109 protein-coding genes and 5 pseudogenes (1 of these 114 running past the window's edge) are annotated in these 115,343 nt (G+C 70.8%); 54 read left to right on the top strand and 60 right to left on the bottom strand.

Annotated features, from left to right (window positions below):
- On the top strand, positions 1 to 860 hold the 3' portion of the coding sequence (locus FB558_RS42405) for a hypothetical protein (RefSeq protein WP_142065337.1). Its footprint begins 127 nt before the window's first position; the window shows 860 of its 987 coding nt (coding positions 128-987); the start codon falls outside the window, past its left edge; its stop codon occupies positions 858 to 860.
- A gap of 295 nt (positions 861 to 1,155) precedes the next feature.
- Here the strand turns inward: FB558_RS42405 and FB558_RS42400 are convergent, their stop codons facing one another.
- Positions 1,156 to 1,824 carry a hypothetical protein gene (locus FB558_RS42400; RefSeq protein WP_142065335.1) on the bottom strand — a complete coding sequence of 223 codons (669 nt, stop codon included), beginning with the start codon at positions 1,822 to 1,824 and terminating at the stop codon, positions 1,156 to 1,158.
- 32 nt (positions 1,825 to 1,856) lie between these two features.
- Positions 1,857 to 2,366, bottom strand: coding sequence for a hypothetical protein (locus FB558_RS42395; protein WP_142065333.1), 510 nt, complete (start codon positions 2,364 to 2,366; stop codon positions 1,857 to 1,859).
- Between the two features lie 171 nt (positions 2,367 to 2,537).
- Here FB558_RS42395 and FB558_RS42390 point away from each other — a divergent pair, with 171 nt between their 5' ends.
- The 4 genes from FB558_RS42390 (at position 2,538) to FB558_RS42375 (ending at position 9,856) form a co-directional block, all read left to right on the top strand.
- Positions 2,538 to 2,843, top strand: a complete 306-nt coding sequence (locus tag FB558_RS42390; protein WP_142065331.1) for a hypothetical protein — start codon at positions 2,538 to 2,540, stop codon at positions 2,841 to 2,843.
- Between the two features lie 375 nt (positions 2,844 to 3,218).
- On the top strand, positions 3,219 to 3,671 hold the full coding sequence (locus tag FB558_RS42385; protein ID WP_142065329.1) for an Rv3235 family protein: 453 nt from the start codon (positions 3,219 to 3,221) through the stop codon (positions 3,669 to 3,671).
- Positions 3,672 to 3,761: 90 nt separating this feature from the next.
- Positions 3,762 to 9,326, top strand: a complete 5,565-nt coding sequence (gene mobF / locus FB558_RS42380) for a MobF family relaxase (RefSeq protein WP_170231830.1) — start codon at positions 3,762 to 3,764, stop codon at positions 9,324 to 9,326.
- A gap of 122 nt (positions 9,327 to 9,448) precedes the next feature.
- Positions 9,449 to 9,856: a hypothetical protein gene (locus FB558_RS42375; RefSeq protein WP_142065325.1), complete on the top strand. Its 408-nt coding sequence runs from the start codon at positions 9,449 to 9,451 to the stop codon at positions 9,854 to 9,856.
- Between the two features lie 101 nt (positions 9,857 to 9,957).
- Here the strand turns inward: FB558_RS42375 and FB558_RS42370 are convergent, their stop codons facing one another.
- Positions 9,958 to 10,371, bottom strand: coding sequence for a hypothetical protein (locus tag FB558_RS42370; RefSeq protein ID WP_211367250.1), 414 nt, complete (start codon positions 10,369 to 10,371; stop codon positions 9,958 to 9,960).
- A gap of 66 nt (positions 10,372 to 10,437) precedes the next feature.
- On the opposite strand from FB558_RS42370, the gene FB558_RS42365 reads away from it, so the two are divergent.
- Together FB558_RS42365 and FB558_RS42360 are read left to right on the top strand one after the other, a co-directional pair.
- Entirely contained in the window at positions 10,438 to 10,908 is a 471-nt protein-coding gene (locus FB558_RS42365) for a MarR family winged helix-turn-helix transcriptional regulator (protein WP_170231829.1), read from the top strand.
- A gap of 8 nt (positions 10,909 to 10,916) precedes the next feature.
- Positions 10,917 to 12,035 (top strand): glycosyltransferase, encoded by a 1,119-nt coding sequence (locus FB558_RS42360; RefSeq protein WP_142065322.1) that lies wholly within the window; start codon positions 10,917 to 10,919, stop codon positions 12,033 to 12,035.
- Positions 12,036 to 12,319: 284 nt separating this feature from the next.
- On the opposite strand, the gene FB558_RS42355 is transcribed toward FB558_RS42360, so the two are convergent.
- A complete protein-coding gene (locus tag FB558_RS42355; protein WP_142065320.1) occupies positions 12,320 to 12,673 on the bottom strand; it encodes a hypothetical protein in 354 nt (117 codons plus the stop codon).
- Between the two features lie 390 nt (positions 12,674 to 13,063).
- Between FB558_RS42355 and FB558_RS42350 the strand changes: the two genes are divergently transcribed.
- The 14 genes from FB558_RS42350 (at position 13,064) to FB558_RS42285 (ending at position 29,054) form a co-directional block, all read left to right on the top strand.
- On the top strand, positions 13,064 to 14,263 hold the full coding sequence (locus FB558_RS42350; protein ID WP_170231828.1) for a conjugal transfer protein: 1,200 nt from the start codon (positions 13,064 to 13,066) through the stop codon (positions 14,261 to 14,263).
- A complete protein-coding gene (locus FB558_RS42345) occupies positions 14,263 to 14,532 on the top strand; it encodes a hypothetical protein (protein WP_142065316.1) in 270 nt (89 codons plus the stop codon). Before FB558_RS42350 ends, FB558_RS42345 begins: the two co-directional genes overlap by 1 nt.
- A 141-nt stretch (positions 14,533 to 14,673) precedes the next feature.
- Entirely contained in the window at positions 14,674 to 15,003 is a 330-nt protein-coding gene (locus FB558_RS42340) for a hypothetical protein (RefSeq protein WP_142065314.1), read from the top strand.
- Positions 15,000 to 17,879: an ATP-binding protein gene (locus FB558_RS42335; protein ID WP_142065312.1), complete on the top strand. Its 2,880-nt coding sequence runs from the start codon at positions 15,000 to 15,002 to the stop codon at positions 17,877 to 17,879. The genes FB558_RS42340 and FB558_RS42335 overlap by 4 nt, the downstream gene beginning before the upstream one ends.
- On the top strand, positions 17,876 to 18,373 hold the full coding sequence (locus FB558_RS42330; protein ID WP_211367249.1) for a hypothetical protein: 498 nt from the start codon (positions 17,876 to 17,878) through the stop codon (positions 18,371 to 18,373). The genes FB558_RS42335 and FB558_RS42330 overlap by 4 nt, the downstream gene beginning before the upstream one ends.
- Before the next feature lie 10 nt (positions 18,374 to 18,383).
- Positions 18,384 to 20,594, top strand: coding sequence for a hypothetical protein (locus FB558_RS45420; protein ID WP_142065308.1), 2,211 nt, complete (start codon positions 18,384 to 18,386; stop codon positions 20,592 to 20,594).
- An 812-nt stretch (positions 20,595 to 21,406) separates the two neighbouring features.
- Positions 21,407 to 21,841, top strand: a complete 435-nt coding sequence (locus tag FB558_RS42320; RefSeq protein WP_142065306.1) for a hypothetical protein — start codon at positions 21,407 to 21,409, stop codon at positions 21,839 to 21,841.
- A gap of 6 nt (positions 21,842 to 21,847) precedes the next feature.
- On the top strand, positions 21,848 to 23,044 hold the full coding sequence (locus tag FB558_RS45415) for a C40 family peptidase (protein WP_142065304.1): 1,197 nt from the start codon (positions 21,848 to 21,850) through the stop codon (positions 23,042 to 23,044).
- Positions 23,041 to 25,056, top strand: a complete 2,016-nt coding sequence (locus FB558_RS42310) for a type IV secretory system conjugative DNA transfer family protein (RefSeq protein ID WP_142065302.1) — start codon at positions 23,041 to 23,043, stop codon at positions 25,054 to 25,056. The genes FB558_RS45415 and FB558_RS42310 overlap by 4 nt, the downstream gene beginning before the upstream one ends.
- 2 nt (positions 25,057 to 25,058) lie before the next feature.
- A complete protein-coding gene (locus FB558_RS42305; RefSeq protein WP_142065300.1) occupies positions 25,059 to 25,595 on the top strand; it encodes a hypothetical protein in 537 nt (178 codons plus the stop codon).
- 75 nt (positions 25,596 to 25,670) lie between these two features.
- A complete protein-coding gene (locus tag FB558_RS42300; protein ID WP_142065298.1) occupies positions 25,671 to 25,880 on the top strand; it encodes a hypothetical protein in 210 nt (69 codons plus the stop codon).
- Positions 25,881 to 25,987: 107 nt separating this feature from the next.
- Positions 25,988 to 27,208, top strand: coding sequence for a helix-turn-helix domain-containing protein (locus FB558_RS42295; protein WP_142065296.1), 1,221 nt, complete (start codon positions 25,988 to 25,990; stop codon positions 27,206 to 27,208).
- 58 nt (positions 27,209 to 27,266) lie between these two features.
- Positions 27,267 to 27,482 carry a hypothetical protein gene (locus tag FB558_RS42290; protein WP_142065294.1) on the top strand — a complete coding sequence of 72 codons (216 nt, stop codon included), beginning with the start codon at positions 27,267 to 27,269 and terminating at the stop codon, positions 27,480 to 27,482.
- 945 nt (positions 27,483 to 28,427) lie between these two features.
- Positions 28,428 to 29,054 (top strand): PIN domain-containing protein, encoded by a 627-nt coding sequence (locus tag FB558_RS42285; RefSeq protein WP_170231827.1) that lies wholly within the window; start codon positions 28,428 to 28,430, stop codon positions 29,052 to 29,054.
- Between the two features lie 222 nt (positions 29,055 to 29,276).
- Here the strand turns inward: FB558_RS42285 and FB558_RS42280 are convergent, their stop codons facing one another.
- From FB558_RS42280 to FB558_RS42225, 12 genes are all read right to left on the bottom strand, one after another.
- Complete coding sequence (locus FB558_RS42280; protein ID WP_281288731.1) at positions 29,277 to 29,960, bottom strand: ATP-dependent DNA ligase; 684 nt, start codon at positions 29,958 to 29,960, stop codon at positions 29,277 to 29,279.
- 283 nt (positions 29,961 to 30,243) lie between these two features.
- On the bottom strand, positions 30,244 to 30,927 hold the full coding sequence (locus tag FB558_RS42275; protein ID WP_211367248.1) for a phosphotransferase: 684 nt from the start codon (positions 30,925 to 30,927) through the stop codon (positions 30,244 to 30,246).
- 124 nt (positions 30,928 to 31,051) lie between these two features.
- On the bottom strand, positions 31,052 to 33,409 hold the full coding sequence (locus FB558_RS42270) for a site-specific integrase (RefSeq protein ID WP_142065288.1): 2,358 nt from the start codon (positions 33,407 to 33,409) through the stop codon (positions 31,052 to 31,054).
- Between the two features lie 17 nt (positions 33,410 to 33,426).
- Entirely contained in the window at positions 33,427 to 33,792 is a 366-nt protein-coding gene (locus tag FB558_RS42265) for a helix-turn-helix domain-containing protein (RefSeq protein WP_246107156.1), read from the bottom strand.
- Positions 33,773 to 34,945 (bottom strand): site-specific integrase, encoded by a 1,173-nt coding sequence (locus tag FB558_RS42260; RefSeq protein WP_211367247.1) that lies wholly within the window; start codon positions 34,943 to 34,945, stop codon positions 33,773 to 33,775. Before FB558_RS42260 ends, FB558_RS42265 begins: the two co-directional genes overlap by 20 nt.
- A 59-nt stretch (positions 34,946 to 35,004) precedes the next feature.
- Positions 35,005 to 35,421 (bottom strand): ATP-dependent DNA ligase, encoded by a 417-nt coding sequence (locus FB558_RS42255; RefSeq protein ID WP_142065286.1) that lies wholly within the window; start codon positions 35,419 to 35,421, stop codon positions 35,005 to 35,007.
- Between the two features lie 761 nt (positions 35,422 to 36,182).
- Positions 36,183 to 36,404, bottom strand: coding sequence for a hypothetical protein (locus FB558_RS42250; RefSeq protein ID WP_142065284.1), 222 nt, complete (start codon positions 36,402 to 36,404; stop codon positions 36,183 to 36,185).
- A gap of 86 nt (positions 36,405 to 36,490) precedes the next feature.
- Positions 36,491 to 37,321, bottom strand: coding sequence for an IS21-like element helper ATPase IstB (gene istB, locus FB558_RS42245; protein ID WP_142065282.1), 831 nt, complete (start codon positions 37,319 to 37,321; stop codon positions 36,491 to 36,493).
- The gene (gene istA, locus FB558_RS42240) at positions 37,322 to 38,620 is read right to left on the bottom strand and encodes an IS21 family transposase (protein ID WP_142065280.1); all 1,299 of its coding nucleotides are present in this window, start codon (positions 38,618 to 38,620) and stop codon (positions 37,322 to 37,324) included.
- Positions 38,621 to 38,658: 38 nt separating this feature from the next.
- Positions 38,659 to 39,111, bottom strand: a complete 453-nt coding sequence (locus FB558_RS42235) for a DUF998 domain-containing protein (protein ID WP_142065278.1) — start codon at positions 39,109 to 39,111, stop codon at positions 38,659 to 38,661.
- 64 nt (positions 39,112 to 39,175) lie between these two features.
- Positions 39,176 to 40,438 (bottom strand): RNA polymerase sigma factor, encoded by a 1,263-nt coding sequence (locus FB558_RS42230; protein ID WP_246107155.1) that lies wholly within the window; start codon positions 40,436 to 40,438, stop codon positions 39,176 to 39,178.
- Between the two features lie 7 nt (positions 40,439 to 40,445).
- On the bottom strand, positions 40,446 to 40,838 hold the full coding sequence (locus FB558_RS42225; protein ID WP_246107158.1) for a YciI family protein: 393 nt from the start codon (positions 40,836 to 40,838) through the stop codon (positions 40,446 to 40,448).
- Between the two features lie 217 nt (positions 40,839 to 41,055).
- Between FB558_RS42225 and FB558_RS43720 the strand changes: the two genes are divergently transcribed.
- Positions 41,056 to 41,220, top strand: coding sequence for a hypothetical protein (locus tag FB558_RS43720; RefSeq protein WP_170231825.1), 165 nt, complete (start codon positions 41,056 to 41,058; stop codon positions 41,218 to 41,220).
- Positions 41,221 to 41,410: 190 nt separating this feature from the next.
- Here the strand turns inward: FB558_RS43720 and FB558_RS44240 are convergent, their stop codons facing one another.
- The gene (locus FB558_RS44240) at positions 41,411 to 43,039 is read right to left on the bottom strand and encodes an OmpA family protein (RefSeq protein ID WP_211367246.1); all 1,629 of its coding nucleotides are present in this window, start codon (positions 43,037 to 43,039) and stop codon (positions 41,411 to 41,413) included.
- Between the two features lie 228 nt (positions 43,040 to 43,267).
- Between FB558_RS44240 and FB558_RS43715 the strand changes: the two genes are divergently transcribed.
- Positions 43,268 to 43,414 carry a hypothetical protein gene (locus FB558_RS43715; protein WP_170231824.1) on the top strand — a complete coding sequence of 49 codons (147 nt, stop codon included), beginning with the start codon at positions 43,268 to 43,270 and terminating at the stop codon, positions 43,412 to 43,414.
- A 647-nt stretch (positions 43,415 to 44,061) separates the two neighbouring features.
- Here the strand turns inward: FB558_RS43715 and FB558_RS42215 are convergent.
- Complete coding sequence (locus FB558_RS42215; RefSeq protein WP_142065272.1) at positions 44,062 to 44,370, bottom strand: amidohydrolase family protein; 309 nt, start codon at positions 44,368 to 44,370, stop codon at positions 44,062 to 44,064.
- 44 nt (positions 44,371 to 44,414) lie between these two features.
- On the opposite strand from FB558_RS42215, the gene FB558_RS42210 reads away from it, so the two are divergent.
- The 6 genes from FB558_RS42210 to FB558_RS42185 are packed head-to-tail and all read left to right on the top strand — an operon-like array spanning position 44,415 to position 49,505.
- Entirely contained in the window at positions 44,415 to 44,891 is a 477-nt protein-coding gene (locus FB558_RS42210; RefSeq protein ID WP_142065270.1) for a periplasmic substrate-binding domain-containing protein, read from the top strand.
- Between the two features lie 13 nt (positions 44,892 to 44,904).
- Positions 44,905 to 45,855, top strand: a complete 951-nt coding sequence (locus tag FB558_RS42205; protein WP_142065269.1) for an ABC transporter permease — start codon at positions 44,905 to 44,907, stop codon at positions 45,853 to 45,855.
- Positions 45,852 to 46,721 (top strand): ABC transporter permease, encoded by an 870-nt coding sequence (locus FB558_RS42200; protein WP_142065267.1) that lies wholly within the window; start codon positions 45,852 to 45,854, stop codon positions 46,719 to 46,721. The genes FB558_RS42205 and FB558_RS42200 overlap by 4 nt, the downstream gene beginning before the upstream one ends.
- Positions 46,718 to 47,728, top strand: coding sequence for an ABC transporter ATP-binding protein (locus tag FB558_RS42195; RefSeq protein WP_142065265.1), 1,011 nt, complete (start codon positions 46,718 to 46,720; stop codon positions 47,726 to 47,728). Before FB558_RS42200 ends, FB558_RS42195 begins: the two co-directional genes overlap by 4 nt.
- Entirely contained in the window at positions 47,725 to 48,741 is a 1,017-nt protein-coding gene (locus tag FB558_RS42190; RefSeq protein ID WP_142065263.1) for an ABC transporter ATP-binding protein, read from the top strand. Before FB558_RS42195 ends, FB558_RS42190 begins: the two co-directional genes overlap by 4 nt.
- Positions 48,738 to 49,505 (top strand): HpcH/HpaI aldolase family protein, encoded by a 768-nt coding sequence (locus tag FB558_RS42185; protein ID WP_170231822.1) that lies wholly within the window; start codon positions 48,738 to 48,740, stop codon positions 49,503 to 49,505. The genes FB558_RS42190 and FB558_RS42185 overlap by 4 nt, the downstream gene beginning before the upstream one ends.
- Before the next feature lie 454 nt (positions 49,506 to 49,959).
- Here FB558_RS42185 and FB558_RS42180 read toward each other — a convergent pair.
- From FB558_RS42180 to FB558_RS42170, 3 genes and pseudogenes are all read right to left on the bottom strand, one after another.
- A pseudogene (locus FB558_RS42180) lies at positions 49,960 to 50,852 on the bottom strand (IS5 family transposase).
- A gap of 399 nt (positions 50,853 to 51,251) precedes the next feature.
- On the bottom strand, positions 51,252 to 52,361 hold the full coding sequence (locus tag FB558_RS42175; RefSeq protein WP_142065259.1) for an IS110 family RNA-guided transposase: 1,110 nt from the start codon (positions 52,359 to 52,361) through the stop codon (positions 51,252 to 51,254).
- A gap of 89 nt (positions 52,362 to 52,450) precedes the next feature.
- Positions 52,451 to 52,663, bottom strand: a pseudogene (locus FB558_RS42170) (IS1634 family transposase); the annotation flags it as partial.
- Positions 52,664 to 52,667: 4 nt separating this feature from the next.
- Here FB558_RS42170 and FB558_RS42165 point away from each other — a divergent pair.
- Positions 52,668 to 53,083, top strand: a pseudogene (locus FB558_RS42165) (transposase); the annotation flags it as partial.
- Positions 53,084 to 53,263: 180 nt separating this feature from the next.
- On the opposite strand, the gene FB558_RS42160 reads toward FB558_RS42165, so the two are convergent.
- The 6 genes from FB558_RS42160 to FB558_RS42135 are packed head-to-tail and all read right to left on the bottom strand — an operon-like array spanning position 53,264 to position 58,907.
- Positions 53,264 to 54,193 (bottom strand): fumarylacetoacetate hydrolase family protein, encoded by a 930-nt coding sequence (locus tag FB558_RS42160; protein ID WP_142065257.1) that lies wholly within the window; start codon positions 54,191 to 54,193, stop codon positions 53,264 to 53,266.
- Between the two features lie 42 nt (positions 54,194 to 54,235).
- A complete protein-coding gene (locus tag FB558_RS42155; protein ID WP_142065255.1) occupies positions 54,236 to 55,330 on the bottom strand; it encodes a cupin domain-containing protein in 1,095 nt (364 codons plus the stop codon).
- Positions 55,331 to 55,346: 16 nt separating this feature from the next.
- Positions 55,347 to 56,384 carry a zinc-dependent alcohol dehydrogenase gene (locus FB558_RS42150; RefSeq protein ID WP_142065253.1) on the bottom strand — a complete coding sequence of 346 codons (1,038 nt, stop codon included), beginning with the start codon at positions 56,382 to 56,384 and terminating at the stop codon, positions 55,347 to 55,349.
- 5 nt (positions 56,385 to 56,389) lie between these two features.
- Complete coding sequence (locus FB558_RS42145) at positions 56,390 to 56,593, bottom strand: ferredoxin (protein ID WP_142065251.1); 204 nt, start codon at positions 56,591 to 56,593, stop codon at positions 56,390 to 56,392.
- Positions 56,590 to 57,633: an aromatic ring-hydroxylating oxygenase subunit alpha gene (locus tag FB558_RS42140; protein WP_142065249.1), complete on the bottom strand. Its 1,044-nt coding sequence runs from the start codon at positions 57,631 to 57,633 to the stop codon at positions 56,590 to 56,592. Before FB558_RS42140 ends, FB558_RS42145 begins: the two co-directional genes overlap by 4 nt.
- A 41-nt stretch (positions 57,634 to 57,674) precedes the next feature.
- Positions 57,675 to 58,907, bottom strand: coding sequence for an ABC transporter substrate-binding protein (locus FB558_RS42135; protein WP_170231821.1), 1,233 nt, complete (start codon positions 58,905 to 58,907; stop codon positions 57,675 to 57,677).
- 358 nt (positions 58,908 to 59,265) lie between these two features.
- Between FB558_RS42135 and FB558_RS42130 the strand changes: the two genes are divergently transcribed.
- Genes FB558_RS42130 through FB558_RS42100 form a run of 7 tightly spaced genes read left to right on the top strand, consistent with a single transcriptional unit; the run spans position 59,266 to position 65,612 of the window.
- The gene (locus tag FB558_RS42130; RefSeq protein ID WP_142065245.1) at positions 59,266 to 60,510 is read left to right on the top strand and encodes a cytochrome P450; all 1,245 of its coding nucleotides are present in this window, start codon (positions 59,266 to 59,268) and stop codon (positions 60,508 to 60,510) included.
- Between the two features lie 34 nt (positions 60,511 to 60,544).
- Positions 60,545 to 61,786, top strand: a complete 1,242-nt coding sequence (locus FB558_RS42125) for an NAD(P)/FAD-dependent oxidoreductase (RefSeq protein ID WP_170231820.1) — start codon at positions 60,545 to 60,547, stop codon at positions 61,784 to 61,786.
- Between the two features lies 1 nt (position 61,787).
- Entirely contained in the window at positions 61,788 to 62,108 is a 321-nt protein-coding gene (locus tag FB558_RS42120) for a 2Fe-2S iron-sulfur cluster-binding protein (RefSeq protein ID WP_142065241.1), read from the top strand.
- 33 nt (positions 62,109 to 62,141) lie between these two features.
- Positions 62,142 to 63,032 (top strand): branched-chain amino acid ABC transporter permease, encoded by an 891-nt coding sequence (locus FB558_RS42115; RefSeq protein WP_211367245.1) that lies wholly within the window; start codon positions 62,142 to 62,144, stop codon positions 63,030 to 63,032.
- On the top strand, positions 63,029 to 64,099 hold the full coding sequence (locus FB558_RS42110) for a branched-chain amino acid ABC transporter permease (protein WP_142065239.1): 1,071 nt from the start codon (positions 63,029 to 63,031) through the stop codon (positions 64,097 to 64,099). The genes FB558_RS42115 and FB558_RS42110 overlap by 4 nt, the downstream gene beginning before the upstream one ends.
- On the top strand, positions 64,096 to 64,914 hold the full coding sequence (locus FB558_RS42105) for an ABC transporter ATP-binding protein (protein WP_142065237.1): 819 nt from the start codon (positions 64,096 to 64,098) through the stop codon (positions 64,912 to 64,914). The genes FB558_RS42110 and FB558_RS42105 overlap by 4 nt, the downstream gene beginning before the upstream one ends.
- Positions 64,911 to 65,612, top strand: a complete 702-nt coding sequence (locus FB558_RS42100; protein ID WP_211367244.1) for an ABC transporter ATP-binding protein — start codon at positions 64,911 to 64,913, stop codon at positions 65,610 to 65,612. The genes FB558_RS42105 and FB558_RS42100 overlap by 4 nt, the downstream gene beginning before the upstream one ends.
- 37 nt (positions 65,613 to 65,649) lie before the next feature.
- Here FB558_RS42100 and FB558_RS42095 read toward each other — a convergent pair whose 3' ends face one another.
- The gene (locus FB558_RS42095; RefSeq protein WP_211367243.1) at positions 65,650 to 66,393 is read right to left on the bottom strand and encodes an IclR family transcriptional regulator; all 744 of its coding nucleotides are present in this window, start codon (positions 66,391 to 66,393) and stop codon (positions 65,650 to 65,652) included.
- A 124-nt stretch (positions 66,394 to 66,517) separates the two neighbouring features.
- Between FB558_RS42095 and FB558_RS42090 the strand changes: the two genes are divergently transcribed.
- Positions 66,518 to 67,783, top strand: a complete 1,266-nt coding sequence (locus tag FB558_RS42090; RefSeq protein ID WP_142065234.1) for an FAD-dependent oxidoreductase — start codon at positions 66,518 to 66,520, stop codon at positions 67,781 to 67,783.
- Between the two features lie 328 nt (positions 67,784 to 68,111).
- Here FB558_RS42090 and FB558_RS42085 read toward each other — a convergent pair.
- Positions 68,112 to 68,414, bottom strand: a pseudogene (locus FB558_RS42085) (transposase); the annotation flags it as partial.
- Positions 68,415 to 68,633: 219 nt separating this feature from the next.
- Here FB558_RS42085 and FB558_RS42080 point away from each other — a divergent pair.
- From FB558_RS42080 to FB558_RS42070, 3 genes are all read left to right on the top strand, one after another.
- On the top strand, positions 68,634 to 69,776 hold the full coding sequence (locus FB558_RS42080) for a hypothetical protein (RefSeq protein ID WP_211367242.1): 1,143 nt from the start codon (positions 68,634 to 68,636) through the stop codon (positions 69,774 to 69,776).
- Positions 69,777 to 70,431: 655 nt separating this feature from the next.
- Positions 70,432 to 70,746 (top strand): transcriptional regulator, encoded by a 315-nt coding sequence (locus FB558_RS42075; RefSeq protein WP_142065230.1) that lies wholly within the window; start codon positions 70,432 to 70,434, stop codon positions 70,744 to 70,746.
- A 220-nt stretch (positions 70,747 to 70,966) separates the two neighbouring features.
- The gene (locus tag FB558_RS42070; RefSeq protein WP_142065228.1) at positions 70,967 to 71,761 is read left to right on the top strand and encodes a DUF1173 family protein; all 795 of its coding nucleotides are present in this window, start codon (positions 70,967 to 70,969) and stop codon (positions 71,759 to 71,761) included.
- Positions 71,762 to 71,915: 154 nt separating this feature from the next.
- Here FB558_RS42070 and FB558_RS42060 read toward each other — a convergent pair whose 3' ends face one another.
- From FB558_RS42060 to FB558_RS42050, 3 genes are all read right to left on the bottom strand, one after another.
- Complete coding sequence (locus tag FB558_RS42060) at positions 71,916 to 72,941, bottom strand: SDR family oxidoreductase (RefSeq protein WP_211367241.1); 1,026 nt, start codon at positions 72,939 to 72,941, stop codon at positions 71,916 to 71,918.
- 43 nt (positions 72,942 to 72,984) lie between these two features.
- Positions 72,985 to 73,476 carry an XRE family transcriptional regulator gene (locus FB558_RS42055; protein ID WP_142065224.1) on the bottom strand — a complete coding sequence of 164 codons (492 nt, stop codon included), beginning with the start codon at positions 73,474 to 73,476 and terminating at the stop codon, positions 72,985 to 72,987.
- Positions 73,477 to 73,584: 108 nt separating this feature from the next.
- The gene (locus tag FB558_RS42050; protein ID WP_142065222.1) at positions 73,585 to 74,520 is read right to left on the bottom strand and encodes a recombinase family protein; all 936 of its coding nucleotides are present in this window, start codon (positions 74,518 to 74,520) and stop codon (positions 73,585 to 73,587) included.
- Between the two features lie 396 nt (positions 74,521 to 74,916).
- On the opposite strand from FB558_RS42050, the gene FB558_RS42045 reads away from it, so the two are divergent.
- The 5 genes from FB558_RS42045 (at position 74,917) to FB558_RS42030 (ending at position 79,390) form a co-directional block, all read left to right on the top strand.
- Entirely contained in the window at positions 74,917 to 75,372 is a 456-nt protein-coding gene (locus tag FB558_RS42045; protein WP_142065220.1) for a hypothetical protein, read from the top strand.
- Positions 75,373 to 75,674: 302 nt separating this feature from the next.
- Positions 75,675 to 76,451, top strand: a complete 777-nt coding sequence (locus FB558_RS42040) for an abortive infection family protein (RefSeq protein ID WP_142065218.1) — start codon at positions 75,675 to 75,677, stop codon at positions 76,449 to 76,451.
- Between the two features lie 39 nt (positions 76,452 to 76,490).
- On the top strand, positions 76,491 to 78,869 hold the full coding sequence (locus tag FB558_RS45085) for a DEAD/DEAH box helicase (protein ID WP_246107153.1): 2,379 nt from the start codon (positions 76,491 to 76,493) through the stop codon (positions 78,867 to 78,869).
- Positions 78,800 to 79,021: a hypothetical protein gene (locus FB558_RS45080; RefSeq protein ID WP_246107152.1), complete on the top strand. Its 222-nt coding sequence runs from the start codon at positions 78,800 to 78,802 to the stop codon at positions 79,019 to 79,021. Before FB558_RS45085 ends, FB558_RS45080 begins: the two co-directional genes overlap by 70 nt.
- Positions 79,022 to 79,144: 123 nt before the next feature.
- Complete coding sequence (locus FB558_RS42030; protein WP_142065216.1) at positions 79,145 to 79,390, top strand: hypothetical protein; 246 nt, start codon at positions 79,145 to 79,147, stop codon at positions 79,388 to 79,390.
- Between the two features lie 130 nt (positions 79,391 to 79,520).
- Here FB558_RS42030 and FB558_RS42025 read toward each other — a convergent pair whose 3' ends face one another.
- Both FB558_RS42025 and FB558_RS44225 read right to left on the bottom strand, forming a co-directional pair.
- Entirely contained in the window at positions 79,521 to 79,802 is a 282-nt protein-coding gene (locus FB558_RS42025; protein WP_246107157.1) for a hypothetical protein, read from the bottom strand.
- A complete protein-coding gene (locus FB558_RS44225) occupies positions 79,793 to 80,143 on the bottom strand; it encodes a hypothetical protein (RefSeq protein ID WP_211367239.1) in 351 nt (116 codons plus the stop codon). Before FB558_RS44225 ends, FB558_RS42025 begins: the two co-directional genes overlap by 10 nt.
- A 156-nt stretch (positions 80,144 to 80,299) precedes the next feature.
- Between FB558_RS44225 and FB558_RS43710 the strand changes: the two genes are divergently transcribed.
- Positions 80,300 to 80,476, top strand: a complete 177-nt coding sequence (locus FB558_RS43710) for a hypothetical protein (protein WP_170231818.1) — start codon at positions 80,300 to 80,302, stop codon at positions 80,474 to 80,476.
- Positions 80,477 to 80,777: 301 nt separating this feature from the next.
- On the opposite strand, the gene FB558_RS44220 is transcribed toward FB558_RS43710, so the two are convergent.
- The 5 genes from FB558_RS44220 to FB558_RS41995 all read right to left on the bottom strand — a co-directional run bounded on the left by FB558_RS44220 (position 80,778) and on the right by FB558_RS41995 (position 88,972).
- Positions 80,778 to 81,017 carry a hypothetical protein gene (locus tag FB558_RS44220; protein ID WP_211367238.1) on the bottom strand — a complete coding sequence of 80 codons (240 nt, stop codon included), beginning with the start codon at positions 81,015 to 81,017 and terminating at the stop codon, positions 80,778 to 80,780.
- A gap of 73 nt (positions 81,018 to 81,090) precedes the next feature.
- A complete protein-coding gene (locus FB558_RS42015) occupies positions 81,091 to 82,209 on the bottom strand; it encodes a hypothetical protein (RefSeq protein ID WP_142065214.1) in 1,119 nt (372 codons plus the stop codon).
- 1 nt (position 82,210) lies between these two features.
- Positions 82,211 to 85,588 carry a methyltransferase, FxLD system gene (gene fxlM / locus FB558_RS44215; protein ID WP_211367237.1) on the bottom strand — a complete coding sequence of 1,126 codons (3,378 nt, stop codon included), beginning with the start codon at positions 85,586 to 85,588 and terminating at the stop codon, positions 82,211 to 82,213.
- On the bottom strand, positions 85,585 to 88,821 hold the full coding sequence (locus FB558_RS42000; protein WP_246107151.1) for a lantibiotic dehydratase: 3,237 nt from the start codon (positions 88,819 to 88,821) through the stop codon (positions 85,585 to 85,587). The genes fxlM and FB558_RS42000 overlap by 4 nt, the downstream gene beginning before the upstream one ends.
- Positions 88,802 to 88,972 carry an FxLD family lanthipeptide gene (locus FB558_RS41995; protein ID WP_170231817.1) on the bottom strand — a complete coding sequence of 57 codons (171 nt, stop codon included), beginning with the start codon at positions 88,970 to 88,972 and terminating at the stop codon, positions 88,802 to 88,804. Before FB558_RS41995 ends, FB558_RS42000 begins: the two co-directional genes overlap by 20 nt.
- A 1,258-nt stretch (positions 88,973 to 90,230) precedes the next feature.
- Here FB558_RS41995 and FB558_RS41990 point away from each other — a divergent pair.
- Together FB558_RS41990 and FB558_RS41985 are read left to right on the top strand one after the other, a co-directional pair.
- Entirely contained in the window at positions 90,231 to 91,124 is an 894-nt protein-coding gene (locus tag FB558_RS41990; protein WP_142065405.1) for a helix-turn-helix domain-containing protein, read from the top strand.
- The gene (locus FB558_RS41985; RefSeq protein WP_142065210.1) at positions 91,117 to 91,326 is read left to right on the top strand and encodes a DUF397 domain-containing protein; all 210 of its coding nucleotides are present in this window, start codon (positions 91,117 to 91,119) and stop codon (positions 91,324 to 91,326) included. The genes FB558_RS41990 and FB558_RS41985 overlap by 8 nt, the downstream gene beginning before the upstream one ends.
- Before the next feature lie 228 nt (positions 91,327 to 91,554).
- Here the strand turns inward: FB558_RS41985 and FB558_RS41980 are convergent, their stop codons facing one another.
- From FB558_RS41980 to FB558_RS41945, 9 genes are all read right to left on the bottom strand, one after another.
- A complete protein-coding gene (locus FB558_RS41980) occupies positions 91,555 to 92,127 on the bottom strand; it encodes a copper resistance CopC family protein (RefSeq protein ID WP_142065208.1) in 573 nt (190 codons plus the stop codon).
- A gap of 2 nt (positions 92,128 to 92,129) precedes the next feature.
- Complete coding sequence (locus FB558_RS41975) at positions 92,130 to 93,290, bottom strand: trypsin-like peptidase domain-containing protein (protein ID WP_142065206.1); 1,161 nt, start codon at positions 93,288 to 93,290, stop codon at positions 92,130 to 92,132.
- Positions 93,291 to 93,972: 682 nt separating this feature from the next.
- Positions 93,973 to 94,386 (bottom strand): hypothetical protein, encoded by a 414-nt coding sequence (locus FB558_RS41970; protein ID WP_142065204.1) that lies wholly within the window; start codon positions 94,384 to 94,386, stop codon positions 93,973 to 93,975.
- A gap of 216 nt (positions 94,387 to 94,602) precedes the next feature.
- Positions 94,603 to 94,773, bottom strand: coding sequence for a hypothetical protein (locus FB558_RS43705; RefSeq protein WP_170231816.1), 171 nt, complete (start codon positions 94,771 to 94,773; stop codon positions 94,603 to 94,605).
- Between the two features lie 213 nt (positions 94,774 to 94,986).
- On the bottom strand, positions 94,987 to 95,343 hold the full coding sequence (locus FB558_RS41965) for a WhiB family transcriptional regulator (RefSeq protein ID WP_142065202.1): 357 nt from the start codon (positions 95,341 to 95,343) through the stop codon (positions 94,987 to 94,989).
- Positions 95,344 to 97,089: 1,746 nt separating this feature from the next.
- On the bottom strand, positions 97,090 to 97,365 hold the full coding sequence (locus FB558_RS41960; RefSeq protein ID WP_142065200.1) for a hypothetical protein: 276 nt from the start codon (positions 97,363 to 97,365) through the stop codon (positions 97,090 to 97,092).
- Positions 97,366 to 97,669: 304 nt separating this feature from the next.
- Complete coding sequence (locus FB558_RS41955) at positions 97,670 to 98,590, bottom strand: ParB/RepB/Spo0J family partition protein (RefSeq protein ID WP_142065198.1); 921 nt, start codon at positions 98,588 to 98,590, stop codon at positions 97,670 to 97,672.
- A 1-nt stretch (position 98,591) separates the two neighbouring features.
- The gene (locus FB558_RS45075; RefSeq protein WP_246107150.1) at positions 98,592 to 99,302 is read right to left on the bottom strand and encodes a ParA family protein; all 711 of its coding nucleotides are present in this window, start codon (positions 99,300 to 99,302) and stop codon (positions 98,592 to 98,594) included.
- Positions 99,303 to 99,716: 414 nt separating this feature from the next.
- Positions 99,717 to 100,418 (bottom strand): hypothetical protein, encoded by a 702-nt coding sequence (locus FB558_RS41945; protein WP_142065196.1) that lies wholly within the window; start codon positions 100,416 to 100,418, stop codon positions 99,717 to 99,719.
- 161 nt (positions 100,419 to 100,579) lie between these two features.
- Between FB558_RS41945 and FB558_RS41940 the strand changes: the two genes are divergently transcribed.
- Positions 100,580 to 101,884 (top strand): coiled-coil domain-containing protein, encoded by a 1,305-nt coding sequence (locus tag FB558_RS41940; RefSeq protein ID WP_142065194.1) that lies wholly within the window; start codon positions 100,580 to 100,582, stop codon positions 101,882 to 101,884.
- 130 nt (positions 101,885 to 102,014) lie between these two features.
- Here FB558_RS41940 and FB558_RS43700 read toward each other — a convergent pair whose 3' ends face one another.
- From FB558_RS43700 to FB558_RS41890, 11 genes and pseudogenes are all read right to left on the bottom strand, one after another.
- Complete coding sequence (locus tag FB558_RS43700; protein ID WP_170231815.1) at positions 102,015 to 102,161, bottom strand: hypothetical protein; 147 nt, start codon at positions 102,159 to 102,161, stop codon at positions 102,015 to 102,017.
- 141 nt (positions 102,162 to 102,302) lie between these two features.
- A complete protein-coding gene (locus FB558_RS41935) occupies positions 102,303 to 102,875 on the bottom strand; it encodes a recombinase family protein (RefSeq protein ID WP_211367256.1) in 573 nt (190 codons plus the stop codon).
- Between the two features lie 127 nt (positions 102,876 to 103,002).
- Positions 103,003 to 103,329 (bottom strand): annotated as a pseudogene (locus FB558_RS41930) (MFS transporter); the annotation flags it as partial.
- Between the two features lie 25 nt (positions 103,330 to 103,354).
- A complete protein-coding gene (locus tag FB558_RS41925) occupies positions 103,355 to 103,639 on the bottom strand; it encodes a zinc-binding alcohol dehydrogenase family protein (RefSeq protein WP_142065189.1) in 285 nt (94 codons plus the stop codon).
- A gap of 40 nt (positions 103,640 to 103,679) precedes the next feature.
- Positions 103,680 to 104,165, bottom strand: a complete 486-nt coding sequence (locus FB558_RS41920) for a hypothetical protein (protein ID WP_142065186.1) — start codon at positions 104,163 to 104,165, stop codon at positions 103,680 to 103,682.
- A 639-nt stretch (positions 104,166 to 104,804) separates the two neighbouring features.
- Entirely contained in the window at positions 104,805 to 105,053 is a 249-nt protein-coding gene (locus FB558_RS41915; protein WP_142065182.1) for a DUF2630 family protein, read from the bottom strand.
- Between the two features lie 69 nt (positions 105,054 to 105,122).
- Positions 105,123 to 105,431, bottom strand: coding sequence for a putative quinol monooxygenase (locus tag FB558_RS41910; RefSeq protein WP_142065179.1), 309 nt, complete (start codon positions 105,429 to 105,431; stop codon positions 105,123 to 105,125).
- Between the two features lie 36 nt (positions 105,432 to 105,467).
- Positions 105,468 to 106,388, bottom strand: a complete 921-nt coding sequence (locus FB558_RS41905) for an amidohydrolase family protein (RefSeq protein ID WP_142065176.1) — start codon at positions 106,386 to 106,388, stop codon at positions 105,468 to 105,470.
- A 44-nt stretch (positions 106,389 to 106,432) separates the two neighbouring features.
- Positions 106,433 to 106,846, bottom strand: a complete 414-nt coding sequence (locus FB558_RS41900; RefSeq protein ID WP_142065173.1) for a GlcG/HbpS family heme-binding protein — start codon at positions 106,844 to 106,846, stop codon at positions 106,433 to 106,435.
- Positions 106,847 to 106,886: 40 nt separating this feature from the next.
- Entirely contained in the window at positions 106,887 to 108,026 is a 1,140-nt protein-coding gene (locus FB558_RS41895) for a glutathione-independent formaldehyde dehydrogenase (RefSeq protein WP_142065170.1), read from the bottom strand.
- A gap of 30 nt (positions 108,027 to 108,056) precedes the next feature.
- The gene (locus FB558_RS41890; protein WP_142065167.1) at positions 108,057 to 108,626 is read right to left on the bottom strand and encodes a type 1 glutamine amidotransferase domain-containing protein; all 570 of its coding nucleotides are present in this window, start codon (positions 108,624 to 108,626) and stop codon (positions 108,057 to 108,059) included.
- Between the two features lie 344 nt (positions 108,627 to 108,970).
- On the opposite strand from FB558_RS41890, the gene FB558_RS41885 reads away from it, so the two are divergent.
- Entirely contained in the window at positions 108,971 to 110,218 is a 1,248-nt protein-coding gene (locus FB558_RS41885; protein WP_246107149.1) for an L-dopachrome tautomerase-related protein, read from the top strand.
- Positions 110,219 to 110,834: 616 nt separating this feature from the next.
- Here FB558_RS41885 and FB558_RS41880 read toward each other — a convergent pair.
- A complete protein-coding gene (locus tag FB558_RS41880; RefSeq protein ID WP_142065164.1) occupies positions 110,835 to 113,849 on the bottom strand; it encodes a Tn3 family transposase in 3,015 nt (1,004 codons plus the stop codon).
- A gap of 158 nt (positions 113,850 to 114,007) precedes the next feature.
- Between FB558_RS41880 and FB558_RS41875 the strand changes: the two genes are divergently transcribed.
- The 3 genes from FB558_RS41875 to FB558_RS41865 form a co-directional block, all read left to right on the top strand.
- Entirely contained in the window at positions 114,008 to 114,301 is a 294-nt protein-coding gene (locus FB558_RS41875) for a hypothetical protein (RefSeq protein WP_142065162.1), read from the top strand.
- A gap of 67 nt (positions 114,302 to 114,368) precedes the next feature.
- Positions 114,369 to 114,887 carry an STAS domain-containing protein gene (locus FB558_RS45600; protein WP_342787769.1) on the top strand — a complete coding sequence of 173 codons (519 nt, stop codon included), beginning with the start codon at positions 114,369 to 114,371 and terminating at the stop codon, positions 114,885 to 114,887.
- Between the two features lie 72 nt (positions 114,888 to 114,959).
- On the top strand, positions 114,960 to 115,343 hold a 384-nt coding region (locus FB558_RS41865), incomplete at its 3' end, for an ATP-binding protein (protein WP_142065160.1).

Raw genomic sequence — 115,343 nt, 5'->3', positions numbered from 1 at the left:
GCATCCTCCGCTGGTGTGCCGCCACGCTGGAGCACTACCCGTTCCCCATCGCCGTCGACAAGATGCGCAACGCCTGGAAGCGCGCCCCCGCCCCGCAGTACCGCGACCTCATCGCCGCATGCGTACCCGAGCAGGACAACGGCCAGTACATCCCGACCAACGAGGCACCCGCCGAGCCCCCCTACGGCCGCAACAGCGAACGCGCGCCCCGCAACAGCCACCGCCGAGTGGACCGCAGCCGCCGCAAGGCACGCCACACCCCGCACCAGGCCCGCCAGAACGCCCACGCCGCACGCTACTTCCGCGAGCGCGCCGGAGTGGCCGAAGGCCCGCAGCTCAAGGACCGCGACGACCGCGCACAGGATGCGCAGGTCTACGCGTCCGGACTCGACTACGACAAGGCAGCAGTTCCCGACGTGCGCCGCCTGCCCTGCGTCTCCTGCTGGCTCGAACGCGCATCCGCCGACGCCACCACCAACCGGGTACGCGCCGGACACGGTGACGACGGCCTGTGTGGCGAGTGCCGAGAGTCCAAGCGCCCCGGCATCCCCGAGCTGCCCCGCCATCACACCCTGACCGACGCGGTCGCCGCCCGATGCGCGTTCATCGTCGCGCGCACCGGCCCCAGCGCACGCGCCATCCTGCGCAACGAGTGGCGCCGCGCCAGCAGCGACACCCGCCGCCAAACCCTCATCGCCGAGTGGGTCAAGACCCACCCGCTGCCCGAGACCACCACAACACCCCAGCCGTCGCCCACCCCCACCGCTGTCGACGGCGCTTGCGAGTGCGGCAGCATCCGCCAGGTCCGACACGGACTGTGCCTGGACTGCCGCAAGCTGGACAGCGCCACTGCCGCATAGCCGCCCCATCCCAAAGGGCCCCGGTTTCGACCGGGGCCCTCTGGTCTGCCGCATCCCGCAACGCCCCGAAGGCGCGACGTAGCAGCGCCTCCCGCGCCATCCGCGCGCGGGAGGTCCCTGCCGGGGCATCGAGCCCCGGCAGGAACCATCACCGGTGGTCCCGTCTCCGGCGCCCCCTCCGAAGCGCGCCGCCACGCCACCAGCTCGCCGCCGAGACCGCCGCCGGCCGCACCCGGGAACACCTGGCCGACATACAGCAGGCCGCCCGCCCTGAAGTGCGCCGAGCTGGACCCCGCTAGTCGAGGGTGACCGGATCGAACAGCGACAGGCGCGAGCCGCCGGGCGGATCGTCGGCGGGGACGTGGCCGGGGTCGTTCTCGGTGTTAGCAGCAGCACCGGATTCCACCCACATCCCCCGCGGGCCGTACTCGGCATCGTTCGCGCGGGATGGCTCGTCGAACATCGCCAGCTGATCCCGATGGACCGCCGAAGCGCCCGCGAGCACTGCGGCCGCGACGTCGTCACCAGCGCGCACGGCATCGCGCACCGCGCGGGCACGGCCACGGGCCCCGCGGGTGTCGGCAAGCGCGCCCAGCACCGTGCCGCGCCGCGCGAGGTACTCGCGCCGATTCCGCACCGGGTCACTCTCCCGCCAACAACGCGGGTTCTGACACAACGGGTTGTCGCATCCATGCGCCACGACCGGCACCCGCAACAACGCGTCCACCCCATAGCGGACCGCGTAGCCGAACCGGTGCGCGATCACCACGTGAGTCCGGCGCAGCCGCTGACCCTCCGCGTCGACCACGTAGGTCCCGGCAAGATGGAACCGCCCGTGACCCCGCCCCGAGATGGCACCCACCCACGGCCAACACTGCTCGGGGCGCCCCCGCTGGACCAGGCGAAAATAGCGGCCCACCACGACAGGATCCGCCACCGCAGCCCGCAGCACGGCAACCGTCACTGCCCGCATCCGCGCCACGACCTACCCCCCCATCACGACGCCGAGGCCGGCGCCAACCCCGCAGCGATAGTCGGCACCGGCACCGCAGTATCCCCACTGGCACCGCCCTCATCGGGCACCGCCGCGCCGCCCTCACCGGGCGGGGGGACCGCGGTCGACCCGGACGGCGCGGTCGACCCGGACGGCGCGGTCGACCCGGACGGCGCGGACGAAGCGGCGACGCCCGAGCGGCCCCCGCGCGGAGTGCGCCGCCGGCCCGCGGTGTTGCCGCGCCGAGCGCCCCGCCCGTCCCCGCCGAGCCATTCGCGGACCTCCCGCACCGGGCGGTCGGTGAACTCGGCGAGTTCTTCCGGCGCCATCAGTTTCAGCGCCTGCAGGGCCGCAGCCCCGAGCTCCTGATCGAGCTGCGCCAACCGCACGCGCGTAGCGTCACGCTCCGCCGCGATCCGGTCCGCATCGGCGGCCGCCGCGGCGCGCGCGGCGATCCTCGCCTCATCCGCGCGCCGGACCCGCTCCCTGATCTGCTCCGCCGAGCTCGCCACCGCTCGCCCTCCCCCCAGATCGCTAACACCCTCCGAGCCCGGAGCGTACGCAGCCGACACCCGTCCGGTGGCCGGTTCGCGAACCTCAACCCGCCGATGATCCGACGCCCGCCGAGCGGCCTGTGGATAGACGCGCCGGCCCCGGACCAGAGTCAGGCACGATGAACGACCATGCGACGCGAGCCCGCCGAACCGACATCCCTCGAGACCCCATCCCTCGACACCGCGGACATGGTGTACGCGCTGTTCGAAGCGGTCGCCCAGGAACGCGGCATGGATGTCGAATCGGCGCCGACCGTGATCCTGACCGAGGCACTGCCCACACTGACCCGCGCGGTCCACGACCTGACCCGACGCTGCGCCGACGAGACCGAGCTGTGTTGGCTCGCGGCCGCGCTGGCCGCCCTGTCCCACCACGCCCAAGCACTGAGCCTGCCACCGGTGCCGGCAGGCACTGACCGCATCGCGCCGCGCTGATCGGACCAGGCGCGGTCGACCAGCGAAGGCGCGCGCCGTAACCCACGTAGACACCGACGACTCATGCGGGTGATCGAGGTTCCCGACGGTCTACCGGTGTCGCCGGTGGTGCCGTTCGCGCTCAAGGCCGCGCGGCCGAGAACCTCGATGGACCGCCTCCGGCGGGGGCCTGTCGGCCCTTGGCTTAGCACGGCCTCACTCACCGTCAAGGGCGCTGCGCTGCGCTCCGCGTCGCTGCGCGACGGCCCTTCGGGCCGCCCTTGACCGCGAGCCTCCGAGGCCGTGCAAGGGCGCCTTGCGGCGGCGGGGGACAGCACCCCGCCACCCCAAGGGGACGGGCCAACAGGCCCACCACCGGTCAGGGAGAGGGTTGGCATGGGCGAGCGCGAGACGACCACGTTCCGGATCCGTCGCTACAACTACGAGCCCCCGCCGGGGCCGCACCCCACACCCCCGCAGCAGCGCAGCGCGGCACCCGCCGCGCCGCAACCGGACCCCTCCACCGCATGGGCACGCGACCCGCAGCTCCGCAAGACGGTGGCGATGGTGCTGGCCGCAGCCCTGGAAGTCATCGACACCCGCCGCCCCTCCGCCCACCTGCGCGAACACGTCACCCCGCCCGTGCTGCGCTACATCCGCGCCGCCCGCCTGCTAACACCGCCAGCACGCCCGTCACGGATGCGGCCCAGCGTGCACATGTTCTGCCCAACCGACGAAGCCGCCGAAGTCGCCACCACCGTGATGATCGGACCCCGCATCCGCGCCGTCGCCGCCCGATTCGAACGCGCAATCGACGGATGGTCCTGCGTCCAGCTGCGCATCCTGTAGCCAGAGCCCCCGGACAGGCCCCACCGCCTGTCCGGGGCCCCCTCCCGGTGGCGCGCCACGCGCATGCGGAGCTCCGCTGCGCTCCGCACTGTGACCTCAGGGTGTGGCAAGGAGCTCCGCTGCGCTCCGCACTGTCATCGTCGCGCAGAGCGCGACAGGCCCAATACCAACGTCAGTGCACTAAGGTATCCCCCATGGGGATACGGCCGTTCGGCCTGTGAGGGGGCGCGGGCCGTGGCGTACGTGACCAAGATCGGCAGCAATCCCGAGCAGATCGAGTACCGGCTGGGGAAGAAGCACGGCTGCAGCGGACCGGGTGATCGGCAGTTCTCGTATCACGCGGACGGCCGGGAGCGGCCGCTGCGGTGGATCGGTCGGGCGCTGGCTGATCTGGGGATCGAGGCCGGGAGCGAGCTGACCGAGGACCAGTTCGATCAGGCGCGCGCGTTGATGCGGGGCGAGCACCCGATGACCGGTGAGGTGCTGGTCGAGGCGAAGCGTGGGGTGCCATCGGATGCGAAGGTCGCGGTGGCGCCGCTGGTGCGTGCGGTGCACGGGGTCGCCGCCGAGGCGGCGGTCTCGGTGGCGGAGGTCCTCGGGAACCGGGCGAAGCTCGTCACGGCGTTCGCGGCGGCCGAGCGGGCGGTGACCAGCAAAGGAGAGGCGGCGCGACTGCGCGCGGACGAGGCCGGCGTGCTGGCCGATGCCGCCGGCGTAGATGTCGAGCAGGTGTGGGGTGAGCAGGTCTACGCGCGGGCGGCCGCGAACCTGTGGCAGCTGCGGAAGCTGCGCCGTGACGACGGCACGGTCGGCGAGGAGCGGGTGCCACGGCGGGTCGTGGTCGGGAACCTGGGCTACGACATCACGATGACGCTGCCGAAGTCGTTCAGCTTGCTGCTCGCGTTGGGCGACGAAGAGCTGGCGGCCGACATCGAGCGCGTCTACACCGAGCAGGTGCAGGCGCTGTTCGGGTGGTTGGAGAACACCACCGCCTATGGGATGCGGGGTAAGCACGGCGGCGGCCGGCAGGCGCGGGTCGTGCACGGGAACGGGTTCGCCGGGTGGCTGATGGTGCACCGGGCCGCGCGCCCGGTCGACGGTGCGGAGATCGGCGACCCGCACTGGCACGTGCACGCCACGATCGCGAACATGACCCGCGGCGAGGACGGGCAGTGGTCGACAGTCGCGGCCGGTGGCCGGGACCTGATGCGGCACGCCGCGGCCCTGGACCACATGTTCAAGGCGACGGTGCGGCACGAGCTCGGGCGCCGCTACGGGATCCGGTTCGAGCGCAACCCGCGAACCCGGGCGTGGGAGATCGTGGGGATCCCGGACGAGACGCTGCAGCTGTTCAGCAAGCGGCACGCCGACATCAAGGACATGCTGGAGCGGCTGGGCTATGACGCGAACACCGCGACACGCGCACAGTACCGCATCGCCGAGCAGCGCAGCCGCGGCGCGAAGGGCGAGGCGGTCGCCGCGCCAGACGCGACGCTTCAGCAGCTGTGGCACGGTGAGGAGCTGGCCGCGGGCCGCGACCCGGCCGAGCACATCCGACGGGTCCTCAACGGCGGCGCCGACCCCGATCCGGTCGCCGGCCCCGCGACGTCGCCGACTGGGCCGAGTTCCCCCAGCACCGGCGCGCGCGGCGCCCGCCCACGAGACGACGGGGACCTGGACGACGAGCAGCTCGACGCCCTCGCCGACGCGCTCGGCGGCGCGGACCCGGGGGCCGACGTTGCTGCGGATGCGGTGCGCACCTATCCGGCGGCCTCACACGTTGCCGCCGCGGCGGCAGGCGCGGCCACGGTGGACGCGGCCGAGATCGCGGAGATGCTGCTGGACCCGGAAACCGGCCTGACCTCGGACGGGCGGCGGTTCACCCGGGCCGAGGCGCTCGCCCGCGTGGCCGACGCGATGCCAGGCGGGTTCGCCACGACCGCCGAGATCGAGGAGATGACCGACCGGGTGCTGTCGATTCCCGGGTTCCGGCAGCTGCGCCGCGGGCCCGGACAGCAACACATGAGCAACGCGGTCTTCCACACCACCGACGACGTCGTGTCGGCGGAGCAGCAGATTCTGCGGGCCGCGCGCGCCAGCTACCCTGGGCAGTCCGACGTGCGGGTCATCGACGAGGAGCTCATCCAACTCGCGGTCAACACCGTGGAGGCCCAGCAGGGATTCGCGCTGTCGGAAGAGCAGACGCGCGCGTTGCGCCGGGTGGTCGGCCAGGGCCGGCTGGTCGACACGGTCAACGGGGCACCCGGCACCGGGAAGACCACCCTGATGCGTGCGGTGCGGGTGGTGTTCGAGGCCGCCGGCTACGTCGTCGGTGGCGCCGCCACCGCGGCGGTCGCGGCGCAGAACCTGCAGGCCGAGGCCGGCATCCCGGCGCGCACCGTCGCGTCCTACCTCGCCCGCATCCGCAACAACAACGCCGCCAGCAGCGGCGCGAACGACGGAGACGGGATCGAGGTGTTCGCTGGGGTCGACGTGCTAATCGTCGACGAAGCGAACCTCACCGAGGACCGCAGCCGCGCTGCCCTGTACCGGGCGGCGGCCCGATCGGGCACACGGATCGTGGAGATCGGCGACCGCAAGCAGCTGCGCGGCGTCGGGGTCGGCTCGTTGTTCGCGCGGGTGCACGAGATCGTCGAAGGCGCCGAGCTGCGCGACAACCGTCGCCAGCGCGAGGAGGACGAGCGCGAGGCCATCGCGGCGTGGCGCGACGCCCGCTACGTCGAAGCGCTGTCGATCTGGCAGGACAAGGCGCGGCTGGTGGTGCGTGAGACCGGGCGTGAGGCGAACGCGGAGATGCTCGCGCGGTGGTGGGACCAGCACCAGGGCGCCCCGAACCCGCACACCGAGATGCGCGGGCTGGTCATGCTGGCCGCCACCAACGCGCAGGTGCGTCGGCTCAACCAGGCCGCGCAGGCACTGCGGGAAGCCGAAGGTGAGCTCGGCGCCAGCTGGACCTACAACGTCGCCGGCGATGACCGGATCACCCTGCACGTGGGCGATCACATCCTGCTGCGCGTCAACGACGCCCGCCAGCAGCGCGTCGAGGGGGACGCGGTCTACAACGGCTTCCGCGCCGTCGTGACCGACATCGACGCCCGCGGCACGCTGTCGGTGGCGTGGGAGCAGGACACCGCCGACGGGGTGGCCACCCGCACCGCGCGGCTGTCCACCGACTACGTCGCAATCGGCGGTGTGCACCTCGGCTACGCGCTGACCGTGCACAAGGCCGAAGGCCTCACCATCAAGGTCAACGGCCCCGAGCAGTGGAACACCCCGGACGGCGAGGACGTCGACGGGACGGTGCTGGTGCACGCCCCGGGCGCGGACAACCCGGCGCTGCACGTGGCCACCAGCCGCCACCGGGGCGCCGTGTGGTTGTTCGCCGGCCGCGACGAGCTCGACACCCCCCAGGACAGCTACCTGCACGGCGTGCCCAAGACGCGCGCCGAACGCGACTGGCGGGCCATGGAACAGCTCGCCGAGCACGCCCGCCGCACCGAGACTCACCGCAACGACCGACCGGTCGTCGCCGACCTCGGCCTGGCCGAGTTCGTCTCCGAGGACGGGCGCGCACAGTTCCTGCACGCGCAACGCGCCGCCGAGGCCGAAGCCGCCGAACGCGTACGCGACGAGCAGCGCGCGGAGCGCGCGGAACGCGCTGCACGGCGCGCGGCTCGCCGCGCCGAGCGTGAGCAGCAGCGGCAGGCCCGTGAAGCTGCCGAGCAGGCCCGCCGCGAATGGGCGGCCGCACTGCTGCAGCAGGTGTGGCGGCACGAGCCCTCGCTCGTGGAACGCATCATCGCCGGCGCCGCATTCGCCGCTGTCGCCCGCAACCTCGACGACGCCGCGCAAGCCGGGTTCGACGTGCACGAGGTACTCGCCGACATCCCGCTCGACGCAGTCGGCTCCCCCCGGGTCACCGACGCTTCTGCCTACACCGCCCGCATGGTCGACATCGCGGTCGAGCACGTCCGCAACGGCGATACCGCCCAGCAGCGGCGCGACGAGGCCGAGCAGCGCTCCGCGAAGGACCAGCAGGCCCGTGAGCAGGCGGCCGAGCTGCTGCGTGAGCTGTGGTCGGCCCGCCCACAGCTGGCCGAGAAGGTCGTCGCCGCGCCCGGTTTCGAGGCGGTCGTGCGCGCGCTCGACCGCTACGTCGACACCGACCTGGACGTGCGCGACCTGCTCGCCGCGATGCCGCTGGCGAAGCTGGACGCACCGCAGATCCGGGAACCGGCCGCGTTCAGCGCCTACATGCTGCGCCGCGTCGGCGACGCACAGCTCGAGGCGATCGAGCGGGCCCGGGTCGAGGCTGAGGAGCGCACCGAGCGCCTCGCCCGCACCGAGCACATCGCCGACCTGCTGCGCGCCGCGTGGCCCTCCCACACACAGGTCGCCGAGCGCACCATCGCGAACCCGACGTTCACCTTCCTGGTAGAGCGTGCCGCCGCTGCCGAGGAGGCCGGCCACGACGTCCAAGCGGTGCTCGCCGGGATCGACCCGCGCGCGGTCAACGGGCCGCGCGTGCAGAACCCGGCCGGGGCACTGACGATGCTGTTCACCCGCGCTGTCGATCGAATCGACCGCGACATCGAGCCGCGCGAGGTCGAGGCGCATCAGCCGGTGCCGTCCCAGCCCGAGCAGCGCGGGGCCTCGCCGGCGCTCGAACCTGCGGCGCTGCCGGCGCTGTCGCGGGACCTCGAGGTCGACGGGCCGCAGCCAGACCATGTGGTCGAGAGCGGCGCCGAGACGCGCTCGCCTCCGGTGGAGCACTGGACACAGCGCCCGCACGGCGCACTGTCCGCTCGCGAGCTCCGCGCGCACCTGGCGCACGAACAGCAGCGTGCCGACGCGCTCGCCGCCGACCGCGCGGGCGCTGAGCAGCGCGCCGAGCAGCTCCGTCGTGCCGTTGAAGCCGGGCACGGCACCGAGGTTGCGGCGGTCGAACAGCGCCTCGCCCAGGCACGTGAACAGGCTCTGGCCGTGCGCGGCGCCGGGCAACTGGAAGCAGCCTGGCACGCTGCGACCGAGCGGGCTGGGCGCGCCGCCGAGGACCGCGCGCTCGCCGAGCACGAATTCGCCAGCCACAGCCGGCTCGCGCGCAGCCGCCGCGCCGAGATCGCTGAGCGGATCGACCAGCTACGCGCCGCGGAACTGCAGGCCCACACCGACGCCGAACAGCTGGCGCAGCAGGTCGCCCAAGCCCAGGCGCAGGCCGGGCCACGGGACCAGCACCGGCACATCCTGACCCGCGCCGAAGCGGCCGAGAAGGACCACGCGCACGCACGAGAGGCCGCACAACGGCGCGACCAAGAGGTCGCCGAAGCGGCGTACCGGCGCGCCGCTCGCCTCACCGAGCAGCAGCTCACTCACACCCAGCGCATCGCTGAGCTGCAGGCCGAGCACGACCTACGCGAGCGCCAACCGCCGGAGCTACACGCGCTCGAGGAACAGCAGCGGACGACAGCGCTGCAGCCCGCCGCCCTCGCACCGCACATCGGCGAGATCGAGACCGGCGGCCGCGAGATCACCAGCCCGGACGTACAGGTGCTCGATGCCGGCCACCTGGAGGCAACACAACCGCATCCGCACGAGATCGACCGCCATCTGGACCCCGGGCTCGACGACCGCTGAGCTGATCCCACCGCTTGGAGGTGAAGGCCCGCCCCTGCCCTCAAAAGCCGAAGGATCCGGGAGGAGGCGCGCCAGGCCGAACCTGGCCGGGCTGTCGGCAGGCGCTCGTATGCTGCGCCGTCATGGCGACCGACCACGCCCACGCCGGCTTTGACGTGCCCGCGGGATCAGACCCGTTGGGCCGGCCCGTCGACGGGTCGCTACTCGGGAAGTTCATCGGCGCGGCGTTCGATGGCTGCACCAGCTGCCAGGACGCACACCTCACGATCCTGGTGCAGGACGCGCCCACCACGGCCCGCCTGGTCGAGCTCGCGTGCGTGGGCGTCCAGCAGGCGATGGGCGGGCTCCCAGCGAACCTGACCGACCTGGCTAGCTCGGACCCGTCGTCGCGCGAGTTCCGCCTGTTGGTCGCGGCGGGCCTCCACGAGGGCAACGACGTCATGTGGGCCCGGTGCGCAGAGATGGCCCCGGTCGAGCGGCGCGCCGCGGCGAACACCGCGGCGGATCTGTTGGTCGGCTTGATGTCCTGAGCGGTCCTCGGCGAAGCGGGTCAGGTGAGCGGACCTGCCTTCCGGCCCGATCCAGAAGCGCGCTCTGGGTCCCGACGATCCGCACGCCGGTCTCGCGAGGTCTAGGCCGACGAGCGGCGTGCGGCTGGTGATCGTGCGGATCGGCGTAGCGCAACCGTCGAAACGGCGGCCGCCAGGCACCAGATCAACGGACCGGACAGGCCGCCGACCAGATCGACGTGTCCGGGAAGAACCATCACGACGAGGAACGCGATGTCGACGACGCCCAGCACGATGAGGTTCAGCCAGTAGCCCAAGCGATCGTTGTGCCTGTTCATGGTGACAGCGACGGCGACCGCCTGACCGCCGAACACCATCGCGCAGACGAAGAACATGACGCTCTCGGCGCCGGGCTCGGACGCCGGCAGCCCGGTCGCGAGAGCGTTCCACGACAGGGCTGCGCCCAGGCCGAGGTGCAGTAGCCCCCACAGGCCGTAGAGCCCTGCGGCGATCGCCGCCAGGTTTCTAGTGGTCATGGTGCGGCCTCACGGCGGCTAGACTGGTTCACGGCGTGAAAGATACACGCCGCGAAGGAGGTGTCCGTGCGATCCGAGACAACCGACGTCGTGCATGCGGCACGCGCCCTGCACGCCGCCACCGAGGCCCTGCTCGACGCGGTCGCGTCACGTTATGGCGTCAACCGCAATGACCTGCGCTGCCTGGAGATCCTCGAACGCGAGGGGCCGATGACCGCGGGCGGCCTCGCGGCGGCGAGCCACCTCAGCCCAGCCGCGATCACCAAGGTCGTCGATCGCCTCGACCGGGCCGGCTACGTCACCCGCCATCCCGACGCCGAGGATCGACGGGCGCACATCGTCGGGACCTCCGACGGGCACGCCGATCTGCGAACCGCGATCTGGCAGCCGGTGCTCGCCGACGCCGAGGCGGCGTTCGGGGCACGGCCTGCGGCGGAGCTGTGTGGTCTCGCCGAGGACTTGCGCCGGCTCGGGGAGCTGAACCGCACCCACGCCCGGCGCCTGTCGGAGGGCCGGACGGATCCGTCGGACCAGTAGGAGGATCTATGCGCACAGTGGTTGTTTCCGCTCCGTTGGCCGGACACCTGCTACCCCTGGTTCCACTCGCCGCCGCACTGCGCGAGGCCGGCCACGACGTGCGTGTCGCCGCCGGCGGCATACCCGCCGGCGGCACCGGCATCGCGGTGCACGACCTCGTTCCGGGCTTCGAGATGAGTCGGATCGCCGCGCGCATCCTGCCTGTTCACCCGATCACCGCGTGGCGCGAGATGCGGGGGCGCGCGGGCACGCGTGGGGTCGGTCTGCTGTTCGGCGCGGTCAACGCTGCCCTGCTCGACCCGCTCAGCGAGCTCGTCGCGTCGTGGCGGCCAGACCTCATCGTGCACGAACCACTCGCCGTCGCCGGCGCGGTCGCCGCGGCCCGACACGGCGTGCCGGCGGTGCTGCAGGACAACACGCTGTTCGACGGGCAGGAGCTGGTCGCGGCCACCGCCGCGAGCCCGCACCTGCGCCGCGCCGCGCGCCGCCACGGGGTTCGTCGTCTTCCTCCACCCGCATTACGGCTGAACAACTTGCCCCCGAGCCTGGTCACCGGCAGGCCCGGCCAGTCGCTGCGCCCGGTGCCGTGGTCGGGCACCGGTGAGGTGCCCGACTGGCTGCGCCGGCCTCCCGGGCGGCCTCGGCTCGTCGTCACCCACAGCACCATCGCCGGGGCGGGCGGCGCCGCGCACCTGCAACCCGTTCTCGCCGCCGCGGCCGGACTCGACGCCGAAGTGGTGCTCGTGCGCCCCCCGTCGAATCTGACGGTCCCGCCGGCGGTGCGCACGACCGGCTGGGTGCCGCTCGCGGCGGTACTCCCGCACGCCACCGCAGTGGTGCACCACGGCGGCGCCGGCACCACCCTCGGCGCGCTCGCCGCCGGAATACCCCAGCTCGCTGTGCCTGGCAGCGGGGACCGGCGCCACAACTCCGCAGTGGTCTCCGGCTCCGGCGCCGGCTTGGCGGTGCCCGCCCGTGGCATCACCCGTGACGTGCTGCACCGGCTCCTGCACGATGGGCACCTGCGCGCTAACGCGTGCGGGCTCCGCGACGAGATCGCCGCGATGCCCGGGCCCGCCGAAGTCTCCCGGACGATCACCGCTCTGCTCAGCCGCGGGGCTGCGTGACCCGGGCGCGGTTGCGGGCAACCCCCACGCCCTCGGCGCGGCTCACCATCGGCTCTTCGACCTCGCCCGCGGACTGACGGAGCGGATCCTCGCGACCCACGTCGATGACGCCACCGGTCACCGCGCGGGCTGCACCTGGCTGCAGCGCGCCCAACCGATGCACCCGTGCCCGCTACGGTGCTGCGCAGGTCCCCGTCAGCAGGAGCGGTAGCAGACCACGACCCCACCACTCGGCCCCGTTTCCGGCTGCTCGCGCCGGGGGCCCCGCCGGGCCGACAGGTCGATCAGAAGTCGCCGGCGTAGCACCCGACGGGCTTGTTCACGTCGGCAACGTATGAGATGAGGATCCAGCCCTCACCGCGGTCGGCGTGGATCTTGTAGTACTCGCCCAGGTAGCACTCGACCTGCACAGGGTCCCCGCGCTGGGCAGTCCAAATCGGCGGTGGGTCATCGGGGGTGCGCTCGGCCGAGCGGCATCCCAGGCCGATGTGGCACGCCCAGCCGTCCACGGACTCGGCGTACACGGGCGCTTCATCCTCCGAGACGACCCCGTCTCGCCACATGTACCAGGGCACGGCGTGCGCTGCACCCGCGCTGACCAGCATCGCGGTGACCAGCAGCGCGAGGACCACCGGCACCCGCCACGTTCGGCCACGCCCTGGCATCGCTTCTCCTTCATCGGGTGTGGGTGGAGTCGAGGCCCGACGAGCCTGGCAGAGGCAGGTGGATGTTCGTGGCGGTTCGCCGAAAGTCGCGGCAACGGCATAGCGGCATCGACTGCGAACGAACGGCCTTTCTGACCAAACGCCCCCACAGCGATGGGGGGCTGTGTCAGTCTCCGAGCCATGATCCTGCGGGCTCTGGGGCTGGAGGACCTCGGTCCACGCCTGGAAGCGCGCGCGGCGCGTCATGCTGCCCGGAAGGCCGCGCGGCACGCCCCAACCCCACCGCCTTCGGGACATCAGCCTGGTGGGCAGTACGTCGGGCTCCCGCCGGGAACGCCGCCAGCAGGCTCAGGGCAGCCGCCGATGGCGGCAGGCTTCGGTCGGCATGCGACTCCGGGCTGGGCGAACCCTCCCGATACCGGCAACGGCCGCAACCAGGCCGTGCCCATCACGCGGGGGCAGTGGAGCCGCGACCCGTCAACCCAGGCGCCGCACAACCAGACGTCAAACCCCACCCCGGCGCGAGCGGCACCAACCACGGCTGCGCCGACGACGGTACCGCCGGGCGAGGCAGCAGTCTGGGACGTGCTGAGCGCACCGCCTCGGGACAGGTGGTGGGTGCGCGCACGCCGCTTCGTCGCGCTGGCCGTCGTCCTCGTGCTCGTCGTGGTCGGCGCGGTCTCGATCGCCGACACCGTCCTGAGCTGGGTGACGCCGGCGTCCCCGGCCGGCCCACCAGCGCAGGCCGAGAAGGCCCCGGCGGTGCCGGAGAGCGCGCTGCTGGCGACCGCGCTGCCGTTCGCGGTGGACTACCTGTCCTGGGACACCCATGACCGCGCAGCTCGACAGGTCGCGCTGGAGCGCGCCGTCGCCCCCGATGTAGCGGGCGACGGCTGGGACGGCACGGGGATCCAGACGGCCGACAGCCCGGTCGCGATCGGACTGGCCCGATCGGCCCGCGACGGCGCGGTGGTGACCGTGCGAGTCCGAGTGACCCCATACGCCCCCGCGACCGCGGCGGCCGCACCTCGAGCCGAAGAGCAGCCGGAGGACGCGGGAACGAACGTCGCTTCCGGGCCAGCGTCCGGAGCGGGGCCAGCGCTGCAGCCCCGCTGGCTGAACCTCGCGGTGCCGCTGCTCAGCCGGGACGGACGCGTGCTGGTCAGCGCGCGCCCTGCACTGGTCGGCACCCCCCAGCCCGCCGCGGACGAACCTGCACTGTCCGACGGTGCGGCCGGCGACGCGACGTACGCCCAGGAAACCCGGGACACGATCACCAAGCTGCTTGACGCCTACGGCAGCGGCGAGCTCGAGTTCATCCGTGCCGGCGGCACCACCTTCGAGGGCCTGGGCGGGGCAGCTGCGCTGGGCACCGTCACCAACTGGCGGGTCGCAGACTTCGACGATGGCGACGACGCATCCATCCGCGTCGGGGACGTCACCGTCACCTGGGAGCTGCCCGGCAACTCCAGCCTGGCCTGCTCCTACCGCGTGGAGCTGAAGAACGCCGACGGACGCTGGTACCTGCTGTCGATCGGCGCCGAAACAGAGGAAGTCAGCTGATGGGAACGACCAGCGCCGTCGTGAGCGTGTACCTCGCGCAGCTCAGCCCGGAAAGCGGCGTGCCCCTCCAACAGATCGCGCTGGGCATCATCGGATCGCTGCTGCTGGTGGTCATGGCTGCCCGAGGCGTGGGCGCCTACGCCGACGAGCGATACGGCAAGTTGTTCACGATCATCATCGCCGCGATCCCGATCGCCGGGTTCTGCTACATGCCCGCGGAGACCACCGAGCTCCTCCGGGGCCTGTTCGCGACCTTCACAGGAGGGTGAGGTTCAGCCGCCATGCCGATGCAGCTACCGACCGACACCTCCCACCTTCAACTCGAAACGCGACAGTACGAACTGTTCAACCGGCCACTAGGGCAAGGCGTCCCGCGCCGCACGATCGGCATCGGTGTCGCGGTCTGCGCGGTGTGGTTCGCGCTCATGCTGCTGGTCGGGGTGAGCCTCGCATCCCGGTTCGGGCCCACGCTCTATGTCGTCCCCCCGTTCGTGATCATCTTCCTCGGCACCCGCACCGGTGAGGACGGCCGGATGAACCTGCTGCTGTGGTACGACGCGCTGCTCGCGCGGCTACCCAGCCGGCGCAGGGTGATCCGCAACCCGCTGCTGGTGCTCGGCAACTACCGGCCCACCCCGATCCGCATCACCGTGACCACCGAGCTGCACCCGCGCCGGCCCAGCGAGGCGTTGGTGCCGCTGCTGGGCCGTCGCTGGCGCCCCAGGAAGGCGAAGCGATGAAGCGTTCCGGGCAGCTACGCCAGACCTTCGAGCGCATCAGCGCCCCACCCGCCGTACCACGACTGATCACCGACGGCGCCGAGGTCACCGACGATGCGGTGTGGGTGTGGGCGCAGATCCCGCCCGGCTCGACCTACCTGCTCGAGGACGAGGACCTCACCCAAGCGACCTGGGAGACGGCCTCGGCGATGGGCGCGCTGCTCCCACCCGGCGCCGAGTACCACATCAAGATCATGTGGGCGCCGTACTCGACCGAGGAGTACTACGACAGCTGGGAGGCCATCCAGAGCGTGCGGGCGCCGGGTGCTGGGGACTACATCGAGCTCGGGGCCCGGCGGATCACGCGCAACGCGGAGGAGGGCTACTTCCGGCGGCGCATCGTGCTGTTCGGGATCCGCTGGCCGGACACCGGCCCGGCCACTCCCGTCGATCGGGCCAGCCGGGCGGCGCGTCAGCGCCTGCGCTCGCAGTACACGGCGCACAAGGACGCGCACGAGCGGCTGGTGAAGATCCAGGCCGATGTCGACCGCTGGTTCGCGCAGCTGGCCCGCAGCCCGTTGCGCGGCACGGCCGCCCCCGCCGGGCTGATCGCCTGGGCCTACGCGCGCGAGATCCGCAGGGCAGCGGTGGAGGTGCCCGACGAACTATCGCTGGCCGGGCCGGTACTGGTCGATCTCATGCAGGGCGAGGTCGATCCCACCAACCCCAACCACGTCGTGGTGACCGACCTGAAGAGCGGCACCCGCCGGTACGTGTCGATCCTGTCCCCCGCAGTGAACGGGTTCCCGGTCGAAGAGCTGCAGATCCCAGGCGGCGAATGGCTGGAGATCCTCACCGAGCTGCCGGGGGTGGAGGCCTCGGTTCGGGGTGTGAGCCACGGGCAGACCGGCTCCATCGCGCTGATCGACCAAGGCCGCAAAATGACCCGCTCGCAGGCGCGGGAGGCCGGGACGCACGGCGCCCAGGTGCCGCTGGAGGTCTCCCACGCCGACGACGCGCTGCAGATGCGCCGCCAGGAGATCCAGCGGCGCCTGGACGTGATGACCACCAACCACGCCCGGTGGGTCGTCGACGCCTCCTCCCCCGACGAGCTCGCCGACCGCATCGCGAAGCTGCGGGACCGCTACACCGGCCTGGTCAAGCTCGAGGTCGTCCCCTACGTGCAGGGCCTGCTGTGGCAAGAGCTGCTGCCCGGCGACCGGATCCGGGTGCCCGAGTTCGCCCAACACCAACCCGCCCGCACCCTCGCCGGCAGCTGGTTCCACGGCGGCTCGGCCATCGGCGATTCCGCCGGCCCCTACATCGGCGCGAACCTGGGCTCCACCCCCGGGCCAGTGCAGTTGCACCTGGTCTCCCGTGCCGCATCCGACCGGTCCCGACCGACCACCATCGCGTTCACCGGACAGTCCGGATCAGGGAAATCGACCGGTCTGAACATGGTGACCCTCGGCGCCCTCGCCGAGGGTGCGTGGGAACTGCTGGTCGACCCGAAGGGCGACCTCGGCGGCGTCGTCGACGTCGCCCAGCAACTGCTCGGCGTCCCGGTGCAGGTGATCGACGTCCTGGACCCGGCCGCGTCCGGGACGATGGACCCGATGCGGTTCAGCCCCTCGGTGGACCTGGCCCGCTCCCTCACCCTCGACGCGATGCTGGGCGCGCTGTCGGCCGAGGACCGTCGCCGCGGCGAGGTCGTCCTGGAAACCGCGATCGACAACGTGCTGCGCGCGCCCAGAGACCAGTGGTCAGCCCAGGCGGTCATCGCCGAGCTCACCGCGACCCCAGCGTCGCGGCCGCACGCGGCCACCGCCCGCGAGCTGGGCGGCATCCTGGCGCTGCGGGCCAAACAAGCGCACATCCGCGCAGTGCTCGGTCCACTGTCACGGCACGCCCAGCCGCTGATGACCGGGCGCGGACTGGTCTATCTGGGCCTGGCCGGGCTGGACCTGCCCCGGCACAACCCGGATCCGGAACGGTGGACGGTCAGCGAACGGTGCTCGATCACCACCTTCCGGATCAGCCTCAACTACGCTCTGCAACAGAGCCGCAACGTGCGCGAGCTCAAGAAGCTCGTCGCACTGACCGAGCTGCACCTGATCACCGGCTACCCGGAGGGCAAGGCTTTCGTGGAATGGCTCGCCCGCACCGGGCGAGCCCTGCAGACCTGGCTGCTGCTCGACACCCAAGCCGCGGCCGACCTCGCCGGACTCACCGGCCTGGTGGAGCAGATCGTGGCCTCGTTCGCGTTCCGCGCCGACGGCCGCGCCGAGCAGGACGGACAAGCCGCGCTGCTCAAACGGCCCGAGCCCGGCCCCCGCCTGCGGCAGATGCAGGCCTCGCTGGGCACCGGTGAGGCGATCATGCTCGACCGGCACGGCCGGCTCGCCCCGATCCGGTTCGACCTCATGAGCGAGTGGATCAGCCAGGCCCTGTCCACCGACGCCGGTGAGGACACCGAGGACGCGGTTCCCACGACCCACCTCACGTACCAGCCGGGCGAGAGCACCAACGCCCACGATGACCGCGCCACCGTCGCGGATACCGGCGCCAACGCCAACCCCGCCGAGCCCGGTGGGAGGACGACAGTCGGCCACACCTCCGCCGAGAACCGGGCCCACGGCGACCCGGCAGTCGATGACACAGCGCTGGACAACGCCCCTGCCCTCGAGGATCGAGCCCCTGTCGAGGCGTCCCAACCGCCGGCGCCCACGGCGCCGCCTCCCGCACCCGCCGAGGAGGGGACCCCGCCAGCTCGACCGCAGTCGACGCACAGCGCCCCCACTACCCGCTCGGCTGCCTGGCGTCCGCCTGACGACGGAGTACTCGACGACGAGGAGCTCGAGGCCGTGACCAGCGCACAACGATCCAAGGAGCGATGACCATGCACGACCGGCCGACCCGCCAGCCTCGACGAGGCCGAGCCGCGACGACCGCCGCGCCCGCCCTGATCCTGCTGGCCGTCCTCGGCTTCCTGGCCGGTTGCGCCGTCGGCCCATCGGATGCCGAGCCGGACCGCACCGACCCGGAGGCCACCGCGACGTCGTTCGTGCGGCTCTACGCCGCGCACGATCCCGCGGCCTGCCAGCTGCTGTCGCCCCAGCTGGTGCCGCAGCTACAGAAGGATGGCCGCTGCAGCGGCGAGCGCACCGGCGAGCTGCCGGAGGTCGAGGTCATCCAGTCCCGTACTTGCGGGGTCCGGCACGGCTTCGACGCAGCGGTGAACCCACCTGGCGAGATCGGCGAACCCTACGTCGCAGTCACCCTGGAGCTCGTCGCCGACACGTGGTCAGTGCGAGCCGTGCGGCCGATCACCGACCGCAGCGTCATCCGGCCCACCCAGTGCGAAGCGCCCGCCACCGAGTACGGCGGGTGAGCACCACCCGATGCCCACGACGACGGCGCGGGTGGGCAGCACGTCCTGGCCCGGGCCGAGGATGGCTGCGCGCGCCGCCGGCGCGATGATGGCCCGGCACGTCAGTCGGCTGCTGCGCGGGGTGTGGCGCCTGGCTGCGCCGCTGCGGGACCCGCAGGGCCTGCTTGTGCTGGGCTGGATGGTCGGGCTGTTTCTGGTCGGCGCCGCCCGCATGGCGTATGCCGCCGACGGCGGCATCATCGACGGCCCGGATCTCGCCCAGGGCGCCCCGCCAACCCTGTACGAGGCGTATGACTTCGCCGCCTACCAGCTGACGGTCAAACCCGACAGCGCCAACCAGGGCTTTCTCGGCGCCAAAGCAGGGCTGTTGGAAATCGTCGGGTTCGTCAACAACCTGATCATGTGGCTGTGCCTGGGCATCCTCTACGGGGCGCTCACCCTGCTGGAATGGTTCCTGAACCTGAGCGTCTACCAGGAGTCCGCCCCGCAGATCGACACCGCCACCCAGATGGTCGCCGACAACGTCTTCTGGCCGCTGATCGGGGCGACCGTCGCGATCGGGGCGTTCATCGCCTACACGCGCTGGCGCGGCGAAGGCCGCGGATTCCTCTCCGACATGGGCTGGGTCGTCGCGGCCGGGGTGATCGCCGTCGGGTTCGCCGCCGGCCCCTCCCAGCTGATGAACGACGTCGACGGCCTGCGCCAGGACGTCGCGGCCGGTGTCATCTCCGGCGCAGCGCAGTACACCCACGCCGAGGCGAACCCGACCGGATTCGTCACCCCCGAGATCGGCGGCGACCCGCAGGTCGTCGCCACCCGGACGCTGGTCGACAGCGTGTGGAACACCTTCGGCGCCACCGCGTGGTGCTACGCCCAGTTCCACGAGCTCGACATCTGCGAGGTCACAGGCGCCCACGCGCTGGCCAACGACGAGCAATGGCAGCGCTGGATGACAGAGCTCGACAACGACAATGTGGTGCCGGAGTTCGGGGCCTGGCAGGACTGGATCCGCGGCCAGGACATGACCCGCACCGCCTACCTGCTCATGCTCGCGCTGATCACCATCCCGATGGCGCTGATGCTGCTGAGGCTGGTCGTCGCCGGCCTGATCGCCGCCGTCGGATTCCTGCTCATGTTGATCGTCGGCCTGGTGTTCCTCACCTTCTGGCCGATCCCGGGTTGGTTCCGCGACACCGGCACCAAGTACTGGCTGTTCACCCTCGGGATGCAGCTACAGGCGCTGTTCGTCACCGTGGTCATCGCCGCCGTCATGGTGGTGTCCACCGTGTTGGGCGCCCAGACCGCCAGCTACGGATTCTTCATCGTCGCGGTGCTCAACCTCGGGCTGTTCGCCGCCGCGGTGAAGGCCCGCGCCTGGCTCGAGATGCTCACCACGGTCGGCGGCGGCGGATCACTCGGGTTCGCCGGCGCGCTCATGGCCCGCTCCGCGGTTCGCACCGCGATCGGCACCGCTGGCGGCGTGCTCGGGCTCGGCGCCGCCGGCGCCCGCGCGCTCGCGTCCGGGTTCGTCGTGCGCAACAGGTGGGGCTCGACGCCTGGGTTCTCCTCCCCCGGCCCCTCGTGGAACCCCGGCCACGGGGGAATGCAGCAGGATCACCTCGCCCCGTTCGAGGACACCGGCGGTCGGCGCTGGGCCGACCTCACCCGCGTCGCCCCCACCGCGCCCGCTTCCTCCACGCCCGCCCTGTCCGGCTCGACGTCGGCGCCGCCTCGGGCGCTGACCACCGGTCCCCGGGCGCTGCCACCCGGTCCGGGTGGCAGCACCAACGACTCCTCCGGGCCTGACCCTGGCTCGAGTGGCGGCCCGAGCGGAGGTCCGAGTGGCGGCCGTTCGGGCCCCCCGCCCCAGCCGGGCGGATCTGCAGCGACACCGTCGGGCCGACCGAACGGGGGCAACAGCCGGAGCCCCGGCGGTGGTACCGGTGCGCCGGGCCAGAGCGCTGCGGGGGCGAGCAACACCCGTTCGTACTTCCAGCGGCCGAATCGCGGGATCCCGCCGAGCGAGGTCGAGCTCGACCCGACCGTGCGCGCGAACGTCGCGCGCACGCAGGAACGCACCGGATCCGGCGGGGGGCGCGTGTGGGTCGACCGGCGCGGCGACGGGATCTCCTCGCTCGACCCCGCCCCGCCACCCCGGCCTGCGCGCCACCGCGACGGCGCCTACCGCATCACCCGGGTACGTCGCGGCCGCCGCCAGTAGCACCACGGGAGCCGATGATGGAGCAGGACAACGACGAGCTGCCCTTGCCGCCGCGCTGGTACGGCACCGACCCGAAGCCCACCCCTGTCGCACACCAGTCCACCGCGCCAACCACACCCCCGTCGGCGGGTACCGCGCCCACGTCCGCGGTGCCGCCTGCTGCGCCGCCGGACCGTCCGCACCGAACACCCCGCGACGAGCCCTACGACGACGAGCCCATCGCCGTCCCCACGGCCGCCCCGGGCAACGATCCGTCACCCGGGAAGCCAGCCACGGACCCTCCCACCGGGTCGGAGCTATCACTGCGGGACGCGGCCCGGATCGCCGTCGACGCCCTGGTCGGGCGTGACCTGCTGCGCGCCGGCCCCGGATGGCCATTCGGTGCGCGCGCTCGCGCCCGCCGCGCGCACAACCACGCAGTGGCCACCGAAGCGCGACGCCGGAGGGCGCAGCTACGCCAAGCCCTGCACAACCCTCCAGTCAGGCCGCCGAAAGCAGAGGTGGCTCGACAACCCGTATCGCCCGGCCGGCACGCCGCCGTCATCGCCTCACTGCTGGCCACCGTCGCGGTGACACTGGCACTAGTCGGCTGGTTCGGCGGGACCGAAGACCTCAACCGGGCGCCGGCGACGGCCGTGGCAGCACCCACCGGCACGACGCCCCCGCCCACCTCGCCACCCACATCCGGACAGAGCCAGGCATCCCGCACACCGGCGAGCAGCGCCCCGTTCCCCGCCCCGGCTCCGATCCCGCCCAGCGGGGTCGCTCCGCTCCGACCGGCCGCGCCCTCCGGCACGACACCGGACAGCATCGTGGTGGTCGACCCGCCGGCCGGCGACCCCGCGCCGGCGGAGCTGGCCTCACCGGAGGGCGCGATGCGCGCCTGGCTGGCCAGGCTGTGCCCCTACGCCTACACCGAGCCGTTCGGCGCGCCCGAGCAGCGGGCCCGGCCGGCGATGACCACCGCCGGGTGGGCCGAACTCGACCCCGCCGCCGACGAACGGGCCCGCGCCAGCTGGGACAAGGTCGTCGCAGGCGCCGAGACCGCCCGCTGCGCGGCCCCCACCGCGGTGGTCTCCCCCGAGGCGCCGCGCTCGGACACCAGCGCCATCGTGATCGGCGAGATCCAGCAGGTGATCACCGCCGGCAGCGGCACCCGCTGGGTGGAAACGCTGCGCCACACCCGCGTGGTGCTGCGCGACAGCGACGGCCTGTGGCGGGTCGGCACCGCCACCGCTGGCGGCTGAGCCGGCATGCGTGGGCCAGCCGCCGGCGCCGTGGTCGGCGCGATCGCGCTGGTGCTGCTGCTGTTCCTGGTCATCCTCACCGGCGGCTCGCTCGGCACGCTCCAGCCCCCGGCCGGCGGGTGCGCCATCACCGCCCAACCCGGCACCCGACCCGCCGACGCCGCGCCCGGTGCGCCGGCGTCGCAGCAGGGCGCGACCCTCAACGCCGACCAGATGACCATCGCCGGCACCGTCGTCGCCGTCGGCAAGAGCATGGGCATCACCGAGCGCGGCACCGCGATTGCGGTGGCCACCGCCATGCAGGAATCCAGCCTCAACCCCGCCGCCGTCAGCGGCCGGTCGGTCGGCATCTTCCAGCAACAGGGCGACTACTACGCCCACGTCGACAAGACCGATCCCGCGGCCGCGGCCGCGGCGTTCTACCAGATGCTGCTGCAGCGGGTCCCGAACTACGACAACCCCGACCCCACCACGGGCGGGATCGGGCTGGCTGATGCCGCCCAACGCGTTCAGGCCTCCGGCGCCGGCGCGTCCTGGTACGCCCGGTGGGAGCAGTGGGCGATGACGCTGGCCGGCCAGCTCTACCGGGGAACCCCCGGCGTCGCCCCGGGCGACCCGGCCGGCGCCGGGGTCGTGTGCGCGGCGGGCGGCGGACCCGGGCCGGTGACGGTGGCGCTGAACGGACTGACGGTGCAGCTGCCACCCGAGGCCGGGCTCGCCGCCACCTTCACCTTCCCCGACCCGGCGGCTGCGACGGCGGCCGCCGCCGCGCTGACCTACCTGGGCACCCCGTACGTGTGGGGCGGAGGCGGCGTCAACGGCCCCAGCCAAGGAACCCACACTGGCGCCACCGACCGCGCCGCCGCGGTCGTGGCCGCAGGCACCAGCGGGTTCGACTGCTCCGGGCTGACTCAGTACGCCTACGCCCAAGCCGGCATCACGCTGCCCCGGGTCTCCCAGCAGCAGGCCGCGCACGGCCACACCGCCCCGTGGGCCCAGGCGCAGCCCGGTGACCTGCTGTTCTGGGGTAACCCCGTCCACCACGTCGCGATCTACCTCGGCGTCGTCGACGGCGCCCACTACATGGTCGAAGCGCCCAGCACCGGATCCACCGTGCGGGTCTCACCGGTGCGGGCCGGCGGCGACTTCACCCACACCGTGGTCCGTCCCAGCGCCGGCCTCGCACCGAAAGGACCCCGATGATCGCTGGTAGCGCAGGACTGGGCCGAACCCGGCTCTACACCCGATGGGAACGCCGACGTCGCCTCACCGCGGCCGCCACCGCGATGCTCGGCGCCGCCGCCGCGGTCTGGGTCGCCGCCGGCATCCTGACGTGGCTGTCCGGGCGCGGGTTCACCCTCCCCCACATCCACCTGCGACCGGTGGCCAGCGGCGGCGACGGCGGCCTCCTCGGCCTGCCCCGATCCGGCCAGCAGGCTGCCCCGAGCCGGCCCCAGCTGCCAGTGGCGATCACCTGGCCGGTGCCGCCGCTCGCCGCGGCGGGCGCAGCGGTGCCGCTGTGGCTGGCCTGGCTGTGGCTGGCGGTACGCCCCATGCTGCGCGGGCTGCACCAACAGGCACGCCACCGCGGGCTCGCCCAGCCCGCGGCGATCCGCAAGGCCCTGGGCTCCCGCACGGTCCGACGCGCCGGCCGCTACACCCGCCCTGACCTGCCCTGGTATCAGCGGACCCTGGCGGCAACCCGCGAGTTCGGCTACTTCATCGGCCACCCCCTGACCGGTGGGCGGCGCCTGCGCGTGGCGATGTGGGCGGACTTCGAGCAGCGGATCCGCATCCTTGCCCGCGTCGGGTGGGGCAAGACCGACCGCCTGCTCGTGCCGATCATCCGCGGACTCCCCGGCCCGGCGATGATCAGCTCAACCGAGCCGAAGATCTTCGAACGGACCGTCCTCGCGCGCACCTGCCGGCCGAGGACGCTGCGCTGGCCGTGGCTGACCCGGCTCGCCCGCCCCTGGCTACCGGTGCGCGAGTACCCGGTCGCCGTCGTGGACATGTCCGCGCCCGAGTACCGCTACGCCGCCGGCTACCGGCGGATCCGGTGGAACCCGATCGAGGGATGCGAGGACTTCAACGTCGCCTACCGGCGCGCCGTCGCGCTCGTCGCCGGTGTCGAGAGCGAATCCCAGGGCGACCGAGGCAACGACCGCGACCAGTTCTTCCGCGACTCCGCCGCGGAAGTCCTGTCCGCCTGGTTGCACGCTGCGGCCCTCGGCGACAAGGAGATCGAAGACCTGCTGGGCTGGAAGCAGAAGCCCACCGACCCCGTGCCCACACGGATCCTCAAAGACCACCCTCGAGCGGACCCGTCCGCGCAGGACGGGCTGCGCACCCACCTCGATCCCCGCGCCGCCGCCACCACCAGCGGTGTCGAGCGCTACCTCGCGCTGGCCATGCGCAGCATCGGCACAGCCGATGGCCGACAGCTGTGCGGGCGCCGCTTCGACCCCGACACCGGCTGCCGGCTCCCCGGCTTCGACATGGTCGGGTTCCTGATGGCGGGCGGCACCGTCTACCTGCTCGCCGACCCCAACCGCATCGATCGTGCCCGCCCGCTGCTGTCGCTGTTCGCCGCGGAAATGTTCGTCGCCGCGGAAACCCTCGCCCTGCGCAGCCCTCGCCGCCGCCTCGAGGTCCCGTTCGTGGGCGTGCTCGACGAGCTGCGCTTCGCGATCGTCGTGCCCAACCTGCCCTACGTCGCCTCAGCCCTACGCAAAGCCGGCATCGGCTACGTCTACACCGTGGTCGGCTCCAGCCAGGAACAGGCGCTCTACGGCGCCGACGCGGCGACCCTGCGCGACGCCGCCGGTGTGTCCATCGTCGGTGGAATCGACATCGACAGCGCCCGCGAGCTGTCCGAACGCGCCGGCGTCACCCCCGTGGTCACCGCATCCCGCGGCGGCCACGAACCGCACGGCGAGCACATCCAGCTCCAGGACACCCTCACCGTCGGCGACCAGCAACAACTCGCCGACGGCGAGGCCACCGTCCTCGTGCGTGGCCTGGCCCCGTTCCTCGCCTGGGTGCCCTCCATTCACGACCGCCGCCGGATACGGCGGACCGTGCTGCGCGAAGCCGCCACCGTCGCCGCCCGCGTCGCCGCCGCCCGCGAAGGGGAAGCGGTCATCCACCGCAGCCACGCCACCGCGGCAGCCGCCGGCGCGGACTTCACCCTCGACCGGAAGCCGATCCAATGACCATGCCTCCCGCGACTCCCCCGCCCCCCGCGTTCGACGACCCAGACCTGGAACTCCTCCTTGCCCTCTACAGCGACAACCGCAACCCCCAGCGGCGGCTGCCATGGACCTGGTCGGTGCTCACCAGCACCGAACGCGCCGCCCTCGCACGCCTCATCGACGCCTACTCGGCGACGTTCAACCACCTCTACGCGATCACCGAGGACGAGCTCATCCCGCCCTGCTGGCGCCGCCACCCCGGCCTGGCCACCGAGCTCGCCGTCCAGCTCTGGCTCTGGTACGCCGCACACCGCGACCCTCAAGCCACCCCGCTCGTCGCCGCGGACTACTACCTGCGCCACCTGCCCGGATTCCGCGCCCGCGTCACCACCCTCGGCGCCGAGTGCCGGCAAGGCGAACACGTCGAGGCATGGCACCGCGACGTCGACGACGGCATCCGCCGACTCGACGCCCCAACCGACCCGACCCGCGACCAACACGACCTCGAGCTGCTCGGCGCACTCCACTTCGGCTTCCCCACGCCCACCAGCGACGGATAGCCGGCACGAACCCCTGAGCCAAGGCAGGTGTGCCTGGCGGGTCCGGGAGGCATCCCACACCGCTACGCTCGCCCGGTGCCGCAGCCTCAATCCGCCGACCTCCCGCGCCGCGTGAGCCAGCACGGCAACGACATCGAGTCGCTGTACGAGCTCGTACAAGGAGTCGACGAGAAGGTTGAGGCGGTCGACCAGAAGGTCGAGGCGCTGACAATTGAGTTCCGGTCGTTCCGCGAGTCGACGGACGCAACGCTCCAGGAGATCCTGCGGGCCGTGCGCGGCCGGTAGGCGCCGGTCGGAGGCGACGTCGCCGGGTACGGTGGCGACGTCAACTTGATGCGCCCCCGGAGCAGGCGGGCCCCGGGGAGCGCGAGCGACCGAGAGTGGGTCTCGGCATGGACGACGATAGCGCGAGCTTCGACCCCACCATCGGCCGCCGGATCCGGGCAGCCCGGGTGTGGCGCAAGATGGACCAGCAGGTCCTGGCAGGTCTGGCCGGGTACTCCCAGGGCTACCTGTCGAAGATCGAGCGCGGGTTGGTCCCGGTAGACAAACGTGCCACCGTTGAGGCGTTCGCCCGCGCCCTCGAAGTGTCGCCCGGCGACCTCACCGGGGCGGGCACGTTCTTGGTGGCAGGCGCGAGCGACGAGAACGCCGCCCTCGCCCCGTTGCGTCTCGCGCTGGCCGACGTCGAGTTCGGGGAGGAGCTCGACGGCCCGGTCGCGCCGTGGCCCGAGATCCAGCAGGACCTGGCGGCCTTGGACGCGATGCGCCTCATCGCGGACTACCGTCAGCTGACCGCGCTGCTCCCGAGTCTCGTGCGGAACCTGCATGCCTCCGCCGCCGGCCCGCACCGGCAAGAGGCGCTGATCGGTCTCACCGAGTGCTACACGGCCGCACGAGCAGCGGCGAAGAACCTCGGCGCCCCTGACCTCGCCCAAGTCGCCGCTCGGCACCTGCGCGACGTCACCGCCAATCTCGACGGCCTCGAATGGGAAGGGCTCGCTGCGTGGGGGCGGGCCAATGCGATCAGCTCGTCCGCCCGCAGCCGCTCCTACGTGATCGCCACCAAAGCCGCTGACCAGCTGACTCCCGGGTTGGACCAGCCAGCCGTCGCCGAGATGTACGGGATGCTGCACCTGGCGGCGGCGCTGGCCTCCACGGTGGCGGCCTCGGACTACGCACAGGCCGACGCACATCTCCGCGAGGCCGAGGAGACGGCCAAGCGCCCAGGCGTCGGATCGGTCAACTTCGGGCGGCAGGCGTTCGGCGCCGGCAACGTCGCGATGTGGCGGACCACGCTCGCGGTCGAAGCTGGGGACGGCGGCCGAGCCGCCGAGATCGCCGCCCGCATCGACCCCGCCACCCTGGCCCCTTCGCGGTCCCGGCGTGCGGACTGGCACATCGACGTCGGTCGAGGGCTGGCGATGGAGCGCCGCGACGAGGAGGCCCTCGTCGAGTTCCGTGCTGCCCGGCGGGTCGCCCCTCAGCTAGCTCACGCGAACCCGTGGCTTCGGGAGACCGTGACCAACATGTACGAGCGGGCCCGCGGGGAGGAGATCCGGAGAGATCTGCGCGGGTTCGCGTACTGGCTGGGCATCGGTCGCTCGGGTTGAGCGGCCGTATTCCTGGCAGGAATACCGATGCGGTTAAGTGGTCTTAGCGTCACGTTCTGTGAGCGCAGAGGAGCCTCCCGGAGATCTGGTTCGTGAGTTCATAGCTGCGGGACGCCGCGTGATCTCGGCGCTGCTCGCCCAGCACATCGACGATGGCTCGGGACACTGCAGGGTGTGCCCGAGCGGCCCGCAGGCCGGCCGCGTGGCATTTCCGTGTCGGCTGCGCGAGCTCGCCGAGGAGGCGAGCCTGCTGATGTCGGGGAGCCAGCGGTGAGTCTCGGCTGGATCCCCGACCGGGCGAATCGGCCGCGGGGCAGCCTCAGCGCAGAGGAGCGCAAGCACGCCGTGAACGACGTGCTCGGGGGCATGTCCATCATCGGTGCCGCCGTGGTGTGGGGCGTGCTGGCCGGCGACCTCACGCGCTGGGTTGACGAAGCTCAGGCCGATGCCGCGGCGGAGAGCTGAGCGTCAGCTGCCGTGGCGCGATCGGTCCGATCTCGCGGTAGCGACTGCGCTGATGGCTTGCCCGATGGCGCGCCACGCTCGCCCGGTGCCGCCGCGGCGACATGGGGAGTGCGGCTCACCGACGTTGAGCGCTGGATCGAGGCCGCTCGACGGCACGACTCCGAGCGGCGCGTGACGCCCCTCCCACTCGACCGGCCGGGCTCAGTCCCGGTGCGAGCCGGGGCTACGTGTCGCAGTCCTCCGCCGCGGCGACGGCCTTCGTCAACGCCCGTAACACTCTCGTCGGCGCCGACGACCGACACGGCGAGACGCATCCCGCCCGCGCAGCAGGCTCGCCCAGCACGTTCCGGTCGACGTGCCGACGAGCGCCCACCATTCCAGCTGCCGCGGGGCAGGCTGCGCGCCCCGCCACACCAGGCACCGGTCGGGGTGCTTCCCGGTCCCGTGCCACAGCAGCGTCGATCGCCACAGCGTGTCCATAAGCCCCACTTCCCGGACCCCCGGGGCGGCCGTGCCGCTGCCCAGCTTGCTTCTGCTCGGCCGGCACGCCGCCAGCCCGTTCGCGCACGCTCCAGATCACCGACCCGACGACGCGACACCCCGCGGCACCCGGGGAAGTCGCGCAGGCTCCAGCTTGGCTGTATAGTTCGAGACCTAGTTCCCCACCGTCCTCCGGGACTGGTGGGGCTTTTTCGTGGAAGGGCTCAGGGACATCGCCGATCTGCGCACGGTCGTCGTCATCGACTACCAGAACGTGCACCTCACCGGCCATGACCTGTTCGAATCGAACGGCCCGCTCGCACGACACGAGACCCTGGTCGACCCGCTTCACCTCGCCAACCAGCTGCTCCGGGTCCGCAACGAGCGCCAGCAGCAGGGCATGGCTCACGCTGTCCTGAGCCGCGTCCTCGTGTACCGCGGCGAGCCATCCCCGAACCACGACGCCCGCGCGTACGCCCGCAACCAGGCCCAGAAGGCGCAGTGGGAACGCGACCCACGCGTCGAAGTCAACATGCGGCCCCTGAAGTACGAGTACGAGCGCGACGCCAACGGGCGAAAGGCGAGCGGCCCGGACGGGAAGTGGATCGTCACAGGGCGAAGCGAAAAGGGCGTCGACGTTCTCTGCGCCCTGGCGCTCGTGCGAGAAGCCCGCCAGCCCGACGTCGACCTCGTCATCCTCGCCTCCCACGACAGCGACCTCGACCCGGCGCTCGACGAGGCGGCCGCCCTCGGATCCGCCAAGGTCGAGACGTTCTGCTGGTTCGACCCCGCCCAGCCACACCGGGCGCGCCGGAAGCGCCAGACCCGCCGGAACCTCTGGTACACGCCGCTCGGCCACACCGAGTTCGTCAACAGCCGCGACCGCACGATCTACAAGTAGGTCGGATCGGCACAGCACCAGCTCGATGCGCCGCGTCCAACCTGGTGTGGGCGCCGGGGAAATCGACGTCGCGATGAAGCACAGCGCTTCACCGGCCGCGACGCCCGCACCCGTGACATCGCGCAGTGCATAGAACCGCGTGGACCCGTTCACTGGCGTCGGCGTGGACGGCGCTGCCCGGCCACGAATGATCGATCTGGCTGATCGAAGCGCTGCAGCCTGTCACAGGTCAGCTGCGCGCAGATCTGCGCGCAGCCGCAGCAGCCGCGCCGGGTGTCTCCACACCGTCCGTCCACGCACCTCGTCCAACGCGGCGTCGACCATGAGCTCAACCACGACAACCGGCTCGACGCGCGAGTACTCGACCGGGGCGGCGGGCCCGAACCGAGCCGGCGCCAGCACCGGCGGCCACGGGTGCCGGGCTCCGACTGGACGCAGCATCGCGCCGAGCTCGGCACGCACCGCCCGCGACAACGTGCCTGTGCGCCCGACCACACGCAGCCGGCCACGCTCGTCGTGGCGGCCGAGCACGAGCGCCACGGGCGCGGAGACCGGGCCGAGCACCCCGCCCACGATCGCCTCCGCGCTCGCGCGTGTCTTGACCTTTCGCCACGCGTGCGTGGGCAGGTATGCCTGGTTGACACGCTTCGCCACGACGCCCTCGATCCCCGCCTCAAGGTGCCCGGTCAACCAGGCCCGCGCCGCAACACCGTCGGTGGTCATCGGCATCACGGCCAACGGCGGCCCTACCCCGTCGAGCAGCTTCTCGAGCACGGCCCGCCGCACCCGCAGCGGGTAGCCGCGCAGGTCGGTGCCGCCGGCAGCGAGCGCGTCGAACACCAAAGTGAACGGGTTCGCAGAATCTGCCACTCCCTGGAGGTGGGAACTTGTCCCCGGAGCAGCCATAGTGGCGGGTAAGCGTGAAGATCGGGGCGCTGCGCATCCGCCGGGCCAGGATGCCGCCGTGGAACCGCTCGCGCGGTTCGGCGCGCTGTTTTCTGCAGATGAGGTCATAAGCGGCCGCCGAATGGTGGGGGATGGCTCCGGCTGCGCTGTCCCGGGCTCCAGAAGCACCGTGCCATAGCCGCGCGCAGCGGCCAGCTCCTTCCAGCGCGAGAGCCCGGGGCCGGCAGGTTTGTGGGGCGAGTGCCGCAACTCGGCCTCTTTGGCCCTCACCACCGACGTAAGTTCACTCGACGAGCGCTCGGTTGGCCTCTGACCAGCGAACGCGGGCACGGAGCTCGTCGAGGTGGCCGCTTGCTACCCAGTCGCGCTGTGGCTGCACTCCCCGTTCGGCCAGGCTCCGCGTCTGCTCGATCGTTTGCAGCTGTCGAGCGATGACGGCGTCGACCAGTCCTGTGACGCAGTCCAGTCCGTAGGCCTCGACAAAGGCGGCGATCCGGCGACGACGATCGGGCGGGTTGCGGAAGCCGAGCCAGCGGATCGCCTCGGTGTCGCTGCGGAAAGGCGCGAAGTACTCGAGCGCGTATGCCACCTCGTCAATCGCGGGGGCGGGGTGCGCGAAGTCCCAGTCGAACAGCCCCGTCGCCGTGTTCCCGTGCCATGTCATGTTCCATGGGCCCGGGTCGCCGTGGCAGATCGTGCCCTTTGAGACTGAGCCCTCGGAGCCCGCCACCTCCGCCACGCTCCAGACTGCCCCGTCCGGCGGGACGAAGGTCTGCGAGGCGTCGTGCACGGCGCGCAGGAGGCGGGCTGCCGAGCGCAGGCCGTGCTCGGTGGCCTGCCGCGGCCAGCATTGCGAACCGGCGGCCCCTGGCACCAGCCGCAATCGCTCCACGTCGTTGTCGATTCCGAGCGGCTCGGGCACGCCGGATAGGCCGGCCGCCATCAGGTGGCGCAGCAGCGCGTGCACGGTCGGCGTCCACGGGCCTGCGGGTCGTGTGACGACACTGCCTTCGATGACGACTCGGGACTCCGCGGCTCCATTCACCTGGGCAGTTTGACCAGAGCCGCCTGGTCGCGCCACGAGTTTGGCTTCACCGTATCTGCGACAGTGCCTTGTCCGGATGGGCCGCGTTCACGTACTTCACTGCGGTGGAGGGGTGTATGCCGAAGAGGCGGATGAGGTGAACTGGATCGGCGGTGTGCTGCGCCTCGTGCAGGACGCGGTCGCGCCACAGCTCCTTGGGGACCAGGCCGACCTGGTCGAAGGCGGCTCGAAGGCCGCAGTAGCTCAAGGGCGGCCGGGCCGGGTGGTGGGCGGACTGGCTGGTGACGAACAGGTGCGGGTTGGTGGTGTCAGGCCAACGACGGCGGCGTTCGCTCAACCAGGCGTTGATCAAGTCAACGGTCAGTTCGTCGAGGTAGACGGTATGCGTGTGCCCGCGACGAGGGACGCGGATGATCAGCCTGGTGAGGTCGAGGTCGTCGAGGCGCAGCCGGGTGACCTCGAGCGGGCGCAGGCCGTGGACGGCCACGAGCGCGACCAGCAGTCGAGCGCGTGGACCGTCAAGCTCGTCGAGCAGGCCGCGTAGCCGATCGCTGGACAGTGGGATGGGGATCCGCACGGGGGTGCTGAGCGAGATCCTGGCTATAGGGTTGTGGAAGACGAGCCGCTCCTGTTTGAGGGCGACGAAGAGCGTGCGCAGGACGTGGTGCAGGTCGCGCGCTTGGCTGCCGCGCCGGCCGGCGAGTTCCTCGCGAATGTGGGTGGCGGTGATCTGGCGCAGGTCCAGGCCGGTCTCGGCCCAGCAGCGCAGGACGGGTAGGGCAAGGGAGAGGTAGCGGCGGATCCGTTCGAAGCTGGCGGGTTGGTGGCGGCGGCGCCCTCGGCCGCGCAGGACCCGCACCCAGGCGTGGAGCTGGCCGGCCATCGGTTCCGGGAGCGTGTCGATCCTGGCCGCGATGACGCATTGGTGGTGCCGGTTGCGGCGATTGGTGTCCAGGTCAGCGACTGCGGTGCCGGACGACCGCTGGCGGTCGGCCCGCGGCCGTTGATCGGGCTCATCCGGTTGTAGGAGGCCGTGTTGGTGGAGGAAGTCGAGCACCCGTCGAGTCGAGGGCGAGGTGGCGCTCGCGGCCAGGGCGCGCACGTCGCGTTCTCGGAACGGGGCTCGGGCGCCCAGCCAGGCCAGTAACCTGCGCAACAGTGCGGTGCCTCCCGGCGCTCCGCCCCCGCTGCGGGCCGGTGTGTTGGCGGTGAACTCGGCGAGCAGCGACGCCGCTAGCTCGGTGAGCGCGGGCAGCTCATCCGCGGTGAGGGCTCGGATCGCGCACCAGTCACGATCGACCGTGAGCAGGGTGTGCTGGTCGGGATCAACCAGATGCGGCGACGGCGAACGGACCGTGGCCGTGGTGGCGCGGCGTCGTGCCCGTTCCCGCAATGTCGGTCCGGACTCCTTGTGCGGGGTGAACCCCAGCACCCCGGCCTGGGTTGACAGGCGAAAGGTAAGATCGCCGGCGAAGGTCAGCTGCGTATCCCGCCCGGCCCGCGTGCCGAACTCGCGCACGACCAGCAGACACCCCCGGCAAAGGCCCTCCTCAGCGTGGAGGGGCAGGAGATCGCGGCGGCAACGCCCGCATCGACCCGGCGGATAGCGGACGCGGTCGTCGCGCCAGCACGCGCAGCCGCGGCAGCGGCGCGTGGTGATCCCCCAGCTGTGGCAGTCCTCGCAACCGCGTACTGGGTGACGAGGTGGAGCAAGCGACCGACGTGGCCGCAGTATCCCCGCCTGATCGAGTACCTGGGCGGCCGCCGCCTTGAGCGGCAGCGCGATCTGGTCGAGCACCTCCTCGCTGACCAGGATGTCGCCGTCGGCGTCGCGAACAGCGAGGGCGAGCCGGAGCAGGCTCATCACCATCCGCGGCCACGTCGGGCTCAAACCCCCTACCGTGGCCATCGCCTCGGCCTGGGCGACCAACACCACCTCCTCCGGCCACCGGCGCCCCACGATCCGGTGGCGGTCAGCCCGCACGAGACGTCGACGCGGGGCAGGCAGCAGACCCAGCTGCCCGGGAACGACGGCCGGGAGAAAGCCGGGATCCCCGTGGGCCTCCGTGGCAACGCGCGGGGTCAGGGCCGGAGCCGGGTCCCGCCGTGAGCTGCGGGGCAGGCTGTAGACCGGTCCGAGGCCGAGCCCGACGATGTGCAGGTGCAGCTGGCTGGCGAACGGCAGGGCCACCGCGCGCCCCGCGCTGAGCTCGGCGCGGGCGGCGATCACACACCCCCGGCACAGATCGTCGCCGTCGACCGGCAGAACCCGCAGGCAGCCCCGGCACTCCCGCCGGCCGGCGCTGTGCGCCTGCCATGACCGGCAGCTCGCGCACTGGCCGTCGCGGCCGAGCTTGATCTGGCCCCAGGCCAGGCACATCTCGCACTGGCGGGCCCACCGCACTCGATGGCCTCCTCGGGTCAGTTCGGGGGCCGACGTCGCCGCGGCCCGTCCTTGCGTGGCACCGGGCGCACCGGTCCGGGCTCGGCACCGGCTGCCGCAGCCTGCGGTGCCTGCTCGCCGCCTTGTTGATCGGTCAGCGGCTCGGCCTCGAGCAGGTCCGCGACCGTGCAGTGCAGGGCCTGACAGATCCGGTCGAGATCATCGAGGCGGACCGTCACCGGGGTGCCACCCCAGAGCGCGGCGACCTTGCTCAGCGATGGGTTGAACCCAACCTCGCGGAACGCGGCCAGCAGATCGGTCGGTCGCCAGATGTCGCGCTTGGCCGCGACCCAGCGCAGATTCCACTTCATCCCAGATTCCCGTTCATCGCAGGCTCCCCGCATCGCGCACCAGCCGCTGCGTCGCCCGGCTCGCCGCCGCCCGGCCGACCTGTTCCGGATCGGCCTGCGCGCTGGCCAAATACCGGACGGTCGTGGTGGTCCACTCATGCCCCAACAGCTTCTGCACCTCCCATAGCGTCATCCCCCGTTCGTAGTTGTGTGTTGCGCACGCATGCCGCAGCAGGTGGGGATGCAGCTCGGCGACCGGGCCAGGCAGATGGCGGCGGGAGGCGGTCTTCAACGCCCGTCGGAACGTCGCCGGCACCACCGCGGGCGCGATCGGCATGTTCAGCGCCGCCACCGCAGGCGGAGTCCGTTCCGACGGGAACAGCGGCGCCAGCGGGTGTTCCGGGTCGTCGCGGAACAGGCCGCGCACGTCCTCGACATACCACCACAACAGCTCACGGCCCTGCTCGAACAGGAACGCTTCGCGCTGACGCGGGCCGGAGCCGCGCGCGCCCTTGCCCTCCACCAGGAATCGGCCCCACTGCCCGGACTCCCAGTGCACATCGGAAACCCGTACTCGGCACAGCTCGCTCGCCCGGACCCCGGACAGGTAGGCGATCTTGGCCATCACGTAATCGCGGCAGGCGACGGCCTCCTTGCGAGCATCGGCCAGCGCGTCGCGCCACCCGGCGAAGAACCTGATCATCGCGGTCTGCGACGGTGGCACTCGCAGCCCGAAGTCTCCACGGTGGCGGGGCCGGTTGAACGGGTCGACCGGGGACTCGACCCCCGCGCCGAACAAGCGACTGATCTCACTCGCGTAGCGCTGCTCCAGGAACGCGAAGTACCCGTCGATCTTGGTGATCTTCGAGCGCACGGTCGCCCGCGCCCGCTTCCCCGGACCAGCGAAGTAGTGGTCCAACTGCTTGGGCTGCAGCCGCCACGGCACCGTGTCGTAGTACTCGCACAGCTCGATGACGGGCTTGACCAGCTGATCGATCGTCCCGGGCATCAGCCCCGCGGCATCACGCGCCCACTGATACTCCGCCAGCGTGTCCAGGTAGAACGAGCGCTCATCCTCGGGAGCGATCCCGGCGGACCGCCGCCGCTGCAAGGTGAACACATCAGCCAGACCCGACCCCGCGGCCTCGTCCCGGCCCGCCGGCACCTCCTCGCCAACGACGCGCAGTCGAGCGTCAGAATCCCCCACGAACACGCAGATTAGACGATCAACTCGCAGATTATGCGAGTGGCTGTCGGAATCTCACGTCACAGAGCTGACAGGGCTGGGCGGAGCCTGACCTGCCCAGACCGGTACCTGACACGCCGAAGGCGCCCTGCGAACCCGTGCGTGCTCCGGTTATAGGACGCCGGCGCGTCCGCGGCCGCGCCCGGTGTCGTGAGGCGACGCTGCAACGCAGTGAAGTCCAGCCGGCCGCCGCCGGAGACCACCACCAGCTCCCCGTCCAGCACGACGTCGGTGAACTGGGCGGCGAGGGCCTGCGCGACCTCCGGGAAGAAGCGGGTGAGCGAACGCTGCTGGCGCGACAGCAGGCGCGCGCGTCCCCCCGCGACAGCGGCTATCACCCTGAACCCGTCGGCCTTGGGCTCATAGCTCCAGCCGGAGCCCATAGGCAGCTCGGGCGCCGGTCGGGCGACCATCGGCTGCACGGGCAGGCGGAGCACCGGCCGACGATAGGCAGATCACAGCGCGCTGACCTGCGGCGGACTCTCCGCAACTGTCGTTGCCGCGGCGCCGGCCACGCCCGCAGACGCCGCCGAGACCCGATCGCGCACCCCCGGCACCGGGGGTGGCGAGCCATAGACCCGTCTCCTGCCGCGCCCCCGCGGATCGACCTCGACGTCCCGCACGACTCGTCCGTGCCGCCGAGGCCAGCGGCACGTCGGCGAGGACATCACCGAGCACGCGCTGAATCGGGTCAGTGACGAGGGCATCAGCGGCTGGCAGCTCGAGGCCATCGGCAGCCTCGTCGACACCGGAACCGCGATCATCCTCGGCGATGAGCCAGACGAGCAGTGGTACGTCGAAGGCCGCCACCGCGTCACCGCGATGCTCGATCCCGGAGTACGCGACACCCTGGCCGCCCGACTCGAAATTGCTCGACTCCTTCACCGGTCAACCACGACCCGCCGACTCGGCCTGATCGCTGCTCGGATCTGACAGCCATCACCTGATGCATCCCCGCCCGGGCGCAGCAGGGTGGGGAGTGAAGTGCTGTCATCAGGGGTATCGGTCCGCCCCGCCTACCACCACAAGCCAAGGAAGCCGCGCATGGCGACTCAGCACCGGCGCCACCGTGATCGCCAAGGCTGGCCCATCCTGATCATCGTCGCGATCGTCCTCGCCGGACTCATCGCCCTCCTGATCGTGTGCTGATCACCGGTCTGTCGACGTAGGCCCCAACCCTTTGCGCACGCGGGCCGTCTCATCGGGCCCCGCGGCTCTCGCGGATCAGGCGGGCTGCCACGAACGCCACGAACGCGAACTCGATCGCCGAGCCGAGGACCAGCCGAACGGCCGTGCTGTCCAGGTCCGGCCACGCGATGACCGCGACGACCGCGATTCCGGCGCCCACACCGCCCGCGGCCATCGCAGGCTGGCGGGCTGCGGCGAACCGGCGCGCGAACACCAGGCAGCCGACCACCATGCTGAACGCCAGCAGAGTGTCAACGGCGCGTTAGAACTGACCCTCTGGCGACGGATTGGAACTGACCCCCCGTGTCCGGTTTCGTTCTAGTTGTCGCGGTCCTTGGCGAGGAGTTCGCGGCGGGCGCGCGTGCGGTAGGAGTCGCCGGAGAGGGTGAGGACCTCGGCGTGGTGGACGAGTCGGTCGATCATGGCGGCGGCGACGATCTCGTCGCCGAAGACTTCGCCCCAGCGGCCGAAGGGCAGGTTCGAGGTGACCATGACCGAGCCCTGTTCATAGCGGGAGGCGATGAGCTGGAAGAACAGGTTCGCCGCGTCGTGGTCGAAGGGGATGTAGCCGACTTCGTCGATGATGATCAGCTTGTAGCGGCGGATCTTGCGCAGCTCGGTTTCCAGCTGTCCGGCCTGGTGCGCGGCGGCGAGGCGGGTGATCCAGTTGCTGGCGGTGTCGAACAGCACCGAGTAGCCGGCCTGGGTGGCTTTGACCCCGAGCCCGATCGCGAGGTGGGTCTTCCCGATCCCGGGTGGTCCGAGCAGGATCACGTTCTCGGCCTTGGCCACGAAGGTGCCGGTCGCCAGGTGGGCGAGCAGGTCGCGGCGCAGCGAGGGCAGGTGGTCGAGGTTGAACTCCTCCAGGGTCTTGACCTGCGGGAAGTGTGCGGTGCGGATGCGCATGGTGGTGCCGGCGGACTCGCGGTCGGCGACCTGGCGTTCCAGGACCGCGGTCAGGTACTCCTCGTGCGACCAGTTCAGGTCGCGGGCCTGGGCGGCGAGGTCGTCCCAGACGCGGGCGATCGTGGGCGTCTTCAACGCCCGGGTCAGGTAGGCCAGCTTCGAACCGAGCTCGGTGCTCGCGCCCGTCTTCGCGCCGGGCTTCGGGGTCGTCGGGGTCGTCGGGGTCGTTCTTGGGGTGGTCATCTACTGCCCTTCAGCGGTGGCGGTCGGTTCGGTGACGGTCGGGTCGGGTGCGGGGTCGAAGTTCACGCCGCAGAGCGCGTCGTAGTCCGGCAGCGCGCGCAGGGCCACGACGTGCCCATCGGTGTGGGAGCGGGTGGAGCGGCGGGCGCGGTCACGGGTGGCGGTGAGCTCGGTGCGCATCGCCCGGGCGATGGCTCGGTGCTCGGGATCGGTGATCGTGGCGCCGCTGGCCCAGGCCCGCTCGTGGGTGGCCACGATCTGCCCGGCGCAGGTGACCGCGACCAGGGCGGGGGTGGCGATCCAGTCGACGAACCGGCCGATCGCGGCCGGGTTGACCGAGTAGTCGTTGCCGTCGATGCGCACGTAGTAGTCGCGGGAGAGCCGGATCCGCCCGGTCAGCCCGACCTGCGGCGCCACCGGCGGCAGCGCGACCATCCCGGCCCGGTCGGCGGTCCACCGCGCGGCGGGGGTGGCCCCGATCGAGCGCAGGTGCCGGGCGTTGGCCACCCCGGTCAGCCACGTCTCGATCTGGGTGTTGAAGTCGAACGGCGAGACGAAGCTGCGCCCGGGCAGGAACGAGGTCTCGAAGTAGCCGTTGCGCCGCTCGATCAGGCCCTTCGACTCCGGGTCCCGCGGCGGGGTGAGCTTGATCCGCACCCCGAGCGTCCCGGCGAACGCGGCCGCCTCGACGCTGGGCTTGCCGGTGCCGCCGATCGCGGCTTCGCGGTCCCAGACCAGCGTGCGGGGGCAGCGGCCCCACCCGCCGATGATCTCCCACATCCCAGCCAGGATGTCCCCGGCCTTGCGGGAAGGGATCATCACCGCGTCCGTCACCCGGGAGAAGCCGCAGGTCATCGCCAACACCGGCAGGACCCGCGCCGCGCCGTGCTGTCCAGCAGGACCGACCGGGATCGGGACCGGCGGAAACCACAGGTCGCACTGCGCGAGCTCGCCGGGGCTGTACTCGAGCCGGTCGGCCGGGTCGGGCGGCAGGAACAACGGCCGCAGCTCACGGACTCGGTCCTTCAGGATGGTCAACGACCGCGTCCAGCCGATCCGCTCGGCGATCACCGTCGCCGGCATCTTCGGATGCTCGGCCAGCAAGGCCCGGACCTGCGGCTCCACCTTGTCCACCAGCGACCCGCGCGGTCCACGCTCACGCGAGGGCGGCGCGTCGGCCCGCAGCGCCGCCCGCACCGTGTTACGCGCCAACCCCAACCGGCGGGCAATCTCCTTGATCGACACACCCTCGGCGCGGTGCAGACGACGGACCTCAGCCCACTCTTCCAACGTGATCACCCCTCCAGCGTCGCGAGGGGGTCAATCCCAACCCGTCGCTAGGGGGTCAGTCTCAGCGCGTCGTCGACAAGCAGGGCGCCGACACTGTGTGCCATCCCGTGCCAGCTGATCTGCGCGGGCGCCCCGGCCGGTGTGCCGGGAGGAAAACCGGCGCCCGGGTCGGTCACGAACACCCCGCCGGTGATCAGCCCCGCCCCCAGCGCGCCGACCAGGATCGGCCCCCACATCCGGCCCGGGCCCTTCCGCAGTACCCGACGCATCCCGGCTGCGCACGCCACGTAGAGCGCCCCGGTCACGACGAAGTTGGCGATCTGTATCCAGCCCAGCTCGCCGAGGCTCAGCAGGCTGAGCGGGTGCCAGGTCGGGTCGAACCCGGGGCGGGTGAGGGCCTGGGCGAGCCACACCACCAGGAACAGCGGCCCGGCGAGGATGCCGCACCCGAGCAACCACACGGTCGGCCGGGACACCGGGGTATCGGACTGCACAGCCATGACGCCTCCCGTTCCGGGCGGCACCACCGCAGCGCCGCTCATCGGGGACGTCGGAGCCGTTGGCTCACCCCGGACACGATCCTCGCCCGTCTCCGGCGAGGCGGTCGGCGCGCCCGTGCAGGTAGCGCTGCTGCGGCAGGTTCATCGTCAGGTCCGCAGCCCTGCGGTAGGACTCGCGGGCGGCGGCGCGATTGCCCGCCCGCTCGAGCAGGTGCGCGCGCACCGCGTGCAGCCGGTGATCCCCGCTGAGCCGCTCGTCGGCGGCGAGCCGCTCCACGCGCCGCAGACCCGCCCGGGGCCCGTCCACCATCGCGACCGCGACGGCGTGGTTCAGGGCCACCACCGGGTTGTCCGAGATCCGCATCAGCAGCTCGTAGAGCAGCCCGATCTGCACCCAGTCGGTGGCGTCGGCGCTCGGTGCCTCGTCGTGCACCGCGGCGATCGCAGCCTGCAGCTGGTACGGGCCGGTCCCGCCGCGCGGCAGGGCCGCGGACACCAGGGCCACCCCCTCCGCGATCGCGCCCGCATCCCACCTCGACCGATCCTGCTCGCCCATCGGGATCAACTCGCCGCCCGGGCCGGTGCGGGCCAGCCGGCGCGCGTCGGTGAGCAGCATCAACGCCAGCAGACCCGCCACCTCGCCGTCGTCGGGCAGCAGCCGGTGCATCATCCGCGCCAGCCGGATCGCCTCCGCCGACAGCTCCACCCGCTGCAGGCGCGGGCCGGAGGTGCTGGCATAGCCCTCGTTGAAGATCAGGTAGAGCACGTGGAGCACCGCGGCGACCCGGTCGTCCCGCTCTGCCGCCGGTGGCAGGGCGAAAGGCGCCCGGCTGTCCCTGATCCGCTGCTTCGCCCGGGTGATGCGTCGCGTCATCGCCCCCTCCGACACCAGGAACGCCCTGGCGATCTCCGCGGTCGTCAGCCCGCCCACCGCGCGCAGGGTCAGCGCGATCTGCGACGCCGGTGCCAGGGCCGGATGGCAGCACAGGAACAGCAGCACGAGCGTGTCGTCCCCGTCGGCGGTCTGCCGGTCCGCGGCAGGTGCGAGCGACTGCTCGGGCAGCCGCCACCGCTGGACCCGGTCCTCCCTGCGCAGGCGGGCCTGCTCGCTGCGCAGCAGATCGGTCAGCCGTCGGGCGGCCACGGTGATCAACCAGGCCCGCGGGTCGTCCGGCACCCCATCCCGCGGCCACTGGGCGGCGGCCGCGATCAGGGCCTCCTGCACCGCGTCCTCCGCCGCGTCGAAATGCCCGTACCTGCGCACGACCGCGCCGAGGACCTGCGGCGCCGACCGGCGCAGCAGACCCTCGACGTCGCCACTGCTCACCGGACGCTCACAGCTCCAGCTCGTCCCACCCGCCCTCGATCGGCCGCACGTCCACATACGCGCCCTCGTCGTCCGGGTTCACCAGCCCGGCCGCGATCTCGGTGGCCCGGTCGAAGCTCGCGCACTCGACGATCGTGTACCCGGCGAGCACCTCCTGCGTCTCGGGGTAGGGCCCGTCGGTGACGACCAGCGCCCCGCCCTGCAACTGCACCCGCCGGGCGTGAACCGGAGCGGTCAGGCCCTGGCCCCCGACGAGCTCGCCGGACTCCGCCAGCTTCTGGTGGAACGACTCCATGTAGGCGTGCATCGCCGCGACCGCCTCCGGCGTCATCGCGGGCTTGCCGGTGGGCTTGCCGGCCAGGACGTCGTAGTCCTGCTGGGACCCGTACAACATGATCATGTACTTCACGGTGTGTTCCTTCCGTGGGCACCACCCTGGCGCCTCGCCCGGGACGTCGGTACCGCATCGACGTACCGGACACCGGATTCCACACCGCTCGCCCTCTCGCCGACCAGACCGCCGATCACGTTGGACCCCAGCCGAGGGCCCGCTCGATCTCGGGCTGCTGCGCGATCTCGGTCGGCCGCCCGAAGGTGGCGAGCCAGCCGGGCGGGGCGTGCTCGAGGCCATCTCGGCGGACGCGTCGACCGCGTCGGACAGCCCGCCGCTGGCCCGCTCCTCGCCACCTCGACTGGAGGGGCTCGACCGGGCCGTGCTCTGGAAGCTCGTCTGCCGCCTCGCCCGCGGCGCCGCCATCCACTCCTGGGCGCCGCCGGCATGAGCGCAGGCCGGTGAGCTGCTCACCCACCGCGAAGACCAGTAGGCCACGACCTGCTCTCCCCGCCATCCGGGCTGGAGACGGTAGCGAAGGCAGCGCAAGGCGCTGACGAAGTTCGGCGGCCCGGGGATGGCGCCCACCCGGACCGGCGTCCCCGACGGTGGGCGCCTCCGGAATGGGCGGTCGCCGAGCCTCAGCCGGTGATCCGGGCGCCCTGGAACACCAGATCCGAACCGATGTTCACGTCGAGCACCGACACCGAGTCGGGCACGGGCAGCAGCGCGAACAGGGTCCCTGTCTCCTGATACGGGACGAACATGGCGCCGGCCGAGGTGATGGTGCACGCGCAGTGCAGGTGGTAGCTGCCCTCGCGGACGACCGCGGCCCGGTCGACGTTCATCGTCTGGTAGATGCGCCCGGTGGCCGGGTCGGTGGCGGTGGTGCCGCCGAGGCTGGACAGCGCGGTGGTGCTGGGGGCGGTCCAGAACGGGCTGAGGTCCTCGGTGCTGTCGCGCAGGTTCGTCATCGTGTAGCTGAGCAGGACGACGTCCTCGGCGATGCGTTCCAGGCCCAGCCCGTTGAGCTCGGCCTTGGCGTCAGGGTAGTCCGGGGCACCGGTCACCGTCGCGTGGAACTCGGTCATCGGGCGGCCCGCCCCGGCGGCCCCCGGCGCCGCCGGGGCGGAGGTCGGCGGCGATTGTTCGGTGTCGGTGGGTCGGGGGAACGACACCGTGACGCGGCGGTTCTGCCGGGCCCCTTCGGGGGTGGAGTTGTCGGCGATCGGGCGCGTCGAGCCGTACCCGGCCGTGGTGAACGTGACGCCAGTGCCGACGCGCTGGGCCAGTGCGGCGCGGACGGTCTCGGCGCGGCGTTCCGACAGCGGCTGGTTGATCGCGTCGTTGCCGCTGGAGTCGGTGTGGCCGGCGATCTCGACGTGCGTGCCGCCGTCGGCGTCGAGGCGCCGCGCGGTGCGGGCGAGTACCTCGTCCGCCGCGGGCGTCAGCGTTGACTCGTTGAGCGCGAAGAGCACGTCGGCCGACAGCTCCACGTCCGTGGTGTCCGCGTTCTCCCTTACGGTCTCCGAGCCGTCCGCAAGCGTGGACGAGCCGAGGAGCGGGAACACCTCAGGTGTCGCGGCTGGTGCCTGGTCGGGGTGGGTGATGCCGTAGGCGGCCAGGTCGGGCGCCTGGTCACCGATCGGGACGTCGACGAAGGGCAGCGAGAACGGCGAGAACACCGTCAGCTCGGTGACACCCTCCGGTGGTGCGGGCAGCACAGCGGCCGCCGTGACCGGCTGCTCCCGGGTGATACCCCAGCCGTGCGAATCCTCGAACGTCGTGCACAGGCAGGAGCGGTCCTCGGTGAAGTAGGTCAGGTGGGCCGAGCGGCCCTCCGGGCCGATCCAGAACAGGCCATTGAGCGCCTCTTGCGGGTACTCCGAGCCGGGCGTGGCGAAGGAGGTGAAGCCGAACAGATTGCTGTCCCACGGCCCGGTCGCCTCCTCGCTGGTGAACCTCACCGCGGCGACCAGGTGATGGTCGCCGAGCCGGTTCAGCGTGAGAGAGGCCGTCGCGGGCAGGGCGTCCCGGTCGGCCACGACCTCCCGCTCGACGGCCCCGGCCGGAGCGTTACCCCCCGACGCTCCGGCCGGCGGGCCGTCCTGCGCGTTCGCCCCGGCCGGAGGTGTAGCCGGCGCCGCTGTACCGGTGACGTCGCCGCCGGTGGAGCAGCCTACGAGCAGCAGCACGGCCAGCGCGGCCCCGACCGCGACGCGCGACGACAGCGAACTCCTTCGAAGCGAGGGATGCAGGTGGTCCGACATCGCGTCGACGGTAGTGCAGGCCCGGTTGAAAGATCGAATAGAGGTGTTAGCTCCACGTCGCGCGGTCGTGCTTGGCTGCATGGCCTGCTGGCCCGGCTCGCAGAGCTCAACAGCTCACGCACGATGCCGCCCCGACGGGGGGCACACGGGGAGGCGTCCGTCCAGCCACTACAGAGATGCGACGAACTGGTGATGACGTGCCGAAGGTGCCGCCAGGATCGTGCAGGGATGAGTGCGCCGATCAGCGGAGTTGCCGTCGCACGGGTCCTGTGGGGCGTTGTCACCCCCGCCTACATCGCGGTGCAGATCATCGTGGTGAGCGCCTGGCCGGTGCCCTACGACCTGCTCCACCACACGGTCAGTGACCTCGGCTGAATCGCATGCACCGTCGAGCGCCGTCCGGTCGGAGTCCTCGCGTCGTGCTCACCGCGACACGCGCTGTTCAACATCGCAACCGGGGCACTGTCGGCGCTGCTCGCCACCGGCGGTGTCGCCCTGCGCCCCTTGTACGTCCGGCGACGCCGTACTCGCTGGATCCTCGCCACGTGGGTGGTGATCGGGGTCAGCGGGGTGGCCACCGCGCTCGTGCCCGGCGACGTGAACATCACGCGGCACTCGTTGCTCGCCGTCCCGCTGTTCGCAGGCCAGATCCTCGTGCTCATCCTGATCGCCAGCAGCACCCGACGAACCGCGCCGGCCCTCGCCGCGGCCGCCGCTGTCGCGGCCGCCGCCTCCATCCCTTGGGACGGTCGCGCTCGGCTTCGCACTGGCCGGCCATGGCCCGGTCGGCATCGCCGAACGGCTGGCAGCCGAGACCATCTACGTGTGTGTCTGGCTCTGCCTCCGATGCAAGACAGCTAGAAGAGTTCGTCGCGCAACAATAAGTGCTACTGAAGCGATGGCGAAGTATACAGCGGGAAGCCAGAACAACCCCGGAAGACCAACCCGGCCTACCAGTAATAGTGCAGAGACGGAAGCGATGACCGTCGCCGCCGACTGCCCCGCGAAGAATAAAGAACTTGCTAGACCTCCGGCAGCGTTCGTATGGAGCTGAAGAAACGGTGCGCGTCGTCGATCGCGGCCCGCAGCTCCTCGGTGCTGTACTGGGCGTGGCGGCGGTTGGTGTGCGGGTCGGTCGCACCGCCGGTCACCATGATCTTGATGAGATCGGCCGAGCGGGCGACGAGCCGGCGGACGGCGGTGCGGATCTGAATGGCGTCGTCGGCGGGGGTGCCGATGTCCTCGCCGTGCCCAGCGGTCGTGGTGATCGCTTCCGCGGCGGCGAGGACCCGCGGGCCGGCGGCGACGCCGGACCGCACTAGGTCGCGCACGGTCAGCGCCAGTCCGGAACGCGACCCGCAGTCGACCGCTGAAGATGAACTTCCCGTTCCCGACGTCCTACCCGAACTTCGGAACCTACGGGCAGATCTGGCAGTCCGACCTCGCGAAGATCGGCGTCACGCTCAACATCGAGCCGATCAGCCAGGGCCGCTGGACCGACATCGGATCCGGGCAGGACCCGACCGTCGACGTCGTGCCGTGGCAGGTCGGCCGCTGCCTGCAGGACGGGGCGGTGTTCTTCGCCGCCAACTCCGGATACCGCGGCGCCGACCAGCGCTTCGGCTACCAGAACCCGCAGCTCGAACAGCTCGTCGCCGACGGCCAGATCGAGACCGACCCGGCCCGGCGCACCGAGATCTACCGGCAGCTCAACCAGATCGTCGTCGACGAGTGCACCAACATCTCCTTCACCACCTACTCCGAGACGTTCACCTGGTCGCAGACGGTCACCGGCCCCGGCTACGACCTCGCCGGCAACCTGCGGGTGGCCGGGGTCGAGCTCACGACATGAGGGCCGCATCCCGATGCTGAGGTACACCTTCACCCGCCTCGCCCAGCTGGCGCTGATGCTGTTCATCGGCTCCGTCGTGATCTTCCTCGTCATCCAGAACTCACCGGGGGACCCCGCCTACATCCGCCTCGGGCTCGACGCCACCCCGGAACAGGTGGCGATCGAGCGCGAGCGACTCGGACTGGACCGCCCGCTGCCCGAGCAGTACCTGGTCTGGCTGTCCGAGGCCCTCCGGCTCAACTTGGGCACCTCGTTCGCCACCAGCCAGCCGGTCACCGAGGTCATCGCCGGTGCGCTGGGCTACACCGCGCGGCTGGCCGCGGTGGCCGCGCTGCTCGCCCTCGTCGTCGGCGCCGCGCTGGGCATCGTCGCGGCGCTGCGCAACGGTGGACGGGTCGACGTGGCGATCTCCGCGTTCGCCGCGATGTCGCTGTCCGTCCCGAGCTTCGCCCTGGGCGCCATCCTCATCCTGGTGGTGTCCGTCGAGCTGGGACTGCTCCCCCCGGCCGGTGCCGGGCTCGCCGGGCAGTCCGCCTGGGAGGCGCTGCAGTTCATCCTGCTGCCCGCCCTGGCGCTGGCCATCCCCGTATCGGCGGTGCTCACCCGCTTCATCCGCGTCGCGCTGGGCGAGACGATGTCCCAGGACTACATCGTCACCGCCCGGTCGAAGGGACTGCGGCGCTCGACGATCGTGGTCCAGCACGGCCTTCGCAACGCGCTGATCCCGACCGTCACCATCGCCGGTATCCAGCTCGGCGGCCTGCTGGCCGGGGCCGTCGTGGTGGAGACCGTGTTCTCCTACCCCGGCCTGGGCCGGCTGACGATCCAGGCGATCCGGGGTGTCGACTACCCCGTCGTGCAGGGAGCGCTGCTGCTCGCGGCCGCCATCTTCCTGATACTGACGTTCCTCGTGGACATCGCCTACGGGCTGATCGATCCGCGGGTCCGGGTCGGGGGTCGATGATGGCCGCCATCGAGGCACTCGACGCGTCGATCCCGCTCGCGAAGCGCACCCGCGCCCCGCTCGACCGGCGGCTGATCGTCGGCGGGACAGGTCTCGCCGTCATCGTCCTCGCCGCGCTGTTCGCCCCCCTGCTCGCGCCGTTCGACCCCATCGTGCAGCACCTCGACAGCCGGCTGCAGGGCCCGTCGGGCACCTTCCTGCTCGGCACCGACAACCTCGGTCGCGACACCCTGAGCCGGCTGTTGTACGGGCTTCGACCCTCGCTGGTCTCCGGGCTGGCCGCGGTGGCCATCGCCGCGGTCGTCGGCACGTCGCTGGGCCTGCTCGCCGGCTACTTCGGCCGATGGCTCGACGCCGTGCTGTCCCGGATGCTCGACCTGCTGATCGCCTGGCCCATGATCTTCCTCGCGCTCGCACTGGTCCTGCTGCTCGGACCGGGACCGTTCGGGGTCGTGCTCGCCATCGCCCTCGCCGAGGTGCCGATCTTCGCGCGGGTGATGCGGGCGATCACCCTGTCCAGCGTCCGCGGGGAACACGTCGAGGCGGCACGGTCGATGGGGGCGTCCGGGGTGCGCATCATGCGGCGTCACATCTTCCCGTTCGCCGTGTCCCCGCTGCTGGTCCAGTTCGCCATCGCCGCGCCGCTCGCGGTCGTCGCCGAGGCGTCGCTGAGCTATCTCGGCCTCGGAACCCAGCCCCCGACGCCGTCGCTCGGCTCGATCCTGTCCGACGCCGAGCTCTACCTGTCCCAGTCCTACTCGGCGGCGGTCTTCCCGGTGCTGACGATCGCGCTGCTCGTGCTGTGCCTGACCCTGATCGCCGACGGCCTGCAGAAGATGCTCGACCCCCGTGGAGGAAACCTGTGAGCACCGCCCTGCTGGAGGTCGAGGGCCTTCGGGTGTCCTTCGGCTCCGCCGACTCCGAACGCGTCGCCGTCGACGGCGTGTCGCTCACCGTCCGCACCGGACAGACGGTGGCACTGGTCGGGGAGTCGGGCTCGGGCAAGAGCCTGACCTCACTGGCCGTCCTCAAGCTCACCCCGCCCGGCTCCCACGCATCGGCGACCGTTCTCCGGCTGGCCGGCGACGACCTCACCGGGCTCACCGAGGACCAGATGAGCAGCATCCGCGGCCGCCGGATCGCGATGGTGTTCCAGAACCCCATGTCGGCTCTGAACCCGGTGCTGACCATCGGGCACCAGATCACCGAGGTGCTCCGTCGCCACCACGGTATGCGGGGCTGCGCGGCCCGCGACCGCGCCGTCGAGATGCTCGAGCTCGTCGAGATGCCCGACCCGCACCGCCGCGTCCACCAGTACCCGCACGAGCTCTCCGGCGGGATGCGGCAACGCGCCATGATCGCGGTCGCGCTGACGGCTGGCCCCGACCTGCTGATCGCCGACGAACCCACCACCGCCCTCGACGTCACGCTGCAGGCCCAGGTCATGGACCTGCTGCAGCGACTGCAGGCCGAACTGGGGATGGCCGTGCTGCTCATCTCCCACGACCTCGGGGTCGTCGCCGAGGCGGCCGACGAGGTCAACGTCATGTACGCCGGGCGGGTCGTCGAGCGCGCCGATGCGCGAAACCTGTTCCGCAACCCCGCGCACCCCTACACACAGGCCCTGCTGCAGACCGTGCGGGACCTGGAGTCGCCCGACACCGTCGACCTCGCCCCGATCCCGGGCGCACCCCCGCAGCTCGGCCAACTCCCTCCGGGCTGCTCGTTCGCACCGCGCTGCCCGCTGGTGCACGACCGGTGCCACGACGACAAGCCGGTACTGCGCACCGTCGGACCGGAACACGAGGCCGCCTGCCACCTCGCCGACCCCTCCACCCGCGGCACCGTCGATGACGGGAAAGTGCTCCGATGACCTGCACGACCGACCGGCCACTGCTCGACGTCGTCGACCTCGCAGTGAGCTTCAAGGTCGCCCGGGCCCCCGGAGCGTGGAAGCGCTCCGTGGTGCGTGCGGTCGACGGCGTGTCGCTGCGGATCGACCCCGGCGAAACGCTAGGCCTGGTCGGCGAGTCCGGCTCGGGCAAGAGCACCACCGGCCGCGCCGTCCTGCAGCTCGTACCCCTCGACGCCGGCTCCATCCACCTCGAAGGGACCGACCTGACCGGCGCTGCAGGCCGCGAGCTGCTCCGCAAACGCGCGCAGATGGTGTTCCAGGACCCGTTCGGCAGCCTCAACGCCCGAATGAAGGTCGGCGAGATCATCCGGGAACCCCTGGAGATCCACCGCATCGGCGACCGCGCGAGCCGCCGACGGCGGGTCACCGAGCTCCTGGACCTCGTTGGGCTGCCCGCCGACTCCCTCACCCGCTACCCGCACGAGTTCTCAGGCGGCCAGCGCCAACGGATCGGGATCGCCAGGGCCCTGGCGGTCGAGCCCGCCCTCGTGGTCTGCGACGAACCGGTCGCCGCGCTGGACGTCAGCGTCCAGGCCCAGATCCTGCGGCTGCTCAAGGACCTCCAACGCGAGATGGGCGTGGCCTACCTGTTCATCGCCCACGACCTCAACGTCGTGCGGCACGTGTCCCGGCGCACCGCGGTCATGTACCTCGGCAAGATCGTCGAGGAGGGTCCGAGCGGCACCGTCTTCACCACCCCCCGCCACCCCTACACACAAGCCCTGACCTCGGCGATCCCGGTGCCCGACCCGGACGCACCCCGCCGCCGCCGGATCCTGACCGGCGAGATCCCCAGCCCGACCGACCCACCGTCCGGTTGCCGGTTCCGGACCCGCTGCCCATTCGCGCAGGACCGCTGCGCGACCGAGGAACCCCGCCTGGAGCCGGCCGGTGACGGGGTCTCCGTCGCCTGCCACTTCTGGCGCGAGATCGACCCATCAATGATCGAAGAAGTGAGGACCACCCCGTGAAGAGCCGCTTGCTGACATCCGTCCAGCAGGGTCGCCCGGTCGTCGGGATCAGCCACGTGATCCAGGACGAATCCGTCACCGAGACGCTGCGTGACGTCGCGCTCGACTTCCTGTTCATCGACTTCCAGCACATCGCCATCACCATCGAGACACTGCAGCGCACCCTGATCGCGCTCCAGCCCACCGAGCTGTCCGTACTGGTCCGCCCGCCGTCCAACGACACGGTCGCGATCGGCCAGATCCTCGACGCCGGCGCCGACGGCGTGATCGTGCCCATGGTCAACACCGCCGACGACGCCATCCGGGCCGTCGCCGCGGTGCGCTACCCCCCGGAAGGCAACCGGAGCTGGGGACCGCGCCGGGCCCAACGCATCCACGGCGGGCCCGAGCAGTACGCCCGGCACGCCAACGACAACGTCGTTGTGATCATCCAGGTAGAGACGGAGGAGGCGGTCAAGAACCTCGACGACATCCTGGCCGTGCCCGGACTCAGCGGCGTCATGGTCGGCCCGGCCGACCTCGCCATCTCGATGGGCCACCTGCACGACCGGACCAACCCCCGGGTGCGCGACACCATGCAGAGCGTGATGGACCGCTGCCGGCAGCGCGGCGTGCCCTTCGGGTACTTCGCCGCCAGCGCCGAGGACGGCGCGTACTGGATCGAACGCGGCGGGCTGATCGTCACCTGCTCCTCCGACACTGCATTCGTCGCCCAGGGAGTCACACAGATCTCCGACCAGCTCGCAGCGGCGCGGGCGCGATAGCCAGTCGCCCGGTCAGCCCCGGACAGCACGACTCCATGGAGGTCTCGTGCTGACCGCGGCCCCACACGCGACGAAGGCCGAGATCGCCGCGACGGCCGGGGTGGAGATCGCCTCGCTGTACCGACGGTCCCCCGCAAGGACGCGCGATCCCCGACGCCTCGCTCCCGTCCGGAGTACGGCAGGAGCCGTTCCACCTCTACTCGATGCGCCAGGCCATCGAGGAGCGCTTCATCCTCGACGTGCTGGCGAACTACGTCACCTACTCCACGTTGTGCCGACGTCGGCACAACGTCGGTTATGCCGTATGCCGACCTCGGTGAGAACGTCCTGCTCCACGGGAGCGAACGGGCGCGAGACGTCGGCATAATCAGAGGGCTTCGAGGAAGGCCATGATCGCGCCCGGGGCCCAGTAGCGGCCCGGTGTCGTGCTCGGCGGGGGTGCTCCCGCGACTCGCTAGGCCGTGTCCTGTAAGTCCGTGCGCAGCCACAACACGGTGGCCGCGATGATGATCTCTGATCGGTAGTAGGCCACGCGCTTCGCGTAGCGGGTGGCGAGGGCGCGGAACTGTTTGAGCCGGTTGAAGCAGCGCTCGACCACGTTGCGACTGGCGTAAAGGGCCTGGTCGAACGTGGGTGGGCGACCGCCCCGCGAGCCCTTCGCGCGTCGGCGCTGGATCTGATCGCTGCGCTCGGGGCTGGTGAACGCGATCCCGCGCCGGCGCAGCGCCGCTCGGGTCGAGGGGTGGGAGTAGGCCTTGTCGGCCAGCACCCGGTCGGGCCGTTTGCGGGGTCGGCCGGGCCCGTCCCGGCCGACCGAGACCTGGTCGAGCAGCGGGAGCAGTTGCGGGTTGTCCCCGGCCTGACCCGGAGTCAGGATCACCGACATCGGCAGGCCGCGTCCGTCGACGGCGAGGTGGACCTTGCTGGTCAGCCCGCCGCGGGATCGTCCGAGGGCTTCTCCGTCGACGGCGAGGGCTTCGACCCACTCGGTGCTGCAGCCCCCTTTTTCCGGGCCCCGGCGGAGTGCTGGTGGGCCCGGACGTTGCTGGAGTCGATGCTGACGGTCCACTCCACGTTCCCGACGGAGTCGTCTTTGACGATCACGTCGTCGAGGATGCGTTCCCACGTGCCATCCGCGGTCCAGACCCGCAGGCGCTCGTGCGCGGTCTTCCAGGGCCCGTAGCGGTCGGGCAGGTCCCGCCAGGGGGCCCCGGTGCGCAGTTTCCACAGGATCGCGTTGATCACCTGGCGGTGATCGCGCCACCGGCGACCCCGCCCTGCGACCGGTGGCAGCAACGGCTCGATCCGCGCCCAGGCCTTGTCCGTCAGCTCACCACGTCCTACCACCAGCTCACCACGCCCTACCACCCAAGCATGATCACCGATCGCAGGTCAGGACCCTTACAGGACACGCCCTGATATGTAGGCCGTTCTGTCAAGGGGGCAGGGTGAAGCGGTGCCCAGGACCGTCGTCGTGGGCACCGCTTCAGTTGTCCGGAACAGCGTGGTGGCGGCGAGCGTGTCGGCGTTCGACGCGTTGTCAGTCTGATATGCGCGGGTTGGATACCGCAGGACGGACTGTTCGGCGCGAGCAGGTTTCCGCGGTCTAGCAGCGAGCGTCACCGGTCTTCTGCTCCCCGGCGACGGGTTGGCAGGAGAGGGTTGCTCATAGGGCGTTCGCGGGTCCCGCTCACAGGCGCAGCCGTCGCCATCGGTGCTGCTCCGGACGATCGTGGGGACCGCTGGTCAGTCGTCGATGACGGCGAGCGACCAGCACCAGCCGGCGAGCTCGCGGGCGATCGCGGTGTTCGCCACGACCGGGAGCTTGTGGCGGGCGTCGAACCGGGCCCAGCGGGCGTGCAGGCGCCGGTTGGCCCGCTCACCCCGGTCCCGTGCCGCGGCCCCGGCCTTGTCCTGGCGGCGCCGCAGGACCACGCTGGGCCGGCTCGGACGCCGGTGATGCCAAGCGGCCTCGATCAACAACCGTCGGGCGTGAGCGTTGCCGGTCTTGGTGATCGATCCCTGCGAGCGTGACGCCCCCGAGGAGGACTCGGTCGGGACCAGCCCGAGGTAGGCGCCGATCGACCGGCCGGTCAACCGCTGCCAGTCCCCGATCTCGACCGCGAGCCCGAACGCGGTCAGCGTCGACACCCCGCGCAGGCAGCCCAACCGAGTCACGACCGGGGTGAACTCACTCTCGGTGGCCATCTCAGCGATCGCGGTGTCGAGCCGGTCCCGACGGGCCACCGTGGCCGGCATCGTGTCGTAGGCGATGTCGAATGCCAGCCCCAGGCCGGGCTGGTCGAACACCGGCTGCCGGCGACGGGCCCGCAGCCATAGGTCATGGTTCACCGTCCAGGGCTTCCCGCCGTAGTAGACGATCCCCTGGCGCAGCAGCAGCTTCGACAGCCGATGCCGGGCCGACATCAGATCACACCGGACATCTTCGCGAGCCCGCACCAGATCCCGGGCGGCCTCCTGTTCCACGCTCGGCACCGCGATCGAGACGATCTCCTCGAGATGTAGAAGCCGGGCCAGATGCCGGGCATCGCGCTTGTCGGTCTTGACCCGGTCTCCGGACGGGCGTTGCAGCCGCGAGGGCGCCGCCACCCGGCACCGGACTCCCCGCCCTGTCAAGAACCGGGCCAACCCGAACCCGGTCGGACCCGCCTCGTAGACCACCTCGACCGGACCGGGCAGCGCCTGCAGCCAGCCCAGGAGTTCGGCGTGGTCCGGGGTCAACCGGCGCTCGGACAGCTCCCCCGTCACCCCGTCCAGGCCACACGCCACCACCGATCGTGCGTGCACATCCAGCCCGACACTCGTACGCTTCCGGTCCACTGGGGCCTCCCACATCTTGTGGCTCTACCGGCCAGGACCCGCTCCTGCCCGGCAACCCACGTTCACATGTGGCGAGGCCCCAGCCCGGACCTCCATACCGTCTAGTAGCCCAGGGCGATGTCGGCGGCCGAGAGGTGCGGGTCCGAGCAGCGCAGCAGGTACTTCCCGTCCAGGTTCCCCTCGGCCGTGATCTTGGTCTTGTCGACGCGCAGCAGCCCGCCGGGGGTCACCCGCAGGTAGCGGTTGAGGCCGGGCTTGGTCGAGATCCGCCCGCGCAGCTCCCCGCGTCTCATCGCCGGGAGCCTGTCGGTGCCAGCCGGCCAGTCGGCGCTGTTCGCCACCCACCGGTTCCACGCGGTGTTCACCGACAACCCCGAGCCGATGCTCACCGCGGAGGCACCCACCGCGACCACGCCATCGTCGAGCAGGTCATCGCGGACCTGAAGAACTCCGCCCTCGCCCACCTGCCCTCCGGGCGGTTCACCGCGAACGCGGCCTGGCCGGCCTACGCGACCATCGCCTTCAACCTCACCCGCGCCGCTGGCGCGCTCGCCGGCACCCTGCACGCCCGCGCCCGCACCGGGACCCTGCGCGACCGGCTCATCGGCGTCCCGGCCCGGCTCGCCCGCTCCGCCGGACGGCTCGTGCTGCACCTACCTCGGCGATGGCCCTGGGGAGCCGGGCTCGATGCGCTGCTGCGCATCGCCTTGCACGACCCCCTCCCGGCCGCACCCTGACCACCGGCCCGAGGGCCACGACCGGAGAACCTGCAGTGGAACAGCCGGACAGACCGGCGAACCGACCACGCCCACCGCGCCACACACCCCGACCAAGATCAGCCAGCCCATGAGCCCGGCCTATCCGGTGGATCCAGGCTGAACGATCCGGGGCGGGCATATGGGCCGTCCGTGCGGTGCTTACGAAGGTGTCGGTTCGCCGGCCGGTTCGGCCGAGGCAGAACCAGCGGCGCCCCAGGTGAGGGCGGGCGGGGGCACCGGACCGGTGTCCCTACCCAAGGTGTGGCTCGTACCTGCGCCACCCGCGGAGACCGTCACCCGCAGCACGCCGCCGATCCGGGCGAGGTCGAGCTCGATGGTGTCGCCGTCCTGCAACGGGCCGACGCCGGCGGGGGTGCCCGTGGTGAGGATGTCGCCCGGCTCGAGGGTGGTGACCCAGGAGGCGTAGGAGACAAGCCGGGCCACGTCCCAGATGAGATCTGCGGTGTTTGCTCGCTGCCGCAGGTTACCTGTGACCCAGCACCGCAGGTCCACGTCGACCGGTGGGCCGAACTCGTCCGCCGTGACGAGCCACGGTCCCATGGGGGTGAAGGTCTCGAACGACTTGCGGGTCGACCGGTCCTCCCCGCCGCGCATCGTGATGTCGAGCAGCCCGGTATAGCCGAAGACGTAGGAGAGCGCGTCCTCGGGTGACACGGCACGTGCTTGCCGTCCGATGACGCAGGCCAGCTCGCCCTCCTGGTCGAATCGCCGGTCGGTGTAGGGCAACTGCACCGTGCCCTGCGGGCGGAGCAGCGACGAGGGCGCCTTGAGGAAGAAGCCCAACGAGCTGACGTGGGACGCCTGGCTCATCTCCGACTGGTGGTCGCGGTAGTTGACCGGCGCTGCGATGACCTTGGTCGGGTCGGGCACCGGGGCCTCCAGTCTGACCTCGGCCAGCGGCCGCCGCGGCCCCGTCGCCGAGGAGAGGTCCAGCTCGCCCCAGTTCGTGATCAGGCGGCGCATCGCGCTCGTGCCGGTCCCGAGGGGCTCGACCAGTGAGGTGACGTCGAGGACATGATCGTCCTGGACGACCCCGATGCGATCTTCGTCGAACGTGGCCAGGCGCACGGTGGGGCCTCTCGTTAGTGGTTCGGGTCGGGGGTGCCGCCGTCAGCCTGCGACGGTCCCCGTCACGTGCTGGTGCTCCGGCAGCGTCTCGGTGCGTCCGAGCCCCGCCGCTTCGACCATCGGCCCGTCGGACAGCAGGAAGAGGTCGGCGTTCTCGGTCGCCTCGTGGTCGACCGCCGCCCACGAGGGGACGACGAAGACGTCCCCGGCCGCCCATGGGAACCGCACCCCGCCGATGACCGACGCACCGGATCCGCTGTGGACCACCCACAGACCGCCGCCGACGGTTCGGGTGGTGGGCGTGCGGTGCCCGGCCAGCACCCGGTGCATCTCGCTGCGCAGCGTCGGCATGATGTCGCCGCCGGTGGCGGGGTCGACGTACCTGGCGGCGGCCCAGCCCGCCGCGCCCGCGTCCAGCATCGAGGTGAGCGCCGCGTCGGTGGCCGCCCAGCGGTAGGTCAACAGCGGCGAGTGCCGGCCGGAGGCCGGGTGCTGCACCGCGCGGACGTGGCCCACCGGCTGCATACCGGCCATGCCGAACCGGTGCTCGGACCGCGATGTCCGGACCTGCGCGTAGTCGGTCGGCTCGTCGGGGCCCTCCTCGAAGAAGACGGCGTCGAGGTTGCGCACGAGCGGCAGGTCGAGGCCGTCGAACCAGATCATGGGGGTGTTACCGGGGTTGTGGTGCTCGTGCCAGTTGTAGCTGGGCGTGAGCACCAGGTCGCCTGGCTCCATGAGGACCGGGTCACCGTCGACGAGGGTCCACACCCCGGTGCCTTCGAGGACGAAGCGCAGCGCCGCCGGGCTGTGCCGGTGCGCGGGGGCCAGTTCACCGGCGTTGAGGTACTGGATCGCGCCCCACAGAGTGTGGGTCGCGAACGGCTCCCCTCGCAGGTCCGGGTGCGCGAGCGCGAGGACCCGCCGGTCGCCACCGCGGTCGATCCCGACCAGGTCGCCCGACCGTTCGGCGAGCGCCCGCAACGTCTTCCACCGCCAGATGTGTGGCGACAGCCCGTTCGGCATTCGGGGGAGCAGACCCTTCTGCAGCCACAGCGGTTGCAGGTCGGCATCCGCCATGTCCCCGTACAGCTCGTCCAGGCCGGGGTCCTCCGTGTTCCGGAACCGCTGGGTGACCATCAACTCCGCCTTCTCGTCAACGTTGGAGCACCGCCCGGAACGGCGGCGCAGGCTGGTCGTGGGCCACGAAGGCCGCGGTGACCTCGTCGGGTTCGAACTCATGGCTGACGACGGCCGACGGCCGGACCGTCCCGTCGGTCACGAGCCGGACGGCGTCGGCGTAGCGGCCCGGCGCCCCGCGGAGCCCGACGACGGTCAGCTCCCGCAGCAGCACCTGGGACGACGGCAGCATCCCCGGCGACCTGCCGAGGACCACGATCGCCGCGCCCGCCGCGGCGACCTCCATCGCGAGTGTGCCGCCGGCCTCGGTGGCCGAGGTCTCGACGACCATCTCCGCGGGCCCGGCGGCGCGGGCGTCCGCCACGGCGACCGGGGTCAACCCGAGCCGTTCGGCCACCGCCCGCCGCGACCGCTGCGGCTCCACCACCCGCACGTCCCATCCCCGCTCACGCAGTACGACGCCGGCGAGCACCCCCAGCGGCCCGCCGCCGATCATCACCGCGGTCTGCGGGATCAGCCCCCAGTGCGGCGCCTCATCGGCGATCCGCAGGCCAATCGCCACCGGCTCGAGCACCGTCGCGTCCACATCGTCGACCGACGCCGGCAGCGGGACCACCCGGGACGCGGGCATCGCCACATGTTCGGCCAGGAGACCGTCGACCGTCAGCCCGAGGTAGCCGCCGCGCGGGCAGATCCCGTTGCGGTACCGGTCGCATGCCGCGCACGAGCCGCAGGAGTCGACGGGGTCGACGACGACCCGCCGGCCGAGCAGCGCCCGGTCCACCCGGTCTCCCACGGCGGTCACCCAGGCGACCCCGTCGTGGGTCAGGACCACCGGGAGCGTGTCGGTCCGGCCCCGCCAGACGTGCACGTCGGTACCGCAGATGCCGACCGCGGCCGGTGCGAGGAGCACCTCGTCCGGGCCGACCTGCGGCACCGGGCGCTGCTGGACCTGCAAGGTCCGTGCAGCCACCAGCGCCACGACCTCGCCGCCGGTGCGGACCCGGGCACCCCGGTCGGGCACGGGAGTCGCCTGGTGGGTCACCTCGCTCATCCCGGTCACGGCGCGAGCGAGATGGCGTCGGTGGGGCACCCGTCCATCGCCCGGTCCACGGCCCCGCGGGCCCCGGGGCCGATCTCCGGTTCCAGTGCGTAGGCGAGGTGTCGGTCGTCGTCGAGGTCGAAGAGCCCGGGAGCGACCAGGACGCAGTTTCCGAAACCGCAGCATTTGTCCTGGTCGACCATCAGCTGGAGCCTGCTCACGAACCCTGCTCGCGCGGCGCTGCTGCTTCGTCGGCGACCATTCGTTCGACGATCCGACGCGCGCGCAAGGGGCCTGCGTCGACCTTCATGTTGAGCTCGACCGGGTAGCTGGGCTCGTAGGACCCGATGATCTCCTCGATCGCCTCACACGCGTCGACGTCCTGCGAGAACACGGTCTTGCCGCCGTGGGTCCACAGGTCGGAGACCTCCTGGTCGTCGACCTCGTAGTCGCGGGCGACGAACCAGAAGTAGTGCGTGCTCGTCCGGCGCTCGGGGGTGACCGCGTGGATCGCCTTGTGCTGACGGAGCCCGTCGTCACCATCGGCGTCGACCGGCTGCGCCGACACATGGGTGACGTGGAAGGCGGGTGCGGTGAACTCCGCGACCTGCGTGCGGTCGATGAGGCCCGACAGTTTCATCACCTTGGTGAAGAACGGCGGCGAGTCGATCCCGTTCATCACCCGGCTGACGCGCACCGAGTTCTCGTCGAACTCCGACGTGACCGGCACTTCGGCGAGCTTGTCGGTCCCAATCGACTCGGGATGTAGGAAGGTCAGGTGCGAGAGGTCCAGCAGATTCTCGTTGAGCAGCTGCGCGCGAGCCTTCATGGGGAGGATTCCGCCGACGGTCACCCATTCCGGATCGCTCATCCATCGGTGGTCGGGGATCAGCGACTCGTCGGCATCCTCAGGGTCGCCCATCCAGATCCAGATCGCGCCGCCGCTCTCCACCAGCGGGTAGCGGTGCACCCGGCAGGCCGGGGGCACGTGGTCCTGCGACGGGATGCGCAGGGCGCGACCGTCGTCGCCGTAGAGGATGCCGTGGTAGCCGCACTCCAGCGCGTCCTCCCTCAACCGGCCCTTCGACAGCGGCATCTGTCGGTGGATGCAGCGGTCCACCATCGCGACGGGTGCGCCGTCGAGCTTCCGATAGAAGCAGATCGGGTCGTCGAGGATCCATCGGGAGAACAGCTCGCGCGTGATCTCCTCGCTGCGTGCGGCGACGTACCACTGGCTACGGGGAAACTCGGTGGGGTACACGGGGCTCCTTCGCGGTGGGTGATGGCATGGCGATGAGGGGGCTACGGGACCGTGCTCGACGCGATCCCGAGTTCGTCGACCACGATGTTCTGCAGGGTCCCGTCCACGTCCTGGGTCTCCAGCATGTAAAACGGCTGAGCGGGGCTCTGGCCGTCCAGCGTGAAGGCGCCGCGCGGGCTGTCGATCTCGCCGACCTCACCGAACGCCTCGGCCAGCACCGGTCCCGAGGCGTCGCCACCGCTGCTCGCGAGCGCGAGGTCGATTAGCTGTGCGGCATCCCAGGACTGCACCGAGTAGACACTCGGCAGCCGCGAGGTCTTGGCCTCGTACGCCGCGACGAAAGCCCCGTTGGCCTCGTTGTCCAGCTGCGGTGTGTAGTGCAGGACCGTGGTGACGCCCACGGCCGGGGGGCCGATGGCCGAGAGCACGTCGGAGCTCGTCAGTGAGCCGAAGCCGTACAGCGGGATGGTCTCGTCCAGACCGAACTCCTTGTACTGCTGCACGAACCGGACCGACTCCGCACCGGCGAAGAACGCGTACGTCGCCTTCGCCCCGGAGTTCGCGATCGCCGTGAGGTACGGCTGGTAGTCCTGCGTCGTGCCGAAGGGCGTGTACACCTCGCCGGCCAGGCTGCCGCCGGCCTCGGTGTAGCCCCGCACGAAACCGCCGACGTGCTCACGGCCACCGGCATAGTCGGCCCCGATCGCGTAGACGCCGTCGCCGACGGCGGCCTGGATCCACGGGCCGGCCGCCGCGTCACCCTGCGAGTTGTGGAACGAAGTGCGCCAGACATACGGGGAACCGCTCGGACCGGTCAGGGCGTCGGCACCCGCGTTGGAGATGACCAGGGGGACCTCCTCCTCGTTGAACAGGCTCGTCACCGCGATGGCCGTCGCGCTGTTGACGGCCCCGGCGACGACGTCCACATCCTCCTGGACCACCAGCCGCTGCGCGGCGGGAAGTCCGGTCGCGGGATCGCCTCCCTCGTCGGCGATGACGACCTCCACATCACGACCGCCGAGCTGTCCGCCGTTCTCCTCGATGTAGAGCTCGAAAGCGGCCAGCATGTCCGCGCCGACGGGGGCATAGACCCCGGAGGTGGGCAGCAGCAGGCCGACCCGGACGGGCCCACCGGTCTCGGGGGCTGCGTCCCCCTGGGCCTCCCCCAGGCTGGAACCGGCGCAGGAGGACAACGCGAGCGCGACCGAGGCGGTCAGAGCAACGAGTGGAATACGGCGGAACCCGGGGCGGGTACGGGGGCTCGGTCCGAGCACAGCGACTCCTGACGTAGAACTCGACGCCGCGAGCGCGGCCGGTGCTACGTAGGATGTTAGGTCGGACACAGCCGCGTACGGAATACGAGCTGCGATAGTTCCGTCTTGAGGAACAGTCAGCGGAGCGTTCTTCTCCTTCGGAGATCGGTCGGTCCTCGCGCGATCAGACGGATGGCCCCCGCGCCATCCATCAGACAGTTCCGCTCTAAGGAACAGTTGGACATTTCGTCCCGCCATGCTTACATCTCAGTCATGTGAGCCGCCTCGTTCCAGCTCCGGGCGATGACCGGGTCGTACGTGCTCGCCACCGCGTAGCAGCACGCCCCCTCGCCCGCCGTCGAGATCCCGGGAGCACCCGATGACGAGCACCAGCAGTGCCCTTCCCTCCACGCCGGAGGCGGCACGGACGTTCGACATGTTCGACCTGCCGCCGGGCTATATCCAGGCGCCCTACCCGTGGTTCCGGGCGCTTCGCGACCACGATCCGGTGCATCGCAACGGCGACGGCACGGTGCTGCTCACCCGCTACGCCGACGTGCGGACCGTGTGGCGCGACGTCTCGGCGATCGTGGACAAGAACGAGATGTTCCACGCGAAGTTCGGGGACGGCCCGCTCTACGAACACCACTCGACGGCGATGCTCTTCCGGGACCCGCCCGACCACGACCGGCTCCGCGCGGTCGTGACACCGTTCTTCTCCCCGGGGTCGGTGGAACGCCTTCGGCCCTTCATCGAGAACCTGGTCGAGGACCTGCTCGACGAGGCCGAGGACCGGGTTGAGCTCGACTTCGTCGACGACTTCGCCGCGCGCATCCCCATCGCGCTGATCACGCGGATCCTCGGCGTCCCTCCGGAGGACGGGGACCTGCTCAGGGCGATGGGCCTGACGGTCCTGCTCCCCCTCAATCCGACCGTGTCGCCCGAGACGGTCCGGGCCGGCCACGAGGGCGCGGCGCAGTTCATCGACTATCTCGACGAGCACGTGCAGCGGGTCCGCGCGAAGGGGGTCGACGGCGACCCGGAGACGGTGCTCGAGGCCCTGGTCGCGGCCCACCTGGACGGCGACCGGGTCTCCATCGCCGAGGTGGTCCACATGTGCCTGCTCCTGATGAACGGGGGGCACGAGACGACCACGAACCTGATGGCCGTCGGCGCGCACTCCCTGCTCGACCACCCGGACCAGTACTGCGGCCTCGGCGCAGGTACGGGCCTCGGGGACGGCGCCGTCGAGGAGCTGATCCGGTTCGTGACCCCGCTGCAGCTCCAGGGCCGACGGACCACCCGGCCGGCGGACCTCCCGTCCTCCGGTGTCACCCTGCCCGCCGGTACCGAGGTGATCCTCTGCCAGGCCTCGGCCAACCGAGACGAACGCGCCTTCGACCGGCCCGACGTGCTCGACCTGGGGCGCAGGCCCAACGCGCACGTGTCGTTCGGACTCGGGGTCCACGTCTGCGTCGGGCGACCGCTCGCCCGGCTCGAGACGAGGATCGTGTTCCCCCGGTTGGCAGCCCGATTCCCCGGCCTGCAGCGGGCCGGTGACCCGGTCTGGAACGACAACGTGCGCTTCCGCGGCCTGCGCAGCCTCCCCGTCCGCACCTCATGAACGCCGAGCTGCGTCCTCCCGCCGAGACGGCGTCGTGACCGCCACGCAGGAGCGGTGCGTGGTCGTCGGCGGGGGCCAGGCCGCGGCGCAGGTCGCGGTCAGCCTGCGGCAGGCGGGCTACGCATCGAGCCTCACCATCGTCGGGGACGAGCCCCTGCACCCCTACATGCGGCCGCCCGTCAGCAAAGCCTACCTCCGGGGCGGGCTCGGAACCGACCGGCTGACGCTGCGGCCGCCCGCCCTCTACCAGAAGCTGGAGGTCGAGGTACGGACCCGGGCGTGCGTCCGCGCCGTCGACCGCGACCGCGCCGAGATCCGACTCGACGACGGGGAACGGCTCGGGTACGACCATCTCGTCCTGGCGACCGGCGCCGTGCAGCGACCCCTCCCCTTCGGCGGGGCCGGCTCGCCGACGGTCCATGCCCTGCGCACGGTCGAGGACGCCGACCGGCTGCGACCGCACCTGCGCCCGGGCCGCCGGCTCGTCATCGTCGGTGCCGGTTACGTCGGTATGGAGGTCGCGTCGGTCGCCACCGGGCTGGGCGTCGCCGTCACCGTACTGGAGGCCGCCGACCGCGTCCTGGCCCGCGTCGCGGGTCACGCGGTGTCCGAGCACCTGACAGCGCTGCACCGGGCGGCCGGCGTCGAGGTAGTGACGGGGGTCGCCGTCTCGACGATCGACCCGACGAACGGGACGACCGGCAGCGTCGTCACGTGTCACGACGGCCGACGGTGGCAGGCCGATCTCGTGCTCGTGGCCATCGGTGTGCTTCCCCGGGTCGAGCTCGCCGAAGCGGCCGGGATCCGGTGCGCGGACGGCATCGCCGTCGACGAGGTCTGCCGCACGACCGATCCGCAGATCTACGCGGCGGGCGATTGCACCAACGCCCACAACCCGCTCTACGGCCGGCGGATCCGGCTGGAGTCGGTGAGCAACGCCGTCGAGCAGGGCAAGACCGTCGCCGCCGCCATCACCGGCCGGACCCGGCCCACCGAGCGCGTGCCCTGGTTCTGGTCCGACCAGTACGACGTCAAGCTACAGACCGTCGGGCTCCTGACCGGGCACGCGACGACGGTCCTGCGCGGCAATCCGGTGGACGGCTCCTTCGCCGTCCTCTACGCCGACGGCGACGGCCGAGTGATCGCGGTCGACGCCGTGAACGCCCCACGGGAGTTCTCCCTGGCCCGCCTTACCCTCGGACGAGCAGCCGCGTGCCTCTCGTTCCCTACCCCCGACGACTGGCCGCCCCCCGGGGCGACCGCAGACCGGAGTTGACGTGGCACGCATCACCTACGTCGAGCACGACGGCACGGAGCACGTCGTCGACGCGGATCCCGGGACCACCGTCATGGAGGCCGCCATCGACAACGGCGTTCCCGGGATCGACGCCGACTGCGGTGGCGTCTGCTCCTGTGCGACCTGCCACGTCTACGTGGTGAGCGACCCACAGCCGGATCTGCCCGCACGCTCCGGCGCGGAACTGGAGATGCTCGAGTTCGCCGTCGGCCGCCAGGACAACAGCCGGTTGAGCTGCCGTCTCGTGGTTTCCCATGACTCGGACGAACTCGTGGTCACCATCCCCGAGTCGCAGATCTAGGCCCGGACCGCCCAGCCGCCGACAGGAGCACCCGTGACCGCCGTGATCAGCTGGTTCGACAGCAACCTCATCAACGTTCTCAACGGCTTGGCCGTCGGCCTCCTGTTGTTCACCATCGCCGTCGGCCTCTCGCTCATCTTCGGGCTGATGGACGTGCTGAACCTGGCCCACGGCGCGCTGTACCTGGTGGGCGCCTATCTGGCCTATCTGGTGGTCCGCGGAGGCGGCGGCTTCGTCTGGGCCGCGCTATTGGCCATCGTCGTCGGCCTCGTCGGCGGAGCGGCACTGATGGGTATGACCCGGCCGCTGGCCGGACGCGGTCACCTCGACCAGGCCCTGCTCACCCTGGGGGTGGCGTTCATCCTGGTCGAGGTCGTATACCTCATCTTCGGCAACGACGTGTTCAGTGTCGCAGCCCCGGAAGCGCTATCCGGCAGCGTGAACGTCGCCAGCAGCTCGTACCCAGCCTACCGCCTTGCGTTGATCGGGTTCGGGGCCGTCATCGCGGTCGCGGTCTACGTGGCCTTCGAGCGCACCAGGCTCGGCGCGCTGGTCCGGGCAGCCGTGGTGGACCGGGACATGGTCGCGGCTCTGGGCGTCGACGTCCGGAAGGTCCTGCTCGGAGTGTTCGCGGCGGGGTCCGCCCTGGCCGTGCTGGGTGGAGTGCTCGGAGCCCCGTTGTTCGGTGCCCACCCCGGCCTGGACCACGAGATGCTCATCCTCACGCTCGTCGTCGTCGTCGTCGGTGGGCTGGGGTCGGTCCGCGGCGCTCTGGTCGGAGCGCTGCTCATCGGTCAGGTCCAGGCCCTCGGAGCCGCCTTCGTCCCGGAGATCGCGGGCTTCCTGGTGTTCGCCGTGATGGCGCTCGTTCTGACCTTCCGCCCCGCAGGTCTCCTCGGAGACGCCACGAGGAGCCACTCATGAGCTCGACGACGTCCCGCTCGACACCCCTCCGCGGGCAGGAGGCGGGGTCACGCCCGCAGGCGACGACGCGTCGCCCCGTCCGGGCGGTGATCGCCGTCGTCGGCGGTCTCCTCGTCCTCGGCGCGACGCCACTGATGGCCGACGATTTCACCGTGTCCCTGCTTACCGACGTCCTCGTCCTGGGCCTCCTCGCCGCGAGCCTCGACCTGCTGGTCGGCTACACCGGGCTGCCCTCGCTCGGGCACTCCATCTACTACGGGGTCGGGGCCTACGCCTCTGCCATCGTCGCCGTCGACCTCCTGCCGCTCGCGCCCCTGCACCTGCTCGTCGGGCTCACCGCCGGTGCGTTGCTGTCCCTCCTCGTGGGGCTCGTGGCCGTCCGGCTGCGCGGCATCTACTTCCTCATGTTCACGCTGGCGATCGCCGAGCTCGGACGGACGTTGGCGCTGTCGCTGCGTGGGGTGACCGGTGGCTCGAACGGCGTGTCCGGTATCCCCCGCCTGGACGTCCTGCCCGGCGTCTTCGTGCTGTCGGCCAACGCCTTCACGTTCTGGTACGTCCTGGTGGTGGTCGTGGTGGCCACAGCCGGTCTGCACCTCGTCGTCCGATCGCCGTTCGGCCGCGCCCTGCGTGGGATCAAGGCGAACGAACACCGGATGCGGGCCATCGGCTACAACGTCACGGCCTACCGGCTCGCCGCCTTCGTGATCGCCGGGGCCGTCGCCGGCGTCGCCGGCAGCCTGCTCGTGGCCCAGACCCGTTTCGTCTCGCCGTCCGACGTCGGGTTCTCGGTGGCCGCACTGGCACTGCTGGTGATCGTCACCGGCGGGACGGGAACGCTGTATGGCGGATTCGTCGGCGCCCTCGCGGTGGTGCTCGTCCGTGACCAGCTCGCTCCGGACGTCGGCGTTCACGGAGTTCTCCTGCTGGGTGTCCTGTTCGTCGTCGTCGTCTACCTGATGCCCAAGGGTGTCGTCGGCACGGTGTGGCCGCTGGTGTCCCGCTGGTGGCGACCACGTCGGCCCGCGCCTCCCGCTGTGCCGCCTGCGACAGGAGCGCCATTATGACCGGGACCCCTGCTACGTCGACGACGTGGGCTGCACTCCGTGGATCGCCGGTCGCGCTGAGCCTGCGCCGGGTCGGCTGCCGCTACGGGAAGATCGACGCCGTCCGGGACGTCTCGTTCGACGTCGCGGTGGGGAGCAGGCACGCGGTGATCGGCCCCAACGGCGCCGGCAAGTCGACACTGTTCGGCCTGATCGCCGGCACGATCCCGCTCACCGGCGGGAGCGTGTGGCTGGGCGACCGGGACGTGAGCACCCGTCCGGTCCACGATCGAGCCGTGCTCGGCATCACCCAGACGTTCCAGACCTCCAGCCTCTTCCTCGACCTCTCGGTACTGGACAACGTCGTCCTCGCCGGGCAACGGCGGGCAGGCATCTCCTTCAGGATGATTCGTCGCACCCGCGAACGTCTGGTCGTGGAGACCGCACGTGGACATCTGGCGCGGGTCGGGCTCGCGCGCCGGGAGGACGACCTCGTCGCCGATCTCTCGCATGGCGAACGACGCCAGCTCGAGGTCGCGGTCTCGCTGGCCACGGCACCCCGGGTCCTGCTGCTCGACGAACCGACCGCGGGGATGTCACCCGTCGAGACGGCGGGTCTCGTCGAGCTCGTCAGGTCGCTACCGCGGTCGCTCACGATCGTCATCGTGGAGCACGACCTCGACGTCGTGTTCTCCCTCGCCGACCGCGTGTCGGTGATGGTGACCGGCCGACTCCTCGCCGACGGCACTCCGGAGGAGGTCCGCACGTCGGCCGAGGTTCAACACGCCTACCTGGGCGCGGCCGACGACACCGACCTGTTCCTGGAGACGGAGTGAGCGCGCTGCTCGAGGTCCGCGGCGTCGAGTCGGGGTACGGACGCAGCCGCGTGGTGCAGGGCGTCGACCTCGACGTACCGGCCGGGGAGGTCCTTGCCGTGCTGGGGCGCAACGGCGCAGGCAAGACCACCCTGATCAACACCCTGATGGGGATGGTGCGGCTGCGGGCAGGCTCCGTCACGTTCGACGGCGCCGACATCAGCGGCCAGGCACCCAACAGGATCGCCCGTGCCGGGATCGGCTTCGTCCCGCAGGGACGTCGCGTCTTCGCCCCGTTGAGCGTGGAGGAGAACCTACGGATCGCTGTGCGCTCGTCCGGGCCGTGGACCCTGCAGCGCATCTACGAGCTGATGCCCAACCTGGCAAGGCGCAAGAACAACGGGGGACACCAGCTCTCCGGCGGCGAGCAGCAGATGCTCGCCATCGGTCGCGCCCTGTTGGGGAACCCGCGGCTGCTCCTGCTCGACGAACCCAGCGACGGCCTGGCGCCGGCCGTCATCCGCACAATCGGCGACCTCCTGTCCGAGCTCACCTCGAGTGGCATGTCGGCCGTGCTCGTGGAGCAGGACCTGCGGCTGGCCTTCAGCGTGGCCGGCCAGGTCGCGGTGATGGCCAAGGGGACCATCGTGCACCGCGCGAGCACGCGGGACTTTCGGCACGACAAGGACACGGCTCGTCGGTTGCTCGGCGTCGGATGACCACCCACGACACGCCGTTCGCGCGCCGGGCGGCGCCTCACTCGGGTCGACGCAGCCGCTCGTGCACGAGCTCGGCTCCCCGCAGGACCGCGGGGGCGAGGGCGAGGATCCCGTCCTGGCTCCCGAACCGGCTGCTGGGTGCGGCGACCCCCAGGGCCGCCAACGGCTGCCCGACCGTGTCGTTGAGGGCCACGCCGACGGCGTGGACACCGTCGACGCTCTCCTCCAGATTGACCGCGTACCCCCGCCGGCGGATCTCCTCGAGCTCGAGCCGTAGCTGCGCGACGTCGCTGATCGCGGCGGCCGTGGTGGTGGGAGGCAGTCCGCCGTCTCCGTAGCGGCGAACGAACTCGGCGTCGGACAGGCCGGCGAGGATCGCCTTGCCGACCGCCGAGGCATGCGCCAGCCGGACCACGCCGGTGCGGTTTCCGACCCGGACCGATCGCGGGCTCTCCGCGCAGTCGATGAACCTGATCATGGCCCCCTCCAGGACGGCCAGGCTCGCTGTCTCCTGGGTCTCCTCGCGGATCTGTTCGAGCACCGGTCGCGCGACCCGTCGGATGTCGATCCGGCTGACCGCGGCCAGGCCGATCTCGTACAGGGCGGGCCCCGGGCGGTAGGCCCCGTTGGGCCGGTCCTGGATCACGAAGCCGCGGTGGCGCAGCGCCGCCAGCAACCGGTGGGCGGTCGATCGGGCCACCCCCAGCAGATCGGCGACCTCGACGACACGGAGCGCCTGCCGTTCCCCGATGAGCTGCAGCAACCAGAGAGCGTTGTCCACCGACGTCGTCGGACCAACCGGCGATGGGACGATAGGCGGCGGCGATTCCGAGCTGTCATTCGACATAGAGGAACCTTAGCGGACGCCCTTCCCTATAATCAGAACTTTGCCCTACCGTTTTCCTGTGAACTGGGAACAGACCTCCGCCTCGCCGGTGAGCCCCGAACGTCCGGTCGTCGTCGTCGGTGGTGGCCCGGTCGGGATGACCGCCGCGGCCACCCTCGCCGGCGCAGGACTGCCGGTCGTTCTCCTCGATCTCAACACGGAGCCACAGCCCGACTGGCGGGCCAGCACCTTCCATGCCGCCACCCTCGAGATGCTCGAGACCATCGACATCACCGAGCAGATGCACGCCGAGGGCCTGGTCGTGCCGACCTACCAGTTCCGGGACCGCCGGGACGGGCTGATCGCGGAGTTCGATTTCCGGCTGCTGTCCGACGAGACCCGCTATCCCTATCGCCTGCAGCTGAACCAGCAACATCTCGTGCGGATGCTCTTCGAGCGGCTGCAGCGCGACGACCACGTGCAGGTGCGATTCGGCACCCGCCTCGACGGCCTGCAGGTCACCCCGGACGGCGCAACCCTGCGGGTGTCCGGCCCCGACGGTGACGCGGACCTTCTGGCCTCGTACGTGATCGGCGCCGACGGGCCGCGCAGCGCCGTCCGCAATGCACTGGGTGTGGGCTTCGAGGGCTTCACCTACCCGGAGCGCTTCGCCATCACCAGCACCTCCGTCGACCTGCAGGAGCTGCTGCCCGACCTGGGCCACGTCAACTATGTCGCCGACCCGCAGGAGTGGCTGTTCATCCTGCGGACTCCGGAGTCTTGGCGCGTCGTGTGGCCGGTGCCCGGGGATCTGAGCCCCGAGGAGGCCAGCGACCCCGGGCGGCTGCAGCGCCAGCTCCAGCAGGTGGCGCCGTACCGGGCCGGCTACCCGATCGTGAACCACCAGGTCTACAACGTCCACCAGCGCGTGGCCGACTCCTTCCGCATCGGCCCGGTACTGCTGGCCGGGGACGCTGCGCACATCAACTCACCGATCGGTGGCGTGGGCCTGAACTCCGGCATCCACGACGCGATGGACGGTGCGGTCCGGATCGCCCGCATCGTGCACGAGGACGCCGACGCCGACGCCGAGCTGGTGGCCTACGACCGCATCCGGCGCACCGTCGCCGTGGAGTACGTCCAGGCCGACACCCAGCGCAACACGGACCGGCTCCGCGAGACCGACGATGTCGTGCGCAGGCAGCACCACGAGGACATGCGGGCCATCGCCGCCGACCCGCTCAGGGCCCGCGCCTACATCCGGCGGGTGTCGTTGTTGGAGAGCGTGCGGCGCTTCGGCATCGGCCGCCCGCCTACCGAGATCGATCTGGGTGGAGTCGCCTGAGCGGCCACATGGCGAAGTTCAGGCCAGCGGTGCGCGGAGGGTCGATACGTCGGAGCAGCATGGCCAAGAACAGTCCGACCGGCCCGCCACCGACGCCGGCGGGACGGGTGGGGACCAGCGCCGAGGCACGGGCACGACCTCCGGCTGCGGGGGCCTGCGCCACGAGCCCGGCCTGCTGGACCCACAACGGGGCCTTGCCCGCGGCCTCGAAGTCGCTGTGAAGCCGGTCGCGCGCGGCGAGCCCCCGCGGTGGTCGGGTGTGCGGTGCGCGGATCGGCGGTCGTTGAGCTTGACCCCCCGGCACGGACACCTTGATGTTGCCCCCGTCTCACGGACACGCTGGTGAGGAGCCCAGGTTCGGCTTCCGGGTGGTGGTTTCGAACTCTCCGGGGCTCGTCCAGCCGAGGGCGGAGTGCCGGCGTCGGCGGTTGTGGAAGCCCTCGATGTACTCGAAGATCGCGTTGGCCAGCTCGATGCGGGTCCGCCAGCGTTGCCGGTTGAGCAGCTCGGTCTGCATGCGCCCCCAGGAGGACTCGGCGACGGCGTTGTCGTAGGGGTCCCCGACGGTCCCGAGTGAGGGCAGCAGCCCGGCTTGGCGGGCGCGTTCGGTGAAGGTCCACGAGGTGAACTGACCGGACTCAACCGGTGGACGCAACACCGGCCTGTTGGAGCAAGGCTAGCTGGTCGTCGAGCGCCTCGGCCGGCGTCTTCCAGCCCAGGGTCTTTCGCGGTCTGCCGTTCAGCGTCGCGGCGACGGCCTGAAGCTCGTGACCGCTCCTGCGGCGCCGAGAACGAGCTCTACAACGGCAGCCAGTGCTGGTCCTGCGTCCTCGCCGCCAAGGTCGACGAGGTGCTCACGCACCCCGACACCGGGTCGATGAGCGCACAGCTGGCGCAAGTGGCAGCCGCGTTGAAGTCGATGAGACGGGCCAACAGCGGGCTGACCTGGCTCAACCAGCCACACGTGACAGCGTTCCTGTCCGAGCTGGCCCTCGCCCCGACCATCAGCCACGAGAGCCTGGACCAGCTACCGGCGTCGAGAACCCGGGGCTACGTGCGCGGCCTGCTCGTCGAACACGGTGCGCTCCCCCGCCGCGACGAGCTGGCCGCTCGCTACCGAGACTGGGCCACCCAAGCCCTGACTCGTGTCGTCGGTGATCACCACCGTGACGTCATCGAGCGCTACGTGCGCTGGCACCACCAGCGGCGGATGAACAGCATGGACCGCGTCACCCAGGGAACCTTCCTGCGCGCCAAGCAGTCCGTGACCGTCGCGATCGAGCTGCTCAACTGGCTCGACGCCCGCGGCATCGCCATCGAGCACCTCGAGCAGGCCCACCTCGACACCTGGCAGGCCGAAGGCCCGACCACCCGCGAGATCGCCAGCCGCTTCCTGCGCTGGGCCATCAACACTCGCCTCGTCGCCCCGACGCTGGCGATGACCCCGCACCGGCGCGGCACCAGCCCGAAACTGTCCGCCGCCGAGCAGGACGGCGCCCTGCAGCGCGTCATCGCCCCCGACGGCCTCGACCCACGCGAGCGCGCAGCCGCCGTCCTGGTGCTCGTGTTCGGTCAGCAGATCGAGCACGTCGTCCGTCTGACCTGGAACGACGTCACGGTGACCCCGGAGCTGGTCAGCGTCCGACTCGGCGGCGTCGACATCGCGCTCCCGCCACCGCTCGACCAGCCCTGGCGGCACCTCGCCGTCGAACCCGGCCACGACCTCACCGCGGCCCACCCGCACAGCAACTGGGTTTTCCGCGGCTGCTCCCCCGGCCAACACATCCGCGCCGCCAGTCTGCGGGCCCGCCTACGCGACCTCTTCAGCACGCGGGCGGCACGGCTCGGCACTCTGCACGAACTCACCAAGCTGACCCCGGTCGCGATCATCGCCGAGGCGCTCGGCTACCACCCAGCCACGATCGAACGGCACGCCATCGGCTCCGCCACGACCTACGCCCGCTACGTCGCAGCCCGCGCGAACACGAGCTGACGGCCGACGGGTCGCGTCGCTTTGGAGCGGTCGACGGGCCGTCAGTTGCTCCAATCGTCCTCAAGCTCCGAGCAGGTGTCCTACTTCCGCACGATCAACTGCGGTCTCTGCCGTTACAGGATCCCGCCGCTTCATCTTGTTGCCGCTGAAGAAACTAGATAGCCTTCTTTCCTGACTGGCAAGGAGGGATCGATGAACATGCCAACGAAAGACGCAGCGTCGAGAGACCTAGAGGAGTTGGCCGCCGGGCGGCGAGCGATTGACGCAGAGGGGCAGCGCCGACTGCCCGTGCTGCTCGGAGCGTGGGCCTCGTTGGTCTTCCTGGACTACGCCGCCAAGGACCACGTGCCCGATCGTCGCGTTCGTTGGGCGGTGACGGCGCTCTGCCAGGCCGCCACACTCGGTCTCGGGTTGCTAGACAGCCGATCCCGTCCAGTGCAACCAATCAGCGTCGACCCCGCGGACACCGGTCCTCGCGCAGCGGCGCCGATGGCAGCCGCCCTCGTCGGCTGGGGAGTCGCCGAACGCCTACTCGTGCACGGCCTACGGCGCAGCCATCTCCCTTACCCGAACACGCTCGTCGGTCTGATCTTGGCTGTCGGGCGTCCTGCGGGCTATCTCGGCGTCCTGCGCCTCGCGCCACGACCTCGCACCGATGGCTGAACCAGCCGGAGCGCCGCCCGCCGAGCGTCTGGAGCCGCTGCTCCTGGATCCGACGAGGCTCCGGATTGTCGCGACCCTCGTCGGGGCCGGTGAGGTCGAGTTCAAGTTCGTTCGCGACCGGGTCGGGCTCACCGACTCCGCGCTGTCCAAACAGGTCAAGGCGCTTTCGGCCGCCGATCTTGCGTCCTTGAGGCGTGAGCGATCCGGACCTGCCCGTCGCGCCTGGCTCCGCCTAACTCCGCACGGCCGCGCTGTCCTGTCTGATCATGCACGCGCACTGCAAGAGATTGCCGACGCAGCAAAATGACGGGCCGGCCGGAGCGCGGACAACATCGGCTACTCCCGACTCATCAACTGCCGTCCCTGCCAGTTTGTGGACGGACAGGGGAGCAGCTCAGGACGCCCGGCCGACCACCTCGACGCGCCGGTGCCAGATGCCGCCCTTGTTCCGGACGAGGCCCAAGCGCGACGGCAAGCCGCACTCGTCGTGAAACCGATGCTCGTCGAAGATCTCGCCGCGCCGATCGATGACGCTACTCGGCCTGCTGCACTACCTGTGGGAGCAGACCCGCCTCAACGTCTGGGAACCGTCGGGCCAGCGCAGCTGGGCCAGCTGCCACGACCAGCTGCGCATCGCGATCGCCGACACCGTCCTCAACGGCCAGCCCCTCGAGGCCGCTCTGTACGTCGTCCCACCATTTCGCTCCGACTCCGCCGATCTGATCAACAGACGCTTGAACCTGTTTACCAGCCAGCTTGGAACTCGAGGCCACATCACACATCGCGGGTTGATCCTTGGAGAGATTAAGGAGACTGCGGAAACCCGGTACGGCTGGCGATTCCAACTGCGCAACCAGAGGATGCCGCTCTACCTCACCGCAGAGCACCGACAGAAGCTGCGCAGAGCACACCGTGCCGCGCTCTCGGAGAACCGGCCGGATCGATCCCACTCAGTAGGACTGTTCCTGATCGACCGCACCGCGAAGGGAAACCTTACCGTCATGGACGGCGCGGTCATGCTGACCAATCGTGACTATATCCCTGCCGACTCCTCACACGAGGTGGAAATGGCTGATCACCTCGCCGCCGCCGGTCGACCTTTCATCAAGCCACTCCGATACGACCACCGCGAAGCCGTGTTCCCGGACTTCCTGCTGCTCGACACCACACCCAACACGCTCGTCGAGGTGTGGGGCGTCACCGGACGTGAAGAATACGAAGCGCGCAAACAGCAGAAACTGGCGCATTACCAGCGCACCGCTGCGCCGCTGATCGAATGGAACACCCGCGAACCGCTCCCCACAGTCCACTCGGCCCGGTAGATCCGGCGAAGAGATCGCTCACCGAGAGAAGGGCGCTCGTGATCGACGTCAGCTACACCCTCCGCACCACGGACGGCGACATCCTCAACGAGGAGATGCGAACCGAGCACATCCCGTGGATCAACGAATTGATCACCTTCGACGGCCGCCTCTCCTACCAAGTCATTGACGTGCTGTGGCACCTCGGCCCCGGCAGCCAGTCCATCACCATCACCGCGCACGAGCTGAGCTGGCACCAACACATCCAGCACGCCGCCGTCGCATGGGACCAGCGCCACCGGCAGTGAGGCGCGTGACCGTGGTCCGGGTCAGGCGCAGAACCAGCGGCCGTGGTCATGCGTTCGCCTCGCGCCTGTAGCGAGTCCTTCCGACTCAAGGGCGGCGCCAGTCGTCGGACTCGAGCACCGCGCCCGGCCGTCGGGCCCATCTGCGTCATGCCGCCGTCCACAATCCACGACGCGCCGGTCACGTACGCCGCCTGCGCCGAGCACAGGAACGCCACCACCGAAGCGATCTCGCGCACGTCACCTGGCCGGCGCAACGGCACACCCGGGCGCTCGACCGCATGGGGGTCCTCGTCCTCCTTGCCCGACATCCGGGTGGCGATGTCACCCGGCGCGACCGCGTTGACCGTGATCCCGTGCTCGGCGAGCTCGAGCGCGGCCACCTTCGTCAACAGGCCCAGGCCGCCCTTCGCGGCGCAGTACGGCGCCGACCCGACCTTGGGTTGGTGCTCGTGCACGCTGGTGATGTTGACGATCCGGCCCCCGCGGCCGGCGTCGATCATCCGACGCGCGGCCCGCTGCAGGCACAAGAATGCGCCGTCGAGATCGACGGCGAGCACCTTCCGCCACGCGTGGAATTCCATGTCGACGAGCGGGGCGGAAACCCCGACACCGGCGTTGTTCACCAGCACGTCCACGCCGCCGAGGGCATCCGCCAGCACGTCGACGACGTCAGCGGCCGCGGGCAGGTCGGTGAGGTCGAGGGCGCGCACCTCGGCCTTGCGACCATGGGAACGGACCTCTTCGGCGGTGGCCTGCCCGCCGCCCTCGGAGTAGTGGTAGGTCACACCCACGTCGCAGCCAGCGGCGGCGAGAGCGACGGCGGTGGCCCGGCCGATACCGGACTCGGAACCAGTGACGATCGCAGTGCGAGGAAAGCGCATGCGGTCGATCATCTCCGATGCGAGCCTCGCCTCGGTCCGGTTCAGGATGAGGACGTCAGCAGGTTCCGGCGGCCTGCCGCAGGGTTGACGCGATCGCCGGAAACGCGTTGTCAAGTGCATCCGCGGCGGCCGCGAGGTCCTCGGAGCTGGCGACTCGGCACAGGCTGGCCGGCGTGCAGCCACTGCAGTCCCGCACACCCATCCGGGCCAGCACCCATGACCGCTCGATGCGCGCGACGTCGGCGAGGATCTCGCCGACCTCGGCCGGGTCGGTCAGTGCGCGGGCCTGGTCGCGGCGCTGCTCGAGGATCAGTAGCCGGGCTTGCGCGAGCTGGTCGCCGATCTTGATCCGGCTCCCGCGGACCAGTTGGCTCAGCGCCGCGGTGCTCACACCCAGTGTCCGTGCCAGCCGTGCCTGGCTGATGCCGTAATCCTCGAGTATGCCGTGCACAAGCGTGCTGAGCGGGACACCGTAGATCGCCCGCTGGCGATCACGATTCAGCGCCACGCGCGCGGCAGGGGTCGCGACGATGAAATCAGCAGGCATGCCGCCGATCATCACATCGAGGCGGGTCGCCCGAGGGCGAATGAACAAACCGATGCCCGGAGCGGTCCGGGTTGTCCTCAGCGCGGCGCGGGGCGGCCGGGTGATTGGCTACAACGGCAGGTACTCGCGGATCTTGCCGCGCACGTGCGGGCGGTGGTCACCGATCCGCAACTCGAGCGTGGGCAACTGCTCGACGATCTCCCTGTCGGTGAGCGGTCTGGTGGCCGGGACGTCGGCGTAGCCACGGTCATCTCGCTGCCACTTCTTGCCAGGTTCGATGCCACGGACGCGGGTCACGGTGCTGTCGACGACGTACACGATGGCCTTCACCCGGGGCTCGCGGTTGGGCGCGATGGGCCACCATTTGCGGTCGGCCTCGAGTTGGACGGCTTCGCTGGCGCCGGTCTCGCCGTAGCGGCGCAGGTTGGCGTCGATCTTGCGGCGGGTGTTGCGGTAGACGATCAAGACGCAGTCGCGACCGTCCTTGTAGGCGTCCAGGTGGCGGTACATGGTGGCGCGCCCGACGCGGAAGGTGTCGGCGATCTCCTCGACGGTGTGTTCACCGGAGTCGTACATCTGCTGGGCCTGGTCGAGCTGGCGTTGCGACAGCGCCGGAGGGCGGCCACCGACGCGTCCGCGAGCGCGGGCAGCGGCCAGGCCGTCGCGCGTGCCTTCGACGATCATCTCCCGGTCGTACTCGGCTAGCGCGGCCAGGAAGTGGAAGATGAGGCGACCGCCCGGCGTACTCGTGTCGATGCCCTGCTCCAGGACGACGAAGTCCACCCCCTGCTCCCCGAACCCGCGCACCAGTTCCAACAGGTGCTGCTGGGAACGGCCGATGCGGCGCAACCGGGTCACTACGACCTCGTCGCCCTCGCGGAGCTTGGCCAGCATCGCGTCCAGCTTCGGCCGGGAAGCGAGCTTCCCGGAGACCTTGTCGACGAACAAGTTCTCTGCGGGCACGCCTGCGCCGAGCAGTGCGTCGATCTGATGATCGGGGCTCTGCTCACGGGTGGACACCCGCGCGTACCCGAAGCTAGCCATGGGTCTCCTAACCTTCATGAAGCATTGATTTCGAGATCAAGTTTCGAGACTGATCGTACCGCGAAGATCCACCAGGGCAACATGAATCCCAAAAACGATCGTTTCCGAGACGGGTCACTACAGGCTCCAAGGGCCGTCGTGGTCCGTCACGTCGTCGAGGTGGCGCTGCGCTCCACCACGCGACACTGCGCTCACGTCCGGCGGTCGAGGTGCATTAGGAGACTTAGAGGCGTTGGACGCGGAGCAGTGCGTAGCCTACGCACTATCTCCGCTCATCGCGGCTGACTGGCCGCTGATCGATCTGGCGTGAAACTAGTTGGCCTCGGCAAGGCTGCCGTCGATATCGTTCGCTCGCCGCCTTGCGGAGGCGCTGCTAGACACGGAAAGGAGGTTCGGATGGCGTTTGAGGTCTTCACCAAACGGATGGTCCCGTTGGCGAACCAGCCCTACGTGACCGTGCAGAAGCGCGGCACGATCTCGATGAACAAGTCGGCGCACGCGCTGCTCGGTGACCCCGGCGCGGTCGAGCTCCTCTACGACGCCACCGCGAAGGTCATGGGTTTCCGCGCGGTCGCCGAGACGGTGGAGCACGCCTACGCGATCCGAGCGATGGGAGGCAAGGCCGCCTCGAGCACCTTCATGGTCTCGGGGCGGGCGTTCTTCCGCTACTACGGCATCGACACCGACGAGGCCCGCCGCTACCCGGCGACCATCGAGGACGGCGTGCTGTGCGTGGACCTGAGCCAGCCCGGCACCGTCGTCACCAGCAACCGCAACGGCACCGGCGCCGGCGCGAACACCGGTGACCTGAGCGCCGACACCGAGGGCCAGGCCGAGAGCCAGCCCTCCTAGAACTCCCGCGGGGACCCGCACGGGTAAGTGCGGCTCCGGCGGATCGGGAGCGTGCCCCCGGGGGGAGAGTTTGCCTCCCCCGGGGCACACGACACCCTCGACTCGAACTGTAGCTGGGGCAACGCGCCAATCCGTACCAACCGAACACCGCAGGTCGAGGTGAACACGTGAACGATCAGCCGGCACCCCTGCAGACCCTGGACGGCCACCCCCGGACGGGAGCGCACCGCGGTCAGGGTCGCCCGACGCGGTCAGGGCGGGATCTGATCAGCAGTAGTACCCGTGGCCGGTTCCGCTCGCTGATGACCGGCAGCACCGACGGTCAGATCCGGGCCGCGTTCCAGGACGAGGGCTTCGCCCCGAACCCGGACTCCACCTGGGACGACGGCAGCGTGCGTCGCACCACCACCCAGCACCACCTCGAAGCGGTGAACTGGACCGACCACGACCACGTGACCAGGGCGTTGCGGGTGATTGCCCGGCTGATGGAGGACTTCGACGACCAGTACAGCCAGCCGGTGCGCAAGGCACTGCGCGGTGATGGCTGCCGGATCGACGAGCACGGCCAGATCACCATCGCCGCCGCCCAGCTGCCTCGGGTTCCACTCGATGGGCTGCGTGACCCCGCCGCGATCCTCGACAACCTCGACCGGATCCAGCGCGCGATCAGCGACGATCCCGCCCAGGCCGTCGGCAGCGCCAAGGAACTGATCGAGAGCACCGCCAAGACCGTGCTGATCGAACGCGGCGAGCCGGTCAACGACAAGGACGACATCGCCGCGCTGATCCGCAAGGCACAGCAGACCCTGAGCCTGCACCCCTCCGCGGCCACCCCCGGACCCGACGGCAGCGACGCGGTCAAGAGGATCCTCGGCTCGCTCACCGGCATCGCCATCGGCGTCGCCGAGCTGCGCAACCGCGGCTACGGCACCGGCCACGGCGCCGCCGGCCCCCGCGTTGGACTCCGCCCCCGCCACGCCCATCTCGCCGTCAACGCCGCGATCACCTGGTGCCAGCTCATGCTCGACACCCTCGCCGACACCAACGCCCCCTGGCGCACCACGAAGGCCAGCGCCTGACCGGTCGGCGCCCCACCACGCTGGACGAAGGGCACGCTCGTGACGCTGGACTGGACGAAGATCGGCTCGTCATCCCCGCAGCTGCTGGTGCGGCCCCGCGACATCTTCGCCGCGTTGCCGAACAAGCCGTGGTCCTACCTGCGCCAGGAGCAGGGCGAAGTGCTGGAGGACTGGTTCGGCCGCCGCAGGGACGACCGCGACGTGGTGATCAAACAGAACACCGGCGGCGGCAAGACTGTGGTGGGCCTGCTGATCGCGCAGAGCACCATCAACGAGGGCATCGGGAAGACCGTCTACCTCGCGCCGGACACCTACCTCGCGGCGCGGGTGCGCGACGAGGCCGCCCGGCTGGGGCTGCAGACCGCGGAGCAGCCCGAGGACCCCCGGTTCCTCGCCGAACAGGCCATCCTTGTCACGACCTTCCAGAAGCTGATCAACGGCCAGTCGGTGTTCGGCGTGGCCGGCGGCTACCGTACCCCGATCGATCTCGGCGTCTTGGTCGTCGACGACGCCCATGCCGCGCTGGCCACGACCGAGGGCCAGTTCCGGCTCACCATCCCAGTCGACCACCCGGCATTTGCCGCGCTGTTCGGCTTGTTCGACGGCGACCTGGTCAAGGAGAACCGGAAGGCCTGCCTGGACATCGAGCATGGCGACAGCACCGCCGTGGTGCGGGTCCCGTTCTGGGCGTGGGCGGACAAGCAGAAGCAGGTCTGGGACATCCTCCAGCCGCACGCGGTCGCGCGGGACGACGCGTTCAAGTTCGCGTGGCCGCTGATCGCCGATTGCCTGAGCCTGTGCACCGTGATGGTCAGTAGCCGCGGGATCGAGATCCAGCCGCCGTGTCCTCCGATCGGGAAGATCCCCTCGTTCGTCACCGCCCGCCGCCGCGTCTACCTGACCGCGACGCTGTCCGACGACAGCGTGCTGGTCACCAACCTCAAGGCCGACCCGGCCAACCTCGCCCAGGTCATCACGCCCGGCAGCGCAGCTGACCTCGGTGACCGCCTGGTGCTCGCGCCGGTCCAGCTCAACCCGAGCCTCGGCGACGACGCCGTGCGGCAACTGGCCAAGCAGTTCTCCCTCGGTGACCGTGACGGCGACGGCCGCCCCGAGTCCCGCCCGGTCAACGTGGTCGTGCTCGTCCCCAGCGCCGCCCAGGCCAACCTGTGGCGTGATCTGGCCGACCGCACCTACTACGTCGGCGATCTCGAGGCCGGTGTCGCCGAGCTGCGCCGTGGCCATGTGGGCCTGGTGGTGCTGGTCAACAAGTACGACGGGATCGACCTACCCGGCACGGCGTGCGAGCTGCTGGTCATCGACGGGATCCCGCGGCCGATGGCCGCCGCCGCCCGCCGCGAGGCCGCCGCCCTGCTCGACAGCCCCATCCGCCGGGCCCGCGACGTCCAACGCATCGAGCAGGGCATGGGCCGAGGAGTCCGTGACGTCAACGACCACTGCGCAGTGCTGCTGCTGGGCGCGGGCCTGGGTATGGCCGTGCACGACCGCACCTGGCTGGACCTGTTCTCCCCGGCCACCCGCGCGCAGCTCGAACTCAGCCGCGACGTCGCCATCCAGCTCTACGAGGCCGGCCTGGACGGCATCCGCAGTGCCCTGTCGATGTGCCTGGAACGCGACCCGCAGTGGGTGCAGCGCAGCAAGCTCGCCCTGGCACCGGTCCGCTACAACAACACTGGCGTGGTACGACCAGAGGCGATCGCCGCCCGCGAAGCGTTCGACCTGGCCGCTGCCGGGCAGACCAGCCTGGCCGCCGACCGCCTCCAGCAGGCGATCAACGTCATCACCGACCCCGCACTGCGCGGCTGGGTGCGTGAGCAGAAGGCTGGCTACCTGCACTTCACCGACCCAAACGCGGCCCAGCAGCAACTCGGCGCTGCCATCCGGGACAACCCGATGGTGTTGCGCCCGACCGTGGGCGTCGACGGCCGCCAGGCCCGAGCTGCCGCGGTGCAGGCCCGAGCGGCCGCCGAGTACCTCGGCGCCACCTACCCCGACAGCACCGCGCTGGTGCTCGGGGTGCGCGCCGTGCTCGACGACATCGTCTGGGACAACGGCCGCACCAACGAGGCCGAAGCCGCCTGGCAGAAGCTGGGGCTGCACCTGGGGTTCGACAGCATGCGCCCCGAGCAGCTCTACCGCACCGGCCCGGACAACCTGTGGACCTTGACCCCCATCCAGAACGCGGTGTTCGAGCTGAAGACCGGGTGGACCCGACCAGCGGCGGCATCGCGAAGAAGGACGCCGATCAGCTCCGCGGCAGCGTGCAGTGGAACACCGAGAAGAACCCCGACGCGGCCGGCGTGCCGGTCATGGTGCACCCCACCGACGTGCTCGACGAGAAGGCGATCGCGGTGCCGGGCATGCGTGTCATCACCCCGGCCAAGCTCACCGACCTGAAGACCGCGATCGAAGGGTTCGCTCAAGCCCTGGCCCAAGGCCATCGCGCATGGGCCGCCGAGCAGGCCGTCGCCCAGCAGCTGGCGACCTACCGGCTCACCGGGGACCGCGTCATCACTGTCTTCTCCGTCCCGGCCTGCCGACCTGCTTGACCACCCGGAGGTACGGCCACCAGCCCACCGCCACGCTCCTGTAACCCACCGCACCCGACGCCGACACCATCCCCGCGTCACTGCGCGGTTGCTGCACGTGGCTATACGGGGATGCTGAAGGGCATGAGCGACCCGGACATCGTTTACCTGGTGGAGGACCACACCGACCCGGAACCGGCCAGCCACACCAAGTACTTCGCCAAGGTCTACCTCAGCCGCAGCAAAGCCCAGGCCAGCGCGGAGCACTGGGCGCAGCGCGGTGGCCATGGCGAGGTCAGGGGGGAGGACCACGCGCCGGCGTCCTACGCCTACGCCGCTGACGACGCCGACGGCTCCCGCCTGCGCGAGCTCTACCGGTGGTCGCCCTGAGCGTGCACCCCGACAACCAGCCCGAGATCTGACCCGCGGCAGGCGCGGCCGATCCACCAAGTTCGGCGACATGCGGCACGACGTCACGGCGCTCCAGGCAGCCGACACGACCCCGGCATCCAGATCATCGTTATTCAACAAAATCGCCCGATTCTCGGCGAGTACTACGGCGACCCCCGCTCACGGCCCAACGCGGGCCCGGTGAGCCGTCGCTGCCAGCCTGGTGGGCGAGCGGGCCCGCGTTGTAGCCGGTGCCCGCACCCAACTCCAGCACCCGCTGGCCGGGCTGGACCTGGACTCGTTCGAGCATCATCGCGACGATCGTCGGCTGTGACGCGGCACTGATCGACGTGCCGGTGCCGTCATGCCTGGTGTAGAGCGGCCTGTCCGCGTATGCCTCTTTCAACGCCACCGCGGGCACGAACCGGTGGCGCGGCACGGCCGCACCGCCGCATCGACCTGCTCGGTGCGGATCGTGCCCTGCTCGCGCAGATGGTCGGCGAGCTCGTCGCGCAGGCGTTCAGCGAGGGTGTCGGACTCGTCGTTCACCTGGGTGTTCGTCTCGGCGATGCCGGTCGCGGCGGGCTCACTCGTCCCCATGACTGTCTCTTTCGCCAGTTCGGTCAGGAGCACGGGCCCGCAGGTCGCGTCGCAGGCCGCCTGATGGACGCGATGGTGTTCTCCGGTCAGGTCGGCAGATATCCGCCAGTGCTCGAGCACGTCGTGCACGGCGGGCAGCTCCGGCACCGACACACAACATGCTCCGGTGTGTCGGTGACTGGAACTCACCGTCGTGTGCTCGATACTCGTTCAGCGCCCGTCGGATGGTCGCGTTGGTCCTGCGCTCGAGCTCGGCGTCAGGAACGGCGCCGGCCGACGCTCCCCGGTTGGGAGCGTCTCCTAACGGAGGTGACGGTGCGCCGGAACAACAGTTCCGAGCACGAGCGGGACGGCGACGAGTCGGAGCGCACGTGGAGAAAGCACAAGGCCCGCCTTGATCTGGCGAGGTTGTACCTCGCCGTGATCGGAGCGGGCCTGGGCTGCGCGGTCGGCTTGCTGGAGCTGATCCGCGCGGTCTTGTTATAGGTGATCGAGTGGGGCCGGTTCCGGGTGGCGACCCGGGGCCGGTCCTGCCCGTTGTGCACGTCGGGCTGGCTTCACCTTACTTGCCCGGCGTGTACGCCTAGAAGGTACAGCGACCGGGGAACAACTGTCTGCAACCTTGACGCCTTCTTGCTGGCGTGTCGCGTCAGACGCGGGTCCTGACCAGCGACAACGGTCGCTGCCCGGGGTGGTCCGCTTGTCGGTCAGCAGCTGGTGAGGATCTCCTCGACGGCTGCGCCGTCTGCGTCCTCAGTTCGGTTTGAGCGATCATCGGGCGCCGCCGTCACCATGCGATAGTCAGTGTGGTGTTCGGCTTGTGGATGCGGGTCCCGGCCGGCAGCTTCCCGACGGGAGTGCCGGCCGGATCGGCGGTGATGGCGGGCTGGCTGGGCCATTGCGCGTGCCACAGCTGCAGCAGCTCGCCCGTGCGGGCGGCGAACGCGGCGGCCCCGGCGAGCAGCGCCTGCCGGTGGGCGGGGATGCCGGCCAGGTTCCACGCGAACAAGATGTGCTGGATGAGCACGGCGCGTAGGCCGCGGGTGAGGCGTCCTGCGTGGACCGAGCGCGCGAACCAGCTGGCGTCCCGCGATCACCCCTCAGACATGCGCTGTCACCGCGAGATTGCGCGCGGTCACCGCCTCGCTCGTCTTCACCGCGGTGAGCAGTGTGGCCAGCAGGCGATCGGGCAACGCACCGCGTCCGAGTCCCGACGATCGTGCGGACTCGGCAAGCGCTTGCTCTGATGCTTCGCCCAGCCATGCCCGGAGTTCCTGATGCGTGAGCACCTCGCGCGCCGCGTATCCGTCCCCGGATGCCACCACCTCCCTCACGAGCTGGGTAGCGATCTGCGCGGCCGCGGAGTAGTCAGTACCGCCCGCGAGGTCAAACGTGGTCATGCCCAGGCGGACACGGAACACCAGCAGCGGCGGTTCGGGTTCGAGCGCCAGGTACCGGTCCACCATGGTGCTCACGCTGGATTCGGCGGGGTACGAGCCGGATCTGCGGCACAGCACCGCCAGGCAGGCGGCGACGGCGTGTTCCCAGGGCTCCGATGCTGTGCTGTTGTCGAGAGCTGCCAACGCGGAATCGCAGTCTCCCGTGCTCCAGCGCGCCAGGATCGCCACCTGCCGCCCATCCAGTAGCCGCTGGCCGATACCGCCGTGCTTGCCCACATGTCCCAGTGCCTGCGTCCAGTGACCCCCACCGGCCAGTGCCCGGGTGCCCTCGGCCAGGAAGACGGCCCACAGCCATTGGCAGAGCGTGCGATGGTCCGCGTCCGAGACGCAGAACTCGCCGAAGGGCACGCGCCGGCCGTCGATCGCGCTGGTCGTCCGAGTCGTGACGGCCTGGTGCAGCGTGTCGAGCAGCTGATAGGCACCATGGCCGTCGCCCTCGCGGATCGATAGCCGAGCGAGGTTGATGACGGGTTCCAAGGCGTGTTTGGCGACCTGCACGCCCAAGGGGAGGGCGCGCAGGTACACGTCGAGTTGCTGTCGGCACCAGGACCGGGCGAGATCGGCCAGGCCGCAGTCGCTGGCGATCAGCGCGGCTCTGTTGTGCGCCGCGGCAGCCGTCGACAGCGCTGCGGCGTCGGTCTTCTCGGCGGCCGTCCTGGCGAGCTCGCTTACCTCCCGCACCCGTTCGGTGAGCGGCGGGCACGCTGGTCGCGGGCGGGCGACCAGCGGGAATCGTCGAGTGATCGGCTCGACATGCATCTCAATGCCACTCGATGACGATTCGGTTGAGCGGGGTGTCGATGGCGAACCGGCCGGGCTTCGGCTGGATCGGCGGGGTGTTGGTGGCCTGGATCTGAAAGCCGACGGTGCGTGAGCGGTAGTGCCGGTCCCAGGCAGAGATCGCGTCCACGACCCGGTTGACCAACGCGTCACGGCTGGGGCCGTGGCCGATGACCCCGGTCTCGTACAGGTTGCCACCGTCCGGTGCGAGCCCGTTCCGACGGACGGTGAGGTAAGCGAGGTTGCCCTTCTCAATGGTCGCCATCGACCCCCAGCCAAACTGGGGTCTAACCGCGCCGCGTTCCACCGCCGATCTCTCGACGGGCATACGACTCACGGCGTTGTCCAGGGTGCAGGCCAACCACAGATCCATCCACTCCATCGATTCCGGCCCGCGGAACTTCACCCCTGTCCACGCTTCGGTGCGGGGCTGGTCGAGCACGTCGGCAAGGGCCTCTGCGTCCACCAACTGATCCTGATGGGTCTGCAGGGTGACGGCCGCGTCGGAGGTCAGCGCGACGGTGCGGCGCGCGTCGTCGGCTATCCCGCGAAGCGGCATGAACGTGCACATCTCGCTGGACAGGCTGTGCCAGCGCCCGTCATGGTCGCGCTCGAACACGATCGATCGCGACACGCTCCCGCGCAGGCGCAGCGGCACGACCAGACGCCCGTCCGGGGCGAGCTGCTCCAGCCACGGCGTCGGCACACCGTAGGCGCCGACGGTGGCCTCGATCCGGTCATAGGGTGCGCCCTCGGGGTAGCCGAGCGCCCCGTCACCGAGGATGACCTTCACGTTGGCGAGTCCTGCCGCCACCAGACCGGACCGTGCACCGTCCACGATGTCCTCATCCACGTCGATGGTGATGACCTGGCCGTCGCTGCCAACCTGGTGTGCGAGCAGGCCCGCGTTGTAGCCGGTGCCCGCACCCAGTTCCAGCACCCGTTGGCCGGGCTGGACCTGAAGTTGTTCGAGCATCATCGCGACGATCGTCGGCTGTGACGCGGCGCTGATCGACGTGCCGGTGCCGTCATGCGTGGTGTAGAGCGGCTTGTCCGCGTACGCCTCTTCCAACGCCACCGCGGGCACGAACCGGTGGCGCGGCACGGCCCGCACGGCAGCATCGACCTGCTCGGTGCGGAGCGTGCCCTGCTGGCGCAGGTGGTCGGCGAGCTCGTTGCGCAGGCGTTCAGCGAGGGCGTCGGACTCGTCGTTCACCTGGGTGTTCGTCTCGGCGATGCTGATGGCGGCGGGCTCACTCGTTCCCATGACTGCTTCTTTCGCTAGTTCGGTCAGGATGTGCTGTTCCGCGGCGGGCAGCCCCAGCCGGTTCCAGTGGAAGATCACGTGATGGGCGAGCACAGCCCGCAGGCCGCGCTGCAGCCCTCCGCGCCGGGCCAGCTCCGCGAGCTGCTGTCCGGCCTGCTCGAACGCCTCGGCCCAGTCGGCGATGGCCGCCAACGGTCCACCATCGACCAACGGGCTGGTCGGGCCGGCATCGACGGTCATGAGTCGGTGAACGGCGGCCCGCAACCGGCCGCGGCGCTGCGTGGACAGCTCGGTGTTTCCGACCGACCGGTGTTGGGTGACCCTCGCCCACACGTCGCCCTGCTCGTACCAGTCCTGTCCGGCGTTGCGGAACAGGATGCTGGACAACAGGATCGCCAGTTCGCGCCGTCCAAGGCCGGGCATGTCAGGCGCCGCTGCCTGCTGCCGGGCGAGGTGGTTGAGCAGGTGGCGGCTGTCGCGGTGAAACAGCTCGTGGGCGATGTCCATGCCGGCGGCGCCACCGAACGCGTGGGTCTCCGGCTCGTAGATTCCCGCCGTCCACCCGGCGATCCAGCCTTCGGCGGCCAGACGATCCAGCACGGTCGTGAACCCGCCGCTGTCTGCCGGGAGGTAACGCAGTCGCCAACACGGTGCTTTCCGGATGAACCACCATCTGGAAAGCAGCCCATCGGCCTGTGCCGCTACCAGCGCTGGACCCAGATGCCCCACAGCGACCTGCTCGGCGCTCGCCTCGTCGGCGAACTCGATGACGGCCTGCGGCCACTCGCCGGGATCCATCGTGTGTCCCTTTCGAGGTGTCGCGGTCAGCCGACCAGGAAACATGCGTCCCAGCCGGAATCTGGGGCCGTGCCGGCCGCGACGGTGAGCAGGGTCAGGGCAACGCCGGTGGCGCCTTCGAGTAGCCCGACGTCGTCCAGCAGCGAGGTGACCAGGAGGTCCGCGTCGGTTCCGTCTGTCCGGGATGAGCGCGCCGAGCAGCTCCGGCAGGCAGCCAGCCAGGTCCGGGGTCATCGCGTCGGCCGCGGCCCGTCCGGCGATGTGCAGCAGGCCGGCGTAGCCGTGGCAGAACGACATATCGGTGGTGGACTCGAGCTGGCTCGGATCGGTCAGCGCACTGAGCAGGGCGTGTTCGGCCATCTGTCGTCGGGCGGTGTTGCCGGTGGCCAGCGCGGCGAGCTGCTGTGCTCGGGCAAGCCCGGCTGTGCCGTAGCACCACGACGGGCGTGACGGCATCGAAGCGGCGGGTTGTCCGGCGCGAACCTGCTGGGGCGTGACCCAGTACGGCCACCACCAACCTGCCTCGCCGTGCTGACGCCACTGGTCGAGCCAGGCGCAGATTCGCCCGATCGCCTCGGCCTGGCCGTGCACGGTCACGCCGTCGCGCATCGCCAGCGACAGCAGTGCCAGCGGCCCGCCGATGCCATGGGCCATTCCGATGTTGGCATGGCCACCGGGGAAGGTCTCGGCCAGCCGTCCCGAGGGGGCGAGATCGCTCCACCAGCCGAGCGACTCCTCGCCGTCCTCGCTGGTGACCGGCTCGGTCAGCCGGACCAGGTAGGCCAGGATGGCGCGCATCAGGTCCCCGTGCGGCTCGCGGCGTAGCAGGTAGGCACCGACGCCGGTCAGACCGCGGATGGTGTCGAACTCGGCTAGCGCGGGCCGCTCGCCACGATCCGCGCGGATGTGTGCGCGGTCCAGTCGCCGGCGCGTCGTGGCGGCGATGTGTCGATCAAGGGTGGCCAGGGCGCGGCGGTACCGGCCGGTTCGGTCGGCCGCGGCGTGCATCGCGAAGGCGATCGAGGGCGCGCCGTAGTAGAGGTGGCTGTCCTCACCGGCGATCACCGGTCCGTGTGCCGCGCAGGCGATCCAGTCGTGAGCCGGCTGCCAGGGCGCCAGCCCCGCGCGGGCACGCTCGACGTGCAGCAGTGCGACACCGGCGGCGCCATAGGCCAGAGACTGAGGCCACCAACCATGAGTGAGCTCCCGGCCGAGAACCTGGTCAGGGGAAGCCAACCGGTGGGCGATCACCTCGACCAGCGCCGACGCGGCGCCCACCTGAGCGGTCGTCATCGCTTGCTCCCAACGGTCCGGGCCCGCCAGGCCAAGGCCGCGGCACGGGCCAGGCGCACGCAGACGCGCTCGTCGTCCTTGTCGATTCCCGCGGCCCGGATGTGGTGGGCGTGCAGCAGGGAGTCGAGCACCACATCCAGGTCCAGGCCCTCGGCCTCCGTGAGGCGGGCGCGGTAGCGGGACACGGCGTGGCTGCGTTGCTTCCACGACTCGCTGATCGCCTGGCCACCGGGTTCCGCGCGCAACGCCGCCCAGTCGTCGGTGGGGTCGGCCAGCCGCACCGCTTCGGCCCGCACAAGCCGGTCCAACGCGGTGGACGAGGCCGCAGCAGACGACGCGGTCTTCGCGTGCGTGATGAGCCATGCCATTCCGGTCTCGGTGCTGCCGGTGAACGCGGTGGCGATCGCGACGAAGTTCGCGGCGGCCAGGGCCTGCGGGCGCGGCCGGGACGGCTGCGCGAACTGGACGGCCAGGGCGCGCGAGTCGGCGGCGAACACCTCCTCGGCCGCGACCATCACCGCGCCCGTGCCCCAGCGGCCGGCCTCCGGGTAGGAGGTGGCGAACTGCACGTCCCGCAGCAGCCCTCGGCCCCGCAGCCGGGCCGCCCAGGCGCCCACCCGTTGGGCGGCCGGGCCGAACCCCGCGGCGTCGGGCAGCGCGATCCGCAGACGCAGATGGGATTCGGGGTCGCGGTAGCGCATGTACCACCACGTGGGCGGGCTGTCCCACTCGCCCAGCAACTCGGGCAGGTGGTCGGCGAGGATCTCCGGCTGGCGCTCGTGGTGCCCGTACAGCTTGGCGAGCAGCCATCGGGAGGCTGCGGGTAGGTCGCCGTGGTTGCGGCTGATCACCCGGCTCGCGGTGATCGGCGGCACCGACGGCCACCGTGCTGGGCTCGCGGCCATCATCGGGACGACGATCTCGTGGGCGTGCCCGTCGAACCACCCGTGTGCGTCCCGCTCGGGGGCTTCGGTCAGGACGGCGTGCCCGACCGAGTCCACCCGTGCGCGCAGCAGCACACGATGCGCGCTCTGGGCGAGGTCGAGTTTCAGCAGCTGGTCCCCTTCAGTGAGCAGGACCGCTGTCGGCATGCGGCGTTGCGCGCACCACGCCGTCAGGGCCTCTTCCCACTCCCGCCATGGGGCGCCGCGGCGGGGCAGGTCGCCGCCCTCGAGCCGCCAGCAGGCCGGCGACAACACCGTGCGCCCGAAGCGCACCCGTGGCAGAAACGGCAGGCCAGCGGCGGCACCCCAGTCGAACGCGGTCACCACGGCCGTCTGGGACCTGCCCACCTCCGCGATGAAGCGGGCCAACGGAAGAGTGTGGACGCGCAGATCCAAGGCGTGCAGCGTCGTCGGCTCCAGCCGCCGTCCCAGCGACAATGACGCCAGGTACAGGCGCCGCCGATCACAGCCCACCACGAGGTCATCTAGGGGGATCAGGTTGGCGGACGGCGCATGGTGCTCGCCCAGGCTGATCACCGCGGGCAGCAGCTCGGGCGCGCGTGTGACGTGCGCGTCCTTCGGGGCCAGCGGCGCGTAGGACAGTTGGGCCGCCACGGTGTCGGGGTCGCTCGCCGGCAGCTGGGCGAGCACAGTGGCTGCGTGTTCACGGTCGGGGGGTTCCAGCAGGCCGAGGAACCGGCCGGTCGTGGTGCCGATGCCGCGCGACGCGCCCAGGACCTCCAAGCGGAACTCCCCGCCCTCGAGCGTGGCCGAGGAGGAGGCATGAACCCGGAACCGCAGTTCCAGGTGCGGCGGCATCTGCGTCCGGGTTTGGTCGCCGGTCGCGAGGCGCTCGACCAGCTGCTCGTCCAGGACGATCTCCTGGCGCCCGTCCAGGGCTGCCGCCTGGGCCAGCGCAAGCAGCCGCCGGTCCCGGCTGGATACGGGTGCGGGGGGTTCGGGCTCCGCGTCCAGGTATCCGGTGGGGAATCCGAGCCCGACATCCGGATCGGTGACATCACGCAGCGGCACGAGCGAGCCGATCCCGTAGCGCTCGAAGAACCGCTGGTGAAAGCTCCTCCACGCTGCCGTGCCGAACGGTTGCGGGCTCAGACGGGCCAGCGCGGTGGCTGCGGCTTCGGTCTCCCGGGCCACCTGCTGCGGCAGGACGAGCGAGCAGTCCACCAGCAGGTCTACCGCCAAAGGCTGGCGTGTCGTGGCGTTCAGCGCCCCCATCTCCTCCGCGACGCTCACCCGGAGGGCACGGCCGGCGGTGGCCGTGACGGCGCGGTTGTGCCGCGTCAGGTCCGCGCCGATGCGCTGCAGCTGATGCACGAGCTCCGCCACCTGAGGAATGACGCCCGCGCGCGCGTTCTCCAGCTCTGCCAGCAGGTGTCCGAAGGCATCCACGATCGTGGACGGTGCATGAAGGCTGCTGATCAGCACGCGCTGGTTGACCAGGCTCGTCACCAGTCTGGTGACCGTGGCCCGCGGCGTCGTCGGGAACTCGGCGGCGAGCTTCTCGGCCAGCTCGGTATAGCGGATCGGTGATCGGGCTGCGTCCACCGCGAACTGCACCGCCGGGGTGTTCCGCAGGGACACCTCGACCGCGCCGGCGCCGTTCCCACCGTGGGTGCGCGGCGGATAGGGCACGACCAGCCGGTTGCCGCGGGGAAAGACGAGGTTGCTGGTGATCAGCGGCAGGCGCGCCAACAGGGGCGGGCTGGACTCCAGCCGGGTGATCACCTTCGCCAGCCAGGAGGCGTCGGCCCGTACGAGAGCACGATGGTCCGCACCCCAGCGCACCGCGAGCTCACCGCCGAAGCGGGCCGGAGCCACGCCGGCGAACAGGCCGAACGGCGTCGCTCGATGCTGCAGGCGCAGCAGGTACCGCAGTGTCGACAGCACCATGCGACGGGTCTGTCCCACATCGGGGTCCTGTGCCGCGCACACCGTCGCCACCCCGCGGGCCAGGGCGGGGCTGGCGTGTGCGAGGGGATCAGCGGCCACGTCCAAGGCCCAGACTGCCCGCAGCCACCGACGCCACCGTTCGACATCTGCAGGTGCGCCGCCGGTCAGGTCCGGACAGATCGGCAACGTCAGCTCGGCGTGGGCGGCCCGCACAAGCGCAGCATCAGCGCAGCGGTAGAGCGGTCGCGCCTTCTTTGCCATGTGTCCCTCTCGGCGACGTTGTCTGGGCCGGCACCGGCCCGCCGGGCGATCACCGCGGATCACCCGGGACGGGCCGGCACCGGCCGTGGTTGAAACGTCAGGCCACGTTGGTGACACACGGCCCGGCGCAGGTGCTGCCGCAGCCGTTGTCGGTCAGGTTGATCAGGGTGGCGGCAGCGTCCCCGGACTCGACGACGCGGATGTCCAGGTCGAACTCGTCGGGGGGCGGGATCTGCACGGTGGTACTCATCTGCACGGTGGTGCTCATCGGGCTCCTTCCAGGCGTTCATCGGTGGTTCCGGCTCGCGGGCGAGCCGGTGTGCCGCTGTCGGAGCGGCGTCACCCAGGACACGTGCACGTGCTCGGTCCTGGGAGTTTCGAGGTGTGGCGGGCTGGGCCGAACAGAGAAGCGCGCCGCGTTCGGGCCGCGTCGCGGTCCCGGCGGTCAGATGGCCTCAGCACGGTGACGGCCAGCCGGTTGCAGGTAGCGGCACGCTCAGACGGTCACAGACCATGTGCTCGTCGGCAGCTGATCGACTCAGGGGCCAGAGACGGGGGCCTGCGGCGGCAGGGAGCACTGCGGGCGCTGGGCCATGCATCTGCGGCTGATGTGTGGGCGACCTCGGGATGCCGTGGCCAGGGGAAGAACTCCAGGACCTCCGGGGAGATGCATGATGGCGCGCGTTGCGGCACCCCGCCAGCAACTTGCTCACCTCGGTCGCCCGTGTGCTGTTCGCCGCCGGCGCGTCTCACCGAGCGCCACGCGGGTGCGTGTGATCGTCGCCGGATCGTCCACCTGGAGTGTCCGGGTACCTTCAGGGATAAGAACCCGTTGGCCGACCGCCAGGTCGAGCTCCCATTGCTGGAGCATCTGGCTATCGCGGGCGAAGGCGGTCACGACGACCCGCCGCGGCCGACCCCAGCTGAAGCTCATCGTGGCACCTCGGCATCTCGGATCCGCGTTGCAGGCTGAGCGGCTGAGGCGATGTTGCAAGGCCAGACCTGGTAGCCCTGCTGACCGCTCCGAGTGCAGACCTGGCAAATCGCGGCGGCCGTCCTTCCGGTGCTCATAACACCCGGCTGGCGAACGAAGCCGCGGGGCGCATCAGGTCCCTCGACCGCCAGATGCGCTCGCTCGGGAGCTCGGAGACCAAGGCCTGCTTGGCGCGGCGGGCCATGGTGAGCCCATGACGAGCCGATGGGGTGGAGCCGATGGAGCCGGTACCGAGGTGCGCACGAGTTCACGCCCCCTCCTCAGAGGTCATCCGCGCCTGGTGGCGGGCCGGGGCTAGCAGCTGGCAGGTACGACGACGGCCAGTAGTTGATCCACAACAGCACGTGCTGAGGTGACAGAGTAAACATGAGTCCGACTAAAAAGCAACCGACCGATGTGCGGCCGAGCACTGTGTAGTGAGACTTATGTTGCCGACTGAGGGGGGCGCGGATAGCCTTGCCGGCGTCACACCGGTGCACGTTTAATTTGGGCGAGGCATCGCCCAGAGTCCGGAGGTGGTCGGGTGACCGACATGGTGGGGTCCGCGCTGGTCCGTCGCCACATCGGCCGGCGGTTCGTCGCGCTGCGCACGCAAGCCGCGCTCACCCAAGAGCAGGCCGCGAACGCGCTCCAACGCGCGCGAGCGACGCTGGGCCGCATCGAGGACGGCGACGAGCGGGTGCGGTTCCGCGATGTCGATGTCCGGGCGATGTTGGATCTCTACGGTGCCAACTCGCAGGAACGCGAGATGTTGCTGGCCTTGACCGCCGAGACCCGCAACGGCCGCAAGAAGTCCTGGTGGCACGACTACACCGAGAGCGACCTGCCAGCGTGGTTCGGTCTCTACGTGTCGCTGGAGGACTCCGCCCAGACGATCAGCCAGTACGAGGCGGAACTGATTCCGGGCCTGCTCCAAACCCGGTCCTACGCCAAGCAGATCAACAGCATGCCTCCGGGCTACACCGACGAAGAGGAGATCGAGCGCCGGGTGCACGTCCGCCTGGAACGCCAATCACTCCTGACCCGCCCTCGGGCGCCTCATCTGACCGCCATCCTGAACGAGGCCGTGCTACACCGGCCGGTCGGCGGCGAGGCAGTGATGGCCGAGCAGCTAGACCACCTACTCGAGGTCACGCAGCAGGCAAGCGTATCGATCCGCATCCTCCCCTGGTCCGCCGGCGTGCACGGCGGCATGGGTGCAAGCGCTTTCGCGCTGCTCGACTTCCCAGCCGATCCCCGCACGGGTGAACCGCTGGAGCCATCACTCGTCTACGCCGACACCCTGACCGGCGCGATGTACCTCAACAAGGCCGACGAAGTCGGCGCCTACCGGCTCGTCTGGGACGACCTGCAGAAGCGGGCACTCGACGAAGCCAAGTCCAGGAAGATGATCTCCGCAGCTTCGAAGGGATTCAGCGGTGCATGACCTGACCGGCGCCGTCTGGCGCAAGAGCACACGCAGCAACAACGGTGGCAACTGCGTCGAAGTCGCCGACAACCTCGTGGACGAGTATGGAGTGGTTCTGGTCCGCGACAGCAAGGACCGGACCGGCCCTGTTCTGAAGTTCACCCGCGACGAGTGGCGAGCCTTCCTCGATGGCGCCGCTGGCGGCGAGTTCGACCTCTGACACCCGGGCCTGGCTCACCACCAGCGGCTCCCCTTCCTCCGACAGCTTCGGCATTGCCCCATGGCGTCCACCCGCCGGTGGTGCTTGATCGACGGATGCTCCGGCCTATCTGAGCAGCGTCGACCGGCAGGGCGCCCGGGTGCGCGCCCCTGCCGGTCGGATTGCTGCGGCCGATCGGTGGGAGGGTCAGGATCTCGGTGCGGTCTTCGCGGAGCCGCTGGTAGTCGGTCACCAGGGGCGCCGGCGGGAAGGGCTGGTCAGGTAGACGCGCAAGATCCCGGCGCACCCGGCGGCCACGGCCGCCAGCGTGACGACGAGCCACGGCCATGCCGGCTTCGAATCGCCCTCGCGGGTGGGTTCAGCCCCGATGCCTTGGTCGGGAACCGCAGGGCTCGGAGAGCTTGCTACGGGGGCGGTGAGTGTGAACGTGAGGATGCCGCGGATCTGATGTCCGTCAGCATCGGTCACCAGGTAGCGCGTCTCGTAACGGCCGGGGTCGGTCAGCATGGCGAGCGGCACTCGGAGGCTGTCGACCCCTGCGAGCTTCGGAGTGTCGGTGGAGACCGGCCGGCCGCTTGGATCGTGCACCGTGATGATCGAGACCGTGCCGTTGACCTCGGTGAAGGTCAGCGTGACCGCCTCAGGCGGGTCGCCCAGAGTCGCCCCGTCCGGCGGGTCGCTGGCGACCAGCTGGGTGTGCGCCGACGCGGGGCTCGCCCACACCCAGCTGACCGTCAGCAGATGAGCGACGACCGCGGTGACGATCAGCAGCCGCCGTGCACTGGACATGCGGAGGGCCATGGCTATGTCGAGGCAGGTTCCGGTGTCGTCGCAGCCTTGTCGGCGGGCTCGCCCGCCGCGGGCCCGCGCCTCGAGCGCCGGAGACGAGGAATGACAAGACCCCCCACAACCGCTCCGCCGAGAACCGAACCGGCGACGATCCACCCGACGGGCGCGCCGCCAGCGGGGGTGTCGCTGCGTGCAGCCTCAGCGCTGGCCTGGCTCGCGGGCTGGACCGGCGCGGTGGAGGCGGCCGGATCGGCCACCGCCGGCGGAACCTCGGCCTGCGGCTCGAGCTGAAGCTGCGGCTGGGGCTGCGAGTGTCCGAGGAACTCGCGGAGCATCCCGGTGTCGGTGATGACGTTGAAGTTCTGCGCGAAGAACGCCACGGTCATCATGCTGTTGATGCCGTAGACCTCGCCGCGGGAGTTGACCGTCGGCCCGCCGGACAGGCCCCCCGCGAAGTCGGCGTTGACCTGATAAACCGCTACGCCCTGCCGGAACTGCCGGGACATGATCGTCCCACTGGTGTTCACCGGGTGCAGGCGGGAGTCCTGGAGGATCTCCGCGGGCGTCGCGCCGCCGCCCTCCAGCAGCTTGTCGATGTTGACGCCGTCGGTGTCGGAGATGTTCACGCCGGGGAAGCCGATGGAGGTCACCGGTTCGCCGAGCTTGGGCGCGGTCGGGGCGATCGCCAGCGGCTTGGCCGGTGGCATGCCATGCACCTCGAGTTTGGCGGTGTCGCCGTCCGTGGCCTTGCGGAAGCTGTGCACCCGCACGATCACCGGGGAGGTGAGCACCGCACCCGGCAGCTCCCGCGGCTGGAACGCGTACACGGTGGCCGTCGGCGCGGGCCGGGAGTAGTCGACCGGTGTCGGGAGGCCGGTCTCGGGGTCGACGCCGCCGCGCTCCAGGTGCATCGCGATCCGGCCCTCCTCGGGGTCGACGCAGTGGCCGGCGGTGGCGATGGTCGTCGGGGTGTCGAACCACCCGGTGCAGATCGAGAAGACCGGCAGCTCCGGCTCGGGTGTCGCCGCCGGGTCCTGCGGCGGTGCGGTCAGCCAGGCGAACGGGTCCTCATGCTCGCTCCAGACGATGACCAGGCCGACGATCGACTGCTGCAGCGACTCCAGCATCGCCGGGTCGATGAGGCTGTTCAGCGCGGCCGGCGCCGGTTCCGTCACTGCCGGGCCATCGGCGGTCGCGGGATGCCGCGGGGGTACCGGAACCGGCGCGCTCGGCGCTAGTGCCGGCTCGGTACCGGTTACCGGGGTGGGGGTCGGCGGTGGGGGCTCGGCCACTGCTGCGGCGCCGGACATGCTCAGGCCCAGGCAGACGGTGCTCAGTACCAGCCCGGTGCGTTGGAGGCAGCGCGTGAATGACGTGGGTTCCGGATGATCAGCTCGCATGCAGGTTCCCTCCAGCCTCGTCGAGGACCCGCCCGGGCCGAGATCATCGGCAGCGCCATTTCAGCCCCGAGCGAGGGCTCAGCAGTTCGTCGATCAAGCCAGTCATCCGTTCGCAACCGGATCCCGGGGGCGCGCGTCGCTCTCGCCTCTGGAAGGGTCCGGACACCGCCGGTTTGACCTTGGACGGAGGTTTGCACGACGACCACCGATCTCGGGGCCGTTTGACAGAACTGGCTGGTCAAGGCATTTGCGTTGCGTGATCGCAACCCTCGCTGGAGCGAAGTTCCGAGCGCGCCGAACGAGCGGTGCCTGCCCGAAGGGACACGCCGACGCGTACGTGTCGACCCGAGCACGACTGGGGCGCGGCGGTCCTCACGAATGGGTCAGGCCAGAAGTAGCCGCGCTCCCACGACCCGGCCCGCGCGGCTGGCTGCCGTGATCCGCTCGAACCGGTCGCTTATGTCGACGCGATCGCGCTGCAGACGAGCACGACGAGGCAGCCGCGGCGGTGGAGGGCCTGGTGCCAACCCGCTGGTAGGTCGGCGCCGAGGTCGCCGTCGTAGAACACACCGCCGGGTTCGCGGATGTGCAGCGTGTTGCCGGCCGCGTCGAACGTCGCGCGCCAGGCAGGCAGCAGTGGAAGCGCGGCGAGTTCGGCCGGTTCGATCGCGGTGACCAGATCGAAGCCCCAGCGCAGCAGGGAGGCGACGACCACGTCGACGAGTTCAGCGCCGGGATGTTCGTCGCTGGTCTGCACGGTCACCGACGGCGTCATCGTCAGCAGCGCGACCGGGCCGGTATCGGGGCGCATGTGATCCTCGATGAGGCCCGGCGACGCCCAGATGCTCATCGCCTCCTCGAGCGCGGCCACCAGCTGCGGGTCGAGCGGGAGCGAGTCGCCGCTGCTCATCGCGGCCTCCTGTTGCTGTGGCTGCACGGAAATCGACAACGGTAGAGGTAGGCCACCCGCGTCGACGGGGGGCGCGGGCTGACCGTGGCCCGGAGAGTGCGCGCCAGAGCGAGCGCGCGATGGGAGGACTGTCGCGGCTATCTCTCCGTTGCTGAACGTCCCGCCGGGGCCCGCGGCTCAGTCACCATGTCGGGCGCTTTCGTCGCCGTTTGGCGGCACTACCCAGCGCACCTGCTGGCGCATGATCCGGGCGCCGCTGTCACGGCGGCTCCGCAGAGCTTGCCTCGCGCGCTCTTCGGCTTCTTCCTGGGTGACCGCGGACAGTTCGATGGTCAACTCGACCGCCACGACCCACCGCGGCATACCGCCGTGTCCGATCGTCAACGAGCCCCCGCCGGTCGCGTTCGCCCACCGAAGACGGGGGCGGCAGCTGCGGCATTCTCGCAACGGTCCACAGTGGATGCGATGCCAGCCGCGTGCACGACCATGATCCATGATCACCAGCGCGAGCGGTACGGCGCCCCACCCTCTGGGACAAGAGCTCGAGGCGAGGGTTGTGCTTCAGACCGGCTTCGGGAGACGCGTGGGCCTAGCTCGATAGCAGCCCGACCTCTCGTCGCTGTCAGTTGCCTCGGCCGAGATGTAGTGCTCCTGGCGCGCGGCGTACAGGAGCACCGTCCAGGACTTCACGTCCGGTCGCCGGCGGAGCAACGCCCGCCGCTCGCGCTCGGTCATGCCGCCCCACACCCCCCACTCGATGCGGGCGTCAAGGGCATGCGCCAGGCACTCGGTCCGAACCGGGCACGGCCGGCAGAACACCCGCGCGTCCCGCTGCTTGGCCCCGCGTACGAAGAGGTTGTTGGCGTTGTCCGTCCGGCAGCGCGCAGCGCCCCGCCAGCTCCACCCCTCCCCAGTCATCCCGGCCCTCCCGCGGGATCCCGGGACACCCATGATCGACATACTTTGGATTCTGAGAGGGGCGACTCGCACTTACCAGTGAGCAAAACTACTCAACTTGGACGCACCCAGGTGGGGACACGGCGCAACCTGAGCGTGCGCCATCGCCTACAGGGAGGGGGCGGCGACCAGCAACGCTGGTCGCCGCGGAGGTGCCCCACGGACGGGTGCGCTAGTTGTTTCTGTTTCACCTTGTCGGCGAGTCGGCTGCGCCGGCGAGCCGATCACCGGTATAACTCCTGTCCATGGCGAGTAGCAGCTCAGGACACAAGCGTGGGCGCCCCTCCAAGGGGCCTCGTGTGTTCACAGCCGTACGGCTGCCGCTGCCCTACCGGGCTCAAGTCGAAGCCATCGCCCGACGCGATGGGATCGACGTCCAGGACGTGATCACGCGGATCGTGGGCGAGCATCTCGGACTCCCGATCCCTGACTACGCCCAACCCAAGACTGCCGGTCAGCAGGAGGAACTGCCCTTGACGAAGGCCTCATAAGCAATCGAGGCGGCCCCGTAGCGGGGCCGCCTCGACGAACGGTCACGTCTGTCGGGATGCCGCCCGACTGACGTCGTGCCTCGGTTACCAGCCGAGGCGTTCCACCCAACCTGCCAAGGAAGGGCGCTTTCGCGTGTCCAGGATACATCCTGGACGGGCCCCGGCGCGATCCCGACACGGTGACACTGCACATGTCGGTAGCTGCGGCCTGCCCAGTTCTACCCACGGCGACCACGACGTCGCCACGCTCCCGAGCACGTCGGTACCCGGCTTCTGCATGCCGTGTTACGACCAGGGCCGCGGGAATGCCGTCCTAGCCGCACATCCCGACGGATCGCTGTGTCGCTTCCACCTTCATGCAGACGCAGTCGGCCCTGGCGATGTCGAGGCACCGATCCAGACATCACCACCCCCACTGCGCGCTGGGCTGCGTGCAGGCTCTCGAAGTCCCCGCGGCCGCGCCGCGCGCTCGCCCGCCCCCCGAGACCCGCGACCACGGCAAGCCCGAACAACCCAACGCGGCACGGCGATCTCCGCAGCACGTGCGACGAAGAGGCGCCTTTCCTATGGGAGAGCGCGAGCCGCGGATCGGCTGCGCTCGGGTCGCTATCAACCACACCCCGGATGGCGACACTTCCTCGAGCCGGGTTGGACCATCATCAAGGACCAGGCCACAGCGATCCGCGTCATCACTGACCTCGTCGCGAAGCAGAACTGGCGATCCGACCGCGCCGCCGCATGGACCGCGATCCTCCACCAGCTCGTGTGCTGCATGGACTGGGAGACCGGGCTCATCACGGCACTCACCCTTGAACGCCTGGGCGCTGCCGGCGCACGCGCTACACGCACCGTCTCCCGCGTGCTTGCTTGGGCCCGCGAACAGGGACTCGTCGTTGTCGTCGAACCCGGCGCAAGCGCGCAATTTCTTGGCACTCCCCATGGCCGCACCCCCACCTACGCGCTCACAACAACAACCCCGCTCAAGGCCTCAGAGCTGTCGGCCGAGCCGGCCCTCCAGCGCGAGGATCACCAGGTCAGCAGCCATTCCGATCAACATGGCGACCCCTCCCCTTGTTTGGGTTGGTCTAACAAGCCCTTGACGCAAAATCGGCTAGACCCCTCAAATCCAGCCCCTCAACCATGGCCAGTCTGGCGGGTCCCCAAGACCGCTCCTGAACGCATTTCCGCTACAAAGTGCCTGTTCACACGCCTAGGCCTAGACCGCGGGGGGGTATCCGGTCGAGCGAAGATCCCGCTTTGGCGGGCGGTCCGGTTGCTCCGCCCGTGGTGGGACGCCGGGTGGAGTCCGCGTGGACTCGTCTACGCCATCGATCACCACCCTGACGCGCCCGACCGGCATCGCGGTGACGCGATGCGGGGCGTGCATCAACCGCTCGCCGTCCTCGGCTACCGACTCGCCCCCTGGCGAGATCGGGCCCAAGAGCTTCCCGCGCACCTGGTCGGCCACCGTCACGATGTCGACGATCGTCACCCCGCAACCTCGCCTCCTGCTGCTGGCGGTGCGACGAGTGCGGGCTATGCGGCGGCCAACACCAGCGGCACCGCCCGAGCCGCCCGCGCCGCGATCCAGGCGCACCTCGACGCCCTCGCGACACGCCGCTCCGGTGCTTCACGCGAATGCCACCCCAGAGAACTTTCGCGAGGAGGGACATGACTTTCCGGCTTGTGCCATCCCTTAACACGGTCCGCCGAACCATCAGCATCGATCGGGAACACGTCAACCCGCATCCCGCCGACCGTGCTCGTGACATCCGCGAGCACGGTCGGCACTGGGTTCAAGACTCGCGCATGAGCTCCTCGGCAAGCGTCTGTCGGTCCTCAGGTGACAGCTCGGCGCGTAGTGTCTGCGCGATCTTCGCTGGCGTGCCGCCCAACCGGATGATCGCCGCCGCGACCGGGGAGCGTCGCGACGCAGCGGTCTTCTCTGCTGAACCGGCTACTGAGCCGTTTCCAGCGGCAAGGTCGGACTCCTCCTCCTCATACCCCCGCCACCGTTTCCCATCGACCTGTTGGCGTGACTCCACCAGCCTCTGCCACGCACTCAACGCTGCAAGCTGTTGGTCTCGACTTCGCTTGTGCAGATCTCGCACCTCGCGCAACGGAATCTCGGCTGCCCGCAACGCCGCATGCAGCTCTGGCTCCAGCTTCAGAAGGTTGAGACGCTGCGTCACCCAGGGTGGTGTGCGAGCCAACTGCTCGGCCGCACCCTTGCCGGTCCCACACTCCTGGACGAGGAGCTGCACGGCGCGCGCTTCCTCGATCAAGTCGTAGTCCTCGCGATCGATGTTCTCCGCGGCCGTTGCCGAGATGAACTTTGCTCGAGACTCCGCGAGCGCGTTCTTGACCGTGATATCGATCGTCGAGAGGCCGAGCTCAAGGACGGCCGCTCGCCGGCGTCCGCCCGTCACCTGCACAAAGGCGGCCTGACCCACGTCGTCGGTGTGATCGGGGAAGATCGCGAGGAAGGCATCGCGGGTGACGACCGTGCATGGCTGCAGCTGACCGTGGAGCCGGATCGATTCCGCGATGTTAGCGATCTTCTCGGGATGGCCGTGCACATCCCTGGTGTTCTTCGGGTTCGCAGCGACTTGCTCGACGCGCGCCGAACGGGGCGCCGTCTCCACGAAGGAGGGAACCCGGGCTTCCTCCAGCGGGTCGTCGGCGAGTTCGGCGAGATTGATGCGCTTGCCAGCCACGTCACACCTCCGCTGACAAGACCGCATCGTGCGGCTGCGACGCGACCGACGAACCGGCGCCTCCGTACCCGAGCTCAAGCGCGAGCCGGAAGAAGTCCTCGCGGGCCTCCATCGCCACCCGGTTCTTCGGGTACTGGGTCACGACCAGGCCGTTCGCGCTCGCCCTCGTGTGAACCTTGTAGCGCCGAACGACCGAGTTGCACATCGGCCACCCCATCTTGCGGATGTACTGCGCCGTCTGTTGAAGGTCCGAAACGCCGTCGCGGGGGTCCCACCCATTGACCACGACCCTGAACGGGATGCCGCGTGGCCCGATGACCTGCTGGATGGTGCGTGCAGACGGGTCGTACGCGAGTGGCTCCGGCAGCATCGGAACGAGTACGTCGTCGCACTCGTCCAGAGCTGCAACGAGGATTCGCTCGTCCTCGAGGCTGCCGGGCGTATCGACGAAGATGTGGCTCTTACCCAGTTTCCGCAGCTTACGTAGGTCAGCTGGATCCTCGATCTGTGTGAAATCGAAAGGTAGACCGCCCTCTCGCTCGACCCTGCGCGACCACCACACCGACGATGCCTGCGGGTCGGTTGACGCCACCATGACAGGGCTGTCTGGATCCCCAACCGCCTCTGCGGTCGCCCGCAAGAGCGGCTCAGGATTCACGAGGACGTCGTACGTGACGGCTGCAAGGTTCATGGCGAGGGTCGTCTTGCCCACGCCGCCCTTCTGGTTGGCAACGACATGCACCTGTGTAGGCACTGATACTCCACTCCGTGTGCTTCCCGGGCGAGGCCCGGTACTTCGGACGCAGCCGATAGTAGAGGGCGCGATCACCGCGGAGGGTCAGGCTCACCGCAACGTCGCCCCGATTAACCGCGGTTAATCGGGAGCCGAATGGAGAGAGTCACCCCTCGTCGTCCGCGTGCGCCCGTCAGGTATCCGGATCGGCGACGTCTGGCCGCCAGGCGGCCTCAAGCTGAGGCCGCCTGGCCCGGAAGCTCGACGTGACCGGAGCACGTGGCTGCGGCGCTGGCGCGAGGACACGTGGAAGTAGGAGACCTGGTCCCTCGCTGCAACACGCTGCACTCGGGCCGCCAGGCCTCGTCAAACGATGCCGCCGATTAACCGCGGTTAATCGGCGGCACGGGAGGAAGTGAATCCACGCTCGTGCGCCTGCGCACATCGTCTCCGAGCAGCCGCGAGGGGCCAGGCCGTTAAGTGACGCGCTCGTTCCTGGCGAGTACCGCGGCCGCGCAGTCCGGGGCGTCGAACGCGGCCGCCAGCTGCACCTCCGCTGGTGCGGTGAACAGCGAGCACGCGGCCGAGGCGTCGCCGTCGGCGACGGTCTCCATCACCGCGCCCAGGACTTGCCGGGGGTGAGCGCGGCAGGATCTGCGCGCGGTTGTGCTCGCGGGTCTGCTCGTAGCTCGCGGCCCGCTGTTGCGCGGCGATCACGGTCTCGGTGACCCAGCCGGCGCCGGCGCACAGGAACAGCACCATCCCGACCGCGAGCAGCTGCCAGCGCGGCAGCCGGAACGCGCCGGCCACCGCGATCCCCGCGCCGAGGGCGGTCACCGCCAGCCACGGCGACCACGCCCCGAGGGTGGTGACCAGCAGCAGCGCCACGAGCAGCACAGGTCCGCGCTTGCCGGCGAGCAGGTAGCCGAACCCGAGCACGCGCAGCACGACGGCCAGCCCGAGCACCAGGACCAGGGGCCACCGCGGGAAGCCGGCCAGCGGCCACACCACGACGAACACGAGCAGCAGCACCGGCGCCAGCCGGGCGGTGAACACCGTCCGGACGACGCTCAGCGCCGTATCAAGCCTGCTCACCGCCGCCGACCCGCCCGCGCCACGAGCCCGAGCGTCGCACAACTCGCCGCCGTGGAGGGCCGAGTTCGAGCGGCCGCGCGAATACCGTTCTGTTACGTTACGTCATTAACGATATGAACAAAACATATTGACAGAACGAAACGAAACGGTATGATGGACGCATGGCAGACGAGCAGCACGGCACCAGGCCTGCGGGCCGGGCGGACGCAGACGCGAACGGCGGCGCGGGCGGGTGCCAGTTCCCGGTCGGGCCGGGCGGGCAGACCTGCGGGCGGCCGATCGAGCGCTCGGGCGGGCCGGGGGCGCCGTCGCGGTACTGCGACCTGCCCGGGCACAACCGCGCCAAGGCGTTCGCCGCGCGGCGCGCGCTCCAGCTGGCCGCGGCCGGCGGGCCGCCGGTAGGCCCGGGTATGGGTGGCGACGAGCAGGAGTCGGCGGTGCCGGAGCGGCCGGTGACCGATGGGCGCGCGTCGTTCGGGGCGCTGCTCGCGCGGTTCGAGGAGACCGCCGGGCAGACCCAGCGGGTGCTGGCCGACCAGCAGGCACAGCTCGGGGCGATCCTGGAGCGGGCCGGCGAGGTGGCGCGCACGGTCGCGGACCCGGAGGCCGCGGCGTACGAGGTCGAGCAGGTGCAGCGCGAGACCGGGGTGCGGCTGGCCGAGGCCCAGAGCGCGCAGGCCGCCGCCGAGCGGGACGCCCGCGAGCAGCGCCGCCGCGCCGAACAGGAAGCCGAGCAGCGCGCCCAGGCCGACGACGCCGCCGAGCAGGCCCTGCGCGAGGTCGAGACGGTGCACGCCGAGACCGCCGAGACGATCGCCCGGATCACCGCCGAGACCGACGCCCGGGTCGCCGAGCAGACCGCGCGCGCGGAGCAGGCCGTGGCCGACGAGACCGCTGCACGTGAGGAGCTGGAGCGGGTACGCGCCGAGGCCGGCGAGCAGGTCACCTCAGCGCGAGCGGCCGCGGAGCAGCACCGCCAGGAGATCGAGGCCGAGCGGGACCGGGTGCTCGCCGAACGCGCGCAGGCCGCACGGGCCGAGGTCGAGCAGGCCCGAGCCGAGATCACCGCGGCCGCCGACGAGCGGGTCACCGCCGCCGAGGAACGCGCCACCGCCGCGGAGCAGGCCGCCGAGACCGCCCGCAGGGACGCCGCCACGCAGATCGCTGCCGCGCGGCAGGAGGCGAGCGAGGCGGCCACCGCGCGCACCCGTGCCGAAGCCGACGCGGCGGCCGCCGAGCGGCGCGCCGGCGACGACCGGAACGCGGCCGAGCAGCTGCGCGCCGAGCTCGCCCAGGTCCGCCGGGAAGCCGCCGAGGAGCGGGCCGCGCTGCGCCAGGAGGCCCGTGACCAGCTCGCCGCCGTCCTGTCCCGGTTCAGCACCGCCCCCGACGCCGAGCAGAGCGGGACCACCGGGACCCGCGCGCCGTCGACCTCGCGGCGCGGGCGGGGCAAGACCACCGAGTAGCACCGGGCGACAGCAGCGCGACATCCGCACCGACGACCGGCGGAGGACCCCCCGTCCTGATGAGCGACACCGAGGACCGCCAGCCTGGGCGTCGGTCATGATGAGGTCGCGGACCTCCAGCCACCCGTGCTCATGCTGCGCGCAGCTGGTGGTCACCTCGTACACGGTCGGCCCGGGGGTGGGTGAAGTAGTCCGGGCCGACGAACAGGTCGCCCTCGGCGAGCGCGTCCATCCGGCACGGGGTGACGCTGACCTCCCCAGCCCGCCGCGCCGGCACCGGCGATCGTCACGTGCAGCGGCGACCAAGCAGCCGCCGACCGACTCGTCGAACTCCGCGCCGACCGAGCAGGGGTCGCCGTAGTACTCGGGACAGATCGGGCGGATATGGCCCGATCGCGCGGGATCCGGGCAGCCGGCGTCAGGCAGGTGCTGGTTCGGTGGCGGTGTTGAGGGCGCGGTAGATGGTGGCCCGGGAGACGCCGTAGCCGGCGACGAGGTCGGAGATCGACTCACCGCGTTCGCGGAGCGAGCGGATCTGGCGGGTCTGTGCCGGGGTGAGCTTGGGCGGGCGGCCGGTGTGACGGCCACGCGCCCGCGCGGCGGCGCGGGCGGCGGCGGCGCGTTCGTGCATGAGCTCGCGTTCGTAGGCAGCGAGGGCGGCGAAGATCCCGGCGAGCATCCGGCCGGTGGCGGTCGAGTAGTCGATCCCTTCGCGCAGCGAGCGCAACAGCACTCCGGCCTCGGTGAGGGTTTCGACGGTCCGGATGATCCCCGACAGGCTTCGACCGAGTCGATCGAGGGCGACCACGACCACGGTGTCGCCGGCGCGGACGTAGTCCAGCAGCGCGGCGAGCCCGGGGCGGTTATCGCCCACGCCGCCGGAGAGCTGATCGGTGAACAGTCGCTCGCAACCGGCGACGGTGAGCGCGTCGCGTTGTTGGTCGAGCGACTGGTGGTCGGTGCTGACTCGGGCGTAGCCGACGATCGACATGGCCAGAATTGTCGCAGAAGTCGGCGTGTTCATCCCTGCTCAGTCGCCGACTTTTGTACCAACTTCTGCGACACGACGACCTGGAAGAGCGTGGTCCGCGTGTTGTCTCATCGTTCGTGTCGCAGAACCTTGGTTGTGCGACGACGACGGCGACCGCGGCCAGCGGGATGTTGATCAGAAACACCCAGCGCCAGGACACGGCGCGCACCAGCCATCCGCCGACGAACGGGCCGAGGGCGGAGGTCACGCCGGACAGCCCGGCCCAGATCCCGATCGCCCGGCCGCGGTCCTCGCGGCGGATGGACGCGTCGATCAGGGCGAGGCTGCCGGGCATCAGCAGCGCGCCGCCGACACCCTGGAGCAGCCGGAACCCGGTCAGGGCGCCGCCGTCCGGGGCGAGCCCGCAGCCCAGCGACGCGGCCGTGCCGTCGTCCAGGTCGTCCGGGAGGCTCATCACCCCGCGTCGTCCGGGAGGCTCATCACCCCGCGGTGTGCGCGACGATCGTCCGCTCGGCCATGGACCCGAACGGCTCCCGGGCCCCGGCGAAATAGACCCGCCTGCGCTGGTGCCAGCCGACGCCCTCCAGTCCCGGGACCAGGCGCAGCGCCTCGGCGGACCGGCCCGCCGCGACGATCAGGTCCACCGGGTTAAGGCCCGCCGCGGTCACCTCGACGACGGCCTCGTTCTCGTCGTGGGCGACCGGATCGTCGTAGGTCCCGAACCGGGGCGTCGTGCCGGGCTCGTGCAGAACGGCTGCCTCCATGCCGGGCGGCTGCCCGCTACGGGGCCGGACAAACGCAGGTCTACCTCCGCGGCGGCGCCGAGAGGATCTGCACCACCCGCCGCTCGGTGAGTCCCAGGCGGGGGTTGTTCCGCCGTGCCCGCTCGACGATCTGTGATGGGATCAGCCCCATGTCGTGGTAGAGGCGCACGACCTTGTCCTGGTCGGCGCTCCACCGCGGGCTCGGTACAGGAGCGAGCGCGTGCCCGCCGGCGGGTCCGGGTCGACGGGTCGGGCGGGACCGGGAGACCGCACCGCCGGAGCGGTAGTCGAGCCCCACCCCGGTGTCCTTGCGCGCGAACTCGCCGGCCTCACCGCGGCGGGCGATCTCCTCGGGGTCGGCCACGATCAGCGTGTCGGCGCTCTTGTTGTTCCCGATCGCGGTGACCACCGTTCCGCGGTGGTGCGGGGCCTGGCACTCGGGCCGCGTGCAGTACCGGTAGCCGAGCTCCACCCGCTCCTCGAGCAACGGGCCCCCGCATTCGATGCAGGTAATGGGGTCAGACATCTCGCACGGTGCAACGCACGGCCGGGCTCGGGTCTTCCCCATCCCCGACGGCAGCGCGACGTCGGTGATCCACTCGTCGTAGCGCGGGTCGGGCGGGAGCGCATCCCGAGACGGGCCCGTGGCACGACGTCCTGTCCGGCGCGCGCACGCCGGACGCCGGACGCGCGCTCGACATCGCGGCGCACGCTGCACTGGATCCGGCGCGCGGGCGGCCCGGCCGGCGGCGGCGATCTCTGCGGCAATCGCACACTGGATCTCGTCGTATTGGGTCGGACCGACCACCGGTTCTGCTCGCCCACGGCGGCCTGGTCGGTCCTCGACCACACGCGGCTCTGATCGCCGAGCGCTACCCGGACATCCCGCGCCGGGTGTCCGGCTACAACCAGCGAGCGTCTGCGGGGACGCGGGTCCGGACACCCCCCAGCCGTAGGACACCACCGACCCGGACCGGGACGTGCTCAGCCCGGTGGCGCGGTTTTTGCCGCCAGCTCGCGACCCGGAGGAGTGCGACGCGCCGGGATCAGGCGGACTGGGCGGGGTTGAGGCCGACTTTGGTTTCGCCGGGCTTCATCCCGGAGAGCCGGGCCGCGACCAGAGGCAGGTGCTCGGTACGGCTCGGTGCCCGCGCCCCATACACGGTCAGCTCAGGTAACCCTCGACCTCGCCGGCCGGGCGCGCCGCCGCCTGGTCGGGACTGCGGCCGACCTCCTGCAACGCGCGGCGTTGCCGCAGCAGATCCCAGCACTGGTCGAGCTGGATCTCCACCGCGTCGAGGCGTTCGGCTTCGGCGTCACGGCCCAGCCGGCCGTCGCCACGCCGGGCGCGCAGGGACTTCTCCTCCTCGACCAGGCGCTGGATCCGGTCCAGCAGGTCCTGCTCCGATGTCACCCCGGGGCCTCCTTCCGCCTCGGCACTCTCTACTCGGTCCGACCCGCGCCGTGGCACGCGGGTCGGTGATCAGATCGGTGGCTTTTCTGCGATCACGTCGACCGGTTCGATGGTGGGCTGGGCGAACAGGGTGCCGGTGTTGTCGGCGAGGGCTTGGGCGACGTCGCCGGAGAGGTGGGCCTGGCGACCGGAGTCGTCGGGAAAGGCGTCGTAGATGCCGAAGGACGAGGGCCCGAAGCGGATGGCGAACCACCGCACCGTGTTGGGCTCCTGCTCCACGATGCCGAGCCCCTGCTGCAGGAAGTTCTCGACGTCGCCTTCTCGGCCGGGTAGCGCCTCGATCCGCACGAGAAGCCCCACGGTCACTGGTTCAGCCATGATCGATCTCCTTCGAAGGACGTTGTGCGCGGGCTGTCAGGACGATAGCGGTTGATGTGAGCGAGTCGGCGTCGCGGTGGCGGGCGCTCGCACGCCGTAGAAGCGTTCGGCGGTGTGGGCCCAGAATGCGTCGACCTCGGCGGGTGCCGACAGTCCCGCCTCGGTGACGAGCTGGTCGGTCAGTGCGACCACGTCGGTGTAGGCGAGGAGGTGGCTGGAGACCGGCCAGTCGCTGCCGAACATGACGCGGTCGGCGCCGAAGGTTTCGAACAGGAAGTCCGCGTACGGCTGGAACTGCGCCGGCGACCAGCCGGGGCCGACCTCGGTGAGCATCCCGGAGAACTTGCACCAGGTATGGGGCCGCTCGGCCAACCGCAGCATCCACTGCCGCCACTGGTCGTCGGCGTCCGGCCGGTAGGTGGGCTTGGACAGGTGGTTGATCACTGCCGGCAGCTCTGGGACCGCCGCCAGCGCGGCATCGACGGCGGGCAGGTGCTCGGTGCGGGTGAGGGCTTCGAACCGCAGCCCCAGCTCGTGGAGCCGCTCGAGGTTGGCGTGCACCTGCGGGCGGGTGACCCAGTTCGGGTCGGGCAGGTCGTGGATCATGGGTCGCACCGCCCGCAGATACTCGTCGGCGGCGAGCTCGGCCAGCAGCTCGGCGTCCTCGGGCCGGTCGAGGGCCACCCACCCGGTCACCCCGAGCACGAAGTCGGTGGCGTGGGCGAGTTCGAGCAGGAACCGGGTCTCCTCCACCGAGGGTGCGGCCTGCACCACGATCGTCCCGCCGACCCCGGTGGCCTCGAGGGCCGGGGCGAGGTGCTCGGGCAGGTGGTCCCCGCGCAGCGGCCCGTCGGTGGGCATCCAGTGGTAGTCGCCGCGCTCGACCCGCGCGGCGCTCCACAGGTGGTGGTGGGCATCCAACCGCCTGCCGGGCAGAGCCTCGGGGGGATGAGTCATCGGCACTCCTGGCGCACGGCCGGGACGGTCGGCGGGCTCGGGGGTCAGAACGCGGCCTTGGCGGCCTCGACGACGATCTGGTCCTGCTCGCCGGTGCCCCCGGAGACTCCGACCCCGCCGACGACGTTGTCGTTGCTCCCGTGCAGCGGCAAACCTCCGGCGAAGATCATCACGCGGCCGTGGTTGGAGTCGCTGATGCCGTAGAACTGCTCGCCGGGCTGGGAGTTCTTCGCGAGGTCACCGGTCGAGGTGTCGAAGGCCCGCGCGGTGAACGCCTTGTTGATCGAAATGTCGATGCTGCCCATCCAGGCGTCGTCCATCCGGATGTGTGCGACCAGGTTCCCGCCCGTGTCGACCACCGCCACGTTGCTCGGCGACCCGATCTCGCGGGCCTTCTGCTCGCCCGCGGCGATCACCCTGCGGGCATCGTCGAGGGTCACTGTCTCGACCTGTCTCATCGTTCCCCTTCCCCGTCCGTTTCTCGCGGCACCCGGTTGTTCACGCGGGGTTGAGCACGACCTTGGTCCAGCCGTCGTCGCGGGCGTCGAAGTGCTGGTAGGCCTCCGGTGCCTGGTCGAGGGTCAGGTTGTGGGACACGATCCAGGACGGTGTGATCTTGTTTTCGGCGATGAGGTCGCGCAGGTGGCGGTTGTAGCGTTTGACCGGGGCCTGCCCGCAGCCCATCTGCTGGCCCTTGAACCAGAAGGAGCCGAAGTCGAAGCGGGCCTTGCCCTGCTGGGCCAACTCGTCCGGCGCGCCGGGGTCCTGGGGGACGAACACGCCGACGGTGCCGATGCCGCCGGTGAACTTCACCGAGGCGACCAGGTTGTTGAGGGTCAGCGCGTTGTCCTCGTTGCCTTGGGGGTCGTGGGCCTGGTAGCCGACGCACTCGGCGCCGCGGTCGGCACCTCGGCCGCCTGTCTGCTCCATGACCTGGTCGACCGGGGAGCCCTTCGAGTCGTCGATCGGGATCGCTCCGATCTGCTCGGCCAGGCGCAGCCGGTCGGGGTGGCGGTCGACGACCATCACCTTCGCCGCGCCCTTCACCGACGCGGACAGCGCGGCCATCAGACCGACCGGGCCGCCCCCGTAGATCACGATGGTCTCGCCGGGAACCAGACCCGACATCTCCACCGCGTGCCAGCCGGTGGGCAGGATGTCGGAGAGCATCGTGTAGTCGTTCTGCTTCTCCTTGGCGTCCTCGGGCAGGCGCAGGCACTGGAGGTCGCCCCACGGGATGCGCAGGTACTCGGCTTGGCCGCCGGCCCAGCCGCCCATGTCGGCGAACCCGTAGGCGCCGCCGGCGACACCGTCGACGTTCGCGGTCAGGCAGTAGTTGGTCAGTCCGTGCTCACAGTTGCGACAGTGCCCGCAGGAGACGTTGAACGGGACGGACACCATGTCCCCGACCCGGATCTTGTCGATCCCGTCGCCGACCTCGATGACCTCGCCGAGGTTCTCGTGGCCGAAGATGCGGCCCTTGTCGAAGTCGGTGCGCCCTTCGTACATGTGCAGGTCCGACCCGCAGATATTGGTGGACGTGATCTTCACCAGGACGTCGGTGGGCCGCTCGATACGCGCGTCGGGAACCTCGGAGACGCTGACGTCGCGGGGGCCGTTGTAGACCAGTGCCTTCATGTTCTTCTCCTCTGGCGGATGGGGTTCGGTTCAGGTCTGGGTGGGGGCGCGGTGGCGGCCTTCGGCGAACTCTTCGACGATCTTGGAGCAGAACGCGGGCAGGTCGTTGGGGTCGCGGCTGGTGACCAGGCCCTGGTCGGTGACGACCTCCTGGTCGACGACGTTGCCGCCGGCGTTGCGGATGTCGGTGCGGATGCTGGGGAACGAGGTTAACGTGCGGCCGCGGACCACGCCGGCCTCGACCAACGTCCACGGCCCGTGACACAGCGAGCCGACCGGCTTACCGGAGCCCACGAACTCCCGCACGAAACCCACCGCGTCCGGGTTGACCCGCAGCCCGTCGGGGTTGACCGTGCCGCCGGGCAGGATCAGGGCGTCGAAGTCGTCGCCGGAGACGTCGGAGACCAACCGGTCGACGGTGAAGGTGTCGCCCTTGTCGATGTCGGCGTTCATCGACTGAATCTGTCCGGTGTGGATCGACAGCAGGGTCACCTGCGCCCCGGCCTGCTCGACCGCCTGGCGGGGCTGGGTGAGTTCGACCTGCTCGACACCGTCGGTGGCCAGGATCGCGACCCGCCGGCCGCGCAGCTCATCTGCCATGGGAATCGGCGCCTCCTCGTAGTGTGGCCAGAACCAGAGTGGAAGGCCTGCCCGGTCAGACCGGGACGAAACCGCCCGCCGGGTGGCGGTCAACGCGGATCGGCGGGCGGTGCGGGCGGTGCGGGCGGTGGCCCACATGGTTGCTCGTGCCCTTGCCTGGCAGCGCCGGTGGGATGCGCCGCGCGCCCGGCGGGAGCGCGCTCGGCGGCGCCGAGCAACCCGTCGACCAATTGCAGGTGCAACTGCTCTCGATGGTCATCGGTGATCGTTCTCCCGGGGGCGGACTGTGGGGTGCCACCCTGCGAAGACCCACATAGGTGGGCGGCCGCAACCACGGTGTGCCCGTGCGCGTCGCCGCCAGGGAGGAAACCAGTCTGTGGCTGCGCCGATTCTGCACTCCTGGCACCCGTGACGGATTGGTGCCGGCCCATCCGGGTATACGACTGGTCCACATGCGCGCCCGCCGAGGAGCTCCCATGAACACTGCCGCCGCCGATCAGCCGCTGGGCACCCTGGAGACCGTCGCGACCTTCGAAGGGCCGATGCCGACCGGGGTCACGGTGTCGCACACCGGGAGGGTCTTCGTGAACTTCCCGAAATGGGGCGACGACGTCACCGCAACGGTGATGGAGGTCCGCGACGGCGGGTGCGTGCCGTATCCGGACCAGGCGACCAACGATCCCGCCCACGACGCCGACGACCGGGCCCTGGTGTCGGTGCAGAGCGTGGTGGTGGACCCGCTCGACCGGCTCTGGGCGCTGGACACCGGCAGCCCGCAGTTCCAGCGCACGCAGGTGGGCGGGCCGAAGCTGGTGTGCATCGACCTGACCACCGACACCGTGGTACAGACGATCGTCCCGCCGCGCGAGGTGGCGCTCGAGGCCACCTACCTCAACGACATCCGGTTCGACCTGCGCCGCGGCGAGGCAGGCACGGCGTTCATCACGGACTCCTCCGACGGCGGCGCGAACGGGATCATCGTGGTCGACCTGGCGTCCGGGCGGAGCCTGCGGCGGTTGCACGACCACCCGTCAACCAAGCCCGAGGGCCTCGACACGTTCCGCCCGGTGATCGAGGGACGCCCGTGGATGGTGCGCCCGACGGACGGGCCGCCCCGTCCGGTCGCGCTCGGTTCCGACGGCATCGCGATCTCCTCCGACGGCGCGCGGCTCTACTACTGCCCGTTCGCCTCCCGGCGGCTCTGGAGCGTCTCGGTCGACGCGCTGCTGGACCCCTCCCTCGACGACGACGCGGTGGCCGCCACCGTGATCGCCGAAGGTGACAAGGGCAGCGCGTCGGACGGCCTCGAGACCGACGATGCGGGCACGCTCTACGCCACGGCCTACGAGCACAACGCGATCCTGCGCCGGCTGGCGGACGGACAGTGGGAGACGGTGGTGCACGATCCCCGGTTGTTGTTCCCGGATACCCTGTCGGTGGGCACCGACCGATACCTCTACGTCACCGCCAACCAGCTGCACCGCCAAGCCGCCTACCAGGGCGGCCAGGATCTCCGCGAACGGCCGTACCACGTGTTCCGGACCCCGATCGACGCCGGACCGGTGCTGCTGCGACCGGCCGCCGGCAGCTGAGCCGGTGCCGCGCGCAGAGGGTCTCTCCCCGCTCCCCGCACCGTTCCACGGTCGGCACGGTCACGCTGTGCGCCGCGGGCGGGGCATCTCCCTTCTTCGCCGCACGGTGACCGTGCGTCAGCTCGCGTAGGAGGGTCGTCTCCTTGAGGTCGGAGTTCGCGCTGCACCTGCCGGAACACCTCGTCCTCCAGCTCCCTCTCGTCCCGCATCCGGACGATCTCCTGCCGAGCGGCGGTGAGCATCTCCCGGCGCACCCCTGCGGTACGCCTGCGGTACGCCTGCGTCAGTGACTTCCCATAACCACCCTTTCGGGCGAGGGGGCGAGGGTGCGCCTCGTCTTGGCGCGTTCCCGAGCCGCTCCTCGACGTCGGACGGTAGGTCCTCCTCGGCGACGACGAGCTCGTCCTCGACGCCATGCCCGCCATCCACACGCAGGCGGTGTTCACGCTGCAACGGGCGCTGGAGGCCGGGGTGCGGTCGACAGTGCAGCACTCTCCCAACCCGACTTCGGGTTCCACCGCGATGTGCTTCCGCCGTGCCGCGGCCGCCACATTCCCGGCGCCACGCTGCCCGTCCCGCTAGCCGATCGTCAGCTGGGACGGCCGGAAACGTCCAATCAGAACAGGGTGTCGGGCGCCCGGAGTGGTCGATAGCCGGTGGGGCCGAGCTGTGCGAGCTCGGCGTCGATGTCGACCTCGATGGCGCCGAAGAAGTTGATGTTCTCGCTGTGCGCCGGGGAGACGTGGGCCAAGACTTCGTCGTCGACGCGGCGTCCGGAGCGGCGCAGCGAGTCCAATGCCAGGCCGTAGTACTCGGTCGTCCAGGTGACGACGGCATTGGTGGCCAGGGTCAGGCACCAGGCTTGTTCGGTCTGCGCCTCGAGGTGGCGGCCGCGGATGGCTCCTTCGTGGGCGTAGAGCAGGTCGCGCTTGAGCGCGTGCAGCGACTCGCCCTTATTGAGCTGCCGGGCGATCTTGCGCCGGTACGAGGGGTCGGACAAGTAGCGCGCGGCGAAGATCGTTCTTCGGAGGGCCCCGTATTCTTTGAGCGCCGCGGCCAGGGCGTTCTGCCGGCCCGACGCGGAGAGTTTGCCGACCAGCAGCGAGGCGGTGGCGTGCCCGAACTTCAGTGAGCCGGCCAGCCGGAGCAGATCATCCCAATGTTCGGCCACCAGCTCCAGGTTCGCCCGGCGGGTCAGCAGCGGCCCGGCGTGCGGGAACGCCGCCTCGGCGTCGGACTTCGACCCGGTCCGGTACAGAGTGATCTTGCCGAGGTCGCGGATGCGTGGAGAGAGCTGCAGCCCGAGCAGATCGAATAACCCGAAGTTGACCAAGGTCACCCCGTGGGTGTCGGTGGCGTGCTCGGTGATCGGGACGTCGGCGGCGTTGCCGAGGATCTCGTCGAGCACGTAGTGCGCCTCCCGCTTGGTCGCCACGATGACCTTGGTGCCGTAGGTGGTGTGCTGGTCGGTGACCGCGCTGTAGGTCGAGAGGCCTTCGTGCGCGAAGTAGCGGTTCATCGGCCGGGCGGTGGTGGACTTGCCGCGGGTGGGGAAGCGCTGTCCGTCCGAGGACGACAGGGTGCCGGTGCCGAAGATCGGGGTCAGCGGCAGGTTCTGGTGGTAGCCGATCAGCGCCAGGTTCGCCGCGCGCAGGGTCTCCTCGCGCACGTACCACTCCTCGGCCCAGGCCAGGATGTCGTAGCTGATGCCGCAGGCATCGGCCATCCGGGTCAGCCCCAGGTTGGTGGCATGGCTCAGGAGCACCGCGATCAGGTTGCGCTTGAGCTCCGCGCTTCGGGTCTGCTTGCCGCCGGCGTGGGTGAAGCAGTCCAGGAACCCGGTGCGGCGGTCGAGTTCGATCAGCAACGACACGATCGGGGCGAACGGCAGCATCTCGGTCAGCTCGGTCTTGAGTGCCACAGCCTCGGCCGGGATGTCCTCCGCGGACAGCGGGGAGATCACCAGCTCGCCCGCGTCGTCGAGGCGGACCGGACCGTCGCCGTCGGCCAGGGTGGCCTCGAGCTCGCCGAGGGCGGCGTGCAGCTCGTCCTCGAGCGCGGCCAGCCCGCCGGTGGCCTCGGCGGGTCTACCCACCAACCGGCAGAACTCGGCTCGCTGCTGGTCCCACTGCTCCGGGGTCAGCAGGGAGGCGCCCGGATCGGCGTAGCGGCGCGACCCGGGCACCCACACATCGCCCGAGCGCAGGCCATCGCGCAGCGCCAGCAGCACGCACAGCTCCCAGTAGTGGCGGTAGCTGCTGGTGTTGCCGCACGCGGCCGCGGTGTCCAGGTAGCCGCGCCAGCGGGTGGGCACGAACCCGACCGGTGCGGCGGCGGGGACCTTGCGGGCGCCGGTGGCGTTGAGCTCGCGCAGCAGCCCCACTGCCGCAAGCAAGTCACCGGCCGCGGTGCCGCCGGCGAAGACCACAGTCTCGAGCACCTGCGGGGTGAACTGCCGCAGATACCCGTACGAAGCGTCCAGGGCGGCCAGGCGCCCGTGATCGCGCGGCAGCGGCGGCAACGCGGTCGCTTGTGCTGCGCGTAGCCGCTGCCATCCGATCCGCTCGCCGCGGACCAGCCCGCCGACCTCCTCGTCGGGGACCGCTGGGTCGGCGGCGATGGCCAGGATCGCGTCCAACAACCCCTGCCGGTCCTCCCCTGCGGTGGCCCGCTCGGCCAGCGCGTCGCGCATCCGGTCACCGGCCTTGCTCTCGCGCGCCGACACGGCCTGGTCGAACAGCGCGACGACCTCGTCGAGGACCCCGGTGGCCGACTGCGCCACCAACGTGAGCAGGATCGGATACCGGCGCTGCGGCTCACGCCGCTGCAAGGCTTGGGCGGTCAGCCGCCGGCCCACCGTGGCCAGGAACCGGCGCCGCTCGGCCGGCAGGCTCGACAAGTCCAAGGTGTGCGCGCCCATCCCGCGCAGAAACCCGAGCTTGGCGACCTCGGCTTTCACCGCGGCCGGGGAGGCCCCCACCGGACCGGTGTTCAACCAGCGCAGCCGGGTCGTCCCGATCGCCGCGTCGACCGCCAGCAGGTCGTCGAGGGCGGTACAGCGTTCGGTGGTCAACGCGTGAGCCAGCCGGTCGTAGGTCTCCTGCCGGGCAAGCTCCCGGGCGTGCGCGACTCGTTTGACCACCGTGACCGGCCCCGGCCGGATCACCTTCGCCGAGATCAGATACTCGCTCGCCAGCCGGAACAACAGGCTCGGCAAGTCATGTTCCATCGCCCGGGCCAGGAGGAACTCGTCGAGTTCCTTGAGCTCCAGCGAACCGGCCTGGCGCCACCCCAGGTACTGCGCGGCCAGTCGCTGATGGTCCGTGCGGGTCTTCGCGCGCCGACCGTAGGACCCGATCACGTCCGGGTCGATGCCCAGCTGCTCGGCCAGCCGCGCCACCGCCGCGCGCGGTGCGGAGGCGACGTCGTCGGGCACGAACCCCAGCCACGGCAGGGTGCACAAGGCGACTGCCAGCCCCAGCCGGTCCGCCGGCCCCCGACCCCGCCCAGGGTCAACGAACGCCACATCCGCCGGGGTCAGCCGGAAGAACCGAAACAGCTCCTCCCGGCCGATCTCCGGGAACCGCCGCAGCCCCTCCAGCTCCTCGTCGCTGAACACCGCACCGGCCACCCGGCCACCCTCCCGCCCCCGAACGTCGAGGTCAGGACCCTACTCAGGCATATCCGCCCGATTTGTCCCGGGTGCTACGGCAACCCCGAGCAGCTGAAGCAGCCGCGTCCCCAGCCTCGAGGTCGCCGAGGCGGCGGGTCCGAGACGAGAACCGAGCCGTGTTGTCAGGCGCCGCCGAACACGTTGGAGACGCCTACCGACAAGCGGATCTCGCGCGCGCCCGGATCGCCGACGCGGTGGCCGTACTCGACGGGCTAGGTCGGCGCTCCGAGTCCCTTGTGCCGGTCGAGCTGCGCCACGCGGCCGAAGAGCTGGAGCGCGGATTGGGATTGATCAGCGGCACCGCGGCGGTGCTGCGAGAGGCCGTGCTCGAGGAGCGCGGCGACACCATCGCCACCTTGGACGAGACAGCATCTCCAGCGGAGGAGCGGGGCCGTCGGCCACCACAGTAGGCCCCTGCGAGCGCCAGCTGGGACGGAGGGCTGTTCATAGCAGCCACCACGCTGGCCGTCAGCTCAGGTGCCGGCCCTAGCCACGGACGATGGCGCTCGCTCGGTGGTTCGAGCCGCCGTCCACCGGGCGGTGTGTCGATCACCAGGTCGCTGCTCGGGGGCAGCGACGCTACTGTCCTTTCTCGTGAGCAGCGGTCAACGTCCCGGTCCTGGCGGTGAGGCGCTGATCGTCACGGGTCGCGCCGCGTCCACGGACGCGGTGGTGGTATCGGTGGTCGGTGAGGTCGACATGCTCACCGCACCGCAGCTGCTCCCGGCGATCGTGGAATACGTGGCCAAGAAGCCCTGCCGGCTGCTGGTGGTGGACCTGACCGGCGTGACCTTCCTCGGGTCACCCGGGCTCAAGGTGTTGCTCGAGGTCCAAGCGTTCGCCGGTGACCGCGAGCTGAAAGTCCGGTTCGTCACCGCCGACAACCGACACGCCACCCGCCCCCTTGAGATCACCGGCCTGGACAAGATGCTGACCAGCAGCCCCAGCGTGCACGACGCGCTGCAGGAGCTCGACCGCGCCGCAGATGTGGATTGACCTTCACCAACGGGTAACGCGGCCCCCGACGCCGCTTCAGCGGCGGCGAAGGAGTCGGGCAAGACATTGAGCGTGACCCGCAACAGCCCGCTACACATGCTGCTGCCAGCCATCCCGGTGGCAGCACGCACCGCTCGGCTGCACCTTCGGCACTGGCTCGAGCGGGAGAGCTGGCCCGACCAGCCCGGCGACGACATCACCTACGGGGTGAGCGAGGCCGTGACCAACGCCATCGAACACGCGTATCCAGCCGGCATCGACGATGCGACCGTGACGGTGACCGCCGAGGTGGAGCTGCTGGGTACGGGCATGCGCCGAGCCCGAGTCCGAATCAGCGATCACGGCCATTGGCGGCCCATCCTCGAACTTTCCGACGGCCACGGCCCCCACGGCCACGGCCTCACGCTGATGAACGGGCTCATGGACCAGGTGCTGATCACCCACGGCGACAGCGTC

It is taken from the genome of Pseudonocardia kunmingensis, assembly GCF_006716445.1.
In the GTDB taxonomy this organism is placed as follows: Bacteria; Actinomycetota; Actinomycetes; order Mycobacteriales; family Pseudonocardiaceae; genus Pseudonocardia; species Pseudonocardia kunmingensis.
This window is presented reverse-complemented; position numbering and strand designations above follow the sequence as displayed.

What these genes read in the sequence shown, in the direction of transcription:
- FB558_RS42390 (WP_142065331.1), top strand. Translation starts at nt 2,538, where the DNA reads ATGCGACGCGAGCCCGCCGAACCGACATCCCTCGAGACCCCATCCCTC.
- FB558_RS42385 (WP_142065329.1), top strand. Translation starts at nt 3,219, where the DNA reads ATGGGCGAGCGCGAGACGACCACGTTCCGGATCCGTCGCTACAACTAC.
- FB558_RS42375 (WP_142065325.1), top strand. Translation starts at nt 9,449, where the DNA reads ATGGCGACCGACCACGCCCACGCCGGCTTTGACGTGCCCGCGGGATCA.
- FB558_RS42370 (WP_211367250.1), bottom strand. Translation starts at nt 10,371, where the DNA reads ATGACCACTAGAAACCTGGCGGCGATCGCCGCAGGGCTCTACGGCCTG.
- FB558_RS42360 (WP_142065322.1), top strand. Translation starts at nt 10,917, where the DNA reads ATGCGCACAGTGGTTGTTTCCGCTCCGTTGGCCGGACACCTGCTACCC.
- FB558_RS42350 (WP_170231828.1), top strand. Translation starts at nt 13,064, where the DNA reads ATGGCGGCAGGCTTCGGTCGGCATGCGACTCCGGGCTGGGCGAACCCT.
- FB558_RS42345 (WP_142065316.1), top strand. Translation starts at nt 14,263, where the DNA reads ATGGGAACGACCAGCGCCGTCGTGAGCGTGTACCTCGCGCAGCTCAGC.
- FB558_RS42335 (WP_142065312.1), top strand. Translation starts at nt 15,000, where the DNA reads ATGAAGCGTTCCGGGCAGCTACGCCAGACCTTCGAGCGCATCAGCGCC.
- FB558_RS42330 (WP_211367249.1), top strand. Translation starts at nt 17,876, where the DNA reads ATGACCATGCACGACCGGCCGACCCGCCAGCCTCGACGAGGCCGAGCC.
- FB558_RS45420 (WP_142065308.1), top strand. Translation starts at nt 18,384, where the DNA reads ATGCCCACGACGACGGCGCGGGTGGGCAGCACGTCCTGGCCCGGGCCG.
- FB558_RS45415 (WP_142065304.1), top strand. Translation starts at nt 21,848, where the DNA reads ATGCGTGGGCCAGCCGCCGGCGCCGTGGTCGGCGCGATCGCGCTGGTG.
- FB558_RS42310 (WP_142065302.1), top strand. Translation starts at nt 23,041, where the DNA reads ATGATCGCTGGTAGCGCAGGACTGGGCCGAACCCGGCTCTACACCCGA.
- FB558_RS42305 (WP_142065300.1), top strand. Translation starts at nt 25,059, where the DNA reads ATGCCTCCCGCGACTCCCCCGCCCCCCGCGTTCGACGACCCAGACCTG.
- FB558_RS42295 (WP_142065296.1), top strand. Translation starts at nt 25,988, where the DNA reads ATGGACGACGATAGCGCGAGCTTCGACCCCACCATCGGCCGCCGGATC.
- FB558_RS42280 (WP_281288731.1), bottom strand. Translation starts at nt 29,960, where the DNA reads ATGGCTGCTCCGGGGACAAGTTCCCACCTCCAGGGAGTGGCAGATTCT.
- FB558_RS42265 (WP_246107156.1), bottom strand. Translation starts at nt 33,792, where the DNA reads ATGCGGGGAGCCTGCGATGAACGGGAATCTGGGATGAAGTGGAATCTG.
- FB558_RS42250 (WP_142065284.1), bottom strand. Translation starts at nt 36,404, where the DNA reads ATGGTGGTCGGCTGCCTGGTGTTCGCGCGCCGGTTCGCCGCAGCCCGC.
- istB (WP_142065282.1), bottom strand. Translation starts at nt 37,321, where the DNA reads ATGACCACCCCAAGAACGACCCCGACGACCCCGACGACCCCGAAGCCC.
- FB558_RS42235 (WP_142065278.1), bottom strand. Translation starts at nt 39,111, where the DNA reads ATGGCTGTGCAGTCCGATACCCCGGTGTCCCGGCCGACCGTGTGGTTG.
- FB558_RS42225 (WP_246107158.1), bottom strand. Translation starts at nt 40,838, where the DNA reads ATGATCATGTTGTACGGGTCCCAGCAGGACTACGACGTCCTGGCCGGC.
- FB558_RS44240 (WP_211367246.1), bottom strand. Translation starts at nt 43,039, where the DNA reads ATGTCGGACCACCTGCATCCCTCGCTTCGAAGGAGTTCGCTGTCGTCG.
- FB558_RS43715 (WP_170231824.1), top strand. Translation starts at nt 43,268, where the DNA reads ATGAGTGCGCCGATCAGCGGAGTTGCCGTCGCACGGGTCCTGTGGGGC.
- FB558_RS42210 (WP_142065270.1), top strand. Translation starts at nt 44,415, where the DNA reads ATGAACTTCCCGTTCCCGACGTCCTACCCGAACTTCGGAACCTACGGG.
- FB558_RS42205 (WP_142065269.1), top strand. Translation starts at nt 44,905, where the DNA reads ATGCTGAGGTACACCTTCACCCGCCTCGCCCAGCTGGCGCTGATGCTG.
- FB558_RS42200 (WP_142065267.1), top strand. Translation starts at nt 45,852, where the DNA reads ATGATGGCCGCCATCGAGGCACTCGACGCGTCGATCCCGCTCGCGAAG.
- FB558_RS42190 (WP_142065263.1), top strand. Translation starts at nt 47,725, where the DNA reads ATGACCTGCACGACCGACCGGCCACTGCTCGACGTCGTCGACCTCGCA.
- FB558_RS42175 (WP_142065259.1), bottom strand. Translation starts at nt 52,361, where the DNA reads ATGTGGGAGGCCCCAGTGGACCGGAAGCGTACGAGTGTCGGGCTGGAT.
- FB558_RS42155 (WP_142065255.1), bottom strand. Translation starts at nt 55,330, where the DNA reads ATGGTCACCCAGCGGTTCCGGAACACGGAGGACCCCGGCCTGGACGAG.
- FB558_RS42150 (WP_142065253.1), bottom strand. Translation starts at nt 56,384, where the DNA reads ATGAGCGAGGTGACCCACCAGGCGACTCCCGTGCCCGACCGGGGTGCC.
- FB558_RS42130 (WP_142065245.1), top strand. Translation starts at nt 59,266, where the DNA reads ATGACGAGCACCAGCAGTGCCCTTCCCTCCACGCCGGAGGCGGCACGG.
- FB558_RS42110 (WP_142065239.1), top strand. Translation starts at nt 63,029, where the DNA reads ATGAGCTCGACGACGTCCCGCTCGACACCCCTCCGCGGGCAGGAGGCG.
- FB558_RS42105 (WP_142065237.1), top strand. Translation starts at nt 64,096, where the DNA reads ATGACCGGGACCCCTGCTACGTCGACGACGTGGGCTGCACTCCGTGGA.
- FB558_RS42075 (WP_142065230.1), top strand. Translation starts at nt 70,432, where the DNA reads ATGGCTGAACCAGCCGGAGCGCCGCCCGCCGAGCGTCTGGAGCCGCTG.
- FB558_RS42070 (WP_142065228.1), top strand. Translation starts at nt 70,967, where the DNA reads ATGACGCTACTCGGCCTGCTGCACTACCTGTGGGAGCAGACCCGCCTC.
- FB558_RS42060 (WP_211367241.1), bottom strand. Translation starts at nt 72,941, where the DNA reads ATGATCGACCGCATGCGCTTTCCTCGCACTGCGATCGTCACTGGTTCC.
- FB558_RS42055 (WP_142065224.1), bottom strand. Translation starts at nt 73,476, where the DNA reads ATGCCTGCTGATTTCATCGTCGCGACCCCTGCCGCGCGCGTGGCGCTG.
- FB558_RS42050 (WP_142065222.1), bottom strand. Translation starts at nt 74,520, where the DNA reads ATGGCTAGCTTCGGGTACGCGCGGGTGTCCACCCGTGAGCAGAGCCCC.
- FB558_RS42045 (WP_142065220.1), top strand. Translation starts at nt 74,917, where the DNA reads ATGGCGTTTGAGGTCTTCACCAAACGGATGGTCCCGTTGGCGAACCAG.
- FB558_RS42040 (WP_142065218.1), top strand. Translation starts at nt 75,675, where the DNA reads ATGACCGGCAGCACCGACGGTCAGATCCGGGCCGCGTTCCAGGACGAG.
- FB558_RS42030 (WP_142065216.1), top strand. Translation starts at nt 79,145, where the DNA reads ATGAGCGACCCGGACATCGTTTACCTGGTGGAGGACCACACCGACCCG.
- FB558_RS42015 (WP_142065214.1), bottom strand. Translation starts at nt 82,209, where the DNA reads ATGCATGTCGAGCCGATCACTCGACGATTCCCGCTGGTCGCCCGCCCG.
- fxlM (WP_211367237.1), bottom strand. Translation starts at nt 85,588, where the DNA reads ATGACGACCGCTCAGGTGGGCGCCGCGTCGGCGCTGGTCGAGGTGATC.
- FB558_RS41995 (WP_170231817.1), bottom strand. Translation starts at nt 88,972, where the DNA reads ATGAGCACCACCGTGCAGATGAGTACCACCGTGCAGATCCCGCCCCCC.
- FB558_RS41990 (WP_142065405.1), top strand. Translation starts at nt 90,231, where the DNA reads ATGGTGGGGTCCGCGCTGGTCCGTCGCCACATCGGCCGGCGGTTCGTC.
- FB558_RS41980 (WP_142065208.1), bottom strand. Translation starts at nt 92,127, where the DNA reads ATGGCCCTCCGCATGTCCAGTGCACGGCGGCTGCTGATCGTCACCGCG.
- FB558_RS41965 (WP_142065202.1), bottom strand. Translation starts at nt 95,343, where the DNA reads ATGACTGGGGAGGGGTGGAGCTGGCGGGGCGCTGCGCGCTGCCGGACG.
- FB558_RS41940 (WP_142065194.1), top strand. Translation starts at nt 100,580, where the DNA reads ATGGCAGACGAGCAGCACGGCACCAGGCCTGCGGGCCGGGCGGACGCA.
- FB558_RS41935 (WP_211367256.1), bottom strand. Translation starts at nt 102,875, where the DNA reads ATGTCGATCGTCGGCTACGCCCGAGTCAGCACCGACCACCAGTCGCTC.
- FB558_RS41925 (WP_142065189.1), bottom strand. Translation starts at nt 103,639, where the DNA reads ATGGAGGCAGCCGTTCTGCACGAGCCCGGCACGACGCCCCGGTTCGGG.
- FB558_RS41920 (WP_142065186.1), bottom strand. Translation starts at nt 104,165, where the DNA reads ATGTCTGACCCCATTACCTGCATCGAATGCGGGGGCCCGTTGCTCGAG.
- FB558_RS41910 (WP_142065179.1), bottom strand. Translation starts at nt 105,431, where the DNA reads ATGGCTGAACCAGTGACCGTGGGGCTTCTCGTGCGGATCGAGGCGCTA.
- FB558_RS41905 (WP_142065176.1), bottom strand. Translation starts at nt 106,388, where the DNA reads ATGACTCATCCCCCCGAGGCTCTGCCCGGCAGGCGGTTGGATGCCCAC.
- FB558_RS41900 (WP_142065173.1), bottom strand. Translation starts at nt 106,846, where the DNA reads ATGAGACAGGTCGAGACAGTGACCCTCGACGATGCCCGCAGGGTGATC.
- FB558_RS41895 (WP_142065170.1), bottom strand. Translation starts at nt 108,026, where the DNA reads ATGAAGGCACTGGTCTACAACGGCCCCCGCGACGTCAGCGTCTCCGAG.
- FB558_RS41890 (WP_142065167.1), bottom strand. Translation starts at nt 108,626, where the DNA reads ATGGCAGATGAGCTGCGCGGCCGGCGGGTCGCGATCCTGGCCACCGAC.